96 protein-coding genes, 1 tRNA gene, 3 pseudogenes and 1 riboswitch (2 of these 101 only partly in view) are annotated in these 115,343 nt (G+C 65.5%); of the genes and pseudogenes, 47 read left to right on the top strand and 53 right to left on the bottom strand.

Annotation, left to right across the window (positions count from 1 at the left end):
• The 6 genes and pseudogenes from CFOUR_RS10510 to CFOUR_RS10485 all read right to left on the bottom strand — a co-directional run.
• Positions 1–936: the 5' portion of a type II glyceraldehyde-3-phosphate dehydrogenase gene (locus CFOUR_RS10510; protein ID WP_063936940.1), read on the bottom strand. It extends 117 nt beyond the left edge of the window; 936 of the gene's 1,053 nt are visible here — the first part of the coding sequence; it begins with the start codon at positions 934–936; its stop codon lies off the left edge, out of view.
• A gap of 87 nt (positions 937–1,023) precedes the next feature.
• Positions 1,024–1,686: a DUF305 domain-containing protein gene (locus tag CFOUR_RS10505; protein WP_063936941.1), complete on the bottom strand. Its 663-nt coding sequence runs from the start codon at positions 1,684–1,686 to the stop codon at positions 1,024–1,026.
• A gap of 52 nt (positions 1,687–1,738) precedes the next feature.
• Positions 1,739–3,970: a copper-translocating P-type ATPase gene (locus tag CFOUR_RS10500; protein WP_290179422.1), complete on the bottom strand. Its 2,232-nt coding sequence runs from the start codon at positions 3,968–3,970 to the stop codon at positions 1,739–1,741.
• A gap of 52 nt (positions 3,971–4,022) precedes the next feature.
• Entirely contained in the window at positions 4,023–4,349 is a 327-nt protein-coding gene (locus CFOUR_RS10495) for a heavy-metal-associated domain-containing protein (RefSeq protein ID WP_085957614.1), read from the bottom strand.
• 112 nt (positions 4,350–4,461) lie between these two features.
• Positions 4,462–5,589, bottom strand: a pseudogene (locus CFOUR_RS10490) (sensor histidine kinase).
• Complete coding sequence (locus CFOUR_RS10485; RefSeq protein WP_085957613.1) at positions 5,586–6,308, bottom strand: response regulator transcription factor; 723 nt, start codon at positions 6,306–6,308, stop codon at positions 5,586–5,588. Before CFOUR_RS10485 ends, CFOUR_RS10490 begins: the two are co-directional and overlap by 4 nt.
• Positions 6,309–6,710: 402 nt before the next feature.
• Between CFOUR_RS10485 and CFOUR_RS10480 the strand changes: the two genes are divergently transcribed.
• The 3 genes and pseudogenes from CFOUR_RS10480 to CFOUR_RS10470 all read left to right on the top strand — a co-directional run.
• Positions 6,711–7,286: a CueP family metal-binding protein gene (locus CFOUR_RS10480; RefSeq protein ID WP_085957612.1), complete on the top strand. Its 576-nt coding sequence runs from the start codon at positions 6,711–6,713 to the stop codon at positions 7,284–7,286.
• 71 nt (positions 7,287–7,357) lie between these two features.
• Positions 7,358–8,830 carry a multicopper oxidase family protein gene (locus CFOUR_RS10475; protein ID WP_085957611.1) on the top strand — a complete coding sequence of 491 codons (1,473 nt, stop codon included), beginning with the start codon at positions 7,358–7,360 and terminating at the stop codon, positions 8,828–8,830.
• 4 nt (positions 8,831–8,834) lie between these two features.
• Positions 8,835–8,897, top strand: a pseudogene (locus CFOUR_RS10470) (TlpA family protein disulfide reductase); the annotation flags it as partial.
• Positions 8,898–9,345: 448 nt separating this feature from the next.
• On the opposite strand, the gene CFOUR_RS10465 reads toward CFOUR_RS10470, so the two are convergent.
• Together CFOUR_RS10465 and CFOUR_RS10460 are read right to left on the bottom strand one after the other, a co-directional pair.
• Positions 9,346–10,695: an LCP family protein gene (locus tag CFOUR_RS10465; protein ID WP_290179418.1), complete on the bottom strand. Its 1,350-nt coding sequence runs from the start codon at positions 10,693–10,695 to the stop codon at positions 9,346–9,348.
• Between the two features lie 31 nt (positions 10,696–10,726).
• Positions 10,727–11,425 carry a CPBP family intramembrane glutamic endopeptidase gene (locus tag CFOUR_RS10460; RefSeq protein WP_085957608.1) on the bottom strand — a complete coding sequence of 233 codons (699 nt, stop codon included), beginning with the start codon at positions 11,423–11,425 and terminating at the stop codon, positions 10,727–10,729.
• Between the two features lie 17 nt (positions 11,426–11,442).
• Here CFOUR_RS10460 and CFOUR_RS10455 point away from each other — a divergent pair, with 17 nt between their 5' ends.
• Genes CFOUR_RS10455 through CFOUR_RS10440 form a run of 4 tightly spaced genes read left to right on the top strand, consistent with a single transcriptional unit; the run spans position 11,443 to position 14,513 of the window.
• A complete protein-coding gene (locus tag CFOUR_RS10455) occupies positions 11,443–12,345 on the top strand; it encodes a DUF2891 family protein (RefSeq protein WP_085957605.1) in 903 nt (300 codons plus the stop codon).
• 21 nt (positions 12,346–12,366) lie between these two features.
• Positions 12,367–13,254, top strand: a complete 888-nt coding sequence (locus CFOUR_RS10450; RefSeq protein WP_085957604.1) for a hypothetical protein — start codon at positions 12,367–12,369, stop codon at positions 13,252–13,254.
• Positions 13,251–14,078: a prephenate dehydratase gene (gene pheA, locus CFOUR_RS10445; RefSeq protein ID WP_085957607.1), complete on the top strand. Its 828-nt coding sequence runs from the start codon at positions 13,251–13,253 to the stop codon at positions 14,076–14,078. Before CFOUR_RS10450 ends, pheA begins: the two co-directional genes overlap by 4 nt.
• 39 nt (positions 14,079–14,117) lie before the next feature.
• The gene (locus CFOUR_RS10440) at positions 14,118–14,513 is read left to right on the top strand and encodes a hypothetical protein (protein WP_143339006.1); all 396 of its coding nucleotides are present in this window, start codon (positions 14,118–14,120) and stop codon (positions 14,511–14,513) included.
• Here the strand turns inward: CFOUR_RS10440 and CFOUR_RS10435 are convergent.
• Genes CFOUR_RS10435 through CFOUR_RS10425 form a run of 3 tightly spaced genes read right to left on the bottom strand, consistent with a single transcriptional unit; the run spans position 14,510 to position 16,692 of the window.
• Positions 14,510–14,857 carry a metallopeptidase family protein gene (locus CFOUR_RS10435; RefSeq protein WP_290179416.1) on the bottom strand — a complete coding sequence of 116 codons (348 nt, stop codon included), beginning with the start codon at positions 14,855–14,857 and terminating at the stop codon, positions 14,510–14,512. The genes CFOUR_RS10440 and CFOUR_RS10435 overlap by 4 nt on opposite strands.
• Positions 14,858–14,859: 2 nt before the next feature.
• A complete protein-coding gene (locus CFOUR_RS10430; protein WP_290179414.1) occupies positions 14,860–15,954 on the bottom strand; it encodes a septum formation family protein in 1,095 nt (364 codons plus the stop codon).
• A 9-nt stretch (positions 15,955–15,963) separates the two neighbouring features.
• A complete protein-coding gene (locus CFOUR_RS10425; RefSeq protein ID WP_085957602.1) occupies positions 15,964–16,692 on the bottom strand; it encodes a GntR family transcriptional regulator in 729 nt (242 codons plus the stop codon).
• Between the two features lie 80 nt (positions 16,693–16,772).
• On the opposite strand from CFOUR_RS10425, the gene serS reads away from it, so the two are divergent.
• The 3 genes from serS to CFOUR_RS10410 are packed head-to-tail and all read left to right on the top strand — an operon-like array spanning position 16,773 to position 19,682.
• Complete coding sequence (gene serS, locus CFOUR_RS10420) at positions 16,773–18,026, top strand: serine--tRNA ligase (RefSeq protein WP_085957601.1); 1,254 nt, start codon at positions 16,773–16,775, stop codon at positions 18,024–18,026.
• Positions 18,026–18,853, top strand: a complete 828-nt coding sequence (locus CFOUR_RS10415; RefSeq protein ID WP_290179412.1) for a lysophospholipid acyltransferase family protein — start codon at positions 18,026–18,028, stop codon at positions 18,851–18,853. Before serS ends, CFOUR_RS10415 begins: the two co-directional genes overlap by 1 nt.
• Positions 18,854–18,857: 4 nt before the next feature.
• A complete protein-coding gene (locus CFOUR_RS10410) occupies positions 18,858–19,682 on the top strand; it encodes an HAD family hydrolase (RefSeq protein WP_290179410.1) in 825 nt (274 codons plus the stop codon).
• Here the strand turns inward: CFOUR_RS10410 and CFOUR_RS10405 are convergent.
• Positions 19,679–20,560: a hypothetical protein gene (locus tag CFOUR_RS10405; RefSeq protein WP_085957600.1), complete on the bottom strand. Its 882-nt coding sequence runs from the start codon at positions 20,558–20,560 to the stop codon at positions 19,679–19,681. The two genes, CFOUR_RS10410 and CFOUR_RS10405, sit on opposite strands and share 4 nt — an antisense overlap.
• A gap of 288 nt (positions 20,561–20,848) precedes the next feature.
• On the opposite strand from CFOUR_RS10405, the gene glpK reads away from it, so the two are divergent.
• Entirely contained in the window at positions 20,849–22,309 is a 1,461-nt protein-coding gene (gene glpK, locus CFOUR_RS10400; RefSeq protein WP_085957599.1) for a glycerol kinase GlpK, read from the top strand.
• A 20-nt stretch (positions 22,310–22,329) separates the two neighbouring features.
• Here the strand turns inward: glpK and CFOUR_RS10395 are convergent, their stop codons facing one another.
• Positions 22,330–24,270 carry an N-acetylmuramoyl-L-alanine amidase gene (locus CFOUR_RS10395; protein ID WP_290179406.1) on the bottom strand — a complete coding sequence of 647 codons (1,941 nt, stop codon included), beginning with the start codon at positions 24,268–24,270 and terminating at the stop codon, positions 22,330–22,332.
• A 159-nt stretch (positions 24,271–24,429) separates the two neighbouring features.
• Between CFOUR_RS10395 and glf the strand changes: the two genes are divergently transcribed.
• The 3 genes from glf to CFOUR_RS10380 all read left to right on the top strand — a co-directional run bounded on the left by glf (position 24,430) and on the right by CFOUR_RS10380 (position 28,748).
• Positions 24,430–25,620: a UDP-galactopyranose mutase gene (gene glf, locus CFOUR_RS10390; RefSeq protein WP_085957598.1), complete on the top strand. Its 1,191-nt coding sequence runs from the start codon at positions 24,430–24,432 to the stop codon at positions 25,618–25,620.
• Positions 25,621–25,783: 163 nt separating this feature from the next.
• Complete coding sequence (locus CFOUR_RS10385) at positions 25,784–27,373, top strand: cation:proton antiporter (RefSeq protein ID WP_085957597.1); 1,590 nt, start codon at positions 25,784–25,786, stop codon at positions 27,371–27,373.
• Between the two features lie 178 nt (positions 27,374–27,551).
• Positions 27,552–28,748, top strand: a complete 1,197-nt coding sequence (locus CFOUR_RS10380) for an ATP-binding protein (protein WP_230471801.1) — start codon at positions 27,552–27,554, stop codon at positions 28,746–28,748.
• Positions 28,749–28,775: 27 nt separating this feature from the next.
• On the opposite strand, the gene CFOUR_RS10375 is transcribed toward CFOUR_RS10380, so the two are convergent.
• From CFOUR_RS10375 to CFOUR_RS10345, 7 genes are all read right to left on the bottom strand, one after another.
• Complete coding sequence (locus CFOUR_RS10375) at positions 28,776–29,462, bottom strand: hypothetical protein (protein ID WP_290179403.1); 687 nt, start codon at positions 29,460–29,462, stop codon at positions 28,776–28,778.
• Positions 29,462–32,638, bottom strand: a complete 3,177-nt coding sequence (locus CFOUR_RS10370; RefSeq protein WP_085957594.1) for a type I restriction endonuclease subunit R — start codon at positions 32,636–32,638, stop codon at positions 29,462–29,464. The genes CFOUR_RS10375 and CFOUR_RS10370 overlap by 1 nt, the downstream gene beginning before the upstream one ends.
• A 4-nt stretch (positions 32,639–32,642) precedes the next feature.
• Positions 32,643–33,842, bottom strand: a complete 1,200-nt coding sequence (locus CFOUR_RS10365) for a restriction endonuclease subunit S (RefSeq protein ID WP_179154819.1) — start codon at positions 33,840–33,842, stop codon at positions 32,643–32,645.
• Positions 33,842–35,428: a class I SAM-dependent DNA methyltransferase gene (locus CFOUR_RS10360; RefSeq protein ID WP_085957592.1), complete on the bottom strand. Its 1,587-nt coding sequence runs from the start codon at positions 35,426–35,428 to the stop codon at positions 33,842–33,844. Before CFOUR_RS10360 ends, CFOUR_RS10365 begins: the two co-directional genes overlap by 1 nt.
• Before the next feature lie 10 nt (positions 35,429–35,438).
• Positions 35,439–37,352 carry an N-6 DNA methylase gene (locus CFOUR_RS10355; protein ID WP_085957591.1) on the bottom strand — a complete coding sequence of 638 codons (1,914 nt, stop codon included), beginning with the start codon at positions 37,350–37,352 and terminating at the stop codon, positions 35,439–35,441.
• The gene (locus CFOUR_RS10350; RefSeq protein WP_085957590.1) at positions 37,353–37,913 is read right to left on the bottom strand and encodes an NYN domain-containing protein; all 561 of its coding nucleotides are present in this window, start codon (positions 37,911–37,913) and stop codon (positions 37,353–37,355) included. It lies immediately after the preceding gene.
• Between the two features lie 180 nt (positions 37,914–38,093).
• A complete protein-coding gene (locus tag CFOUR_RS10345; RefSeq protein WP_085957589.1) occupies positions 38,094–38,411 on the bottom strand; it encodes a hypothetical protein in 318 nt (105 codons plus the stop codon).
• 547 nt (positions 38,412–38,958) lie between these two features.
• Between CFOUR_RS10345 and CFOUR_RS10340 the strand changes: the two genes are divergently transcribed.
• From CFOUR_RS10340 to CFOUR_RS10320, 5 genes are all read left to right on the top strand, one after another.
• Complete coding sequence (locus CFOUR_RS10340; RefSeq protein WP_179154818.1) at positions 38,959–39,111, top strand: hypothetical protein; 153 nt, start codon at positions 38,959–38,961, stop codon at positions 39,109–39,111.
• Between the two features lie 68 nt (positions 39,112–39,179).
• On the top strand, positions 39,180–40,082 hold the full coding sequence (locus tag CFOUR_RS10335; protein WP_085957588.1) for a siderophore-interacting protein: 903 nt from the start codon (positions 39,180–39,182) through the stop codon (positions 40,080–40,082).
• Positions 40,083–40,088: 6 nt separating this feature from the next.
• The gene (locus tag CFOUR_RS10330; protein ID WP_085957587.1) at positions 40,089–41,108 is read left to right on the top strand and encodes a FecCD family ABC transporter permease; all 1,020 of its coding nucleotides are present in this window, start codon (positions 40,089–40,091) and stop codon (positions 41,106–41,108) included.
• On the top strand, positions 41,105–42,103 hold the full coding sequence (locus CFOUR_RS10325) for a FecCD family ABC transporter permease (RefSeq protein ID WP_085957586.1): 999 nt from the start codon (positions 41,105–41,107) through the stop codon (positions 42,101–42,103). The genes CFOUR_RS10330 and CFOUR_RS10325 overlap by 4 nt, the downstream gene beginning before the upstream one ends.
• Complete coding sequence (locus tag CFOUR_RS10320; protein ID WP_290179395.1) at positions 42,103–42,870, top strand: ABC transporter ATP-binding protein; 768 nt, start codon at positions 42,103–42,105, stop codon at positions 42,868–42,870. The genes CFOUR_RS10325 and CFOUR_RS10320 overlap by 1 nt, the downstream gene beginning before the upstream one ends.
• Positions 42,871–42,876: 6 nt before the next feature.
• On the opposite strand, the gene CFOUR_RS10315 is transcribed toward CFOUR_RS10320, so the two are convergent.
• The 3 genes from CFOUR_RS10315 to CFOUR_RS10305 all read right to left on the bottom strand — a co-directional run bounded on the left by CFOUR_RS10315 (position 42,877) and on the right by CFOUR_RS10305 (position 45,091).
• Positions 42,877–43,824 carry an iron-siderophore ABC transporter substrate-binding protein gene (locus tag CFOUR_RS10315; RefSeq protein ID WP_230471800.1) on the bottom strand — a complete coding sequence of 316 codons (948 nt, stop codon included), beginning with the start codon at positions 43,822–43,824 and terminating at the stop codon, positions 42,877–42,879.
• A 111-nt stretch (positions 43,825–43,935) separates the two neighbouring features.
• Entirely contained in the window at positions 43,936–44,319 is a 384-nt protein-coding gene (locus CFOUR_RS10310; protein WP_085957584.1) for a hypothetical protein, read from the bottom strand.
• Between the two features lie 10 nt (positions 44,320–44,329).
• Positions 44,330–45,091 (bottom strand): alpha/beta fold hydrolase, encoded by a 762-nt coding sequence (locus tag CFOUR_RS10305; protein ID WP_085957583.1) that lies wholly within the window; start codon positions 45,089–45,091, stop codon positions 44,330–44,332.
• A gap of 187 nt (positions 45,092–45,278) precedes the next feature.
• On the opposite strand from CFOUR_RS10305, the gene CFOUR_RS10300 reads away from it, so the two are divergent.
• The 11 genes from CFOUR_RS10300 to CFOUR_RS10250 all read left to right on the top strand — a co-directional run bounded on the left by CFOUR_RS10300 (position 45,279) and on the right by CFOUR_RS10250 (position 63,377).
• On the top strand, positions 45,279–47,180 hold the full coding sequence (locus tag CFOUR_RS10300; RefSeq protein WP_085958429.1) for a glycosyltransferase: 1,902 nt from the start codon (positions 45,279–45,281) through the stop codon (positions 47,178–47,180).
• Entirely contained in the window at positions 47,170–47,688 is a 519-nt protein-coding gene (locus CFOUR_RS10295; protein ID WP_085957582.1) for a phosphatase PAP2 family protein, read from the top strand. Before CFOUR_RS10300 ends, CFOUR_RS10295 begins: the two co-directional genes overlap by 11 nt.
• Positions 47,688–48,683 (top strand): decaprenyl-phosphate phosphoribosyltransferase, encoded by a 996-nt coding sequence (locus CFOUR_RS10290; RefSeq protein ID WP_085957581.1) that lies wholly within the window; start codon positions 47,688–47,690, stop codon positions 48,681–48,683. Before CFOUR_RS10295 ends, CFOUR_RS10290 begins: the two co-directional genes overlap by 1 nt.
• 25 nt (positions 48,684–48,708) lie before the next feature.
• On the top strand, positions 48,709–50,520 hold the full coding sequence (locus CFOUR_RS10285; protein ID WP_085957580.1) for an arabinofuranosyltransferase AftB family protein: 1,812 nt from the start codon (positions 48,709–48,711) through the stop codon (positions 50,518–50,520).
• Between the two features lie 66 nt (positions 50,521–50,586).
• Positions 50,587–51,600 carry an alpha/beta hydrolase gene (locus CFOUR_RS10280; protein WP_085957579.1) on the top strand — a complete coding sequence of 338 codons (1,014 nt, stop codon included), beginning with the start codon at positions 50,587–50,589 and terminating at the stop codon, positions 51,598–51,600.
• 180 nt (positions 51,601–51,780) lie between these two features.
• Positions 51,781–53,736, top strand: a complete 1,956-nt coding sequence (locus CFOUR_RS10275; protein WP_085957578.1) for an alpha/beta hydrolase-fold protein — start codon at positions 51,781–51,783, stop codon at positions 53,734–53,736.
• Positions 53,736–54,224 carry a DUF732 domain-containing protein gene (locus CFOUR_RS10270; RefSeq protein WP_085957577.1) on the top strand — a complete coding sequence of 163 codons (489 nt, stop codon included), beginning with the start codon at positions 53,736–53,738 and terminating at the stop codon, positions 54,222–54,224. The genes CFOUR_RS10275 and CFOUR_RS10270 overlap by 1 nt, the downstream gene beginning before the upstream one ends.
• Before the next feature lie 24 nt (positions 54,225–54,248).
• Positions 54,249–55,205: a cutinase family protein gene (locus tag CFOUR_RS10265; protein ID WP_085957576.1), complete on the top strand. Its 957-nt coding sequence runs from the start codon at positions 54,249–54,251 to the stop codon at positions 55,203–55,205.
• Between the two features lie 35 nt (positions 55,206–55,240).
• Positions 55,241–57,058, top strand: coding sequence for a FadD32-like long-chain-fatty-acid--AMP ligase (locus tag CFOUR_RS10260; RefSeq protein ID WP_290179388.1), 1,818 nt, complete (start codon positions 55,241–55,243; stop codon positions 57,056–57,058).
• 35 nt (positions 57,059–57,093) lie between these two features.
• Positions 57,094–61,839: a polyketide synthase Pks13 gene (gene pks13 / locus CFOUR_RS10255; protein WP_290179386.1), complete on the top strand. Its 4,746-nt coding sequence runs from the start codon at positions 57,094–57,096 to the stop codon at positions 61,837–61,839.
• Entirely contained in the window at positions 61,836–63,377 is a 1,542-nt protein-coding gene (locus tag CFOUR_RS10250) for an acyl-CoA carboxylase subunit beta (protein ID WP_085957574.1), read from the top strand. The genes pks13 and CFOUR_RS10250 overlap by 4 nt, the downstream gene beginning before the upstream one ends.
• 166 nt (positions 63,378–63,543) lie before the next feature.
• On the opposite strand, the gene CFOUR_RS10245 is transcribed toward CFOUR_RS10250, so the two are convergent.
• Genes CFOUR_RS10245 through trmB form a run of 7 tightly spaced genes read right to left on the bottom strand, consistent with a single transcriptional unit; the run spans position 63,544 to position 71,469 of the window.
• Entirely contained in the window at positions 63,544–63,894 is a 351-nt protein-coding gene (locus CFOUR_RS10245; RefSeq protein WP_230471799.1) for a DUF3054 domain-containing protein, read from the bottom strand.
• A gap of 10 nt (positions 63,895–63,904) precedes the next feature.
• On the bottom strand, positions 63,905–65,191 hold the full coding sequence (locus tag CFOUR_RS10240; RefSeq protein ID WP_101706441.1) for a class I SAM-dependent methyltransferase: 1,287 nt from the start codon (positions 65,189–65,191) through the stop codon (positions 63,905–63,907).
• Between the two features lie 16 nt (positions 65,192–65,207).
• On the bottom strand, positions 65,208–66,659 hold the full coding sequence (locus CFOUR_RS10235; protein ID WP_085957572.1) for an FAD-binding oxidoreductase: 1,452 nt from the start codon (positions 66,657–66,659) through the stop codon (positions 65,208–65,210).
• Between the two features lie 58 nt (positions 66,660–66,717).
• Positions 66,718–67,713, bottom strand: a complete 996-nt coding sequence (locus CFOUR_RS10230; protein ID WP_230471798.1) for a lysylphosphatidylglycerol synthase transmembrane domain-containing protein — start codon at positions 67,711–67,713, stop codon at positions 66,718–66,720.
• Positions 67,703–70,009, bottom strand: coding sequence for an MMPL family transporter (locus tag CFOUR_RS10225; protein ID WP_085957571.1), 2,307 nt, complete (start codon positions 70,007–70,009; stop codon positions 67,703–67,705). The genes CFOUR_RS10230 and CFOUR_RS10225 overlap by 11 nt, the downstream gene beginning before the upstream one ends.
• 12 nt (positions 70,010–70,021) lie before the next feature.
• Positions 70,022–70,696: a PIN domain-containing protein gene (locus tag CFOUR_RS10220; RefSeq protein WP_085957570.1), complete on the bottom strand. Its 675-nt coding sequence runs from the start codon at positions 70,694–70,696 to the stop codon at positions 70,022–70,024.
• 2 nt (positions 70,697–70,698) lie between these two features.
• The gene (gene trmB, locus CFOUR_RS10215; RefSeq protein ID WP_085957569.1) at positions 70,699–71,469 is read right to left on the bottom strand and encodes a tRNA (guanosine(46)-N7)-methyltransferase TrmB; all 771 of its coding nucleotides are present in this window, start codon (positions 71,467–71,469) and stop codon (positions 70,699–70,701) included.
• A gap of 272 nt (positions 71,470–71,741) precedes the next feature.
• Here trmB and CFOUR_RS10210 point away from each other — a divergent pair, with 272 nt between their 5' ends.
• Together CFOUR_RS10210 and CFOUR_RS10205 are read left to right on the top strand one after the other, a co-directional pair.
• Positions 71,742–73,568, top strand: a complete 1,827-nt coding sequence (locus tag CFOUR_RS10210) for a phosphoenolpyruvate carboxykinase (GTP) (RefSeq protein ID WP_085957568.1) — start codon at positions 71,742–71,744, stop codon at positions 73,566–73,568.
• Positions 73,569–74,056: 488 nt separating this feature from the next.
• A complete protein-coding gene (locus CFOUR_RS10205; RefSeq protein ID WP_085957567.1) occupies positions 74,057–74,482 on the top strand; it encodes a hypothetical protein in 426 nt (141 codons plus the stop codon).
• On the opposite strand, the gene CFOUR_RS10200 is transcribed toward CFOUR_RS10205, so the two are convergent.
• Positions 74,479–75,231, bottom strand: coding sequence for a class I SAM-dependent methyltransferase (locus CFOUR_RS10200; protein ID WP_085957566.1), 753 nt, complete (start codon positions 75,229–75,231; stop codon positions 74,479–74,481). The two genes, CFOUR_RS10205 and CFOUR_RS10200, sit on opposite strands and share 4 nt — an antisense overlap.
• A 4-nt stretch (positions 75,232–75,235) precedes the next feature.
• Here CFOUR_RS10200 and CFOUR_RS10195 point away from each other — a divergent pair, with 4 nt between their 5' ends.
• The gene (locus tag CFOUR_RS10195) at positions 75,236–76,300 is read left to right on the top strand and encodes a glycosyltransferase family 4 protein (protein WP_085957565.1); all 1,065 of its coding nucleotides are present in this window, start codon (positions 75,236–75,238) and stop codon (positions 76,298–76,300) included.
• Here the strand turns inward: CFOUR_RS10195 and CFOUR_RS10190 are convergent.
• The 4 genes from CFOUR_RS10190 to CFOUR_RS10175 all read right to left on the bottom strand — a co-directional run bounded on the left by CFOUR_RS10190 (position 76,275) and on the right by CFOUR_RS10175 (position 79,544).
• Positions 76,275–76,727, bottom strand: a complete 453-nt coding sequence (locus CFOUR_RS10190; protein WP_290179378.1) for a DIP1984 family protein — start codon at positions 76,725–76,727, stop codon at positions 76,275–76,277. The genes CFOUR_RS10195 and CFOUR_RS10190 overlap by 26 nt on opposite strands.
• Before the next feature lie 348 nt (positions 76,728–77,075).
• A complete protein-coding gene (locus CFOUR_RS10185; RefSeq protein ID WP_085957563.1) occupies positions 77,076–77,312 on the bottom strand; it encodes a three-helix bundle dimerization domain-containing protein in 237 nt (78 codons plus the stop codon).
• Between the two features lie 161 nt (positions 77,313–77,473).
• Positions 77,474–78,907: an MmpA family trehalose lipid delivery protein gene (locus CFOUR_RS10180; protein WP_290179376.1), complete on the bottom strand. Its 1,434-nt coding sequence runs from the start codon at positions 78,905–78,907 to the stop codon at positions 77,474–77,476.
• Entirely contained in the window at positions 78,891–79,544 is a 654-nt protein-coding gene (locus tag CFOUR_RS10175) for a porin PorA family protein (RefSeq protein ID WP_085957561.1), read from the bottom strand. The genes CFOUR_RS10180 and CFOUR_RS10175 overlap by 17 nt, the downstream gene beginning before the upstream one ends.
• 37 nt (positions 79,545–79,581) lie before the next feature.
• Here CFOUR_RS10175 and CFOUR_RS10170 point away from each other — a divergent pair, with 37 nt between their 5' ends.
• Positions 79,582–80,634, top strand: coding sequence for an acyltransferase family protein (locus tag CFOUR_RS10170; protein ID WP_230471797.1), 1,053 nt, complete (start codon positions 79,582–79,584; stop codon positions 80,632–80,634).
• Here CFOUR_RS10170 and CFOUR_RS10165 read toward each other — a convergent pair.
• Together CFOUR_RS10165 and CFOUR_RS10160 are read right to left on the bottom strand one after the other, a co-directional pair.
• On the bottom strand, positions 80,541–83,483 hold the full coding sequence (locus tag CFOUR_RS10165; RefSeq protein ID WP_290180273.1) for an alpha-(1->3)-arabinofuranosyltransferase domain-containing protein: 2,943 nt from the start codon (positions 83,481–83,483) through the stop codon (positions 80,541–80,543). The genes CFOUR_RS10170 and CFOUR_RS10165 overlap by 94 nt on opposite strands.
• Positions 83,484–83,498: 15 nt before the next feature.
• Positions 83,499–83,708, bottom strand: coding sequence for a DUF2613 family protein (locus tag CFOUR_RS10160; RefSeq protein WP_290179373.1), 210 nt, complete (start codon positions 83,706–83,708; stop codon positions 83,499–83,501).
• Between the two features lie 80 nt (positions 83,709–83,788).
• Here CFOUR_RS10160 and CFOUR_RS10155 point away from each other — a divergent pair, with 80 nt between their 5' ends.
• Together CFOUR_RS10155 and CFOUR_RS10150 are read left to right on the top strand one after the other, a co-directional pair.
• Positions 83,789–85,018, top strand: a complete 1,230-nt coding sequence (locus tag CFOUR_RS10155) for a glycoside hydrolase family 3 N-terminal domain-containing protein (RefSeq protein ID WP_085957159.1) — start codon at positions 83,789–83,791, stop codon at positions 85,016–85,018.
• Positions 85,019–85,124: 106 nt separating this feature from the next.
• Positions 85,125–86,781: pseudogene (locus CFOUR_RS10150) on the top strand (VanW family protein).
• 44 nt (positions 86,782–86,825) lie between these two features.
• On the opposite strand, the gene CFOUR_RS10145 reads toward CFOUR_RS10150, so the two are convergent.
• Both CFOUR_RS10145 and CFOUR_RS10140 read right to left on the bottom strand, forming a co-directional pair.
• Complete coding sequence (locus CFOUR_RS10145) at positions 86,826–88,349, bottom strand: HNH endonuclease signature motif containing protein (protein ID WP_230471768.1); 1,524 nt, start codon at positions 88,347–88,349, stop codon at positions 86,826–86,828.
• 146 nt (positions 88,350–88,495) lie between these two features.
• Positions 88,496–89,317: an alpha/beta fold hydrolase gene (locus CFOUR_RS10140; RefSeq protein ID WP_230471769.1), complete on the bottom strand. Its 822-nt coding sequence runs from the start codon at positions 89,315–89,317 to the stop codon at positions 88,496–88,498.
• 77 nt (positions 89,318–89,394) lie between these two features.
• A riboswitch (SAM riboswitch) is annotated at positions 89,395–89,534 on the top strand.
• Positions 89,535–89,550: 16 nt separating this feature from the next.
• On the opposite strand from CFOUR_RS10140, the gene CFOUR_RS10135 reads away from it, so the two are divergent.
• Complete coding sequence (locus tag CFOUR_RS10135) at positions 89,551–90,129, top strand: hypothetical protein (RefSeq protein ID WP_143338977.1); 579 nt, start codon at positions 89,551–89,553, stop codon at positions 90,127–90,129.
• Between the two features lie 37 nt (positions 90,130–90,166).
• Here CFOUR_RS10135 and CFOUR_RS10130 read toward each other — a convergent pair.
• A tRNA-Gly gene (locus CFOUR_RS10130) sits at positions 90,167–90,237 on the bottom strand.
• 61 nt (positions 90,238–90,298) lie between these two features.
• Here CFOUR_RS10130 and dcd point away from each other — a divergent pair.
• Positions 90,299–90,862 carry a dCTP deaminase gene (dcd, locus tag CFOUR_RS10125; RefSeq protein ID WP_085957161.1) on the top strand — a complete coding sequence of 188 codons (564 nt, stop codon included), beginning with the start codon at positions 90,299–90,301 and terminating at the stop codon, positions 90,860–90,862.
• Positions 90,863–90,906: 44 nt separating this feature from the next.
• Here the strand turns inward: dcd and CFOUR_RS10120 are convergent, their stop codons facing one another.
• Positions 90,907–92,118, bottom strand: a complete 1,212-nt coding sequence (locus tag CFOUR_RS10120; protein ID WP_085957162.1) for a Fic family protein — start codon at positions 92,116–92,118, stop codon at positions 90,907–90,909.
• Between the two features lie 192 nt (positions 92,119–92,310).
• Here CFOUR_RS10120 and CFOUR_RS10115 point away from each other — a divergent pair, with 192 nt between their 5' ends.
• The 4 genes from CFOUR_RS10115 (at position 92,311) to CFOUR_RS10100 (ending at position 97,923) form a co-directional block, all read left to right on the top strand.
• Complete coding sequence (locus CFOUR_RS10115) at positions 92,311–93,660, top strand: UDP-glucose dehydrogenase family protein (RefSeq protein ID WP_085957163.1); 1,350 nt, start codon at positions 92,311–92,313, stop codon at positions 93,658–93,660.
• Between the two features lie 150 nt (positions 93,661–93,810).
• Entirely contained in the window at positions 93,811–95,349 is a 1,539-nt protein-coding gene (locus tag CFOUR_RS10110) for an FMN-binding glutamate synthase family protein (RefSeq protein WP_230471770.1), read from the top strand.
• A gap of 322 nt (positions 95,350–95,671) precedes the next feature.
• A complete protein-coding gene (locus CFOUR_RS10105; protein WP_085958384.1) occupies positions 95,672–97,210 on the top strand; it encodes an ABC-F family ATP-binding cassette domain-containing protein in 1,539 nt (512 codons plus the stop codon).
• A gap of 524 nt (positions 97,211–97,734) precedes the next feature.
• Positions 97,735–97,923 carry a hypothetical protein gene (locus tag CFOUR_RS10100; protein WP_143338978.1) on the top strand — a complete coding sequence of 63 codons (189 nt, stop codon included), beginning with the start codon at positions 97,735–97,737 and terminating at the stop codon, positions 97,921–97,923.
• Positions 97,924–98,131: 208 nt separating this feature from the next.
• On the opposite strand, the gene CFOUR_RS10095 is transcribed toward CFOUR_RS10100, so the two are convergent.
• From CFOUR_RS10095 to CFOUR_RS10040, 12 genes are all read right to left on the bottom strand, one after another.
• Positions 98,132–99,382, bottom strand: a complete 1,251-nt coding sequence (locus tag CFOUR_RS10095) for a pyridoxal phosphate-dependent aminotransferase (RefSeq protein WP_085957165.1) — start codon at positions 99,380–99,382, stop codon at positions 98,132–98,134.
• A 21-nt stretch (positions 99,383–99,403) separates the two neighbouring features.
• Positions 99,404–100,036 (bottom strand): DUF1707 SHOCT-like domain-containing protein, encoded by a 633-nt coding sequence (locus CFOUR_RS10090; protein WP_085957166.1) that lies wholly within the window; start codon positions 100,034–100,036, stop codon positions 99,404–99,406.
• 51 nt (positions 100,037–100,087) lie between these two features.
• Complete coding sequence (locus CFOUR_RS10085; RefSeq protein ID WP_085957167.1) at positions 100,088–100,291, bottom strand: hypothetical protein; 204 nt, start codon at positions 100,289–100,291, stop codon at positions 100,088–100,090.
• Positions 100,292–100,311: 20 nt separating this feature from the next.
• On the bottom strand, positions 100,312–102,279 hold the full coding sequence (locus tag CFOUR_RS10080) for an ABC transporter ATP-binding protein (RefSeq protein ID WP_085957168.1): 1,968 nt from the start codon (positions 102,277–102,279) through the stop codon (positions 100,312–100,314).
• Positions 102,276–103,979, bottom strand: coding sequence for an ABC transporter ATP-binding protein (locus CFOUR_RS10075; RefSeq protein WP_085957169.1), 1,704 nt, complete (start codon positions 103,977–103,979; stop codon positions 102,276–102,278). Before CFOUR_RS10075 ends, CFOUR_RS10080 begins: the two co-directional genes overlap by 4 nt.
• A 105-nt stretch (positions 103,980–104,084) precedes the next feature.
• Complete coding sequence (locus CFOUR_RS10070; RefSeq protein ID WP_101706364.1) at positions 104,085–105,323, bottom strand: DUF418 domain-containing protein; 1,239 nt, start codon at positions 105,321–105,323, stop codon at positions 104,085–104,087.
• Positions 105,320–106,015, bottom strand: a complete 696-nt coding sequence (locus CFOUR_RS10065) for a hypothetical protein (protein WP_290179362.1) — start codon at positions 106,013–106,015, stop codon at positions 105,320–105,322. Before CFOUR_RS10065 ends, CFOUR_RS10070 begins: the two co-directional genes overlap by 4 nt.
• 17 nt (positions 106,016–106,032) lie before the next feature.
• Positions 106,033–106,884 carry an ATP-binding cassette domain-containing protein gene (locus CFOUR_RS10060; RefSeq protein ID WP_085958385.1) on the bottom strand — a complete coding sequence of 284 codons (852 nt, stop codon included), beginning with the start codon at positions 106,882–106,884 and terminating at the stop codon, positions 106,033–106,035.
• A gap of 82 nt (positions 106,885–106,966) precedes the next feature.
• Positions 106,967–107,629, bottom strand: coding sequence for a response regulator transcription factor (locus CFOUR_RS10055; RefSeq protein ID WP_181889183.1), 663 nt, complete (start codon positions 107,627–107,629; stop codon positions 106,967–106,969).
• Complete coding sequence (locus tag CFOUR_RS10050) at positions 107,626–108,678, bottom strand: histidine kinase (RefSeq protein ID WP_290179361.1); 1,053 nt, start codon at positions 108,676–108,678, stop codon at positions 107,626–107,628. The genes CFOUR_RS10055 and CFOUR_RS10050 overlap by 4 nt, the downstream gene beginning before the upstream one ends.
• Before the next feature lie 80 nt (positions 108,679–108,758).
• Positions 108,759–109,925 carry an alpha/beta hydrolase gene (locus CFOUR_RS10045; RefSeq protein ID WP_038613168.1) on the bottom strand — a complete coding sequence of 389 codons (1,167 nt, stop codon included), beginning with the start codon at positions 109,923–109,925 and terminating at the stop codon, positions 108,759–108,761.
• Between the two features lie 19 nt (positions 109,926–109,944).
• Positions 109,945–111,309 (bottom strand): FAD-dependent oxidoreductase, encoded by a 1,365-nt coding sequence (locus tag CFOUR_RS10040; RefSeq protein ID WP_085957171.1) that lies wholly within the window; start codon positions 111,307–111,309, stop codon positions 109,945–109,947.
• A 249-nt stretch (positions 111,310–111,558) separates the two neighbouring features.
• On the opposite strand from CFOUR_RS10040, the gene CFOUR_RS10035 reads away from it, so the two are divergent.
• The 5 genes in view from CFOUR_RS10035 to CFOUR_RS10015 are tightly spaced (at most 17 nt apart) and all read left to right on the top strand, a layout consistent with a single transcriptional unit that may run on beyond the window.
• On the top strand, positions 111,559–113,223 hold the full coding sequence (locus CFOUR_RS10035) for a nitrite/sulfite reductase (RefSeq protein ID WP_085957172.1): 1,665 nt from the start codon (positions 111,559–111,561) through the stop codon (positions 113,221–113,223).
• The gene (locus tag CFOUR_RS10030) at positions 113,220–113,480 is read left to right on the top strand and encodes a hypothetical protein (RefSeq protein ID WP_085957173.1); all 261 of its coding nucleotides are present in this window, start codon (positions 113,220–113,222) and stop codon (positions 113,478–113,480) included. The genes CFOUR_RS10035 and CFOUR_RS10030 overlap by 4 nt, the downstream gene beginning before the upstream one ends.
• Complete coding sequence (locus CFOUR_RS10025; protein WP_085957174.1) at positions 113,477–114,256, top strand: phosphoadenylyl-sulfate reductase; 780 nt, start codon at positions 113,477–113,479, stop codon at positions 114,254–114,256. The genes CFOUR_RS10030 and CFOUR_RS10025 overlap by 4 nt, the downstream gene beginning before the upstream one ends.
• A 17-nt stretch (positions 114,257–114,273) precedes the next feature.
• Positions 114,274–115,188, top strand: coding sequence for a sulfate adenylyltransferase subunit CysD (gene cysD / locus CFOUR_RS10020; protein ID WP_085957175.1), 915 nt, complete (start codon positions 114,274–114,276; stop codon positions 115,186–115,188).
• Positions 115,188–115,343, top strand: partial view of a sulfate adenylyltransferase subunit 1 gene (locus tag CFOUR_RS10015; RefSeq protein ID WP_085957176.1) — the start only. It continues 1,152 nt past the right edge of the window; 156 of the gene's 1,308 nt are visible here — the first part of the coding sequence; the start codon lies at positions 115,188–115,190; its stop codon lies beyond the right edge, outside the window. Before cysD ends, CFOUR_RS10015 begins: the two co-directional genes overlap by 1 nt.

The following is a 115,343-nucleotide window of genomic DNA, read 5'->3' as shown; positions in this document are numbered from 1 at the left end:
GTTCTCGGGGATGACGATGGCCTGGTTGTCGACCGTGTACGTCCAGAACAACTCATTGCCCTGCACGGTCAGGATATCTTCCCAGATGGCGACCTCATACATATCGCCCCGTGGCCGGCCTAGATCTCGCATCAATTCGACGGTGCTGTTGACCGCCACGATTCCATCGGAGCGCCGCACGAAAGCGATCCGCGGCATCGCCTTCAACGCTTCGAGAACCTCTTCTGTGTCTGCCGGGCGGGTTAGCTCGATGGTCCAGAAATGCAGGTGGTTGTGGGTGTGCGCTCCCTTGGCCGCCATGGTCACCACATCCAGGTCGGGGACCACCGACTGGGCGTCTGGGCCTTGATGGCTGGGAATACGACCTTCGGGAACTATGGTGTTCATGATCCCCGAGTGGTCGGATTCCCACGGATCGGTGGCCCGGCGGACAAGCACTCCCCGCGCTTTGGACAGCAATCCAGCGTCCTGGAGTGCGATAAGGGTGCGGACAGTGCCGGTGGTGTTGCAGGAAACCACGCGGGTGGTGTCGCGTCCAAGCGTGGAACTGTAGTTGGCGTGGGCAACGAAGGAGTGGCCGGTGAGACTGTGCTTCTCCCCGCCCTGGAACACGGACTTGACTCCATGGGTGCGATAGAGGTCGAGGTTGCCGGCCCCGATGGTGGACGGGGTGCAGTCCACCACGACATCCGCGTTGTCGAGCAGGTCCGGTAGTTTCCCGGCGATGGGATATCCGGCAGCGCTCATCTCTTGGTGGGCTTCTTCGGTGGAGGCATAGACCGGGATGCCCTGCGTGATGGCGGTGGCGACCCGGTAATCGGTGGTGACGTCGCTGACCCCGAGGAGTTCCATGTCTTCCTGGGCTCTCACCGCGTCGGCTACACGTTTACCGATGACACCGTACCCGTTTACTGCAACCTTGATTTTATTCGGCATGCTGATTGTCCTTCCCGGAAATCCTCGTTTGGCCCGATGGCCGTATGGTCGTGTTTCTCATCTGGGGTGGTCGGGGAATGTCCTTATTCAGAGCTCGTTGAGCATCTGCTCCATCTCGGCGATCTCGGCCTCCTGATCTTCAATGACCTGCTCAGCCAGAGCGATGGCCTGCGGGTTCTGGCCATCAGTGACCTCTTCGCGGGCCATATCGACCGCGCCCTCATGGTGGGCGGTCATCTGCTCAAGGTAGAGCCGGGCAGCCTCGGTGCCCTTGGCGTCCTCGAGGGCTGTCATGTCCTCCTCGCTCATCATTCCACTCATCCCGCCATGGTCCATCTCACCCATATCACCGGTGACCGGATCTTCTTCCCAGGTCTCGAGCATGGTATTCATCCGGTCGATCTCCGGCCCCTGGGCATCGATAACACCCTGGGCGAACTCGATGACCTCGGCCGGGATATCGTCCTTGGCCAGGAGGATTTCACTCATCTCCACGGCCTGTTGGTGATGCGGGATCATCATCTGCGAGAACATGATGTCCGCGTCATTGTGCTCGGCGGAGACCTCTCCGGCCGCCCCCGTCTCTGTCTCAGGATCCGTGGTGGCCCCGGTCGTTTCGGTGGTGTCGGGGGCGGACGTAGTGGCGATGGTCGTGGTGTCGGTGTTTTCTCCCTCAGTGTTATCTGCGCAGGCGGACAAAACCAGGGTGGAGGTCAAGGCGAGAGCGGCGATGGTGATGGTGCGCTTCATGGGGGTTCCCTTTCGGAGGTTGTGTATGGGGGAGTCGATGAAGGATTGAAAGTCAGCGGACGGGGGCTGCAGAGCTCATAGCAGCCTTCTCCTCCTTCCCGTCGGTCGGAGCCAGGTGGGCCGGATCCAAATCAATGCGGCGCAACAGCTGGGCGTTCAGGGCCACCACGATGGTCGAGGCAGACATCAAGATCGCGCCCACGGCCGGGGACAGCACGAACCCGATCGGGGCGAGCACGCCGGCGGCCAGCGGCACGGCGAGGATGTTGTAGCCAGAGGCCCAGATGAGGTTCTGGATCATCTTGCGGTAGCTGGCCTGCGAGAGCTCAATCATCGACAGCACTGCCCGCGGGTCGTCACTGGCCAGGACCACCCCGGCAGATTCCATGGCCACATCCGTGCCGGCCCCGATGGCGATACCAACCTCCGCGCGGGTCAGAGCGGGGGCGTCGTTGACACCGTCGCCGACCATGGCCACGCTCAGGCCACGCTCCTGTAACTGGGTGACCTTGGTGTCCTTGTCCTGGGGCAGGACCTCGGCGAAGACCTCATCGATCCCCAGGTCCTTGCCAACCGCCTGGGCCACCTGCTGCGCGTCACCGGTGATCATCGCGACCTTCACTCCGCGGTCCTGCAGGGCTTTCACGGCGGCGTGGGATTCGGGGCGGATCTTGTCCTCGACGGCCACCGCGCCGATGATCTGACCGTCGCGGACAATATGGAGCACACCGGCCCCACGCCCGGTCCACGCGCTGGTGGTGTCGGTGAGCTCGGCCGGGGTGGTGAGGTTGAACTCGCGCAGCATGTTCGGCCCGCCCACGAGGATCTCAGCGCCATCGACAGTGGCCCGGACCCCCCGGCCGGAGGCGGCGCTGAAACCAGTTGCACGGATTTGCCGACGGGAGGCCTCGGGATGGGCGGCCGCGGCCGCCACGATGGCGCGGGCCACGGGGTGCTCGCTGTCGGCCTCCGCGGCGGCGGCCAGGGCCAGCAGCTCGCCCTCGGTGACGCCGACAGTTGCCGCGACACCGGTGACCGCGTGCGCCCCCTCGGTTAGGGTGCCGGTTTTGTCGAAGAGCATCACGTCGATGGTGCGCATCCGCTCGAGCGCCATCCGGTCCTTGATGAGCACCCCGGATTTCGCGGCCCGCTCGGTGGAGATCGCAGTGACCAGCGGAATCGCCAGGCCCAGGGCGTGCGGGCAGGCGATGACCAGTACCGTGACCGTGCGCGTCACGGCATCGTCCGGGCTGCCGATGATGGTCCACACCACCGCGGTGATCAGAGCGGAGATCAGCGCGAACCAGAACAACAACGCCGCCGCCCGATCCGCCAGGGCCTGGGCCCGGGAGGAGGACTCCTGGGCGTCGGCAACCAAGCGTTGGATCCCGGCCAGGGCGGTGTCCCCGCCGGTAGCCTCCACCCGGATGCGGACGGTGTTGTCGGTGGCCACGGTACCGGCGACCACCTTGTCACCGGTGTCGCGGAAGACGGGACGGGATTCGCCGGTGATCATCGCCTCATCGAATTCGGCGGCTCCGTCGAGGATGGTTCCGTCGGCCGGCACCCGGGCACCGGCCCTCACCAGCACGACGTCGTCGACGACCAGCTCGGAGATGGCCACGGTGCGGGTGGTCCCGTCGATGATTTTCTCGGCCTCATCCGGCAGCAGGGCAGCCAGCGCGTCAAGCGCGGAGGACGCGGCCCCGAGAGCACGCATCTCCAGCCAGTGGCCCAGCAGCATGATGGTCACCAGCAGGGCCAACTCCCACCAGAAGTCCAGGTCAAGATCGCCCAGCCCCAGAGTGGTGACCCAGGAGGCGACAAACGCCACGGTGATGGCCATGGCGATCAGGAGCATCATCCCGGGTTGGCGGGATTTCAGTTCGTTCCATCCGCCCTTGAGGAAAGGCGTTCCGCCGTAGACGAAGATGATCGTGCCCAGCACCGGGGGGATCCAGGTGGATCCGGGGAATGCCGGGAGGTGGTAGCCGAGCAGCTGGGCGACCATGGGGCTGAAAATAACGACGGGAATGGACAGAATCAGCGACCACCAGAAGCGGTCCCGAAACATTGCGGTGCTGTGTCCGGCGTGTTCGCCGTGACTATGAACGTGGTGGTCTTCGTCCATGGCGGAGTGCGGGTGATCGTGCGGCATCGCCTGGCCGTGGGTGTCGGCATCTGCGTGGTGTTCGTGGCTGGCATGATCCGGGTGGTGGGTGTGGCCTGTTTCCGGAGCGGGGTGATCACCATGGTGATCACCGGAATGGTGGGGAGTGCTCATGAGGTTCCTTCCGCATCAACCCGGTCGGGGTCGAGATGATGGGTAAAACTGATCAGGATAAGACGGTGTAGCCGGCCTCCTCGATGGCCCGGCGAACCATCTCCGGAGGTACGACACCGGTGACCCTGACGGTGGAAACACCACCAGCAGCGAGATCAATCTGGACGTCGTCGACCTGAGGCAGGGCCTGAAGGGCCTGGGTCACGCTTTTCACGCAGTGCCCGCAGGTCATGCCGGTGACCTGGTAGCTCGGCGAGGACCCTCCTGCTGACGAGTCGCTGGCGGCAGGGATGGAGGCGGTGTCGGCACGTGAGGCAGGTCCGCAACAGCTGCAGCCGTGAGAGGTCATCGGCAAGAGGCGGGGCGGGGGGTTGGTCATGGGAAAGCTCCTATGGGTCGGTGGGATGCGGTAACGCTCGCTAGCATATACCCCCCCCGGGGTACATTTTCAAGAGGTGGAGGGCACGGCCCTCACGCGGGGCAGGGTGTGGTCACCGAGCAGCCTCCTCACTGTCGGGAGGGGACAGTGGGAGGCGGAGGGTAAACACCGCTCCGCGACCGGGTCCGGGGGAGGTAGCGGTGAGAGTGCCGCCGTGGGCCTCGATCAATGCCTTGGAGATGGTCAGACCGATACCGGCCCCGCCGTTGTCCCGGCTGCGGGCGGCATCCCCCCGGTAGAAGCGTTCGAAGATGTGTCCGAGCTGGCCAGGTGGGATGCCCTCGCCGTCATCGGCGACGTGGATGAGCGCGGTGGACGCCCCCTGTCGGTGGACGCTGATCCGGACCTGCCCGCCGGCCGGGGTGTGCCGTAGCGCGTTCGACAGGAGATTGCTCATCACCTGGCCGAAGCGTTGCCGGTCCACGAGCACCCGGGCGGTGTCCGTAATGGTCTCGACCTATAAATCGACGCCTTTGACAGCATAAGCTTCCCCCGCGGCAGCAGCGGCGGTATGGAGCAGATCCCCGAGTCCTTCCTCCGCCAGGTCCAAATCGATCCGGTGTTCCTGGGCCCGGGAGACATCGTCGATGTCTTCCATCAACCGGGTCAGGCGGGTGAGTTGGTCAGCCATGATCGTGTGGGTGGCATTATTCCAGTCCACGGCCCCGTCCTGGAGACCATCGAGGTAGACCGTGAGCACCGATAAGGGGGTGCCCATTTCGTGGGCCAGATCAGAGAGCATCTGGCGACGGACCTGTTCGGTGTGTTCCAGCCGGTCGGCCATGGTGTTGAAAGCATGCGCCAGGGTGGTGACCTCGGGGCCTGCTTCTCCGGCGGGCACGCGGATACGATAGTCGCCCGCCGTCAGGCTGGTAGCGGCGCGGGTGAGATCCTGCAGGGGGGTGCGCAGGCGACGCGATAACCACAGGCTGGCCAGCAGGGCGCTGATCAAGGCGGTGGGCAGGGCAACGGCCAGGGTGATCAGGTTGGCGTCCCGGTAGGCCTGCTCGGCATGAAACAGCTCCAGCGAGGGGTACTCCCGGCCGGTCATCAACATATGATCCTGGAACAGGGTCGGGCCCACCATCGTGGCCACGGCCGCGGCCACCAGCAGGCTAATCACCACGACCAACACCTGGGCGGCCAGGAAGCGGAAGGTCAGGCCGGGTCCGTGATTCATGGCTGCCCCACCCGGTAGCCCACGCCACGCACGGTGTCGATCAACCCCCGGCCCCGGGTGTCGGTGCCGAGCTTGCGACGCAAGTTGCCGATGTGGACATCGACGATGCGTTCATCACCGACCCAGGTGGTGTCCCAGACCTCGGTGACCAGGTCGTGGCGGGTCAGCACCTGGCCGGGGCGCAGGGCCAGGGCAACCAGCAGCTCGAACTCCGTGCGGGTGAGCTCCACGGTCGTCTCCCCCACCCGCACCTGATGGGCGACGGGGTCAAGGATGAGGTCACCAACGATCAAGGGGGTGGTCACCTGCGGTGGGGTGGTGCTGGTGCGCGGGCGGCGCAGCACCGCATGCACCCGGGTCACCAGTTCCCGGATGCTAAAAGGTTTGGTGATGTAGTCATCCGCCCCCAGGGTCAAACCGCTGATCTTGTCGTCCTCGCTGCCACGCGCGGTGAGCATGAGGATGTAGCAGTCCGAGAAGGTGCGGATCCGTCGGCATACCTCCAGGCCGTCGAGTTCGGGCAGCCCCAGGTCCAGCACCACAACATCGGGGGAAAAGCGACGGGCCTCGTCCACGGCCTGGGTGCCGGTGTACGCCTGGCGGGTATCGAAGCCGGCCCGGATGAGATAGGAGGCCACCATCTGAGCCAGGGGTTGTTCATCATCGACGACCAGCACCCGCCCCGGGGGCGTGGCGGTGGTCGGTGTGCGGTCAGCCATAGACCCCAGTATCGCTCCGGCAAGGGGGAATACCACCCTCGCTCAGTGCCCGGCGGGAAATCTTCATCAAATCTTCAAACATCACCCTTCGACCGCCGTCACCCCTGTGCCCCACCCCGGGCCGGCGGCATCGCCTCTCCTCGTCGGTTCAGCAGGCGCCACCAGGGATTTCACTGCCTGCACCGCATACCCGGGGCGGGTAGAACGACATCGCCCACGGCTGAGAGGTGGTGTCCCGATGGTGACCCAGCCCACCGAATTCACCCCCTTTTCGCCCTGTTATAAGGCTTTGAGCAGGGTTTTTGAATCCTAGTCCGTCAGGCACCCGTGCTAGATAAAGGTATGGCATCGACCTTGAGGCGGTGTCTTCTCACGGTCCTACCACGATCCAAGGAGATTGACGTGAAACGAGCAGCGATCGCAGCCGCGGCCCTTGCCCTCGCCCTCACGGGGTGTTCGGCCGCCGACCCGGAACCCACCGCCGACGGGACGGAGTCCCAGGACACATTCCTGACTACCCATGGCCTGGCCGACATGGACGCGGTGGAGATCATTGATCACCTCGACCGGCAGAAGGTCACTGAGCGTCCCACGGATCTGATCGCCTCAGTGCGTGCCGATGAACTACTGCTCTCGAGCGATGACCAGGAAGTCGCGCTCGATCTTCCCGACAATCAGACGTATGTCTCGATCGCACCCTATCTCACCTCCACCCACGACTGCTTCTACCACAGCCTCACGACCTGCCAGGGGGAACTCGACAATGAGGATATCCAGGTCACGATCACCGATGAGGCGACCGGTGAGGTACTGGTGGACGAGGCGACAACCACCTTCGACAACGGGTTTATTGGCTTCTGGCTTCCCGATGATGTCACCGGCCTGATTGAGGTCAGCTACCAGGGGCATACCGGCTCCACGGAGTTTTCCACCACCGACGACGGTGCCACCTGTGTCACAGACCTGCGCCTGACGTGATAGCTCAGCAGGATCCTCACCTGCGACTGTCTCCCGTATCACTGAAATCTTGCACCAAGGAAGGTTAAATCATGACGAACGCGTTTTCCCGACGACAGTTTCTGCTCGGCGGGCTCGTCCTCGCCGGCACCGGGGCCGTGGCCGCCTGCACCAGCGACCCTGGACCCGCTGCCTCGGCACCAGGTCCCTCCCTTCGCCCCACTCCCACCCCCACTGCGCTCGGTGAGCCGACGGTGCGCCGGACACTGACCGCCCGGCCCCTCTCCCTGGATATCGGCGGCATCGAAGCCAAGACGTGGGGATACGTCTCTGACACCGGGGATGCGGCCATTGAGGCCACCGCCGGCGACGTCCTGCAGGTCGATATCACCAATGAACTGCCTGAGAGCACCTCCATCCACTGGCATGGCATCGCACTCCACAACGCAGCCGACGGTGTGCCCGGCATGACCCAGGACCCCATTGAACCTGGCGAGTCTTTCTCCTATGTTTTTGAAGTCCCCCACGGTGGCACCTACTTCTACCATTCCCACACCGGCCTGCAACTCGACCGGGGTCTGCACGCCCCTCTGATCGTCCGCGACCCGGACGACGCTGAGGATCAGGACGTCGAGTGGACCATCGTGCTCGACGACTGGGTCGATGGCATTCAGGGCACTCCCGACGGTGAGCTCGACAAGCTCACCGGAATGGGTTCGGGCGACCATAACGGAATGGGAGGTCACGGCCAGATGATGCACGGCACCCCGGACCGGGTACTGGGCGGGGATGCCGGCGATGTGATGTATCCGCACTACCTCATCAACGGGCGTATCCCCCGTGCTCACCGGACCTTCGAGGCTCGCCCGGGCGACAAGGCCCGCCTGCGGTTTATCAACTCCGGCGGTGACACCATCTTCAAGGTGGCCCTCGGTGGTCACCGCATGACCGTCACCCACACCGACGGCTTCCCTGTCCAGCCCTTGGAGACCGAATCGATCTACCTGTCGATGGGCGAGCGTGTCGACGTCGAGGTCATCCTCGGCGACGGCATCTTCCCGCTCACGGCATTGGCGGTGGGTAAGGACGACCGCGCCTTCGCCGTCATCCGCACCGCCGGCGGCCAGGCCCCCCGCCCCGATGTCGACTTCCCCGAGTTGTCGTCCACCGGACTGCTTCTGTCCTCCCTGAAGCCAGCAGACCGTGCACTCCTGCCCGAGGGCACAGCAGACCGAGAAGTCAGCATCGACCTGGGCGGGCAGATGATGCCGTATGAATGGAGCATTCTCACCGACGGCCAATCCTCCTCCGCGACCGTGCAGGAGGGCCAGCGCCTGCGGATGGTCATGCGCAACAGGACCATGATGCCCCATCCCATGCACATCCACGGCCACACGTGGGCGCTGCCCGGCAGCGACGGGCTACGCAAGGACACTGTCCTTCTCCGCCACGGTGAAACCATGATCGCCGACCTGATCGCTGACAACCCCGGTGAGTGGGCATTTCACTGCCATAACGCCTATCACATGGAAACCGGGATGCTCAGCTCGCTTCGCTACGAGTAACCCCCTGTCTGATTTTGAAGGCGAGGTCGTCGTCCTCAACGCTTGGGGCCAGTGGTGTGCACCGTGTCCTCGTTGACTGGCCGGGGCTTCGTCCAGGTCAGCGCCGCGGTGTCGTGGACATCGAACTCTACAGCGATGTCACGCACCGTCGCCTGCGAGGTCAACCTGCGTGCGACAACCTTCGCGATGCTCTCAGCGTCGTAGGCGCGTCGCGTACCGTCAAAGCTCTGGTCGCGGCGCTTGGCCGCAACCCACTTGCCTACCGTGTCCACCGACGGTCGGCGACCACACGCGTCTTCAGCCCAGTCGCAGACCTCACGGGCAGACAAACCGGCCAAAAACCTCTCAACCGCACCATCGCGGATATCAGATGGAAACCCTGCGGGCATCGGAACACCTTCCAGCCCCGAACACTCCAACTTTTTGTCCGCGCTCCCAAAAGCGGTTGGTAGCCGGATCTAGGTAGCCGGTTTCCCGCCTGTGGCCGCTTGTTGCGCCAACCGCGCCACACTCGCCTACCGCAGCGACTCGAACAGGGCCTCGGCGGCGGTTTCGTCCCAGAGCACCACATTGCCCACGTCGGTGTCCTCGAACCCGCCGACAGGCACTGTCTCGGTGTCCAAGCCGTTGCGCAGGGCGTACACCACCCGGGCGAGGTTCCACACGTGGTCGCCGGAGTTGACGGTGAGCAGCGTCGGCGCGGTCCACATCAGCCGCGCCATCCTGAACGGGTTGAGGTACACGCCCGGAGAGGTCACCTTTTCCACCAGGGCGGACATGAACTCGCGCTGGCGGGCCACGCGGTCGAGGTCGCCTTGGGCGGTGGCACGCGTGCGCACGTAGCCGAGGGCGGTCGGGCCGTCCATCTCCTGGCAGCCCGGCTGGAGGTTGATGTGGGCGAGCGGGTCGTCGATGGGTTCCGCAACGCAGATTTCCACGCCGCCCGCCGCGTCGACTGCGTTGGCGAGCCCGCCCATGCCGATTTCGGCGTAGCGGTCCACGTGCAGGCCGGTCGCTTGTTCCACGGTCTCTACCAGCAGTGCTGGCCCGCCGATGGAGAACGCGGCGTTGATCTTGTCGTAGCCGTATCCGGGCACGGCCACATAGGAGTCGCGCGGGATGGACATCAGGGTCGGTTTCCCGTGCAGCGGCAGGTGCATCAGCATGATGGTGTCGGTACGCACGGTGCCGAGGTCGCCGCCGGTGCCGAGGCGTTCGACGTCTTTTTCGCTCAGGCCTGTGCGCGAGTCGGAGCCGACGAGCAGCCAGTTCGTGCCTGAGGTGCCGGCGATTTGCTGGTCGGGCATGGCCTCGATGCGGTTAAGCCGCGAGTCCGCGATCAGCACCGACGCCACCAGCACCGCGATAAGCAGCAGGATGAGTGCGCCGCAGCCGGGGCGTTTTGCTTTACGACGCACCTTCGGCCCCTTCCGCCTCCCCCTCGAGACCTGCAGCGGCACCTCCTCCGGAGCGGGGCGGGATGCCGGGCGCTGGACAGGTCGCTGCGCAGATCGCTGGGCAGGTCGCTGTGCCGGCCGGCTGCGGGGGTGCTCCGGGGCGCGGCGCGGCTGGTAGGCGGCGGGGGATTCGTAGACGGTGTGGCCTGGCTCGACGCGGGATCCGGCACGGCGCTCAACCCGGGGCTCAACCCGGCGTTCAACTCGGGGCTCAGCTCTGCGCTGCTCGCGCGGGGTCACGCGTGTGAACTCGGCCGGGTGGGGGTCGGCGGAATCGTGGCGTCGTGAGGCGGATGCTCGGCTGCGAATGGGGCGGCCGTAGCGGTCCACCAGGGGTTTTCCGTCTTTGCCCAGCACGAACTCGCCCGCGTTGTCGCGGGGGTCGTTGGAATGGGGCGTTGTGGACATGCGCTAAGTGTAACCAGTGTGACGCAAGTGTTTAGATTCCAAGCCACGACAAGTCGAGCAGCGGGTAGGCGATAAACGCCACAGCGTCGATGAAAAAGTGCGCCAAAATCAGCGGCCACACGCGGCCCGTCTTGTGGAAGTACCAGGCGAAGATCACGCCCATGACCATGTTGCCTAACCCCGCGGACACGCCCTGGTACAGGTGGTAAGACCCGCGCAGCAGCGCCGAGGCCGCGACGAACTGCCACGGCTTCCACCCCAGCTGCTTCAGACGGGTGACCAGGTACATCACCACCACGACCTCTTCGCCGAAGCCGTTGGCGAAGGACCACAGCAACGATGTCGGGATCTGCACCGCGGCCGTGGTGGGCACCACCACCTTGGACAGACCCAGGTGCACTGCCGCGACGTAGAAGGCCAGGCCGGGCAGGCCGATCAACGCCGCGAACCCGGCCCCGCGCGCGACGTCGCCCCAGCGCGGCCAGCGCCACCGCGTATCCAGCAGGAACCACGCCAACCCGCCCCACGCGAACAGCGTCAACGCGGAGACCGCCTGCAGCGCCAAGTCCAGCCAGGGGATGGTGGAGGCGGCGTCGTAGATCGTGGTGGTCTGTTGGTTCAGCGGCTCTTTCAGCAGCGAATCCACCAGCCGCAGCGCCGCGCGCAGACCGGAGGCGCCGAAGGTGACGGCGAGGACGAGCAGGATTTCCAGCTTCAGGCGCCTGTGCATGCGCTAACTTTAACGCCATGGACGAATCGTGGGCGAGCACTATTGCGCAGGTTGTCAGCCAGGAATACCCCGCCGCCATGCACCACGTGCAGCATGGCCCGGGCCATGCGGATCCGCGAGAGCTCCACCCCGCGTTCTGGGGCTCCTACGACTGGCATTCGTGCGTGCACATGCTCTGCTCCGCGGTGAAACTGCACGGGCGTGACAGCGACCTCGGGCTCTCCGCCCTGCTGGACCAACGCCTGACCCCGTACAACATCGCGGCCGAAGCGGACTACCTGCGCGAGCACCCACTCTACGAGCGCCCCTACGGCTGGGCGTGGGCGATGCAGCTGGTCAAGGTATGCCGGGACACCCGCTGGGAAGATGCACTGGCACCGCTGGAGGCGCAGCTAGAGCACAACATCGCCGCGTGGCTGCGCACGCAGCAGTGGCCGGTGCGCCACGGAGTGCACTCCAACTCCGCGCTAGCGCTACTGCTGATATTCGACGCCTCACCACGCATGCGCCCGCTGGTGGAGCGCACCGCCCTCGACTGGTTCGGCGCCGAGCGCGCCTACCCGCACGAGTGGGAAGTCTCGGGCCACGACTTCGTCTCCAACGGCCTGGCCGAGGCCGCGTTGATGCGCCGCGTGTTGCCGGAAAGCGAATTCGACGCTTGGTTGCAAGACTTCTTCGCGCCGGAGGCGTACACCTTCTACACTGCCCCGATCCAGGTCAACGACCCGGAAGACGGGCAGCAGGCCCACCTCATCGGGCTTATGCTCACCCGCGCGTGGCTACTGCGCGAAATTGGCAAGCCGGACGGCACGCAGCAACTCATCGACGCCGCCGCTGCCCACCTGACAGGCACCAATTTCATGGCCACGCACTGGCTGATCACGTACGCGCTGCTCGCGGAAGACGCGCTAGGCAACTGACATTCGTGTACAAACGTGGCTATGACAGCCGGTGACACCCAAGGGGCAGGCGGCCCGAGAGAGCCGTACCAGCAGATCGTTCGCACCATCGTCGAGGGCATCTCGCAGCACATCGAGGTGGCAATGTTCTATTCCGTCGTGATCGCACACGAAGGCAATACCTTCGTTACCGCATTGGTGGAGTTTGCGGGCCAGCCCGCGCAGGTGGCCAAGATCGACCACGAGGAAGAGCACTGCACACTGTTCTACGAGGTGTTCTGGCAGGAAGTCGCGGAGCCCGGCGGCGACCCCACCCAGCTCTACGCCGCAAGCTTCAACCCGAAATCCAACTCGTTTGTCTACCACGGCAGCCACCCGTTCGACCCGGCACGGGGCGTTCCCGAGGCGCAGGACCTCCAGAACTACGCCCGCCAGTTGAGCGCGAGGCACACGAACCTGATCGTGGACGGACACCTTTTCCTTCGCTCCGCCATGACGCCCGCTGCAGCTCCCACCGGCGCCCACCTCACCGACGCGCTGTTTACCAGGCTCGGCGGCGAGGTTTTCCAGCAAACGAAGTACCTCGGCGCGGACTGGGCAGGGCTGAACGCCTTCTTCACGCTCACCTCCGGCCCGGAGGGCACGAAGCTGGAACAGGTGGACGCGATTTTCTACATGGAGGCCCTCAACTTCACCTACGGGGTGTTCTCCCGCGCGAAGCTTGAGCCCTACGCCGTCGCCTACACCGATGCGCTGGCGGACGGAAAACCGTTCCACCACGCGGTCGTGCAGATCACCATCAACAAGCTGACCGGAGATACCAGCAGCTCGGCCTCCTGGGACGATTGGGCCGAGCGCATCCGCATCACCCCGGAAAACTGGCGGGACGTGGCCAGCGACACGCACCCGCTGCTGCAAAGGTACCCGTGACGCGCGTCGCCTACCTGGGTCCGGCAGGCACGTTCACAGAGGAAGCAGCCCGCAGCTTCCGCATCGACGGCGCGCAGTACGTGCCCGTCGAATCCCCGGCGGCAGCTCTCGCCGCCATAGACGCCGGCGACGTCGACTACGCGGTCTGCGCGATAGAGAACTCTGTCGATGGGGCCGTGACCACCACCATGGACGCGCTCGCCGCCACCGCCAGCGCGGGCATCGTGGGGGAAACGGAGCTGGCTATCGCATTCGCCATCATGACGCGCCCGGGCCAATCGCTCGACCGCGCGAAACGGTTTGCCACCCACCCCGTCGCCCAGCAGCAAGTCAAGCGCTGGGTGGGCGAAAACCTGCCGCAGGTGGAGTTCATCCCGGCGTCCTCCAACGCGGCCGCGGCGGAGATGGTGGCCAACGGCGACGCCGACGTGGCCGCCGCCCCGGAGCGCGCGGCGGACCTGCACGGGCTTGAGATCCACGCCCGCGGCGTAGCTGATCTGGGGACGGCGCGGACCAGGTTCGTGCTCGTCGCAAAGCAACCTGCGCAACCGGCGCCCACCGGCGACGACCGCACCGCCATAGTCTTCCGCACCAAAAACGAACCCGGTGCGCTGGTGCGCGTGCTCCAGGAATTCGCCGCCCGCGGCGTGGACATGACGCGCATCGAATCGCGGCCCACCCGCGAGGAGCCGAACACCTACGACTTCTTCGTGGACCTGGCCGGCCACGCCGACGATGCGGCCGTGGCGAGCGCGCTGGAAGCCTGCGCCGCGCACACCACCGCGATGCGGCAGCTGGGCACCTGGCCGCGCACCGCGCGCTAGCCGAAAAGTTCGTGTACAACAATGCATATGGTCTTCACCATGCCGACAGACAGGTACCCATGGGCGGGCGACACGATTGAGCGCTTCGAGTACGAAGTGCGCAGCCAGGTGCACGTTGCAGCTGAACAGTACCCGCTGACCATGTTCATTTATCGAGGCCGAGACAAGCAGGTCGAGTTCTACACCTTCGGCCACGTCGACGGCCAAATCGGGTTAGTGAAGCTGAGCTTCGACGAGCCGCTGTTCCGCCTCATGCTGGAAGTGCTGCTGCAACGCCGCCCGGCCGAGGACCCGACCGGGGCTCTCTTCGCGCACTACGACCACACCGTCGACGAAGTGCAGTACCGCTACCTCGAAAGATTCGGCGAACTCACCGGTGAAGAACAGGACGAGGAAATACTGCGCATCGCTAGGGAGATGGGCGCAAGCGCCTAGCCCCAGCCGAGCGCGTGCAGCTCGTGCTCTTCTAAGCCGAAGTAGTGGCCCACCTCGTGCAGCACGGTCACCTTCACCTCGTGGCGCAGCTGCTCCTCGTCCACGCAAATGGCCTCGAGGGCGTTTTTGTAAACGAACACCGCGTCCGGCAAATAGCCGGTGTGGTTGGAGTGCTGCTCCGTCAGCGGCACGCCCTCGAACAATCCGAGCAGGGTGGGGTTGTCCGGGTTGTAGTCCCGGGCCAGGATGACCATGTTTGTCATGTGCTGGGCAAAGTTGTCCGGGATGGTGTCCAAGGCGTCGTTGATCATCTCCTCGAACGCCTCGTCGCTGACCGGCCGCATGGCTACTGCACCGGAGCCTGCAGTGGGGTCTGTGCAGGTGCCTGATCCGGGGCCTGATCAGGTGCGAGCCCGTCAGCGGCAGCCGGTGCAGGCGCCGGAGACGGGGTCTGCTGCTCGCGCAGCGGACGGCGGGCGGGGCGCTCCGGGGGCGGTGCGTCGTCGATAAGCAACTGCTCGCGGCCCTGCGTCGCCGAACCGGTGAGGTTGGCAAACGTGCCCTCCGGGCGGGAGAACATCAGCGCGCAGTTCACGCTGCGGGAGCCGCCCTCCCAGGCAGCGGGGCTCTGCGTCGTCCAGAAGGGACGCAGCGCAATCTGGTACAGCTGCTCTTCGCCGCCGAGGTAATCCTGCGCCGCCTCGGTGCACACGTCCTGGAGGTACTTGTCCTCCTCCTCCACGGTGGGGGTGTGGTCCGGGAACACCTCGGCGAGCGAAACCTGGCTGGTGATCTCCAGCTGGTGCGGGTCCGCGCACTTGACCGGGGAGAGCGTATTCGACGGGTCGATGGTCACGCACTGGCCAGCCTCAAACACCCGCGCCTGATCCTGATCCGCCACCCGGCCAGAAGTCAGGATCGGCTCACCCGCCCGGTTCGTCTCCTGCAGCCCGCACAGCATCGTGCGGTCCCCGTTCTGCCACGCGTCCGCCGGCGGCAGGATCGGCGCAATGGAGTAGCGGCCGTTCGGGTCGTACTTGCCGCCCAAGTAGCGCAAGGTGCCGGCGCCGCACAGCTCCTCGCGCAACTGGGCCTGGCGCGTCGGATTTGGCAGCGGGGCCTCAGGGCCAAACTCGGAGGTGGGGTACGTGGCCAAATCCTGGCGCAGGGACACCTCGAAGCGGTGCTCGAGATCGCAATCCGCCTGCTCGAAGCCGGTGATCGTGCCGTCCTCGGCCACCTGCCAGGTCAAACACGCCCCAGCGTCAGCGGGAGTGAACGACGAGGCCGCCTCCGACGGCGCAGTCGACGCGGCTGTGGAGGGCGCGGTCTCGCTCCCCGTATCGGGGGTGCCCGCGGCGAGCGCGTACGTGCCCGCGCCGACGGCACCCGCCAGTGCGGCAATGAGGAAGGAGCGTAACGCGCTCTGTTTCGAAGCCATGGCGGCCCATTATTCCACTTCTCGCGCGACCCGAGTAGTCAGCCGGTAGCGGTCCGTGCGGTAGACCGAGGAACAAAACTCCACGTTGTGCGCCCCTGACCGGGCATAACGGACAATGTGCAGCAGCGCGGTATCCGGCGAAACATCCAGCAACGGGGCGTTATCCGGGCCTGCTGTGACGGCCGTGACGGTCTGCTCCGCTTCTGTCACTCCCAGCCCGTAATGCTTGTCCAGCAGGGTGTACACGGAGTGGTACACGTCGTTTTCCAGAAGGTCCGGCACGAGTACGGCGTTGTACCAGGCGTCATCGACGGCGTACGGTTCGCCGTCGCCAAGCCTCAGCCTGCGCAGGCGGATGTGGGTGGTGTTGGGCGCGGTGCCGAAAAACTGCGCGACCGCCTCCGGCGGGGTGGTGCGCTCGGACAGCAGGATGCGTGAGGACGCCTCAACGCGCTGCGCCCGCATCTCGTCGGAAAAACTGGCCAAGTGCAGCCGGCTCACCAACGGTGCCGGGGCGACGAACGTGCCCTTGCCGCGCACGCGGCGCAGACGGCCCGCCGCAACCAAGTCCCCGATCGCGCGCCGGACCGTAATGCGGGAGACGCCGTATTCCTCCTCCAGCGCCCGCTCGCCCGGCAGCGGGTCGCCCGGGGCAAACTCCGCGGCGATGCGGGTTTCCAGGATCGAGCGGAGCTGCTCGTGCTTGGGCACGGGGCCGTCTGTGATCGGAGGGAGCATACGCCCACCATAGCGCACTGGTTATGACCGGATGCTGTTGTGCCCCGGCGCCGCGGGGATACAAGGTAAGGTGAACAAGCGTGATTGATCTGAAGCGTGTGCGCGAAAACCCTGAGGCCGTCCGCGAATCCCAGCGAGCTCGCGGCGAAGACCCTGCGCTTGTAGACGAGTTGCTGGCCGCCGACGAGGCGCGCCGCGCCGCTATCCAAGCCGCCGATGAACTGCGTTCGGAGCAGAAGGCGTTTGGCAAGAAGATCGGCCAAGCCGCGCCCGAGGATCGCCCGGCGCTGCTGGAAGGCTCCAACGAGCTCAAGGCGCGTGTGAAGGAGGCCGAGGCTGCAGAAGCTGAGGCGGCGGAGAATCTGAACAAGCTGCAGTACTCCATCGCCAACATCGTCGAAGGCGCTCCGGCTGGCGGCGAGGAAGACTTCGTGGTCCTCGAGCACGTCGGCGAGGTCCCCGAGTTCGACTTCGAGGTCAAAGACCACCTGGACCTGGGCGAAGCACTCGGCATCATCGACATGAAGCGCGGCACCAAGGTCGGCGGCGCGCGCTTTTACTACCTCGCCGGCGACGGTGCCTGGATGCAGCTGGGCATGCTCATGCTCGCCGCCCAGAAGGCGCGCGAGGCCGGCTTCAAGGTGATGATCCCGCCGGTGCTGGTGCGCCCCGAAGTGATGCAGGGCACCGGCTTCCTCGACGCGCACGACGAGGAGATCTACTACCTCGAGCGCGACGACATGTACCTGGTGGGTACCTCCGAGGTGGCCCTGGCCGGCCTGCACCAGGACGAGATCATCGACCTGTCCGACGGGCCCCTGCTCTACGCCGGCTGGTCCTCCTGCTTCCGCCGCGAGGCAGGCTCCTACGGCAAGGACACGAAGGGCATCCTGCGCGTCCACCAGTTCGACAAACTGGAAATGTTCGCTTACTGCAAGCCGGAAGACGCCGAGGCGATGCACCAGAAGCTGCTCGGTCTGGAGCGCGACATGCTTGCCGCCGTGGAGGTGCCGTACCGCATCATCGACGTCGCCGCCGGCGACCTCGGTTCCTCTGCAGCCCGCAAGTTTGACACGGAGGCGTGGGTGCCGTCGCAAGGCACTTACCGCGAGCTGACCTCGACGTCGAACTGCACCACCTTCCAGGCCCGCCGCCTGCAGACGCGCTACCGCGACGAAAACGGCAAGACCCAAACCGCCGCCACCCTCAACGGCACCCTGGCCACCACCCGCTGGCTGGTGGCCATCCTGGAAAACAACCAGCAGGCGGACGGCTCCGTGCGCGTGCCCGAGGCGCTCCGCCCGTGGGTGGGTAAGGAAGTGCTTGCGCCGTAATGGATACCCGCCGGTACCGCGGCTTTACCGTCCCGCGGCTCTACGAAGGCATCGCCGCCAACCGCGATGAGGCCGTCGAGCGGTTCTATCAGGGCTTTGTGGGGTTCGCGCGGCGCCTCATGCGCGCCGCGAACATCGATGTCACGGTCATCGGCGCCGAAAACATCCCGGCGGAAGGCGGCGCGATGCTCGCTGGCAACCACACCGGCTACGCCGACTTCATCCTCCTGGGCACCGGACCCTACCTGCACGGGGACCGCCTGGTGCGCTTCATGGCCAAAAAGGCCGTCTTCGACGTTCCGGTGCTGGGCCAGCTGCTGAAGATAATGAAGCACGTGCCCGTCGATCGCGCCCGCGGCGCCGACTCGATCGCCCCTGCGGTGAGCATGCTGCGCGAAGGCAACCTGGTGGGCATCTTCCCAGAGGCGACCATTTCGCGTTCCTTCGAGCTCGCCCACTTCAAAACCGGTGCCGCCCGCATCTCCCACCAGGCTGGTGTGCCGCTGATCCCGTGCGTGATCTGGGGCTCGCAGCGCATCTGGACCAAGGACCTGCCCAAGCACTTCCGCAACGTCCCCGTGATCGTGCGCTACGGCGAGCCCGTCGCGCTCACCGGCGACGCGGAGGCGGACACCGCCGAGCTCAAGCGGCAGATGCAATTGCTTCTCGACGCCTCACGGAACGAATACGCCTCCCTCCACACCGACGGTGCCTGCGAGGCGTGGATGCCGGTCGCCCTCGGCGGCACCGCCCCGACCATCGCCGAGGCCGAGAAAATTTACGCCCGCGAACGCGCCGAGCGCGAAGCGAAAAAGCGCAGGAAGTGACGCCGTGAACGCCGCCCCACGCCTGATTATCTCGGACATCGACGGCACGTTTATCACCTCCGCCGGCCGTGTGAGCGAGCGACTGCGCGGCGTGGTGTCCCGCGCCGTGGCGTCCGGGGTCCACTTCGGCCTGGCCACGGGGCGGCCGCACCGCTGGCTGCTGCCCGTTTTGGAGCAGCTGCCGATCGCGCCGGTGTGCGTGTGCGCGAACGGGGCGGTGGTCTACGACCCGGCCGAAGACCGCGTCATCCACGCCTTTGAACTCGCCCCGTCCGCGATGGCCGAGGTCGTCGACGTGGCGGAACGCGTGCTCGCCGGGGTCGCGCACGGCTACGGCGTGGAGCGCGTCGGCTCCTCCGCGCTGGACCCGGAAGAGGAATGCTTCATCATCACCCCCGAGTACAACCGCGACGCGTGGGACAGCTGCTTCGGCGTCGCCGACACCCCCACCCTGATCAGCCAGCCCGCCGCAAAGCTTCTGGTGCGCTGCTCCGCCATGACCTCGGCGCAGATGTACGAGCTCATCGCTCCGCACATCGACCCGATACTGGCGCACGTGACCTACTCCATGGACGAAGGCCTGCTCGAGGTGTCCTGCCCCGGCGTGAACAAAGCCGCCGGCGCGACCTACCTCGCTGAGCTCTACGGCGTGACCGCCGCCGAGGCCATCGCGTTCGGCGACATGCCCAACGACCTCGAGCTGCTGCGCTGGGCCGGCCTCGGGGTGGCCATGGGAAACGCCAAGGACGTGCTGCGCGACGCCGCCGACCACGTCACCGCAACCAACGACGAATACGGTGTTGCGCGGGTGCTCGAGCGCTGGTTCTAACCCGCGCGGCGCTCAAGCCCTGCCAGCCACTGGCGGTACCGCACGTCCATCCGGTTGGGCAGCTGGTGCACCCCGGGTTGGTGGTTGATCAACCGCTGTAGCTCGGCGATCAACCCGCCCCACGACGTAGCGTCCCACCCCGCGCGGCGCACCGTCGCGCCGCGGTTTTGGAGTTGGGTTTCGCGGTGACGTTCACGTCGTAAAGCATCTGCCGCATCGCCCATCTCCCCGCTCGTCTTCTCCCGCCCGTCCGCCTCAAGCACGAGGAAGCCGTTGATGAGTGCATCCGCCCAAGCCACCGTGGGCCAACCGTGTTCGTCGACGATCTGGAAACCGACCTGGAACTCCAGGCTTTCCACCCCCGTGAGCTGGCCCGTTTCCACGGCCCGAAGGAGGCGGTGGCGCAGACGAGTCTCCAACGCGCTGGCGGAGGTGTCGGAGGAGTACCCGATGAGCTGCCTAAACGACTTCAACCCCCGCGCGCGAGGCAACACTTCCGTCTTGGCCAGCAGGTAGTCAATGCTCAGGTGCTCGTGCTTGAACCGGGCAGATTCAATCTGTACCAGGGCTTCCATGCGGCCGTGGTAGCGGAAGGAATCGAACATCGCGCGGATGGCGGTGGCCGTGCGGACGCCGTTGTGCACGAGAAACTCCTGCTCGCGCAGGAGGCCGTCGCGGTAGACCCTGTCCGGATACTTCTTCCCCCACGACCGCGCTTCGCCCGGAAGAGCCAGGTCCACGGCGGTCACCCAATTGAGCGTGGACAACCCGAGCCAGCGCGCCGCCGCCGGGCCGGTTATCACAGATGTCTTGCACTGGGCTGCGACCTGCGTGATCAGATCCAGCTCAGCCTGGCGTTTCTTTGCAATTCCCCCCATGGGCGGGAGTATCGCACGCGAGGCGGGATGCGTCCACGCGAGATGCGCCGGGGATGAAGATCGTATAGCGGGGGCGGGGGTGCTGCTATACGATCCGCACAACTCGTTCGCGTTTGCCCAGGTGATAATGAATGTGAGTTGCAACAAGGTGTTGATCGTATAGCGCCCCCGCCGCGCTGCTATACGACGAGCCTCCGGCAGACGCCTCAGTCCGGCAGATGCCGCGTTCCAACCCCGCCGGCTCTGCCGTGCAGGGCCGGCGCACCCCGCCCCGATAGAATCGCGCGCATGGCTTTGATTGCGGCGATTGACCAGGGCACGACGTCGACACGCGTGTGCATCACGCGCACCGACGGCAAGGTCATCGCGCAAACGCAGTACGAGCACGCCCAGCACATGCCGCGGAAGGGCTGGGTGGAGCACGACCCGATGGAGATCTGGCGCAACACGCGCCGGGCGCTGAGCGAGGCGCTGGCGGACAAGGACATCAGCGAGCAGGACATCGACGCCCTCGGTGTGACCAATCAGCGCGAAACGGCCGTGATCTGGGACAAGGCAACTGGCAAGCCGATCTACAACGCGATCGTGTGGCAGGACACGCGCACCAACCACGAGGGTGATCCGGCCAAGTACCTGCGCAAGACGGGGCTGCTGCACAACTCGTACCCGGCGGCGCCGAAGTGGGCGTGGATTCTGGACAACGTCGCGGGCGCCCGGGAGCGCGCGGAAAACGGCGAGCTGCTGGCGGGCACGATTGATACGTGGCTGATCTGGAACCTCACCGGCGGCGCGAAGGAGCCAGAGCGGGCGGTGCACTTGACCGACGTGACCAACGCATCGCGCACGCTGCTGATGGATTTGGAAACGCTGCAATGGGACAACAAGCTTTGCGACGAGCTTCGCATCCCCCGCCAAATCCTCCCCGAGATCCGCCCGTCGGTGGGCGAGTTCGGCACGATTCGCCGCCGGGGCCCGTTGGCGGGTGTGCCGATCACAGGCGTGTTGGGTGACCAGCAGGCGGCGCTGTTCGGCCAGGGCGGACTTCGCGAAAACGATGCGAAGATGACCTACGGCACGGGCCTGTTCATGCTGCTCAATACCGGTCGCACGCCGAAGTTCAGCGACAGTGGGCTGCTGACCACGGTGGCATACCAAATCGAGGGGCAGCCGCCGGTGTACGCGCAGGAGGGCTCGGTAGCCGTGGGCGGGTCGTTGATTCAGTGGTTGCGCGACCAGCTGGGCCTGCTTGCAACCGCCGCGGAATCCGAGACGCTCGCCTCGCAGGTGGACGACAGTGGGGGAGTGGTGATCGTGCCGGCATTTTCGGGGTTGTTCGCGCCGCGGTGGCGCCCCGATGCGCGTGGGGTGATCGTGGGGTTGACCAGGTTCGTCGATAAGCGGCACATTGCTCGCGCGGCGCTGGAGGCGACCTGCCTGCAGGCGCGCGAGGTGGTGTGCGCGATGGGAGGCGAGCCGACCGCGCTCAAGGTGGACGGCGGCATGACCACGAATGATCTGCTCATGCAGATGCAGGCGGACATCCTCGGCATCAGCGTGGAGCGTCCCGCCAACACCGAGACGACGGTGATGGGGGCGGCGTCGGCGGCGGGCATGGGCATTTCGCTTCTCGACGAGCCGCTCACGCTCGGCACCCCGACGACCTGGGAAGGCGAAATGGCCGGCCCCGACAGGGACCGGCTCATTGCCGCGTGGGAGGACGCGGTCGCCCGCTGCTTGGATCTAGCCTAGGCCCGAGCTTGCGAGGGGGCCTAGCGGGCGTTGATGTCCACGGCGTTGGTGGACGGGTTGTAGGTGATGAAGCCACCTTCGAAGTCCACGCGCACGGTGTCGGCGGTGGGGTTGAACTGCTGGCTTACCGGCATGCCCAGCGGGCCAGCGTCCAGGCCCTGCTGCAGCCAGGCCTCGGCGATCTTGCCCACCAGCGCGATGATCTCGCCCTCCTTGTTGCGGGCACCCACGCCGTTTGAGTAGAGGGTCACTGCCGGTCCGGTCGGGCCGCCCACGCCGGCGACGATCTTGCCCAGGGTGGGCTCGAGCGAGGTCCAGACCTGCGCGGCGTTTTCGGCGCCGAAGGCGTTGAGGGTGGGCGCGACCGCGGGGCTGATCTGCTTCGCCAGCCCGGCGGCCTGCTCCAGCGTCAGACCCTCGAAGATCTGCACGTCGCCTTTGGTGCTTACCGTGGGCAGCTTGTCCTGGGCGGCCAGGTAGAGCAAGACCAGGCCGATTGCGGTGCCAGCCACGGTGGCGATCGCGGTGGGGTCGCCGGAGGACAGTGCGGTCAAGGTGTCGTCGACGGACGCCGACTGGCGCGTCGGCGTTGCGGTGACGACGGTGGTCTGCACGTTCGGATCCGCCGGCGCGGTGTTGGTGGCCGGCGCGGTGCTGGTGGGCGTCGTGGTGGCGGTTGCGGACGCGGTGGTCGACTCCTTGCCCCATTCGCCGAACAGCGACCCGGAATCGTTGCCGGAGCGCAGCGTGCGGTACTTCAGGGAGGCGGCTGCCCGGATCATGGGCAGCTTGGAGTACAGGTTGTCGCCCGGGCAGGTGTTGTAGTGGAAGTCGCGGTGGGCGTTGATGTTGCTGAACATCGCGCCCTGGCCGGCGGCGTACTTGGAACCGCGGAAGTTGCCCTCGGCGACGTGGTAGCTGGAGCCGGTGGGGTCGAAGCCTGCCTGGGCGGCCTTCCAGCCGATGATATCGCCCATCGCGCGCAGCGCGGCCGGGGTCGGCTCTGCCTGCTGGTAGTCGCCCAGCATGGACACGCCCCAGGTGTTCTGGTTGAAGGAGCCGACGTGCGCGCCCTGCGGGCCGCGGTCCATGCCGCCGGCGCGGCCTTCGTAGATGTTGCCGTACTTATCGACGAGCGCGTGGTAGCCGATGTCGCCCCAGCCCAGGTTGTTGGTGTGGTAGTTCCAGATGCCGCGCACGATGCCCGGTGCCTCGGCCTCGGAGTAGTTGTTGGAACCGGCCGTGTGGTGCACGGTAGCGGCGGTGGTGGGCTCGGAGTAGTACGGGGTGCTGCTGCGGCCGGCGCCCCACTGCGCGCGGGTGACTACCTCGGGCATGCCGCGGGTGTAGGAATCGGCGACCGGCTGGATGCCGCCTTGCGCGGTGCCGGTGCCGCCGTCCAGGAACACGGCTTCGATGTCGTTGGCGGTGGTGGGGGCGTCGGAGGCGGCGCGGCCGCCTTCAAGCAGGTCCACGTTGCCGGTGGAGACCTGGATGCGCTTAGTGCGGCCGACGTAGATCGGCTCGGTGCCGAACTTGTCGGAGCCCGCCTGCGGGTCTGCCGGGTCCATCTCGAACCACTCGGACCAGGCGCCGTCGGCCTTTTGGGAGCGCACGTACGCGGCGACATCCCGGTCGCCGGTCCAGGTCAGGCCCACGATGGAGAACTCGCGGTCGTTGGTGAACTCCTTGACCACGCGGCGCACGTGGTCTTCTTCGCCGCCCTGGGTGCGGATGGCGGCGTCGTCGACGGTGATGTTGTCGCCGGAAGCGAACGATGAGGTGGTGGTGTAGACCTCCGGGGCGCCTGCGCCGAGGGACTGCACCTGCAGGATGCGATTGCCGCTGAATGCGTTGGCGGCAACGAGTGCTGTGACGAGGAGGACGGACACGATCACGGGCATGATCGCGGCCCGGGCGGGGTGGGCCGCGCCGCCCTGAATGCTGCGACGTTGCTGCACAGTAATACTCCTGGGGTTCTTGGCGTTCACTGCGAAAGTAGTGGCAAATGTGACAGAAACGAAGTGTAGTGCAAGTTCAAGCCTCAAGAAAGACTTGAGACTTCTGTGGCGTGTCGCGGCGGAGCTCCGTCGATAGGCAACTGTGCGAAAATAGGCCTCATGGCATACGACCTCATTGTTGTTGGATCGGGTTTCTTCGGCCTCACCGTGGCCGAGCAGGCGGCGAGCGAGCTGGGCAAACGCGTGCTGGTGGTGGAAAAGCGCAGCCACATCGGCGGCAACGCATACAGCGAAAACGAGCCGGAAACGGGGATTGAGGTGCACAAGTACGGCGCCCACCTGTTCCACACCTCCAACGAGCGGGTGTGGGAATACGTCAACCGGTTCACAGACTTCACGGATTACCAGCACCGCGTCTTCGCGATGCACGACGGCACCGCCTACCAGTTCCCCATGGGGCTCGGCCTGATCAACCAGTTCTTCGGCCGCTACTACTCGCCGGAAGAGGCGAAAAAGCTCATCGAGGAGCAGCGCGAAGGCCTCGACCCCGCGGCCGCGACGAACCTGGAGGAGCGCGGCATCGCGCTCATCGGCAAGCCGCTCTACGACGCGTTTGTGAAGCACTACACCGCCAAACAGTGGCAGACCGACCCCACCGACCTGCCGCCGGAGATCATCTCGCGGCTGCCGGTGCGCTACACCTTCAACAACCGCTACTTCAACGACACCTACGAGGGCCTGCCCGTCGACGGCTACGCCGCCTGGCTGGAGAAGATGGCGGAGCATGAGCTTATCGACGTCCGCACGAACACCGACTGGTTCGCCGTCGCTTCCGAGGTCCGCGCCGAGAACCCGGACGCGCCGGTGGTTTACACCGGCCCTCTGGACCAGTACTTCGACTACGCCGAGGGTCGCCTGGGCTGGCGCACCCTCGACTTCGAGCAGGAAGTGCTCGAGATCGGCGACTTCCAGGGCACCCCGGTGATGAACTACAACGACGCGGACGTGCCGTACACCCGTATCCACGAGTTCCGCCACTTCCACCCGGAGCGCTCCGAGTACCCGTCCGATAAGACGGTGATTGTGAAGGAGTACTCCCGCTTCGCGGAAGACGACGACGAGGTCTACTACCCGATCAACACCCCGGAGGACCGCGAGAAGCTGGAAGCCTATCGACGCCTCGCGGCCGAAGAATCCGAGCAGAACAACGTCCTGTTCGGCGGCCGGTTGGGCACCTACCAGTACCTGGACATGCACATGGCCATCGCCGCCGCGCTGACCCTGTTTGACAACCAGCTGCGCCCGTTCTTCGAGGCCGGCGAGCCGCTGAGCCAGCCGCGCGGGCACTAGGGTTGGCTACAGTCTGCTCCATTTTTCGCGGATCCAGCTACTAAGACCCAGCTAATCGGCTCCTGGAAGCGAATAGCTGGGTCCTGATAGCTGGATCCGTTGTCCGGCGGTGTAGCCCCGGGGCGCCTGGCGCTGCCCACGACGCGCCGTAAACTAGCCCAGCGTGGGAACTTTCATAGCACTTATCGGATTACTGCTCGCCACCGTCCTTGTCGCCGCGGTAGGTGAACGCACCGGCCTGCCTTGGCCGGCGCTTCTGACCGTGGTGGTCGCGCCGGTGATTTTCATTCCGGGCATCGACACGGTGTCCATTGATCCGCACCTGATTCTGCCGATCTTCCTGCCGCCGCTGCTGTGGTCGCTGGCCCGGCGCACGAGCTGGGGGCAGATCGGCTCGCAACTCAACGTGGTGCTGACCATGTCGATCATCCTGGTGTTCCTCACCATCGCCGCGCTGACCGCCACGGCGATGTGGATGCTGCCGGGGCTCAGCCTGGCCACCGCGATGGTGCTCGCCGCCGCGATTGCCCCGCCGGACCCGGTGGCCGTGGATGCGGTGGCGGGCCCGGCCGGCATCCCGAAGCGCATCACCGGCACGCTGCAGACGGAGGGGCTGTTCAACGACGCCGCCTCCATCGTGACCTTCAACGTCGCGATGGCGGCCGCGGTCGCGCACGGCGAGGTCGACTTTGGCAAGGGCGTGTTGCAGTTCCTCTACGCCGCCATCGCCGCGGTGCTGATCGGCCTGGTTGTGGGCAGGTTGGCCGCTGTCTTCGCCAACTCCGTGCCCGATTCCGTGATCCGCACAGCGTTTACCTGGGTACTTCCGTTCGCCATCTACGCAGGCTGCGAGGCCATCCACGCTTCCGGCGTCATCGCGATTGTTATCGCCGCGGTGGAGATGTCCTCGCGCTCCACCATGACCGCAGAAGACCGCCTGACCGGCCACTCCTTCTGGGAAACCGTGGAGCTGCTGTTTACCGGCGTGGCGTTCGGCCTGATCGGCATGAGCGTGCGCGACGCGCTGGACACCGCGGGCACGCACATCTGGCAGGCGGTGCAGGTGGGCGTTGTCCTGTCCGTCATCGCGTTTGCGGTGCGCTTCGTGTGGATGTGGGTGCTGTACAAGCTCAACGAGAAAAAGCGCCGAACGAACGTCTCCCCGCTACGGCTGCAGGAGGTCCTGCTCATGGCGTGGGCGGGCATGCGCGGACTGGTCACGCTGGCGCTGGTGCTGGCAATTCCGGCGTCGGCGACGAGCTACCACCACGAACTGTCGGTCATCGCGCTGACCGTGCTCACTTGCACGATGGTGGTGCCGGGGCTGTTGCTCCCTTGGCTCGTGGACAAGCTTGACCTGCAAAACGGGCCTGGCGCCGACAAGGCGCTCGAGGAGCTGAACCAGCGGGCGTACGCGGCTGCGCGTAAGGCGGTGCGCGAACACGGTGAGGAGTACCAGCCTGAGGCGTACAAGATGGTGCAGGAGTGGCTGGACTCGTTTGCTGAGCAGCGCTTGCAGGATCCGGAGGGCTCCGAGGAACGCAAGGAGGCGTTTCTGCGGGCCCGCGCTGGTGCGGTGCAGATGCAGGAGGTTGCCTTGCGCGCCGCCAGCCGCGAGCTGCAGCGGGCGCGGCGCGAGCGCCGGTATAACCCGTCCGATGTCGACGCGGTGCTCGCTGACTTGGACCGTCTCATTCTCGCGCGCGACCGCAAGGCCCTCACCGGCCCGAGTAGCTTGTGGGAGCCGAAGTAAGGGGCTTTTGCCTATCGACGAACCACCGGCCCGCCCCGTTTTCAAAATGCCAAGCGGATCGCTTTCAAAACGCCAAGCAATCTGTTTTCAAAACGCCAACCAAGTCGTTTTCAAAACGCCAACCTAAATCGTTTAGCTGGTAATATGCAGCGGTATGGAAAATGGGTATATTCCAAGGTTGGCAGATGCTGAATTGGAACGATCGCTCCGCAGGCAGGGCGGTGTCCTTATTCAGGGGCCGAAAGGCTGCGGGAAAACTGAAACGGCAAAACAGCAAGCTGCGAGTTTTCTTAACGTAGAAACGGACCCTGGCGTCACTCTCGCTATGGATAATGACCCGCGGCTGCTGCTCGAAGGTGCCACGCCGCGCCTCATCGACGAATGGCAGTTGCAGCCGAGACTATGGGATTTCGCGCGGCACGCCATTGACGAGCGTCAGGCGAAGGGGCAGTTCATCTTCACCGGTTCCACGGCCCCCGGGGCGAACGCAACGAACCACTCGGGTGCCGGCCGGTTCGCACGAATGACGATGTCGACGATGACCCTTTTTGAAACCGGAGAATCGGATGGGTCGGTTTCGCTTGCCGCGGCAGTTGCAGGGGACCCGTTGCCGTTTTCGGCACCAGCGTTAACACTGCCGCAGCTGGCGGAACGAGTGTGCCGGGGTGGCCTTCCTTACAACGTTGGTCTCCCGTTTGAAGATGCGCTTGAAAACGTCCGAGACTACGTACAAACCGTTGCGGCCGTGGATGTCCACGCCCCTGGCAGAGTGAATCGTGATTCAGAGCGAGTGCGGCGAATGATCCGCTCATTAGCTCGTGGTGTGGGCACCGAGCTGGAGCTGCAAACCATCGCCACCGACTCCGATACCTCACGGGAAACAACACGGGGCTATCTCGATGCCCTGGCGAGCATTTTCGTCTCTGTGGATCAGCCTGCCTGGTTCACGCACCTGCGCTCCAAAGCGACGTTGAGGAAAGCGCCGAAGCGCCATTTGGCCGACCCCTCCTTTGCTATGGCGGCGCTGGATCGTGGGCCGGAGCATCTACTTCGGGATCCGGCTTACTTCGGCCAACTTTTTGAGTCACTTGTGGTTCACGAACTACGTGCGTTCACGGGCAGAACGGTGTATCACGCCCGGCTCAACACGAAGCTGGAGGTCGACGCGGTCGCGAACGTCGGCGGCCGGGATGTGCTGGTCGAGGTAAAACTGGGCTACACCCCAGAGGTGATTGAGCATGCGGCAGACACCCTCAAACGGTTCGCCGGCCACCTCGAGGACGACCCAGCATTGGTGGTGATCACCTCCGGTGGCCCAGCGCTCCGCCGGAACGATGGTGTCTCAGTGATTCCTATCGGGGCGCTGGGGCCGTAGTAGCTGAGAAACACGTTCTAAAGGGCGTCAAAGAGGGCGGGGGGTAAAGGCTCTCTCCGCAAAAGCAAGATCTCCACTTCTGAATTGGTATCTTGCAATTTCTCCGACAGCTGTTAAAAGACGATCATCGTCGCGGTACCCAATGATACGCACTCTCTCGTGGTTGAGCTCACAGGCAAAAGTGAATGGCTGATCGTGGAGTTTGACGAAGTGCTTGGTTATTAGGCTGACGAATCTCTCGAGAAGATCGCGCTGGTAATCGAGTTCCTTTTTCCAGTTGACATGCTCATTCGAGAGGGGATTTGCGTGGAGGATACGGCTAAGGCGACCCCATTCCTTAACGCTTTCTTCCTCAGATATTGCGTCACGGTTCTCTAACCACAATTCGCCTGTGCCGAAATCCTCCAACTCTATGTAGCCAACAGGCCAGTAACTGGCATTAAGTTTGCGTAACTGATTGCGAACGTCCTTCCACTTTTTAGGATCTCGCCTTACCACCGAAGCGAGGAAGGATCGGTTCCCCACGAATGACGCATAACCGGTCTCTTCGATTGCCATTCTGATCTGTAGAGCGGAGTACATGACATCCCGTTCATCCTGGGCCCCATCGCAAAGAGTCTGTGCCTCAAGCAGCCGTCTGGCAACAGAAGTCATCAGCGTTTCATATCCATGGATGTCTGAGGGAGGAACAGGAAACTCACGGTGAAAATCCATCACGCCGCCTCGGACCATCGAGGTGCGAAACGCTCCATCTGTTCGAGAACGAGGACGACGGCCTCGTTGCGTTTCTCTGGTGGGTACTTGTGCTTACGCAGTAGGGTTCTGATGGAGCGGCGCAGTTTGGCGCGGACGTCGTCGCGCACTGTCCAGTCCGTTTTCGCGTCGCGCCGAAGGGCAGTCACGAGTTCGCGGGCGATCTGCGCCAGAACGTCGTCTTCGAGCGCTTCACCGGCAGACCCGTTGGTGGCCATCACGTCGTAGAACGCGAGCTCGTCATTGCTCAGCGGCGGGCTGAACTGTTCGCCACGGTTGCTCTCCGCGACGATTTCCTTGGACAGTTCGATGAGTTCGGCGATCACTTCCGCCGAGGTGAGTTGCTGGTTGGTGTAGCGGTTCATCAGCTCGCGGATGCGCTCGGAGAACTGCTTCGCTCTTACCTCGTTGTTGCCCGTGGCGTTGCGGGATTCTTGGAGGAGGGCGCGCCGGAGGGCGTCGATAAGCAATGCAGTCTCGGATTCGTCCCTGGACTTAAGTTTGAGTGCCTCGATGTTCAGGTCCTGCAAGTTGGGGAGCTCTCGGCCGATCTCACCGTAGACGTCGATCACCTGCGAGGATGCCGTGGACTCCACGACGAGTTGGCTGAGCAAGGTGATGATCTCCTCGCTCAGCGGCTCCCCGTTAGCTCGGCGATCGTCGGCTTCCATCTTGATCAGCTGGTTGCGCACGTCCGAGTAGAACCGAACGTCGGAGCGGTACTCGTTGGCATTCGGGCTCCCGGACGCAAGCGCCCACGACCTGGCCAACTTGCCGGCGGTCGAGGTGAATTCCCTTGCCAGCGGGTAACGCCCGTTCTCATCAACCGTGTGCGGATTGCGCAATTTGGCCAGCAACTGCAGGCGTGCTTGGCGTTGCTCGCCTGCGGCTTCGAGTGCGCGCCATTCCTCGCCGGAGAGGGCATTGAGCTTCTCGACGAATCCGCGAACGATCACCAACGCTTCCTCGATGGTTTGGCCGATCACCTTTTCATCGTCGGCGGATGAGCTCTTTGTGAACTCGGCGATGGCTGCCTGGAGATTGTCGATCAGCGGCGCGTACGCCACCAACAGCCCACTTTCCTTTTGACGGAACTTGCGGTTCACGCGGGCGAGCGTCTGCATGAGCAGCGCGCTTTTCAGTGGACGGTCCAGGTAGAGCGTGTGCAGCGGGGGAGCGTCGAAGCCGGTGAGCATCATTCCTTGCACGATGGCGATCTCTAGGTCGTCATCGGCGTCTTTCATCCGGTCCTTGATCGCGTCCATCCGGCTTTGGTTGCGGATGTGCTTTTGCAGGTGCGGCGGATCGGAGGCGGCCCCGGAATAGATGACCTTGATCTTCCCCTTGAGGTCGTCATCGTCGTGCCACTCTGGGCGCAGCTCGATGATCTTCTCGTACAGTTTTGCTGCGATGTCTCGGGTCTGCACCACGATCATCGCCTTGCCCGGTGCGCCAATGAACTGGCGCATGTTCTCCCGGCGGTCCTCCCAGTGCCGCACGAAGTCCTGGGCGAGATTGCTAAGGCGTTGGTCTGAACCGTAAATGGTGTTCAGCACAGCAACGGAGCGTTGCACCTTCTCACGTTGATCGTCGTCGATCCCTGCGAGAATGTCCGCAGCTGCGTCGTCGATCTCCTCATCAGTGATCCCTTGAATGCGCTCGAGCGGGATCAACCGCGGCTCGAAGTAGACCGGAACCACGGCACCGTCCGCCACGGCGCGGTTCATGTCGTAGACGTCGATCTCCCCGCCGAAGACCTCGCGGGTGTTACGGTCCCATTCGTCAATCGGTGTGCCCGTGAAAGCGATCATGGTGGCGTTGGGCAGCGCAGTGCGAAGGTGATGCGCATAGCCGTCCGCGTTTGTGTCACCGAAGCCGTAGTGGGAGCGGTGCGCTTCGTCCGAAATAACGACAACGTTGTGGCGCTCCGAAAGCACCGGGTGCTCAAGCTCGCGCTTGTCCTTCGTTCCCTGCAGACCGAACTTTTGCAGGGTGGCAAAGTAGATGCCGCCTGACTGACGCTGGCTGAGTTGATCGCGCAGGTCCTCTCGGCTGGAGATATGGACGGGGTCCTCGGGCAGCAGCGTTGAGACGGAGAATGTGTCGAAGAGCTGCTTATCCAGCTCGTTGCGGTCGTTCAACACGATCACGGTCGGGGAATCAAGCCGCGCATCGCGCATGATCTTCGCGGTGTACATCTCCATTTCCATGGACTTGCCAGACCCGGTGGTGTGCCACACCACGCCCGCCTTCTTGTCGCTGCGGGCAGCTTGGATGGTTCTGGCTGCGGCTTTGGCAACCGCGAAGTACTGGTGTGGTTTTGCCACACGCATGCGCAGCTCCCCATCCATCTCGTCGAACGCAGTGAAGTCCACGAAGATCTGGCCGAAGCGTTCAACGTTGAACAGGCCCCACATGAGCATGTCGAACTCGGTCATATGCTCGCCGTCCACCACAACGAGCGGACCCTGCTCGAAGGGCTCGCCGTCGTCGTTCACTCGCCACGTACTCAAATGCTCCCGCGGAGTAAACGGCGTGCCGTAAATCGCATCGATGCCATCAGATGCCACCACGATGTTGGCGAAGCGAAACGTCATTGGGAACTCTGCAACGTAGGTGCGGAGCTGGTTGTAAGCATTCTCGACGGTTGCCGTAGAGCCGGATTGCTTCAGCTCAATAATCGCCAGCGGCATTCCGTTGACGTACAACACGACGTCGAATCGCCGTTCCTTGTCCAGGTTCCGGATGGTGATCTGGTTGGCTGCGATGTAGTCGTTCTTGGACGGGTCGCGGGAAAAGAAGGTGATGGTCGGGTTCTGGCGTTTCCCGTCGGCGTCGTAGTACTCGATGCCGCGGTACCCCTCGACCAAGATCTCGTGCAAGCGGCGGTTTTCCGCAATCGCGCTCTGCGATTGCGGTGTAATCACCTCGGCCATCGCCTGCTGCAGGAACTCGTCCGGTACCTCGGGATTGAGGTTGCGCAAGGCGTTGAGGAGGCGGCCACGAAGCACGATGTCGCGCCAGTTGTCGCGCTCGCCGCTACCGGGTGCGAGTTCCCTTCCGTTCGTGGCCTTCCACTCGAGCTCGCCGAGTAAATCGAGCGCGTCTACTTCGAATGCTGCCTCGCTGTACACCATGGTGCTACGCCTTGTACTCCTCACTCGCAATGTCCGCGCTTGCAGCGGTGGCATCCTGCTCCGCTTCCTTCACAGTGATCTTTCCACTCATGAGGAGCGGAAGCAGCTCATCGCGGGTTTTGGCGAGGGTGAGGTTCTCTTTCTCGAGCGCGACCGCTAGATCCCATAACGAGCCCGCGAGTTGTAGATCGTCTTCACGGATAGAAACCGGGATTTCAACCTCAGCCTCCAAATCCGATCTCTTAATGTGCCCCATTGTCGTCGCCTTACCCGCAGCGATCATTCTGAAATACTCGAGCTGCTGCTCAATTGCACAATCGAGAAACGCTGCTGGGAAGTCACGGTCTGGAATGACTTTGAAGATGTGTTGGTTCACGATCGCTTCATCATGCGGCCACCGCTTAACCATGAGCGTGCCGGACCAGGAAAAGAGCAAATCTCCGTTGCGTACCACCTGTGTTTCGGGTACGGCTAGCTCGTTTCGCACTGTGCTATTTCCGATGCCACCACTCATTTCCGCGATACGTACAACCACTCTGCCGGTGCCTGTGGCACCTTTTGTGAATGCTCCACCGTTTACAAACGATGCCAGCGACGACAGCGGTATCGGGGCAGAACCATCCTGCAGATTTCGCTGCCACAGAGCATTGCGGAGTTTATCTAGCTGTTGGACCGCTCTTCGATTCGTCGCGATCTTGTCATCGATGGAGCCGAGAATTGAGGAAATCCGCCGTTGTTGCGCAACGGGAGGCAATGAAATCTGAACCTCGGAAAGAATCGCCGTATTGATTGACGGCATCGTAGCGCCGACTGCAATGGCCCTTATGAAGCTTTTCACCTCACTGGTGTTCAGCGAGTAATAGATGAACCGCGGATCGACCTCGTCGGGGCGGGGCCGAACACGGAGACAGCGCCCAGAAAACAACCAGCCCTCTTCGTCTCCGGTTACAAATGAGGATTGGTCAACGGATCCTACCCTGCTAAACACAACATCACCGGGCAGCAATGAGTACTTCCGCAGGCGTTCAGCATCGTCATCGCTAACCATCGGAAGGTTGTCCCTCGTAATCCGATAACCCCCCAAGTGCTCGACCGTGATTATGGGCGTTCCAACTTCGACGTAGTCTTCTTGGTGGAGTTGACTCCCAAAAGGGCCGGTCTGGATTGAAGCGATAGCGTCCAGCCGCGTTGACTTCCAGGCCACTATCCCAACCTCCCCAGCTGCTCGCGGACGACGGCGTCGAGGCGGGCGGATTCGTCCAGGGCTGCGGTGAGTTCGGCGGTGAGGCGCGCGATCTTTTCGTCGATCGGTTCGTCGTCCTCTTCGGTTTCGGCGAAGCCGACGTAACGGCCCGGGGTGAGCGCGTAGTTCGCTTCGCGGATCTCGTCGAGAGGCACCGACTTGCAGAAGCCAGGCACGTCTTCGTACTCGCCTTCGGCAGATTCGCGTCCGCGCCAGGTACGGAACGTGTTCGCGATCTTCTGGATGTCTTCGTTGGAGAACGTACGCTCGGTGCGGTCGATCATGTGGCCGAGCGACCGGGCATCGATAAGCAAGAACTGCCCGCGGCGGTCGACAGAACCCTTCGAGCCTGCGCCCTTGTCCTTTGCAAAGAACCAGACACAGACGGGGATACTTGTCCCGCGGAAGAGCTGGGAAGGCAGTGTGATCACGCAGGACACAATGTCGTCTTCGAGCATGTTCCTGCGGATCTCGCCCTCACCCGAGGTGTTCGAGGTCATGGTGCCGTTGGCCATGACCACACCCGCCTCGCCCTGGGAGCCGAGCTTGGAAATGATGTGCTGCATCCAGCCGAAGTTCGCGTTCTTCTCTGGTGGCACACCGTAGATCCAGCGTTTGTCGTCGGTGTTGCGGACCCAGTCCTTGATATTGAACGGCGGGTTGGCCAGCACGTAATCCATCTGCACTCCAGGATGGATGTCGCGGGCGAAGGTGTCGCCCCAGCGCTCACCGAGACCCTTGGCGTTCAAAGCGTGGATGGCGAGGTTCATCCGCGCCATGCGCCACGTGCGCTCGTTGAGCTCCTGGCCGTAAATCGCGATTGCGGACGTGTCCTTGCGGTTCGCGTCTAGGAACTTCTCCGCCTGAACAAACATGCCACCGGAACCGCAGCACGGGTCGTAGACGCGGCCCTCCGTCGGCTCGAGGATCTCGACAAGCGTGCGAACCACCGGGCGAGGGGTGTAGAACTCGCCGCCGCGCTTGCCTTCAGCGGAAGCGAAACGGGCGAGAAAGTACTCATAGACTTCACCCAGCAGGTCGCGGGCCCGCTCCGGGCCTTCGGCCGTGAACCGGGTGGTGCTGAAGAGATCGACGAGCTCTCCGAGGCGGCGCTGGTCCACGCTTTCACTGTTGTAGTTGTGCGGCAGGGTGCCCTCGAGGGTGGGGTTGTCGGCCATGAGGGTTTCCGCGGCTTCGTCGATAAGCTTGCCTATCGCCTTGAACTCGCCGCCGGCCTCTTCGGTCTTGCCCTTGGAGTGGCGTTGCAGGAAGTCCCAGCGGGCAGCAGGTGCGACCCAGAAGACGTTCTTTTCCAGGTAGGCGTCGCGGTCCTCAAGCTCCTCCAGGATCTCCTCCTCGGTGGCGCCTTCCTCCTCGAGCTCGGCTTGGAGCTCTTGGCGGCGTGCATCGAATGCATCGGTGACGTACTTGAGAAACACGAGTCCGAGGACGATGTCTTTGTATTGCGAGGCATCCATGGAACCGCGCAGCTTATCGGCGGCTTTCCACAGGGTGTCCTGGAACTCTTTGACGGGGGTGGGAGTCATAGTTGGGAGCCTACTTTCCGGAGAAGACGAGGTTGATCAGGGCGTCGCTTGCGTGTTCGGCTTCACGCTCGAGCTTGCGTGCCGCCGTGCGGGCGTTGTCGAGCGAGCGGTGCGCTTGTGCGACGACTGCTTGCTGGTCACTGCTGAGCTCCGGGATCGCGATGCGGGCCACCGGGTGACGCCTCGGCAATGTAGTGCGGGTATCGATGTTCACAGCCGCGTTCAGGCAAGCGGCGATGAAGTCGGGCTCGTACTCATCCGAGGTGGGGCGGAGAACGATGACTGAGTCGGAGGGGACCCAGGTCTTGCCATCGTCCTGGTGAACCCAGGCAGGGAGCTCGCCAATTCGGGGCATCACAATGTCGCCGGGGCGAAGGGCATCCGCTGCATCGTGGTCCGCTACGAACGCGGGAGCGGTGTTTCGGTTGGGGCGAGCAAGGTAGACATCGCCGGATTCGAGGTGCTTGTCGGCGCGGTAGGTGCCGTTGATGCGTGTGAAGTGCCCGCTCTTGATCAGGTCGGCGAGCATGGTGGACGTGGTGGACGTGGGGATGGCGTCTGCGGTGACGCGGGGGGTGCGGATACGCATGAGGTCCTTAGTTGTTGCTGCGAGGGATTGGAGGGCGGAATCGAATTCGGAACCCGCCTCATCAGTGCTGAGGGGCTCAGCAAGGTAAGTGGATGGGGAAAATGAGCCGTCGTTGGTGACAACGTCGGCCAAGGTGATCGCCTTGTATGGCACGTCGGTGGCTTCGCGGTTGCGCGCAGCGGTGAGCCACTCGGCGATTCGGGCGGGGATGGTTTCCGGGGCTTCACCGGAGGCGTCGATAAGCAACGGCTCATCTGCGCCTTTGGCGCGCAGCACCCACAACACTGCGGGGATGCGGGTGGCTGCATACATTCCAGCCGGCAGTTCAACGATGGCTTCGACCTGGCCCTGAGCGACGAGGCGCTGGCGGTGTTCCCTGAACGAGGGCCGGTACGTGGGGTTTAGGCCGGTGAGGATGTAGGCGCGCCCGTCCGGCGATAGGTGGTGGGCTGCGTGAAGCAGGAAAAGGTCGTCACTAAACAGGCCCCGGAGTGAACCGAAGAGCTCCTCCAGGTTGCCTAGCTGCTCTCGGGGGATACGGACACCCAGTGGAGGTTCGCACACCACAAGGTCCGTTTTTGTCTTCGGGAACGGATCGTGGACGATGGAATCCCCGGTGTGAATGGTCACCGTGCTGTCAGCGAAGTGTCCCAACAACCGCGCGAGTGCTGCGATGGAGGGGTTTAGCTCGGCTCCCAAGAGCTTCGCTTCGGGGGCCGCCTCCCCGATCCCCAGCAGCGTGCCGGCGATACCGCACGCGGGGTCCAAGACGGTCTGGACACCCTCCAAGGTGGTAGAGGCTGCCGAGATCAGCGCTGCGCTTGAAAGCGACGTGGACGTGCCGTACTGGCTACGTTCGCCGCGCGAACCTACTCCGAGGAATCGGTCCACGACTTGGTTGGCGGCTTGGGCATAGTCGGTGATGCTCAGGCTTGCGATGCCACGCTTGACTTCATCCAGCGTGTCTTCGTTCAGGCGGCCGGTGATCTGGTCGAACTCGGCAGATACCTCGAACGAGGGGTCTTGGTCGAGCGCCAGCAGCGAAAGGATGACGAGTGGGATCTCATCTACCGGGAGGTGGCTGCGCAGCAGGTTTGCCGTTGCCCAGAGCGAAGCCAGTTTGAGGTCTTCCTCCGCTCCTTCGGGGAAGAAGCCGTTCTGTTTGAGCCAAGCAACCACCGCGTCTGCATCGAAGAGCGGTTTGCGGGCTGTGGATTCTTTGACGGGCTCGGGGAAGTCGTTGTAGCGGCTGCGCCAGTTGCTGACGGCCGGCCGGCTGACCTGCGCCAGCTCGGCGATGTCTTTGAGCGTGAGGTGTCCGGTTGCGGTGTTCATTTACGCTGCCTCCTGGTTGGTCTGGTTGATCTGGTTGAGCTGGATGACGTTGTCCGGTAGGGAAGGGTTTGTCTTCGGTGCGTGTGCGGCCGTTAGGTAGCCGTCCTCCGAGATGTGCACCTGTGCTGCGGCGAGCTGTAGTCGCCTAGAAAGCTGGAATCCGTGGGCATAGACCGTGGTAGTGATTCCCTGGTCCGCGGCTCGGGCTACTGGTTCAGCGAAGATCCCGTCTCCGGAGACGAGAGCGATCTCATCAAACTGACCGATGTTCATTCGCTCGATCTCCTCAACCAGTCGGCGGTCGGCACCGTTGGGTCCTTCTCCCATGAGGAGTCTCGGACCCTTCCAACCTGCGTTCACGTTGAAGAGTCCGCTCTGGTCGGAGGCGATGACCACGATCTCGCCTTCCTTGATGTCGAGCCAGAGGGTGAGCATCTTTTTGCACCACTTTGCTTGTGCGGCGCTCTGTACGGCCAGGCCATTGAAGTTCTCGATGTCGACGAGAATCAAGCGTCTGGGGTTTTCTTTGGTCTGGGACTGTGGGGCCTTGATGGCGTTCATTCTGTGAGCATCTTTCTTTGTGTTGGCGTTGCTTACAAGAATGAAGATTAACCTACGTTCACAATCGTGTCAACATGACCTACGTTCACATATTTAATCGCCAGGTAGACGCACGTTTTGTCAAACATTCACACCGATTACCGCATTGTGTATCTACGTTCACAATGGTGCTGTTTTGGCCTACCGGCGTTTCCCTTGGCCGGGAAGTCCGCCTCGGTACGTTCTGACGCTTACCCCCTGGTCAACGCTGTGGTCGTCTATGCCCCAGCTGTCGTAGCAGTCGAGGGCGTAGCTGTCGGAGTGGCGCCGCTGGCGTCGGCGTGCTTTGCGTTGTTCCTGTTTGCGGTCCTTCGCCGAACGTTGGCTTCGTTGTTTCTCTTTGCGGATTTGCTCCGGGGAGCGGACCTTGTATTTCTCTGCGTAGGACTGCGCAGCCGGAGAGACTTTCTTGGCCGCCTTGTTGTTCTTCGCAACAAAGTCAAACTTCCGGTTGCTCATCCGGCACGATTCGCCATTGTTTTTGTGTACGGGCAGGGAGTTGTTCTTCAGATTCGGGGTCAAAGCCCTGTGGCAAGCTGGGCATTCGACTTTGCCGTGTTTAGAGAGTTTCAGCCGCGGATAGCTTGGCGCTGGAACTTGTTTGTTTGATTGTTTTTGGACTGCGGGGTACTTCTTTGCGGATGGCGTCGGAGCTGGTGACTTCTGTAGGTGTGCGTAGCGTTTTCCGCTTCCGCTGCACGGCTTCCGCATGGCCCTGAAATTGAAGAAGTGATCGGGGAAAACTCCCGTCGACGAAAGGTTGCATGTTCCTGCGCAGACACTGCAGGTTACGTTTTTTAACTCACTAGGTGGGAGGTGGGGGAGAGTGGCGCTGGATGGGCGCGTTGGTTCTGCAGCTGCTGAACCTTGTGAGTTGGATGTTCTGGTGGTCTTCTGCGTGGGATCAGGGGTTCTGAACTGCGGCCGGGACACCTTTTGAGTTTTCGCCATTGCAAACGTTGAAAAGATCTGGGGGAAATGACACCTTCTAACGTATCGAACGTAGGTGAGTAAGGGAGCGTATTGGATAAGCGCTTTCACCGCTCGCCTGCTGAACCACCCTGAGCGCGCCGCCGGACTCGCGGCTGAAGTGCGCGTGGACAGCCTCATTCTCGCGCGCGACTGCAAGGCGCTGGCGGCTCCGAGCAGGGGGCAGTAGTAAGCGTTTTTGCTAATCGACAAGCCCCCCACTTTTGTTAAGTTAGGCAATCCTATATAGTCCGTGCGGTGAGTTTCCGGCCCTTCCTTGCAACAGTCGTTCGCAGCGAGCGCATCGCACCGAATTTTCAACGTGTGACGTTCACTGGTGTCGACGCAATGGGCCCCGCTGTGCCCATCATGGATCTGCGGATCAAGCTCATCATCCCGTCCGCGGCAGGGCTTGTTGATTTGCCGGCCGAGGGGTGGTGGGACCTCTGGCGCGCCATGCCGGAACACACGCGCGGGCATCTCCGCACCTACTCCATTCGCGACCTCCGGCGCAACGACGGTGACCCGGACGAACTCGATGTGGATTTCGTACTGCACAGCCACAACGCTGGGCCGGCCTCCGCATGGGCGGAAAGCGCGCTGCCCGGGCAGGCGCTGTGGATCATCGGGCCGACCCGCGATGACACGTCTGGCGTCGGCATCGAATTCGCTCCCGGCGCTGCCGCGGCTGCTCGACTGTACGGCGATGAAACTGCTCTTCCAGCGATTTCCCGAGTGCTGGAGGACTGGCCCGAAGACCTCGCCGGTTCCGCTGACATTGAGGTGCCGGTGGGCAACAGCCTCCAAATCGATGCGCCTGCTCACGTTGACGTCCGCTGGCACTTCCGCACCGAGCCCGAAGCCGGGCATGGGGACATGCTCTACACGCAGCTCAAACAGGACATTGAGCCGCTGCGGGGCCCAGTAGGTCCGACCACCGATGAGCCCGATAACGACGGTGGCCTCCAGCGAGACAATGTCTGGGAAACCCCGACGTATTCGGGAAGCGGGGAACCCGTCAACGGTGGGGCGGGCGCGTCCGGCCACACCTACTACTGGATCGCCGGCAAGAACACTTCGGTGAAAGCGATGCGCCGCCTGTTGGTTAAGGAGGCGGGGTTGCCGCGCCAGCATGTCTCGTTCATGGGGTATTGGCGGTGACAGGCTATGAGTGCGACTAAACACGCGGGATTTGCCATTGCGCTCGGGATTTCGGCTGTCGCCGCGGTGTTGCTCTCGCTCGCCGTCGGCGCGCGGCAGATGAGCGTGGCAGAAAGCGTCAGCGCTGTGCGTGACGGGCTTGCCCTCGCGTTCCACACCGAATCTGGGCAGGCCAGTGAGGAAGCGCAAGTGGTTGCCCAACTGCGGGTTCCACGCACGCTGCTCGGCCTGCTCGCAGGCTCGGCGCTAGGCACAGCGGGAGCTCTGCTCCAGGGGCACACACGCAACCCGCTGGCCGACACAAACCTGCTGGGCATCGCCCCGGGGGCGGCGCTTGCGGTGGCTGCGGCAACTGCCGTGTTTGGCTCGCTGCCGGTGCTGGTCGCGGTGGGGGTCGGTTTCCTCGGCGCGACAATGGCGGTAGCGCTCGTCTTCGTACTGAGCGCGCGAAGCCGCGGTTCCACTCCGATCACGGTGGTACTCGGCGGGTCCGCGCTCGGAGCGGTGTGTTCCGCGCTGACCAGCGGCATCGTGCTCACCAGCACGCAAAGCCTCAATGACATGCGGTTTTGGACGGCGGGCTCCGTCGCGGGCCGGGACATGCACATCGTCGCCGCCGTCGCCCCGGTCGTACTGGTCGGCCTAGTCGCCGCGTTCGCCACGGCGAGCCGGGTGAACATGCTGAACCTGGGCGATGACGTCGCGCACTCCCTCGGCGTCAACGTCGCGGCTGCACGCGCGGTGGGGATCCTGCTGGTCGCCCTGCTTGCCGGTGCGGCTGTGGCGGGGGCGGGCCCGATCGGGTTTGTCGGCTTGGTCGTGCCGCATATCGTCCGCTCCCTGACCGGGCCGGATTACCGGCTGGTGCTGCCGTGCTCCGCGCTTGCCGGTGCGACGCTGCTGCTCCTCGCGGATGTCGCCGGCCGAGTCATCGCCCGCCCCGGTGAGCTGCAAGTTGGCATCACCCTCGCATTCGTCGGCGCCCCGTTCGCCCTGTACCTGCTGCGGAAGGGGGCGAAGCTGTGACCCGCACGTTCGCAGTCAATGTCGTGCTCGCGGCGTGCGGGCTCGCCGTCGCGCTCGGCGGCATCATGGTGGGTGAATTCGGGCTTGGGCTTCATGACGTCCTCGCCGCCCTTACTGGACAGTCCACCGGCATGGCCCGCACCGTGGTCGTCGAGTGGCGCCTGCCGCGTGTTGCCACGGCGCTGGCGGTGGGGGCCGCGCTCGGATTCGCGGGCGCGATCTTTCAGACGATCACTCGTAACCCGCTGGCCAGCCCAGACATCCTGGGCGTTGTTTCAGGTGCGTCGGCGTTCGCACTTACAGCGCTGCTCGCGGGTGGCGGTACCGGGGCGCTGCTCAGCGCGCTCGGGGTGCCGCTGAGCGCGTTTGTTGGCGGGATAGCGGTCTCCGGTGCGATGTGGTGGCTCAGCCGCGCCGGCGGCCTGGGATCGTTTCAGCTCATCTTCGCCGGCATCATCCTCAACGCCTTGGCGGTGGCGTACAATTCGTTCCTCCTCGTCCGCGCGGACTACCGCGATGTGGGCAAAGCCCAGGCGTGGGTGACCGGCTCGGTCGGATCCTCAGGTTGGGGTGACGCCGCCGCTGTGTTGGTGGCGCTCGCGCTGGTTGTGCCGCTTCTGCGCTGGGCGTCATTCCAGCTCGAAGCCCTCTCTCTCGGGGACGACACGGCTGCGGGGCTGGGCGTCGATCCGCGGCGCACCCAGCTTGTGCTCATGGTGCTTGCCGTGGCGTTGACATCGACGGCGGTGGCGGCTTCAGGTCCGATTGCTTTTGTGGCGTTTGTGGCGCCGCACGTGGGCCGTCGATTAGCGCATGCCCCCACGCCCCCACTCGGCACCGCGATGATTGCCGGCGCGCTGATCGTCGCCGGTGCGGACCTCGCGGTGCGCACCGTTGTGCCGGGAGACTTGCCGGTAGGCGTGGCCACGTCAGCGTTCGGCGGGGCAGCCTTGCTCTACGCGCTGATGCGCGCGACCAGAAAGGTGACCTTGTAATGCTTCACGTGCGTGATCTCACCGTCAGCTACGGTGCGGCAACGATTATCGACGGGCTCGGCCTCGACGTCCCGCGCGGCGGCGTCACCACCATCGTCGGGCCGAACGGCTGCGGTAAATCAACGTTGTTGCGCGCGGTTGCTGGCCTGATCCCGCGTGAGCGCGGCGAGGTGGTCTTGGACGGCCGAAACACCGCGGAGATGAAACGCCGCGAGATCGCCCGCACGCTCGCGGTGCTGCCGCAAACCCCCGTAGCGCCGGACGGGCTGACGGTGCGTGACCTGGTCGGGCGCGGGCGCCACCCGCACCAGACGTGGCTGCGCCAGACCTCGGAGAAAGACAGCGCGATGGTGGACGAGGTGATGGAGCTGACCCAGGTGGCCGAGTTCGCGGAGCGCCCGCTCGAGCGGCTCTCGGGCGGGCAGCGGCAGCGTGCGTGGATCGCGATGGTGCTCGCCCAAAACACCCCGCTTGTGTTCTTGGATGAGCCGACGACCTATCTTGATCTTTCCCACTCGATGGAGGTGCTCTCGCTTGTGCGTCGTCTCGCCGATGACATGGGGCGCACCGTCGTCATGGTGCTGCACGACTTGAACCTCGCGGCGCGCTTCTCCGACCAGCTGGTCGTGATGAAAGGCGGCGAGGTGAAAGCCGCGGGCACGCCCGCAGAGGTTATTTCAGAGCGGTTGCTTGGCGAGGTGTTTTCTCTGCCCGCCGTCGTCACCGAGGACCCGGTGGCCGGCGGGCCGATGATCGTGCCCCGCTAGCTTGGGCTAGAGTTCCCGCTCGATCTGCTCGATCGCGTACGGAATGGTCAACGGGTTGGGCATGCTCATTGCATTGGCGGTGTCGGTGTCGAGCCAGTGCATGCCTCCGCGCTTGTTCACATCGAGGTTCGCAAACGCGGCATCGTTCTTCAGCGCATCGATCGCGCCGTAGTAGTCCAAGATGAACACGTAATCCACACCGTTGAAGTCGGAGTAGTTCTCCGGGGACCAGTCCACGAAGAAGCTGGAGCCGTCACCGTTGAACGTGTCCGGGATTGTGAACCCGAGCTTCTCAAGGAACGAGCCGCGGCCGTCGCCTGCCGTATACACGCCGATCTTGCCGTCGTACGGCATCCCGATTGCCGCTGTTTTACCCTGCAGCTCCGGGTGCGATTGCCGGAAGTCCGCAAAAGCCTGCTCGGACTCTTCGATCAGCTTTTCGCCCTCAGCTTCCTGGTCCAACGCTGCTGCGATCTGTTTGATCTGCTCGTCCCACGGCACCTGCCAGTCTGCGTACTGGTCGGAATGGAAGGTCGTCGGCGCGATCTGCTGTAGCAGAGCCTGTTTGTCACTGTCCAGACCACTATTGACGGCGATGATCTTGGTCGGATTCAGCGATGCGACCTGCTCTGCGGTGTCGGTGCTGAACTCGGTGGTGGTGTTGCGGATCGGGTTCGGCTCAGCGGTGAGTTTATCCTTCGCCCACGGTCCGAGACCGGACGGATCGCCTGAGCCCTCAGCCTCCCAGGAAGCGTAGCCGACTGGCTGCTCCCCCAGCGCGAGGACGGTGTCGACGTCGCCGAGCCCCAGCGTGACAATGCGGTCGTTTGAACCCGCCGCACTGGTGTATTCGCCGGAGTCTGCGGACTCGCTGGAGCAGCCGGTGAGGAGCAGTGCAGCTGCAGTGAAGGTTGCCGTCAGACGCTTCAGCGGCAGTGGGAAAACACGGGTCAAGATTCGGCCTTTCGGTCAGGGGTGGAAGCACCCTAGGTTAGGTGTGCCTAAGCTAATGCCGGTCATTTTAGGTTACGGCGCCGCCACCGGGCAACACCTTGGGGCAAGGCTCTACCTGTGCTGGTCGTCGCCGAATTCGCGGCGGAAGCTGCCGTCCCAGTCGTAGTCCGCGGCAGGGTCCGGCAGCGGGTTGTAGCGCTGCTGCCCGTAGTAGTCCTCGGCCAGCATGTCCGGGCCGTTTTCGGTCGTTCCCTGGATGCCCATGAGCACGAATACAGCGCCGGCGACGGCAGCGGCGACGCCAATGAAGACGGCTGTTGCGCCGCTGAGGAACACAAACGACAGCACGGCCACCACGATCAACGCCGCGCCGATGGCGTAGTTCGCGCCCGTGGAGCGGCCGGCGGACCGGCGTTCGCCGGCCGGGTCGTGGGGGAGACCGTCTGCGTCAAAACCGTCAAAGCCGTCGAAGCCGTCAAAACCCTTGTTCTGCATGGCCCGCAGCCTACCGGGCGAGGAACCCGCGCAGCGCCGCGTTGACCTCGCCGGGAACCTCCACGGTGGGCACGTGGCCACCGGCGGTCAGCGTCAGCGTCTGGGAAGGCCCGCCAACCCGGTCGGCGATGGCGTGGACCACCTCTGGCGGGGTGGAGGTGTCGTCGGGCCCGGCGATGGTGAGCACCGGGGCGGTGATGCGGGAAAGCTCGGCGGCGAAGTCCCACTGCGCGAGGGCTTCGGCGCAGGTGGCGTAGCCCTCGCCAGTGGTGGAGGCGATCATGCGGGCCAGCGCGTCGGCGGTGGCCGGGCGCGACTCGCGGAACGCCTCGGTGACCCACAGCGCGACCGCGCCATCGACGCGCGGGGCCACACCGTGGGCGCGGGTCTGCTCCACCCGCGGGGTCCAGGTGTCGGCGCCGCCGAGGTTCGCGCCGGTGCACATGAACACCGCGCGGCGCACCCGCGGGCTCGTTGCGGCCAGGTACTGCGCGATCGCGCCGCCGAGGGAGAGCCCGACGACGGAGAACTCGTCTACCCCCAGCTCATCGAGCGTGTCCAAGGCGGCGCCGGCCAGCGCGGGGATCGTCGAAAAGTGCGGCGCGTCAGGCGTCGCACCGTGGCCGGGGTGGTCGAGCGCGATCACGCGGAATGTGTCCGACAGCGCGTCCAGCTGCGGCAGCCACATGTCGGTGGTGGAGGCGATGGAGCCGGAAAACACCACCGGGTGCGCGTCGCGAGGGCCGAAATCTTTGTATGCCAACGAAGTCATGCCCCAACTGTGCCTGACAACACCGCGAGCCACACCAAGAGATGCCCCTCCCGACTATTACGCTTGGTTTCGACTGCCCGCCGGCGAACGCCGAGACAAAAACGGCAAGAAAGAGAGCACTGTGCAAACACAGGAAACGCAGCAGACAACGAAGAACCTCGCTGTGGACACGCTGCAGCGCGTCCTCATGCCAAAGAAGGGCGAGCCGCACGACGTGCGCATGCTCTACCTCATCGAGCAGGAGCAGAACAAGCAGCGGCTGCGTTGGTCGGACCGCACCAGCTTCGAGGTCCCCGCGGGCAACGAAGTGTCCTTCGAGACCTACTTCAACGCCTTCCCGGCCAGCTACTGGCGCCGCTGGTCCCAGCTGGACTCCGTGGTGCTGGCCATGGAGGTCGAGGGCCGCGCGACCATCTCCGTCTACCGCTCCAAGCACGACGGCACCCGCGTCGGCGTCACCAACGTCGAGGCCACCGGGACCACCGAAATCCCGCTGAAGCTATCCAACTTCGAAGACGGCGGCTGGCTCTGGTTCGACATCACCGCCGAGGACGACACCCGCATCCGCGACGCCGCGTGGTGCTCGCCGCAGGAGCCGAAGGAGCAGGTGCTTGACGACGGCACAGTCGTTCCGCCGCAGCCCAAGCAGGTCGCCGTCGGCATCCCCACGTTCAACCGTCCGCGCGACTCGGTCAACGCGCTGCACGCGTTGGCGGAAGACCCGTACGTGGAGGCGTCGATTAGCAATGTGCTCATGCCAGACCAAGGCAACCAGCACCCGGCGGACGAGCCGGACTTCGCCGAAGCCGAGCGAAAGCTCGGCGGGAAGCTGGAAATCTTCCAGCAAGGCAACCTGGGCGGCTCCGGCGGCTACTCCCGCATCATGTACGAGGCGCTGAACCGCACCGACGCGCCGTTCATCCTGTACATGGACGACGACATCGCCATCGAGCCGGACTCCATCGTCCGCGCAGTGCAGGCCGCCCGCTACGCGGCAAAGCCGATCCTGGTGGGCGGGCAGATGCTCAACCTGCAGGACCGCGCGCAGCTGCGCACCTCCGGCGAGGCGGTGGACAAAGACATCTTCATGTTCCGCGCCGCCGAGCACGGCGTCTACGACCACGACTTTGCCAAATACCCGCTGGGCTACGTGGGCACGCAGGAAGAGGAGATGGACCCGCGTAAGACCACCTCGCGCGCGCTGCACCGCCGCGTGGACGTGGACTACAACGGCTGGTGGATGAACTTGTTCCCGCGCGTGGTGGCGGAGAAGATGGGCCTGCCACTGCCCCTGTTCATCAAGTGGGACGACAACGAATACGCCCTGCGCGCCAAAGAAGCAGGCTTTCCCACGGTGACGTGGCCGGGTGTGGCCATCTGGCACATGGCCTGGGCCGACAAGGACGACGCGATTGACTGGCAGGCGTACTTCCACATGCGCAACCGACTCATCGTGGCCAGCATCTACGGCCCGGACAACCCGGACGCGATGCTGAAGAACATGCTGAAGTCCACCCACAAGCACATCATGTGCATGGAGTACTCCACCATGGCCATCCAGATCGAGGCCATGAAGGACTTCCTGGCAGGCCCGGACCAGCTGTTCGACATCCTTGAATCCTCGTTGCCTCGGATTCAAGCGATTAGGAAGGAATACTCGGACGCGCAGGTGCTCTCGTCTGCGACCGACCTGCCCGCACCCACCGGCGCGCCGGGCGTGCCCACCCGAAACATCGGTGGGCGCCTGGCCAAGATCAAGAAGCTGCCGTGGGCGGCGAAGGCGCTTTTGCACCAGCGCAATCAGGAAGACCGTGCTCACTGGGAGGCGCCGCAGCTCAACCTCACCGCCGACGAGGCCCGCTGGTACACCCTGGCGCGCGTGGATTCCGCCACCGTGTCCACCGCCGGCGGCACCGGCGTGGCGTTCCGCAAGCGCAACAAGCAGCTCAGCGACGACCTGCTGAAGGAAACCAAGCAGCTGCAGGCCGAGATCAAGCGCCGCTGGCCGGAGCTCAAGCGCGCCTACCGCGACGCGCGAGGCGAGCTGACCAGCCACGAAAACTGGGGGAGGATCTTCGATGCCCAGTAAAGAAACAGACCTGCTCGTGGCCATCCAAGATGCGCTGTACACCCCCGAATCCGCGAAGGCGGCTCGGTGCTTGAGCTACTTCGGCGAGCACGACCTCGGGTGGCTGGCGGTTGCGACGGCTGGCGTCATCGCAACGAGCATCGGCGACACGGATAAGCGACGCCGCTCCAAGTGGCTCGCCCTGGGCGCCGGCACCTTCGCCGCGCACGCCGCGACCGTGGTGCTCAAGCGCATCGTGCGACGCCCCCGGCCGCACGACGCGCGCGTGAAGATCGGTGTGAAAACACCGTCCCAGCTGTCGTTTCCTTCCTCGCACGCAGCGAACACCGGCGCGGCTGCCGTGCACCTGGCGGATATCACGGGCACAAAGTGGCCGTGGCTGCTCGTGCCGGTGATGATGCTCTCGCGTAACGTGCTCGGCGTGCATTACCCAACCGACACCCTCGCCGGCGCCGCCCTCGGGGCAGTAACGGCGAAGGCGGCCATCGAGGCGGAGAAGAGGATCTAGTGGCAAACACCCGTGAACCTGTGGACGAGCCCCTGATCAAGTCGGAGCCGCATACCTCCGGCGTGGATCAAGTGATGAAGAAGGCTCCGCCGAAGAACCTGCCGGATGCGATGCTCAAGGGCCTGCGCCCGAAGCAGTGGGTCAAAAACGTCCTGGTGCTGGCCGCGCCGCTGGCCGCCGGCGCGGATTCATTCAACTCCCGCACCGCCTGGGACATCGTGCTGGCGTTCGTGGTGTTCTGCTTCGGCGCATCCTCGATTTACCTGATCAACGACGCGCGCGACGTCGAATCCGACCGCCGCCACCCCACCAAGCGCTTCCGCCCGATCGCCTCCGGCATGCTGCCGATCAACCTGGCGTACGTCATGGCGGCGTTGCTCATCGCGCTAGCGCTGGGGCTGTCGCTGCTGGCTACCGACGGCGGCTCGCTGGCCTGGGTCATCGGCATCTACATTGCGCTGCAGCTGGGCTACTGCTTCGGCTGGAAGCACATCCCGGTGATCGACATCGCGCTCGTGTCCTCCGGCTTCATGCTGCGCACTATGGCCGGTGGTGTGGCCGCCGGCATCTCTCTGTCGCAGTGGTTCCTGCTGGTCGCTGCGTTCGGTTCCCTGTTCATGGCCTCCGGCAAGCGCTATGCCGAGTTGCTGCTGGTCAAGGAGACTGGCGCGGAAATCCGTCGCTCGCTGCAGGGCTACACCGAGACCTACCTGCGGTTTGTGTGGACGCTATCGGCCACCGCCGTGGTCATGTCGTACGCGCTGTGGGGCTTCCAGCTGTCCAACTCCGTCGAGGGCACCGCTGGCATCTGGTACCAGATCTCCATGGTCCCGTTCGTCATCGCCATTTTGCGCTACGCCTCCGTGGTCGACGGCGGCCAAGGCGGCGCCCCGGACGAGATCGCGCTGGAGGACCGCGTCCTGCAGCTGCTGGCCCTGGTGTGGATCTTCTGCGTCGCCATGGCCGTCTACATCGTGCCGAACTTAGGTTGGTAGGCCGTGAGCCACTAACATCGTCGCAATGACACAACACGCCCGCATCTCCGCGCTCGCCGCAGCCGCAGTTGCGGGCGTATTCGCGTTCTGGGGCGGGTGGACCCGCCGCTGGATCTCCGACGACGGCCTGATCGTTCTGCGCACCGTGCGCAACCTGCTCGCCGGCAACGGTCCGGTGTTTAACGCAGGCGAGCGCGTGGAGGCGAACACCTCCACGCTTTGGCAGTACCTCATCACCGCCTTCGCCTGGCTCACCGGCGCCCGCCTCGAGGACGTGGCCATGTGGCTGGCCCTGATCTGCACCGTCGCAGCTGCAGCGCTGGCCACCTACTCCGCGGGCCGGTTTTGGGGCAAGGTCGGGCCCGTCTTCCCCCTCGGCATCGTGATCTACCTGGCGCTGCCGCCGGCGCGCGACTTCGCCACCTCGGGCCTGGAGTGGGGCCTATCACTGCTGTGGATCGCCGGATGGTGGGCCGCGCTCGTCGCCTGGGCCGAGCCCCTGCGTCGCCGCGCCCCCGGTGTCGGCTACTTCCTCGCCTTCTGGTGCGGCCTGTCCTGGCTGGTGCGCCCCGAGCTCGCGCTCTACGGCGGCGTGACCGGCATCCTGCTGCTGGCGTACAACCCGCGCAAGGCGGCCGGCATCCTCGCCGCCGCGCTGCCCGTGCCCGCGGCCTACCAGATCTTCCGCATGGGCTACTACGGCCTGCTCACCCCGCACACTGCCGTGGCCAAGTCCGCGTCCGACTCCGAGTGGGCGCGCGGGTTCGAGTACTTCGGCGACTTTGTGGGCTACTACTGGCTGTGGCTGCCGGTTCTCGCCGCCGCAGTGCTGGGGTGGTGGTTTCTGCGGGAGGCCGGAGGACGTCGCTTAGCAATTGTGCTGGTGGCCACAGGCTGCGCGCTGGTGCACATCCTCTACGTGCTGCGCGTCGGCGGCGACTTCATGCACGGGCGCATGTGGCTGCTGCCGCTGTTCGCGCTGCTTCTGCCCGTGATGGCCGTGCCGCTGACCCGCGTGAGCGTGGCCGTGACCACCGCCGTCGTGGTGTGGGCAGGCGTGACCATCGTGCGCGCGCACCCCATCGACTGGGAGGCGTACCAGACCGGCGAGAAGGAACTCGGCATTGTGGACGAGCGCGAGTTTTGGACGCTCGCCGTGGGCCGCGAGCCGGCCGACCCGCCGCGCTACGCCGAAGATTTCCTCGGTTCCAAACTCATGCGCAACTGGGAGGAAGCGCTCGAAGACGCCGACGACGCGGACGCCGCGCAGCTCAACCTCGCATACGTCTCCGCCGAGCCGGAGATTTACAGCTGGTTCTACCGCGACCGCGAAGAGCAAGACTCAGACCTGCGCAACCTGCCGCTGACCGCTTACCTGATCAACCTGGGTATGACGAGCATGAATGCGCCTCTCGACGTCCGCATTCTGGACACCGTCGGCCTGGCCACCCCTATCGCGGCCCGGATGCCGCGGGACCCGGACGGCCGCGTCGGCCACGACAAATTCCTCGACCCCATCTGGCAGGCCGCTGACTCCGACACCACCTTGGACGGGTTGCCCCCGTTTATCAGCACCATGCGCGCCAAGCAGGCCCGCGCCGCACTGCGCAGCCCCGAGATCGCCGAACTGTTGGCCACCTCCCGCGAACCCATGAGCCAGCAGCGCTTCTGGGCCAACGTCCGCTACTCCCTGGGTAAGGGCCGTACGCTGCAGCTTTCCAGCGATCCGGGGGTCTACATCGACGCCGACACCCGCCGCGCGATCCGCCACGGGGAGAACCCCGGTATGGACGGCGAACGCATCGCGTGGCCGGTCGATGCCCACGCCGGGGAATAGCGGGTTGAGTATCGAATTGGTAACGTAAACGTGTCTTTTGCCTGAAAACACGTTTTGAGGGGACCTATGAACTCCAAAAATTCCGTGCGCCGCAAGCTCACCGCACTGCTCATGGCGCTGCTCAGTGCCGTTTCCATGGTGGTCGGCGCCCCGCAGGCGTCGGCGGCGCACCGCGACTGGCTGCGCCCGGACTCCACCGGCACCTGCGAGTGGGACCGGGTGGGCTTCTGGGTGCAGCGTTGCACGGTGTGGTCCCCGGCGATGGGCCGCCACATCACCGTCCAGATCCAGCCGGCGCAGCGCGGCGGCAACGCGGGCCTGTACATGCTCGACGGCTTGCGCGCGACCGAGATCACTAACGCGTGGGTTAACGACGTCAACGCCGCGCGGACCTTCAAGGACAACAACATCACTCTGGTCATGCCGGTTGGCGGCCAGTCCTCCTTCTACACCGACTGGAACGCCCCGGCGACCTACGACTTCAACCACCCGGTGACGTACAAGTGGGACACCTTCCTGTCCAAGGAGCTGCCGTCCTACCTGCAGACCCACTTCGGTGTGTCCCCGACGAACAACTCCATCCTCGGCCTGTCCATGGGCGGCACCGCCGCGATCAACCTGGCCGCCCTGCACCCGCAGCAGTTCCGCCAGGTGCTGTCCTTCTCCGGCTACTTGACCACCACCATCCCGGGCGGCCAGACCGCGCTGCGTGCCGCGCTTCTTGACGGCGGACTGTACAACCTCAACGCCATGTGGGGCTCCGTGCTCAACCCGCGCCGTTACGAGAACGACCCGTTCTTGAACATGGGTAACCTGCGCGGCCGCGACGTGTACGTCTCCGCCGGCTCCGGCGTGCCGGGCCCGGCCGACGAGAAGTACCTGCCGCAGCACCGTGCTGCCGGCATTGCGCTGGAGACTATCGCAAGCTTTACCACCCGCCTGTGGTCCGCGAAGGCGACCGTGACCGGCGTGCAGCACACCGCCGTGTTCACGCCGACCGGCCTGCACAACTGGGACCAGTTCGGCTCCCAGCTCGAGGCGAACAAGGGTCGCATCCTGAATGTGATGAACGCCTGGTAGAACTCGCGCTTTCCTGGCAACCGGCTTCCTGCGGATCGTATCTGGCAGGGGCCGGTTTTCTTCTGCCTTGCTCTCGCAATGTAACGCCGCGCGTGTCGCACACGACTAAACCTTCAAGTGAAACTTAAGCTTTTGGTCGATACTCTTGTGACACCAGTAGCCAGACGAGGTAGGAGACTCATGCGAGACAACCGAACCACCCCCACGCGGCTCGCCGCCGCTGTGCTGCCCGCCGCCCTTGCTCTCACGCTGGCCCCGGTAGCCGCGCCGGCCGCAGGCGCACAGTCGAGCCTGCCGGGCGATCTGTCCTCGCAGCTTTCCTCCAACCGCGGTATCTCCGACGGCCTGCGCCCGCACGACCCGCCGAAGCGCACCCCGATCGAGGTGGAGAAGAACCCGCAGATCCCGGGCCTGCCCGACGGCGTGAAGGTGGACCGCATCGAGTGGATCACCAGCCGGCGTGTGGCCGTGTTCATCAACTCTCCGTCCATGCCGGATCACCCGATCCAGGTGCAGATCCTGCTGGCTCGCGACTGGCACTCCAACCCAACCGCGAAGTTCCCGGAGGTCTGGGCGCTGGACGGCCTGCGCGCGCGTGACGACGAAAACGGCTGGACCATCGAGACCAACATCGAGCAGTTCTACGCCGACAAGAACGTCAACGTCATCCTCCCGGTCGGCGGCGAGTCCTCCTTCTACTCCGACTGGCAGCGAGAGGACAACGGCAAGCACTACAAGTGGGAGGCGTTCCTGACCAAGGAGCTCATCCCGGTGCTGAACAACGAGTTCCGCTCGAACGACTCGCGTGCTGTGGTGGGCCTGTCCATGGGCGGCACTGCCGCAGTCAACCTGGCGGAGCGCAACCCGCACCTGTTCGACTTCGTCGGCTCCTTCTCCGGCTACCTGGACACCACCACCACCGGTATGCCCACCGCCATCCGCGCGGCGCAGATGGACGCCGGCGGCTACAACGCTGAGGCGATGTGGGGCCCGCTGGGCTCGCAGGACTGGATCGACCACGACCCGAAGCTGGGCATCGAAAACCTCAAGGACATGACGGTTTACGTCTCCGCCGGCTCCGGCCGCGACGACTTTGGCAACCCCGAGTCTGTGGCCAAGGGTCAGGCCAACCCGGCCGGTGTCGGCCTGGAGGTCCTGTCGCGCCTGTCCACCCAGACCTTCGTGGACTACGCCTCGCGCACCCCGGTGAAGCCGATCGTGCGCTTCCGCCCGTCCGGCGTGCACTCCTGGGAGTACTGGCAGTTCGAGATGGCCCAGGCGTGGCCGTACATCGCCAACGCGCTGAAGGTGCCGGAAGCGGGCCGCGGCTCCGATTGCACCCCGATCGGCGCCATTGCGGAGGAGACGAAGGCCGGCGTGATCGGCACCTGTGTCAACGACGAGTACGACGCGGGCAAGGACACCAAGGGCAAGGCCCAGGACTTCCGCGGCGGCACCGCCTACTGGTCCCCGGAGACCGGCGCGCACGCGTTGTACGGTGCGATCCTGGCAAAGTACAACGCGCTCGGCGGCCCGGCTGGCTGGTTGGGCTTCCCCACTACGGGCGAGACGGCGGCGCCGGACGGCGTGGGCCGCTTCGTGCACTTCGAGCACGGCTCCGTGTACTGGACCCCGCAGACCGGCGCGTACGCCATTCCGGGCGACATGTTCGGTGCCTGGGGCGAAAACGGCTACGAAACCGGCGACCTGAAGTACCCGGTGGCCGAGGCCAACCAGGTGGGCCAGGGCTACGTGCAGCAGTTCCAGGGCGGCTTCCTCACCCGCAACCCGGACGGCAAGCACTTCGTGGTCCACGGCGCGATCGCCGAGAAGTACGGCGAGATCGGCACTGCCACCTCCGAGCTGGGCTACCCGACCGGCAACGAGGTTGCGGTCAAGGGCGGCTTCTTCCAGCCGTTCGAGCACGGCAACATCTACTGGTCCGCCGCGACGGGCGCGCACACGATTCTCACCGGCGAGATCTTCGACGAGTGGGGCAAGCGCGGCTACGAGCAGGGCGAGCTGGGTTGGCCGGTCAAGGACATGGCGAAGATCCCGGCCGGCGGTCTGACCATCGATTTCCAGCACGGCACGATCGAGCAGGTCAACGGCAACGTCAATGTGAGGAAGAAGTAGTGCGCAAGGTTGCATTGAGCCTGGTTGCGGCCGCCAGCGCCGCCGCCCTTACCGCATGCGGCGGCACCACCGTGGAATCCGAGGACGTGACGGACACCCCGACCGTTGCCGAGGAAACGACTGAGGCGCCCTCTTCCACCGCAACCCCCACCTCCTCGTCGGCGGCGCCGGCAGCGGGGGAGCGGAACGCGTCGTCAGGCAACCGCGTCGACGACCAGCCCGCCCGCGAGGTGACTGGCGTGCCGCAGCAGGCGAGCGCGTTTTCGCCTCAGGAGGAGGCCTACCTGGCCAAACTCAGGGAAAGCGGAGTCAACGTCGACGGTATTGAAGACCAGCTCACAGCCACCGGCGCTACCGTGTGCGCCGACAACCTGATCACCCGCGACGCGGTGGCAGGTCAGCTTGTGGAGCAGCGTCGCACCGACATGGACGCGGCGGGTGTGGCGGCGCTGATCAGCGAGGCCGCCCGCACCAACCTCTGCTCCTAGCAGTACAGAAGGGAGCCCTGGCTCATGCGCACTTCGCGCAACGTGTTTGTCGTCGCCGCAGTGATTGTGGTGCTGTCTCTGATCGGGCTGGGGATCTACCAGTGGCGCTCCGGCGAGACCGGGCTGCCGTCCGCCGACGGGCCGCTTGAGACATCCGAATCCGAAACGCAGCCAGAAAAGGACGCACCGGCCGAGCCGGACTGGTGCCCCGCGGTCGAGGTGGTCTCCGTGCCCGGCACCTGGGAATCCGCCGCGGACGACGACCCGTTCAACCCGCAGGCCAACCCGGCGAGCTTCATGCTCTCCATCACCCAGCCGCTGCAGCAGATGTACGACATCAACCACGTGCGCGTGTTCACCGTGCCGTATACCGCGCAGTTCAGGAACATCCAGACGGAGCGCGGGCGCGCGGAGATGACGTACGACGACTCGCGCGCCGAGGGTACCGCCAAGCTGAGCGGCGAGCTGCGGTTCGTGGCGGAGACCTGCCCGTCGACGAAGTTCATCATCGCCGGCTTCTCCCAGGGCGCGGTGATTGTGGGCGATGTGGCCTCCCAGATCGGCAACAGCGCCGGTCCGATCAACCCGGAGCGGCTGCTGGGCGCGGTGATGATCGCCGACGGGCGGCGCGAAAACGGCGTGGGCGTCAACCCCGGCGCCGAGGTCGGCGGCGTGGGCGCGGAGATTGCGATGCTGCCGCTGCAACGCCTGGTCAGCGCCGCCACGCCGGGTGCGACCATGACCGGGCCGCGCCCCGGCGGCTTTGGTCTGGTGGAGGACCGCGCCTTTGAGATCTGCGCGCCGGACGACACGGTCTGCGACGCCCCGCAGGGCGTGGGCAACGCCATCGACCGGGCGCAGGCGCTCATCGCCGCGAACGGCAACCACGCGATGTACGCCACCAACCCAGCCGTGATTCCCGGGACGACGACGCCGGAGTGGACTGTAGGTTGGATCCGGAACGTGGTAGAAAGTTTGTAGTCCAAAATAGTTTTTCTTAGCTAAGGAGTCAGGGTATGGATCTGCAGCAGCTCATCGCGCAGTTTTTCGACGACAACGGGCAGATCGCCCTGCCGGAGCACTTCACCCTCCCGCGTCTCAGCGAGACGATCTACCAGGCCCACCTCGCCGCAGGCGGCGGAGACGCGGTCAACATCCGCGATTGGGACTACACCGCCAACCCGGACGGCGAGGCACGCACCTTCACCCGCACGGAGGTCAACACCCGCATCAAGGCCGTCGCGGCGCGGCTCGCGCAGATCGGCCATCCAGGCGAGCGCGTCGCGATCATGGCGCCGAACTCGGCCGAATACCTCTTCGCGTTCATGGGCGCGCTCTACGCCGGGCTGGTGCCGGTGCCGCTGTACGACCCCAACGAGCCCGGCCACGAGGCGCACCTGCGCGCCGTGCTCGACGACGCGAACGCGCGCCTCGTGGTGACCAACTCCGCCGGCGCGCCCGCCGTGCGCGCCTTCTTCGCCGACCGGCCGGGTACGCAGCGCCCGCGCATCCTCTCCGTGGACTCCCTGCCGGACACGCTGGCCGCCTCTTTCGAACCCATCGCCCCGGTCGACGGCGAAGACACCGCAGACGACATCTGCTTTTTGCAGTACACCTCCGGCTCAACCCGCAACCCGGCCGGCGTGATGATCACTAATAAGGCCCTGGTCACCGACGTGCTGCAGATCAACGAGGCGCTGCGCTTCGAAGCTCCGCTGCGCATCCCCACCTGGCTGCCGCAGCACCACGACATGGGCGTCATCGTCGCCATCCTCGGCGTCGTGCTGGGACAGGCGCTGGACATCATGAGCCCGCGCGACTTCCTGCAGAACCCGAAGCGCTGGGTGGAAAAGCTCAACCGCGAAAACGCCGACCCCGCGGACGTGCACATCTACACCTGCATCCCGAACTTCGCGCTCGACCTGGCAGCCCGCTACGCTGCGCCGGAACGCGCCGAGCAGTACGACTTTTCTGCGGTGGACTGCATCATCATCGGCTCCGAATCCGTGACCAAGCCGGGCGTCGAGGCCTTCATCGGCGCGTTGGGCGAATCCGGCCTGGACCGCACCGTGCTGCGCCCCTCCTACGGCTTGGCGGAGACGACCCTTTTGGTGTCCACGGACCGCACCGATGAACGCCCGAAGTTCGTCGAGTTCGACCGCGCCGCCCTCGCCGAGGGCAAGGCCGTGCCCGCCGAAGGCGGCGTGCCCATGGCTTCCAACGGCCAGCCGGTGAAGTGGATGCACTTTGCCATCGTGGACACCGAGACCAAAAACGAGCTGCCCGAGGGCAGCATCGGCGAAATCTGGGTCAACGGCAACAACGTCGCCGCCGGCTACCTGGACCGCCCGGAGGAGACCGAGGCGACCTTCCGCAACACCATCGGCGCCACCCTCCAGGACGGCCTGCCCAAGGACAACTGGTGCGCCACCGGCGATCTCGGAGCCGTGCTCGACGGCCACCTCTACATCACCGGCCGCGTCAAGGACCTCGTCGTGGTGGCGGGGCGCAACCACTACCCGCAGGACATCGAGGCTTCCGTCATGGAGGCCACCGACCACGTGCGCAAGGACTCCGTCGCAGCCTTCGCGGTGCCCGGCGACGACGTGGAGCGCCTGATCATCCTCGCCGAGCGCGCCGACGGCGCCACCGAAGACGGCGACGCCGCCGCCGAAGACGCGATCCGCTCCGCGGTGACCAACAACCACGGCATTTCCCCGGAGGTCGTGGAGTTCCGCGCGCCGGGCGGGGTGGCCCGCTCCACCGCCGGAAAAATCGCCCGCCGCGTCAACGCTAAGCAGTTCACCGAACGCGAACACGCTGCAACGCAGTAACGCAACCGCCGGCAAGGCCGATAGTCTGAACTGTTATGAACGAGCATGAACTGATCCAGTGGCTCACCAGTTGGGTCCAGCGCGCCACGGGCGTCGACTCGGTGGACCCGACCACGCCGCTCGAAACCTACGGCCTGGCATCCCGCGACGCGGTGATCCTCTCCGGCGAGCTGGAGCAGCTCCTCGGCCGCCGGGTGGACCCCACCATCGCGTACCAGTACCCGACCGTCGCGGCGCTGGCGAAGGCGCTGCTCGCGTCGAAGCAGGAGGCGCCGGAGGTGGTGCGTCGTCAAGCAACTGCCACCCCCGCAACCCACGACATCGCGGTCGTGGGCTCCGCGGGGCGCTTCCCGGGCGCGCGCAACAACGACGAGTTCTGGCAGATGCTTCTCGACGGCCGTTCCGCCACCGGCCCACTTCCTCCCATGCGCTGGGATGAATACTTAGGCGATCCGGTCGTGCGCACCAAAATGGCCGAGGAGAACACCAACGGCGGGTACATGGACGGCATCGCGTCCTTCGACCACGAGTTCTTCGGCATCTCCCCGCTTGAAGCGCAGAACATGGACCCGCAGCAGCGCATCATGCTCGAGGTGGCGTGGGAGGCGCTCGAAGACGCTGGCCTGGCGCCGAGCGAGCTGCGCGGCGCGCCGGTGGGCGTGTTCGTGGGCTCGTCCAACAACGACTACGGCATGCTCATCGCCGCCGACCCGAACGAGGCGCACCCCTACGCGCTGACCGGCGCGTCCTCCGCGGTGATCCCGAACCGGATCAGCTACGCGTTCGACTTCCGCGGCCCCTCCATGAACGTGGACACGGCGTGCTCGTCGTCGCTGGTGAGCGTCCACCACGCGGTGCGCGCGCTTCGCGACGGCGAAGCAGACGTCGCGCTGGCTGGCGGTGTGAACATCCTGGCCAACCCGTTTGCCTCCCTGGCGTTTTCGGAGCTGGGCGTGATCTCGCCGACCGGGCGCATCCACGCCTTTTCCGACGACGCCGACGGCATCGTCCGCGCCGACGCCGCCGGATTCGTCGTGCTCAAGCGCGTCGAGGACGCGGTGCGCGACGGCGACGACATCCTGGCGGTGATCAAGGGCACGGCGACGAACTCCGACGGCCACTCCAACGGCCTGACCGCCCCGAACCCGGAAGCGCAGGTGGACGTGCTGCGCCGCGCCTACGCTGACGCCGGCGTGGACCCGCACGAGGTGGACTTGGTCGAGGCCCACGGCACCGGCACCATCCTGGGCGACCCGATCGAGGCGACCGCGCTGGGCGAGGTGCTCGGCCGCGGGCGCGACGCACAGGCGCCGTTGCTGCTGGGCTCGGCGAAGTCCAACATCGGACACTCTGAATCTGCCGCCGGTGTGGTGGCAATGATCAAGGTGCTCGAGGCGCTCAAGCACGACACCATCCCCGAGTCCATCAACTTCTCCGGCCCGAACCACTACGTCGACTTCGACGCCGAGCGCATCGAGGTCGTCCAGGACCCGCGCGAGTGGCCGCGCTACTCCGGCCGCCGCGTCGCCGGCGTCTCCGGCTTCGGGTTCGGCGGCACGAACGCGCACGTGGTGGTGGCCGACTACGACCCGGCCGACTACGACCTGGCAGATTCCGATGCCCCCGAGGCGGCGCCGGCGTTCGAGGGCGTGGCAACGGCCGCGCTGCCGGTGACCGGCCTGCTGCCGTCGCGCCGCAAGGAAGCCGCCGGGTACCTGGCGGACTTCCTCGAAGGCCGCGCCGACGAGGACCTGATCCCGGTGGCGCGCTCCCTGGCCAAGCGCAACCACGGTCGCTCCGCCGCCGTTGTGCAGGCGACTGGCGTCGAGGAAGCCGTGCGCCGCCTGCGCCAGGTCGCCGACGGCAAGATCGGTCCCGGCATCGCCGCCGCCGACGCGCCCACGCCGATGGGGCCGGTGTTCGTCTACTCCGGCTTCGGCTCCCAGCACCGCAAGATGGCCAAGGAACTCATCGCGCGCTCCCCGCTGTTCGCGCGCCGCATGCGCGAGTTGGATGAGATGATCCAGTTCCAGGCCGGCTGGTCCGCCCTGGAGATCATCGACAACGACGAGCTGACCTACGACACCGAAAACGGCCAGGTCACCATCACCGCCATCCAGATCGCCCAGACCGACCTGCTCGCCGCCGCCGGCATCACCCCCGCCGCGACGATGGGCATGTCCATGGGTGAGATCGCCGCGGCCTACGGCGCCGGCGGTTTGAGCGCGGAGGACTGCATCCTCATCGCCACCACCCGCGCCCGCCTGATGGGCGAGGGCGAGGCCATGATCGCCGGCACCGACCAGGAAGGCGCGATGGCGGTTGTGGAGTTGTCGCGGGATGACCTGGCGGAGTTCGTCGCCACGCATGCGCAGGCGGCGGGTGTTGAGCCGGCCGTGTACGCAGGCCCCGGCATGACCACCGTCGGCGGGCCGGGCAAGGCCGTCGACTACCTCGTGGCCACGCTGGAGGCCGAGGAGAAGTTCGCGCGCAAGCTCAACGTGCGCGGCGCCGGCCACACCAGCGCCCTCGACCCGATCATGGGCGACCTCGCCGGCGAAATCGCAGGTGTTAAAGCCAAGCCGCTGACCGTGCCGCTGTTTTCCTCCGTGGACCGTGGCGAGGTGTACCAGCCCGGCCAGATCGTCCACGACGACGCCTACTTCCTGCGCATGACCCGCCAGCCGGTGTACTTCCAGGACGCCACCGAGGCGGCCTTCGCGGCAGGACACACCACGCTGGTGGAAGTCACCCCGAACCCGGTGGCGCTGATGGGCATGATGAACACCGCGTTCGCCTCCGGCAAGCCCGACGCCCAGCTGCTCTACACCACCAAGCGCAAGGTGGACGAGCTGGAGTCCCTGCTGGACCTGGCCGCGAAGCTGTACGTCGGCGGCATGCCGGTGGATTTCGGCGCGTTCTACGGCGATGGGCGCGTGGTGCAGGCGCCGAAGACCGCGTTCAAGCAGGTGGACCACTGGACGCCGGCGCGCCCGTCGTCCTCGCGTGCCTCGCTGTTGGGCTCGCGCGTGACGCTGCCTGGCGGCGAGGTGGCGTTCGCCACCGCCGCGGACCAGATCTTCAGCCCGCACCAGCTCATCGAATCCGCCGCTGCGGAGGTCGCCCCCGGGGCGCGCGTGGTGGCTACCGAGGAGCATGGCTACCTGCCCGCTGACGGCGAGGTGACCACGGTGGTCGCGTCCTCGCTGGGCGGGGTGTCCGTCAAGGTGTACGACGGTTCTGCGCTGGTGGCAGAGGGCTTCGCCTCCACCATCGAGCGGGCGCCGGTGCAAGGGGTCATGGAGCAACCGCTTGACGACGAACCTTCGGTGTTCGACGCCTCCGAGGAAAACATCAACGACACCGACGATGCCGTGCGTTGGGACCCCAACTCCGGCGAGTCGGTGGAGGACCGCCTGCGCGACATCGTCTCCGAGTCCATGGGCTACGACGCCGCGGACCTGCCCGACGAGCTGCCGCTGATCGACCTCGGCCTCGACTCCCTGATGGGCATGCGCATCAAAAACCGCGTGGAAAATGACTTCCAGATCCCGCCGTTGCAGGTGCAGACGCTTCGCGACGCCTCCGTCGCCGACGTGATCCGCATCGTCGAAGACGCCGTCGCCGGCAAGTCGGACGCGCCGCAGCCGATGGCGGAAAACAACGACGCCCGCGACCCGGCGGCCGCCGCCGAAAAGGCGCAGGGCGTTGGTGTTGCGCCGCGCGACGCGTCGGAACGCATGGTCTTCGGTGCTTGGGCGAAGCACGCCGGTGCCGCCGCGGCCGGAGTGACGTCGCCGCTGCCGGAGATCACCGACGAGCAGGCCGGCGAGATCGCCGCGCACCTGACGGAGCGCTCCGGCATCGAGGTCACCGCCGCCGACGTGCGCGCCGCCGAGACGCTCGAGCCGCTGGCGAACAAAGTCCGCGAGGGCCTGGAGACGCCTGTGGACGGCAACATCCGCGTCTTCAATCAACCGGATGGGGCCGAAGCAGGAGGACCGCCCCCGGTGTTCGTGTTCCACCCGGCAGGTGGGTCGTCGTCAGTCTATGCCCCGCTCGCACGCCGCTTGAACGACGATGTGCCGGTCTACGGCGTGGAGCGCCTCGAAGGCTCGCTGGAGGAGCGCGCAGCGCAGTACGTCCGCGACATCGAACAGATCGCAGGCGAGCGCAAGGTCGTGCTGGCCGGCTGGTCGTTCGGCGGCGCGCTGGCCTACGAGGTTGCGCACCAGCTGGGCAACGAGCGCATCGAGTTCATCGCGCTGTTGGACACCACCCAGCCGTCCGAGCCGATCCCGGACACGCTCGAGGAAACGAAGGCGCGCTGGGGCCGCTACGCCGCCTTTGCCAAGGAGACGTACGGGCTGGACTTCGAGGTGCCCTACGAGCTGCTCGAAACCGCCGGCGAGGACGCGCTGCTACAGATGCTCACCGAGTTTCTCGCCACCACCGACGCCTCCGAGCACGGACTGGCGGCCGGCGTGTTGGAGCACCAGCGGGCCAGCTTCGTGGACAACCAGATCCTCAACCACCTGGACTTCACCCGCTGGGCCGACGTTGAGGTGCCGGTACTGCTGTTCCGCGCCGAGCGCATGCACGACGGTGCGATCCAGCTCGAGCCGAACTACGCGCACATCGACGAGGACGGCGGCTGGGGCGCTATCGTGGACGACCTGACTATCGTCCACCTGCCCGGCGACCACCTCGCGGTGGTGGACGAGCCGGCGGTGGGGATCGTCGGCAAGCACATGAACGCATGGATCGAAGGGAAGCGATGAGTACCGCAGACAAACTCGCCGACCTGCGCGAGCGCCTGGACAAGGCGCAGGACCCCGGCTCCGAGCGCTCCCGCAAGCGCCGCGACGACGCCGGGCGCACCACCCCGCGCCAGCGCATCGACGCGCTGCTGGACGAAGGCTCCTTCGTCGAAATCGGGGCGCTGGCACGCACCCCCGGCGACCCCGACGCGGTGTACTCCGACGGCGTGGTCACCGGCTACGGGCGCATCGACGGCCGCCCGGTCGCCGTTTACGCCCACGACAAAACCGTCTACGGCGGCTCTGTCGGCGTGACGTTCGGGCGCAAGGTCACCGAGGTGATGGAGTTTGCCATCAAGATCTCCTGCCCCGTGATCGGCATCCAGGACTCCGGCGGCGCGCGCATCCAAGACGCGGTGACGTCGTTGGCGATGTACTCCGAGATTGCCAAGCGCCAGCTGCCACTGTCCGGGCGTGTGCCGCAGATCTCCATCATGCTGGGCAAGTCCGCCGGTGGCGCCGTCTACGCCCCAGTGACCACCGACTTCGTCGTCGCGGTCGAGGGCGAGTCCGAAATGTACGTCACCGGCCCGAACGTGATCCGCGAGGTCACCGGCGAGGACATCACCTCCGCCGAGCTCGGCGGCGCGCGCGTGCAGGAGGCGGCCGGCAACATCCAGGCCGTGGTCGCCTCCGAGGAGGACGCTTTCGACTACGTCAAGGACCTGCTCGCGCACCTGCCGACGTCCACGTTCGACGCGGCACCCGTCGTCGCGGCGCAGGCGGACGAGGACCTCGACGACACCGCCCTGGACACCTTCATGCCGGACGACACCAACGCCGGCTACGACATGATGGACCTGCTCGTGCAGCTGGGTGACGACGAGGACCTGGTTGAGGTGCAGGCCGGCTACGCGGAAAACCTGATCTGCGCGTTCGGGCGCATCGACGGCCGCGCCGTCGGGTTCGTGGCCAACAACCCGATGTACGCCGCGGGCTGCATCGACGCGGACGCCGCCGACAAGGGCGCGCGTTTCATCCGCACCTGCGATGCCTACAACATCCCCGTTGTCTACGTCGTGGACACCCCGGGCTACCTGCCGGGCGTGGACCAGGAGCGCGAGGGGCTGATCCACCGCGGCGCGAAGTTCGCCTTTGCTGGGGTGGAGGCCACCGTGCCGAAGGTGACGCTGGTCGTGCGCAAGGCCTACGGCGGCGCGTACGCGGTGATGGGGTCGAAGAACCTCAACGGCGACATCAACCTGGCGTGGCCCACCGCCCAGATCGCGGTGATGGGTTCGTCGGCGGCGGTGGTGATGCTGCAGGGCAAGCAGCTCGCGGCCATCGAGGACCCGGCGCAGCGCGAGGCCATGAAGAAGATGTTCATGGACTTCTACGACGCCGAGATGACCTCGCCGTACGTCGCGGCGGAGCGCGGTTACATCGACCAGATGATTGAGCCCTCGCAGACCCGCGTCGCTTTGCGACGAGCCCTTCGGCAGCTAGCCTCCAAGCAGGAATTCGACTTGCCGAAGAAACACACCATTAGCCCCCTCTAGAAAGGTTTTCCCATGCTCTCTTCCACCCTCGACATCGTCGGCGACCTCATCAGCATGCTTGTCTGGTTCGTCAACGGCATCCAGACCGGCGACCCGGCCTGGAACTTCGGCATCGGCTTCTAGCCCGCCGGCAGCCCGCGCACCCGCCTTGTTTGGCAGGTGCGTTTTAGTTTTTGCGCACGAGTTTCGCCGCGCTGCGCCAGCCGAGCATAAGCAGCGCGGACATCACCGTGGCGACCACGATGAAGGACCAGTGGGGGATGTCCTGGTTGCGGATGCCCCAGATGACCAGGCCGGTGACCACGGTGACGATCCAGATGACCCCGCCGTTGTCCTTGCGCGTGATCAGCCAACCCAGCGTGACCCCCAGGGCAAACGGCCACAGGGTGGACAGCCAGCCGGTGAAGTTGAACGGCATCTCCTCGGTCTGGTGGGCGGCGCGGGCGAGCAGGGCAAACACCGCGATGGCGACGTAGTCGGCGGCGATGGCGTAGGGCTTGGAGATGGTGTTGCGCATGCCAGCCATTCTAGAACACCGAGTCGTTCCACCACCGGCGCTCAGGTGTGCCGGCGCGGGAGCCGTCGCTAGCAAGCTTGATGCCCACGACCTGGTGCAGCTCCACGACGTCGTGCTCGAAACCCCATTCGGAGCCCGCCATGTACATTCCCCACAGCTTGGCGGTGTTCTCGCCGACGAGCGCGACTGCCTCGTCCCAATTGGCCTTGAGGTTCTCGCACCAGTCGTGCAGCGTGCGCATGTAGTCGAAGCGGATGTTTTCCTCGTGGAAGACTTCGAAGCCGTGGTCCTGCATCTCGTGGATGATCGTGCCGGAGCCGGTGAGCTCGCCGTCCGGGAAGATGTAGCGGTTGATGAAGTCGCCCTGCGGCGTCTTGTGGTTGTCCGGGTAGGTGATGCAGTGGTTGACCATCACGCCACCCGGGCGCAGCTTGCCGGCGAGGAACTCAAAGTACGAGGCGAAATTCTTCACCCCGATGTGCTCAAGCAGACCGATTGAAGAGATGCCGTCGAAGCCGGTCTCGGTGACGTCGCGGTAGTCCAAGAAGCGCACCTCCGCGAGGTCCTCGAGGCCCTCCTCCTTGATCTTCGCCTGCGCCCACTCGGCTTGCTCCTTCGACAGGGTAACGCCCAGGGACTTCACGCCCCGGCGGGCTGCGTAACGCACCATGGAGCCCCAGCCGCAGCCGACGTCGAGGTGCTTGTCGCCGGGCTTGAGGTTCATCTTTTCAAAGACGAGGCGGAACTTGTTTTCCTGCGCCTCGTCGAGCGTGGCGTCCGGGGTGGGGTAGTAGGCGCAGGTGTAGGCCATGGAGTCGCCGAGGAACAGCTCGTAGAAGTCGTTGCCCACGTCGTAGTGGGACGAAATGACCTGGGCGTCGCGTTCCTTCGAGTGCGGGGCGAGGCCCTGGCGGATTGTGCGCTCAAGCCAGGACGCTTGCTCCGCCTCCGGGATTGGCTGGATCTGCAGTGCGCCCATGGAGCGCAGGGCGCGCGCGATTCGGACGAGCTCGCGCGGGTTGGGGCGCTTGTGGTTGTTGTAGAGGGTGCGCATGTCGTCGAAGACGTCGTAGGGGTGCGCGAGGTGCGCGCCTTCAACCGCCAAGCCATCGGTGACCCAGGCGCGGGCGAGGCCGACGTCGCCGGGGTGGGTGACAATGTAGGACAGGCCCCCGGGGCTGTTCACCTTCACAGTGTGCTTGGCATCCGCCGGTCCCGTTGATGAGCCGTCGAAGGCTTCCCACTTGAATGGGGTGCCAGCGGGGAAGAGGGTGTCGACGATATCCGCCACGGTCATCTGCATGGTCATTCTCCTACGCGTTTTCCACTGTCTTTTCGTAGAGGCCGGGGAAGCGTCGGCCCGGGTCGTACTGGGCCTTCATCCGCTCCGGCAGGTCCCCGCCGTAGAGGCGCTCGAACTCGGCGCGGTCGTAGAACGCCTCCGAGTACAGGGACTTGTGCCCGCCAAGGTCTGAGACCTTCCGCTCGATGACCTTGTTAAAAGCCCCCGGCTCCACTTCCGGGACACCGGACCAGAAGCCGACGTTCACCCACGTCGTCGCCGGCTCGAGAGGGTAGAGCGGCCACGGCGCCTCCTCGTCGAGTCCGACGCCAGCGAGCGTGTCGACGCCGTCCCGCAGCCGGATCGGACACAGCCAAACCGGCTCGATGTCGCTGGCCTGGAAGAACCATTCGAGGAACTCGGCGACCTGCGTGTCGCGCACCTCGATGTCTTGCACGACGCGCTCAGTGCGCGGCAGGCCCTTCGGCTTCTTCAGGAACCGGTACTCCAGGTCGTACTTCTTGTCCAGGCCCACGAGCTTCCAGTAGAACGCGCTGCGACGCAGCTCGCGCGGCCAGAGCTTGCGCACCTTGGGGTTCTGGGTGCCGAAGGCGCGAGAGCACCAGAACCAGTCGGTGTCCCAGCGCCAGATGTAATCGCGGATGGTGAGGAAGTCGTGGTGCACGCCGGACGGGTGCTGCAGCGAGCGGTAGTACACGGCGTCGCGCGTGTAGTCGGAGGTTCCCGGCGCCTCGCCCACCTGGAAGGCGCAGACGAGGTACTGCTCGGTGGGGGAAAACGCGACGGCGTCGAGGCCGAGCAGGGCGCGTCCGCCCCACTCGCCGGTGGCGGCGGCGTCGGCCAGGGCGTCCTGGAAGGCCGTGAGGTCGTCGTAACGCACGTGCTGGAGCTCGATGAACGGCGCGACCTCCTCGAGCTCGATGGTGAGGCGCACCGCGTAGCCGAGTGAGCCATACGAGTTCGGGAACGCGCGGAAGAGCGCGACGTTGTCCTCGCGAGAACAGGTGACGATGTCGCCGGTGCCGACCAACACGTCCATCTCGAGCACGGATTCGTGCGGCAGGCCGTTGCGGAAGGAGGTGGACTCCACGCCCATGCCGGAGACGGCGCCGCCGAGCGTGATGGTTTTCAGCTGCGGCACCACAAGTGGCACGAGGCCATACGGCAGGGTCGCGTCGACGAGGTCTTCGTAGGTGCACATGCCCTGCACGTCGGCGGTTTTCGTCACCGGGTCGACGGCGATGACGCTGCGCAGGCCCGCCACGTCGAGCCCGGCGCTTCCAGCGTCGCGGGAGCGGAAAAGGTTCGACGTCTTCTTGGCCAGGCGCACTCGCTGTCCGTCTGGCACCCGTCGGAAGCTTTCCAGGAGCGCGGCAACCCCCTCTTCGTGCGCGTGCCAGCCGACGGGCACGACACGTTCAAAATCAACGCTGCGACCGTAAAACATCCTGGAAACGCTCATGTAGGGCCACCTTAGACCCAAGTTGCGCACCGCGCGCAAGATAAAACGTCACGCCAGATCAAACGGTTTCGCCAGCGGACGGGCGCCCGACCATAAAGCCGCGCCCCGCGTACACGGCGGCGTAGATGACCCACCCGATGGCCGTAATCAGCACGAACGACACCGCCCGGTAGACCACCGTCGCGGCCGTCGCGGCTGCCAGCGGGAGCCCGCCGGCGACGAGCATGCCCACCGCCACCGGCTCCACGGTGCCGAGCCCGCCGGGGGTGACCTGGGCGGATCCGGCCAACTTGGTCATGATGAACGCCAGGCACACGCTCGGCAGCGAGATTCCGGCCGGCGCAACCGCCTGCACCGCGAAGACCATGGTGGCCAGGTCCAACAGCCGGTTGGCCAGAGACAGCGCCGCGGCCCCGAAGAACGCCGGCGCGGAGATGCGGATGGCGGAAACCTGGTCAATCACGTCCACCACGCGCCCGCGGACCTTCTCGGGCAGATAGCGCACCCACCGTTTGAGCACAGCCGGGTGCAGGGTCGCCCAGAACACCGCGCCGATCGTCGCGACCGCGGCACCGAGCGTGCCCACCAGCGACCACACGGACAGCTCCGCGCCCAGCAGCGCTACGGCGACGACGCCGATGAGCACCATCCATACCGTGGACAACGCCCCGGAGACCACGAAGAACCAGCCGCACAGCCCCACGGACGCCCCCCAGGTGCGGTGCACCCGAAACGTCAGCCACGCGGAAATCGCCGGCCCGCCCGGCACCGTTGTGGACCAGGCGTTGGAGGCGTAGGTGATCGCGTTGGTGCGCGCCACCCCGGTGATGCGACCTTCCACGTTGAGCAGGATCTGCATCACCCCGGCCATCGCGGCCAGCGACAGCACCGCCGTGGCCACCGCGGCCAGCAGCGGGCCTGTCTGCGCCTCCCCGACAGCCTGCCACGCCTCCCCGAAAAACGGCATCTCGTCGCGCAGGATCACCAGCACCGCAGCCATGACGGCCACGGGGGCGAGCCAGCGCACCCACTGGCGGACGTTGCTAGCGCTCAAGTTCCTTCTTCTTCAGCTGCTCGATGGCGCGGCGCTGTTCTAGGTCGCGCATGAGGTCGCTAAACGGCACCAGCGAGGCGTTTTCGGTCACGCTCACTCCGGCGCGGCCGGGTTGGGTGTCGGGCACCATGTCGGCGATGGGGCGCTCGTCAGAGGGAGGCGCAGATACGCCCGAGCCACTGCCGAAGGAACCGGCGGCGCGGTTGACCCAGCGCGGCGCCCACCAGCTGTCCTCGCGCAGCAGGTGCATCACGGCGGGGACGAACAGGAGGCGGATCACCGTGGCGTCGAGAGCTAGCGAGAAGATCATGCCGTAGGCGATGTACTTCATCATCACGATGTCGGACAGGGCGAACGCGGCGGCGACCACGATCATGATGGCGGCTGCGGCGGTGATGATGCCGCCGGTGTGGGCGGTGCCGCGTTTGATGGCCTCGTCGGTGCTGGCGCCATCTTGGCGCGCTTCCACCATGCGAGAGACGAGGAAGACTTCGTAGTCCGTGGACAGGCCGTAGAGGATCGCGATGATCAGCACCAAGATCGGGCTCATCAGTGGTCCCGGGGTGAAGTTCAGCGCGCCCGCGCCGACGCCGTCGACGAACACGGCGGTGAGGAAGCCGAGCGTGGCGCCGATGCCGAGGACGTTCATGATCACGGCCTTCGCCGGCAGGATCACGGAGCCGAACACCAGCGCCATGAGCAGGAAGGTGGCAATCACCATGTACAGGGCCATCCACGGCAGCCGCTTGAGCAGCGCTTCGATGGATTCGACCTCCATGGCGGGGGTGCCGGAAACGTACGTCTGCACGCCTTCTGGTGCTTCGATGTCGCGCAGTTGCTTGACGACGTCCGCGCTTTCAGTGCGATCCGCAAGCGGGGCGGAGAGCACCGTCGTGCCGTCCTGCGTGGCGTGGGCGGGCTTCAGCGGCCCGGCGAGGCCCTCGACCTGGCGGGTCTGCACCACGATGTCCACCAGCTGCTGGTTGTCCGCGCCGGTGACCACGAGCTTGACGGGATCGGTGCGGAAGGCGGGGAACTCCTCGTTGAATTCGTTCTGGGCCTGGCGGGTGTGCTGGTCGGGCGGCAGGTAGGTCTCGTTGATGCCGCCGAAGGTGATGCCGACCATCGGCACGGTGAGCAGCAGCAGTAGCGCCGCGCAGCCGACCACGACAGCCTTGGCGTGGCGCATCGCCCAGCTGGGCAGCTTGTACCAGACAGTGTCTTCGAAGGCTTTTTCATCGCCGCCGCGGGGGCGACGTCGGCGCACGGAAAGGACGTCGATCTTCTTGCCGAGCATGCCGAACATGGCCGGCAGCACCGCCACCGAGATCACGGCGGCGAGCAGCACCGCGCTCATCGCGCCGTAGGCGACGGATTTGAGGAAGGCCTGCGGGAACATCAGCAGCCCTGACAGGGCAACCCCCACCATCAAGGCGGAGAAGAAGACCGTCTTGCCGGCGGTGTTGGTGGTCACCGCCACAGCCTCCTCGATGCCGCGGCCGCGGTCCAGCTCTTCGCGGAAGCGCGAGACCATGAACAGGCCGTAGTCGATGGCCAGACCCAGGCCCAGAAGCGTGATGATGGACTGGGAGAAGATGTTGACCTGCTGGAACTGCGCCAGCACCGCCAGCAGCGACAGGGAGCCGATGATGGACAAAACGCCCACGATCAGCGGCATCGCTGCAGCCACCACACCGCCGAAGACGAACAACAAGATGGCGGCGACGAACACGAGGCCGACCTTTTCGGCGCGCGCGATGTCGTTTGTCATGCCTTCGTCCAGCGCGTCGGCGACCGCGGTGGCGCCTGCGACCTGGACGGTTGCGCTGGGCAGCTCTATCGCTTCGAGCGCCGGTTTGATGGTGCGCAGGTCTTTGAGGGTTTGCTCGCCGTCGCCCTTCAGCCCGATCGCGGCGAAGGCCTTGGTGTGGTCGCCGTTGACCATCTGCGGGTTGGGGCGCTCGAAGTAGTTGGTGATGTGGTCGATTTCGTCGGGGAACTGCTCGCGCAGGCCGCTGATTTGGCGGTTCGCGGCGTCTGTGAGCTCTTGGTTATCTACCCCATCTGGGGCGCTGACCAGCACAATCACGTCGCCCGAGTTGTCGCGGCCGAACGTGTCCTGCTCAATCGTCGCGGCAGTGGTCGAGTCCGCGCCCGGGTCCTCCCAGCCCTCCTGGGAGAGGCGCTCGCCCAGCTTGGAGCCGAAGAGCACCTGCATGGCCAGGATGAGCACGATGACCACCACAGGGATGATGCGGCGGTGGCGGTAGGCGAAACGGCCCCACTTGTAGAACACCTTCTCGCCCCCTTAGTCGCGCGTGTTGCGCAGCAGGGACTTCAGCGGGCGGAACGGCTGCAGCCAGGCGCCGCCGTCCGGCAGCTTGTCCAGGTTCACACGCGGCAACGGGTTCTGGAACACGCCCGGAATGTCCTCCAGGTCCACGAAGTCCACCTCAGGCGAGTTGACGGCCCAGGAGGCGTGCTCGTGGAAGCCGAGGACGGTGACCGGGATGCCGGCGTCGATGAGCTCGAGCAGCGGCTCCTGGAAGTTCTGCCCGTCCGCCGAGGCCACGACGACGCCCTGGAGCACGCCCTCCTCGCGCCGGCGCTCGATGTGGGCCAGCATGTCCTGGTCCACGTCCGAATCCTCGTCGCTCTTCGGCTTGGCAAATACGGCGAAACCGACGTTGCGCAGCGCTTCCACCCACGGGCGGATCGCGTCGGCGCCGGAGGCCGCGACGTTGGTGAACACCGTCGCCTCCGGCTCGATGTCGCGGCCGAGCTCGTCGGAGCGGTCCTCGGCGGCGTCGATGAGCCAGCGGCCGATGGCGTCGAAACGCGGGCGGTGCGCCGCGGTCGGGCGCCCGCCGAGGATCGCGCCGAGGCCCATATCCAGGTTCGGGGCGTCCCACACCAGCAGGTAGCTTTCCGGGCCGGCGGGCGCGCCGGGGGTGTAGGGGTGCGACAGCGCTTGCAGATCCATGGCTACTTCTTCTCCCACAGGTACTCGCGGATCACGTGATCCTTGTCCAAGCCTTTGCCCTCGAACTTAGTAATGACCTGGCGGTCCGTCAGCAACGGTGCGTCCGCCCACGGCCAGCCCTTGTACTCGAGCATCGGCTCCACGTCGACCAGCTCGTCGATCCACTCGGCGTAGCCCGCGTGGTCCGTGGCGACGTGCAGCACACCGCCGGGCTTCAACCGGGTGGCGATCAAGTTCAAGGTGCCGGACTGGATGATGCGGCGCTTGTGGTGGCGAGCCTTCGGCCAGGGGTCCGGGAAGAAGACGCGCACGCCGTCGAGGGATTCCTCGCCGAACATACGGGCCAGTACCTCCACGCCGTCGCCGCGCACCATGCGGATGTTGTCGATGCCGCCGCGCACCACCGAGCCGAGCAACTTGGCCAGCCCCGGCTTGTACAGCTCCACGGCGATGACGTTGGTGTCCGCCTCCAGCGGTGCCATCGCAGCGGTGGAGGTGCCGGTGCCGGAGCCGATCTCCACGATGGTGGGGTGGCCAGAGCGGCCGAACCACTCGTCGACGTCGATCGGCTCGTCCGATCCGGCGGCCAGGACGCGGCCCAGGCGCGGCCAGTGCTCCTCGAACAGGGCCTCCTGGTTCTCCGTCAAGGTGCCGCGGCGGAAGGTCACGGAACCGAGGCGCGGGTAGTCCAGGCCGGTGTCGAACTCGGTTTGCAGCGGGCGGCCCGCCGGCAATTCGCCCGTTCCCGGGCGGGTGTTTTCAGTATTATTCATCACGTTTATTGTCCACATGAACAGGGCAAACGCAAGCTCCGCGGGGCACCCCCGGAGGCGTCGCAAAGCAAAGGTGCAAGAACGGGCAACGGGGGTAGCGTGCCACCCCCGTTTCCGGTAAAGGTCGTGCTCGGGCCGACTGGTTATATCCACGGGGCGTGAAATGGTCGGAACTTTTGGCCAGATGAACGCCCGTTTCGATACTCTTGGGGCGCAACAACGATGAATTTCGCACGCGCACTGGCCATAACCAGTTGAACAAGGAGAACCTTATGACCGCTGAAGTTAAGCGTCTGGAGGGCAACAACCCCACCGACAACGAACAGCTTATCGCTTGGATCAACGAGGCGGTCGAGCTTTTCCAGCCCGACAAGGTTGTTTTCGCCGACGGCTCCGATGAGGAGTGGAACCGCCTGACCTCCGAACTCGTCGAGTCCGGCACCCTGATCAAGCTGAACGAGGAGAAGCGCCCGAACTCCTTCCTCGCCCGCTCCAACCCCTCCGACGTCGCCCGGGTGGAGTCCCGCACCTTCATTTCCACCGAAAACGAAGAGGACGCAGGCCCGACCAACAACTGGATGAAGCCGGACGCGCTCAAAGAAGAGATGCTCGAGCACTTCGAAGGCTCCATGCGCGGGCGCACCATGTACGTCGTGCCGTTCTGCATGGGCCCCATCTCCGACCCGGACCCGAAGCTGGGCGTCCAGCTGACCGACTCCGCGTACGTCGTGCTCTCCATGCGCATCATGACCCGCATGGGCACCCAGGCCCTGGAAAAGATTGAGGGCGACAAGTTCGTGCACTGCCTGCACTCCGTCGGCGCCCCGCTGGAGCCGGGCCAGGAGGACGTGGCGTGGCCGTGCAACGACACCAAGTACATCTCCCAGTTCCCGGAGACCAAGGAGATCTGGTCCTACGGCTCCGGCTACGGCGGCAACGCCATCCTGGCCAAGAAGTGCTACGCGCTTCGCATCGCATCCGTGATGGCCAGGGAAGAGGGCTGGATGGCCGAGCACATGCTCATTCTCAAGCTCACCTCGCCGGAGGGCAAGAACTACCACGTCGCGGCGGCCTTCCCGTCCGCCTGCGGCAAGACCAACCTGGCCATGATCACCCCGACGCTCGAGGGCTGGACCGCCGAGGTCGTCGGCGACGACATCGCCTGGATGCACCTGCGTGAAGACGGCCTGTACGCCGTCAACCCCGAAAACGGCTTCTTCGGTGTCGCACCGGGCACCAACTACGCCTCCAACCCGATTGCCATGCGCAGCATGGAGCCGGGCAACGTCTTGTTCACCAACGTCGCGCTCACCGACGACGGCGACGTCTGGTGGGAGGGCATGGACGGCGAGGCGCCCGCCCACCTCATCGACTGGCGCGGCGAGGACTGGACGCCTGAGTCCTCCTCCAAGGCCGCCCACCCGAACTCCCGCTACTGCGTGGCCATCGAGCAGTGCCCGGCCGCCGCACCGGAGTTCAACGACTGGCAGGGCGTCAAGATCGACGCCATCCTCTTCGGCGGCCGCCGCCCGGACACCGTGCCGCTGGTCACGCAGGCCCACAACTGGGAGCACGGCACCATGATCGGCGCGATGCTCTCCTCCGGCCAGACCGCCGCCTCCGCGGAAGCCAAGGTTGGCTCCCTGCGCCACGACCCGATGGCCATGCTGCCGTTCATGGGCTACAACGTGGGCGACTATTTCCAGCACTGGCTGGATATGGGCGAAAAGGGCGGCGACCGCATGCCGGAGATCTTCCTGGTCAACTGGTTCCGCCGCGGCGACGACGACCGCTTCCTGTGGCCGGGCTTCGGCGACAACTCCCGCGTGCTCAAGTGGGTCATCGACCGCATCGAGGGCAACGTCGACGCCGACGAGACCGTGGTCGGCTACACCGCCCGCGCCGAGGACCTGGATCTGACCGGCCTGGACACCCCGGTCGAGGACGTGCGCGAAGCACTCACCGCCGACCCGGAGCTGTGGAAGGAAGACGTCGCGGACTCCCGCCGTTACCTCGAGGGTCTCGGCTCCCGCGTGCCGCAGGAGATCTTTGACCAGCTGAAGAAACTCGACGAGCGCGTCCAGGCTGCAGCGAAGTAGGCGCTTGTGTAGCACGGCAGTAATGCTGTAACGTCGCTGCTGGAAAACTTCAGACAGGATCTGTTGTTAATAAAGCTTAAGGCCTGCCGTTTGGCAGGCCTTTCGCTATTCTCATCGGTATGGCGGGGGAACTTGTAAGAAGCCTTAGCAGTGCTCGGATCCAAGCATATGAGGCTGATGTTGTAGCCCGAAGCGGGAGGGCTATAGCTGAGGTCGGTAGAGGCGAGATCGAGTCGCTGTACATCTGGCAGGTTTCAGTGGCGGCCGCTTGGTACGAGACAATCGCGTTGTTTGAGCCGCTTATGCGTAACCGCATTGATGTGGCGTTGAGGAAATGGAACGCGGATAACGGACGGACTATAGATTGGCTCGAGGATGCCGCCACGCCGCTACGGGGCTTAGTTGGAAGGATGGCTCAAGACGGCCGGAGTGCAGCTGAGAAAGCAGCGCGGAGGCGTGCCCCGATTCATCCTCGATTTAGGGCACAAGTGAACTTCGACGACAGGATTTCCCAGCTCACATTTGGGAACCTATCCGCGCTTTTTCCGCAAAAGGTGCCGGCCCACCGCGGAAACCTTGCTTCGGGCTTCACGGCGCACGAGAATCTATGGCGTTTTGCACTGCGAAAGGCATTTCCGGGACTTAGCCCCAAGTTCGTGGAAAGCGCAAAGTACGCCTACGGCTTTACGGTTCCGCAAGAAGTGGAGGCCGCCTACGCTGTGGGGTGCAGCTTGGATGCTTTGCGCAAGCTCCGCAATCGAGTGAGTCATCAGGAGCAGATCCTTTATGTCGATCACGCGGCGCGTCTGCGTGAGATCTACGGTCTGACTCACGCTATGGCTCCCCAGTCGCTGGGGATGATGAAGCGGCTAGACCGTGTGCAGCGGACATTGGCTTTGAAGCCCCAGTACTAACCCTTGCGCAGCACAAGCACGAGGTTTGACACCGCGAATTCGCGCAGCACCGGCACGCGGGTGACCCACCACGCCCACCACGGGTGGTAGCGGGGGAATGCCGCAGCGAGCTGGCCGGTGCCTTCCGCCCACGCGAGACCCTCGCGCGCGGAGACGGCGAACAGGGACTTGCCGAACACATTCTTCGGTTCGCGGCCGTGCACTTTTGCGTATCGACGACGCGCATACTGCCCGCCCACATAGTGCTGCCACAAGCCAGTCTCGTGCCCGCCGAACGGCCCGAGCCATACCGTGTAGCTGAGCACCACCAGCCCGCCGGGTTTGGCCACGCGCAGCATCTCGTCGCCCATGGCCTGCCAGTTCGGGATGTGTTCGGCGACGTTGGAGGAGTACACCACGTCGAAGGAATCGTCGGCGAAGGGAAGCGCCGCTCCGTCGCCGCGCACCGCGCTGAAACCGGTCAAACCTGCAGCGGATAGTTCGGACACGTTTGGTTCCAGCCCGACGTAGAAGCAGTCTGCGAACGCGTCGGCGAAGTAGCCGGGCCCGCCGCCGACGTCGAGGACGGCTGCACCTCGCAAGCTCGGAGCAGGGGATGAGGAGAGGTCGGACCGGAGGGCGTCGAGAAGCAGGCGCGTATCGCGGGCGAGCAGCGAGTAGAAGATGCGCGGGCGGAACTGCTCGTAGGAAAAGGCGCGCAGAAGCCGGAGTGAGCGACGAAGTGTGGCCATCCGGCGGGTACGGTGCATAGCGATGAAGATACTGCTTCTGTGTTGGCGCGATACCACCCACCCGCAGGGCGGCGGCTCGGAGCGCTACCTGGAACGCGTCGGCGAATACTTAGCGGCGCAGGGCCACGAGGTGATCTACCGCACCGCCAAGCACACGGACGCGCCGCGGCGGTCGAAGCGAAACGGGGCGCGCTACGAGCGCGCCGGCGGGAAATTCGGCGTGTACCTGGCCGCGCCGCTGTCGTTGTGGCGCAACCGCCCGGACGTGGTGGTGGACACCCAAAACGGCATCCCGTTTTTCGCGCGGCTGTTCACGCGCAAGCCGGTGGTGCTGCTGACGCACCACTGCCACAAGGAGCAGTGGCCGGTGGCTGGCCCGGTGATCGGGCGGCTGGGCTGGTTGTTGGAGTCGAAGGTGGCGCCGCGGGTGTACCGGGGCGCGCAGTACGTGACCGTGTCCGAGGCCTCGAAGCGGGACCTGGTGGCGCTGGGGGTGCGCGCCGGCGACATCGAGATCGTGGAAAACGGCGTCGACCCCGTGCCCGCCGACACGCCCACGCTTCACGACGACCACAGGTTGCACCTAGTCACCCTCTCTCGCCTCGTGCCGCACAAGCGCATCGAGGAGGCGATTGATGCGGTCTCGCAGATCGACGGTGCGGTGCTGGACATCATCGGCTCCGGCTGGTGGGAAGACGAGCTGCGCGAGTACGCAGCCCCGCACGGCGACAAGGTGGTTTTCCACGGGCACGTCTCGGAGCCGTACAAGCACGCACTGCTTCAGCGGGCGGCGCTGCACCTTCTGCCGTCGCGGAAAGAGGGCTGGGGCATCGCGGTGATCGAGGCGGCGCAGCACGGGGTGCCCACCGTGGCGTACGCGAGCGCGGGAGGTGTCGCGGACTCCATCTGCGACGGGGTCACCGGCCGGTTGGTCGAGCCCGGTGAGGAGTTTGTGGAGGTGGTGGGGCAGACCCTTGGGCGTCGAGAAGCAATGGCTCCCGCCGCGCGGGCTTGGGCGGGGCGGTTTTCCTGGGAGGAAACCGGCCGGAAGTTCGCCCGCGTTATTGCAGCTGTGTGGTCCAGTTGAGCTGCTGGATCTTCGTGTCCAGCTCGCGGTAGGCCTTGGAGGCGCTATCCGCCATGTCGCGCAGCGCTTTGACGTCGACGTTGGGGACGAAGCGGACCTCGGAGCGCGAGTAGCGGTGGTTGGTCATCGTGCCGGCGTCGGCGACCGCGGCGTAGAGGCGGCGGGAGCGCAGCAGGGCGTCGCGACGGGCGATGGCGTCGGTGAGCGTGGCGCCCTCGAAGGGGGTCTGCGCGTTGGTGTGGTTGATGCGGCGCACGAGGGTCTCGATCTCCTGCAGGAGCGCGGCTGCCTCCTCGAGCATCGCCGCCGGGTCCTCCACCGGGGTGTCGCCCTCCTGGATCATCGCGCCTTTGACCAGGCGCTCCTGCAGCTTGTTCAAGCGGTCCTGCGCCTCTGCACGGCGCGCCAGTGCCTCTGCGAGCAGCATGTGTGCCTCCTTGCAAACGTTGTTGTCCCCGTACCCGACCCTCACGGCAGCTCCGGCGGCCCATCCCCAACGTCGCGGTAGTAAAGAGTGCTCGGTGCAACCCTGTGGTGGGGGTCGTGCCCGTGTGCGTCGTGCAGGCCGCGTGCATTGTGCGTGTGAGCGGAATCGAACCGCTTCAGCCCTGATGCGGCCACAAGGCGCCTTGCAGTTTGCCGTTTTCCCCGGGCAAACGCGGGGTTGACGTTCGCTGGATGGGTGCCGGGAAGCGTCCGCTACCGACAATGTGCAGCTGAAAATAGCACAACGCCCAGCCGCGTGGAAGGGCTGGGCGTTGAGGGGTGAGGCGGTCTATGCCGCGGAGGGGAACAGCTCGCCGTCGCGGAGACGGTCGCGCATCTCGGCTTCGACGAGGACCGGGATGAAGTCCTCGATCAGCGCGGTGTTGCGGTGGGTGCGCAGGACAGCATCGAACGCGTCGTTGATCTCGAGTGCGTCGAATTTGCCGGCGAACTCGGCGAGCAGGTCCTCGCGGATGTTGCGCAGGGCACGCTCGCGGATGATGCTGAAGTCAATAGTGTTAGCCATGGTGTGTTCCTCCTTGCAGAAGCGGTATCTGCTCCTTTTCTCGGTTCTGGGTTACGCGTGTACGTAACCTGTTGTTAACTTTTCGTTCACTTTAAGGTGTGTAGGCGCGAAGGTGCAAGAGGTTCAACGATTGGCGCGCTCCATTAATGGGTGTAGACCAATTAAATGTCGGAAGTGCCCAGGTAGGAAGCTTTTCTGTTGAAGCTGTGATGTTGGACACATTGTGTCAATGGCACCATGCACCACAGGGCAAACAGGGCGACTCCCAGTACCGGCAGCTCACGCGCGGGCGCGCCCGTTTCCTCTACTGAGCCGTCGGCGCGCACCACGACCCCGACGCCCAGTTCGCGCAAGCGGGCCAAGTCCTCCCCGCCGGAAACGGCCGCCTGGGCCGCCGACCAGCGCAACGACGGCAGATCCACGGCAACCCCGTCCACACTTAAGGCACCGGATTCAACCACGTTCATGGCCTTGGGGGCGGGATCCACAGCCGGAGCGCCGCCGACTGTCTGCAGCGTGTCCCGGGATTCGAAGAACACGTCTCGGCCCCGGTGGTCGACAGCAGGCACCTCGACGGCGGTGGGGGCCAACGCGGCGAGCGCCACGGGCGCGTCCGGGATCTGCAGCAGCGCAAACGCCGCGGCAGTTAGCGCCCGACGAGCTTCCAACCCCCCGGCGGCCGCCACGAATGCGGGCACGGCGAGGATGAGCCACTTCTGCCCGTCGCGCAGCAGCCCTGCGCCGGGAACGTGCTGGACCAGCGGGGCAGTCAAACCCGCCCAGGAGGCGAGCGCGACCGTAAAGCCCACGGCAGCGCAGAGGAGGAAGCGCCGGGGCACAGCCCTCCACGCCAGCGCGAGGAGCACGCACAGCAGCACCCCGAACAGTGCGAACCCATGCTCGCGGGAAGCGGGGACCGCCTGGCCGTTCCAAATGCCGCCGAGCCCCGCCAGCGAGCCGAGGGTGCCCGCATACGCCTCCGCGCGTGGGGCGAAGGCGGACGCGGATGCCGCAGAAGACGTGCCCTGCGTACCCGCGAACACGCCGGCGACCACCCACGGCAGACAGGTGAGCACGGAGACCGCAAGACCGCGGCGCCCGCGCGCGAAACACGCCGCGGCCAGCGCCCCGGTGGGGGTCAACGACGCCAACCAGTGCGCCAGACCCGACACCGGTGGCACACCGAGTGCGACCATCGGAAGCAGCCACGCCGCGGCCGCCAAGGACCACTGGCCCTGCAGCAGGCGCTCCACCACGAACGGGTTCCACACCGCCACCGTCATCGCCGCCGCCCGGCCGAACGGAGAGCGCCCCAGCCGGTGCCCCGCCCACGCGGCGCACCCGGCGGCGGCCACCATGAACACCCGCACGAACAGCACGGGCCGCGGCAGGATGCCCAACAGCGCGTCCTGGGGCACGTTGCGCGCGGCCAGATCACCCCAGCCCAGCGAGGCGCGGGTCAGCGCCATCGCATCGAAGACCATCATGTCGCGCAGCGCAAACGCCTCGCCGGGCACCAAAAAAGGCCAGGTCAGCAGTACAACTAGCAGGGCGCCGTACGCGGGCGCCCACCACCTGCTAGCCGCGGCGCGCATACAGCACCAGGCCAGTGATAAACGCCGCCGCGGCGATCGTGCGGGTGACCACCGCCATCACCTGCAGGGCCCGCAGCCACGCCACGTCGCGCCGCGCCGCATCCACCTGGGCGGCTTTGGTCTCCTCCGCGAGCACCCATTGCTGCGGCGGGCAGTCCCAGACTTCGTCCACGATGCGTCCGGTGCGCCGCTCCGCGTCGACGGTGCGGGTGCATCCCCCCGACAGTTCGGCGGAATACTTAAAAGTGTCCAGCCCCCGCACCGACCCCGGGCCGAGAAAATCCATCGGGACATCGGTGCCGGCCGCGGCGTCGAACAGGGGGTAGGTGCGCCGCTCCGGGCGGTAAGGGATCAGCGGGCCGAGCCCGGCGCGCCCCTTCGCGGGGAAGGCGGTGGACGGGTCGATGGGGAAGGCGTCGATGTCCTCGCCGTCCAGGGTCACCACCGCGTCCAGCTTCTTCGGTGCCTTGGTCAAGGTGACGGTGCGGGTGCGGGGCGAAGCTCCGTCGAAAAGCATCGTGTACTCGCCCGGATCGAGCGTGCGCTGTTTCGCAATCACGATGGGGGAGGCGAGGTTGAGCGCGCCGCAGGCGACGATGATGCCCAGGCAGGTGGCAAGTCGGCGTCGCAGGTTCACCCGTGTCACCCTACCGGGTGGCTAGACTTGCGCCATCGTGAACAGACCCGCCATTTTGCCCGAGCTCGACGGCCTGCGCGCTGTGGCCGCGTACGGCATCGTGGCCACGCACGTGGCCTTTCAAACCGCGACAGGTTCCGCGGTGCTGGAGCGCTTCGACTACTTCGTGGCCGTCTTCTTCGCGCTCTCAGCGTTTTTGCTCGCGCGCGGCGGGCGGCGGCCGGGCTACTACTCGCGCAGGGTGGCGCGCCTCGCGCCTGCCTACCTCGTGTGCGCGGCGGTGGTGCTGCTCGCGCTGCCGCCGCTCGCGGGAGTGACATGGGAGCAGGCGGTGGCGAACCTGTTGCTCGTGCAGGTCTACGTGCCGCATGCGCTTATCGACGGGCTCACGCAAATGTGGTCCCTATGCATCGAAGCCGCCTTCTACGCGGTCCTGCCGCTGTACCTGCGGCTCGGAGCACGGCAGCGGCGCGCGGCGTTGGCGGGCGCGGTGGTGCTGGGGCTGGGCTGGCCCTGGGCCGTTGCGGGCGTGGCGGATCCGGCGACGCTGAACCTGCAGATCTGGCCGCCGTCCTACGCGCCCTGGTTCGCCGTCGGCCTCGTGCTGGCGGAGTTGGAGCGCGCCGGGCTGCGCTACACGGGGCCGCGGTGGCCGATTGCGCTGCTGGCGCTGCCGGTGGCGTGGTGTGCCGGCGTGATCGGCCCGCGCGGACTGGCGCACCCCTCGCCGGGGGAGTTCAACGTTCGCATCCTGCTCGGCGCGGTGTTCGCAGCGCTTGTGGTGGCACCGTTCGCGCTGGGGCAGCGGGTGGAGGGCACGGTGCTGTCCTCGCGGGTGATGCGCACGCTGGGGCGCTGGTCGTACTCGGTGTTCTTGTGGCACATGGCGGTGTTGTACTTCGTCTTCCCGGTGCTGGGGGTTGCCATGTTTTCCGGCGGGTTCGTGCCGGTTTACGCCGCGACCGCCCTGTCGTCTACCGCGGTGGCGTACATCTCCTACGAGCTGGTGGAGGTGCCCGGCGCGCGGTTGGTCAGGCAGGCCACGGCGAAGCACCCGGCCACTACGAGAAAGGTCGAGGAGCCCGCGTAGTTCGCCGCCGGCCATGGGGCGCGGGCGAGGACCAGGCCGCAGACCCCGAGGGCTGCTGCGGCGACCCGGTGCATCGGCAGCACCGTGAAGCGGCGCACCACCCACGCCAACGCCGCCGCGGCTAGGCCCTGGACGGGGAAGGCGGCGATGGCAGCAAGGGTGGGCGCCCAGTTCGCGCTGGCGGGAGGGGCGTACAGCGAGTCTGGCTCGCGTCGCCACGGCACCCACAGGCAGCCTGCGAGCACGAGCAGGCTCAACGCCCCGCCGAAGATCAGGGAGTAGCGGTAGGCGCCCTCGCCGGCGAAGCGCATGGAGAACTCGCCGGTCGCGCCCTCGGGCACGCGGAAGGCCTGGGCGCCGGCGTCGATGCGCACCGGCTCGAGCTCGGTGCCGCCGAGGGTGGCGCGAAGCCCGTCGTTAAAGGCGCGGGTGGTCAGTATCAACCGGTCGCCGTGGCGCATCGGCAGCGGCGCGCGGGAGAGCATGACAGTGTCGGCGCGGGTGAACAGCTCGTGGGTGCCCGCTGAGAGAGACACGGTGCCCACGTGGCGCTGCCCGTCGATGGTGGCGGGCGCGGACAACTGCCAGGTGGCGTCCTCGACGGTGGTGAAGCGGCGCTGAATCACCGTGTTTTCGGGGAAGTGGCGCTGGAAGAAGTAGCGGTCCGCGGTGCCTTCAACCTCCACGATGCGGCGCACACCCACGTCCAGTTCGCGGATGCCAACCGGTTCGGTGAGCTCCACGATTGTGGCGTCGCCGCGGGTGAGCCTGCGCGGCTGGTCCTTCACCAGGGTGACGCTGCGGCAGTTGTGGTTGCCGTCGCACAGCTTCACGGTGGTGTCCGCGGTGGAGGCGATGGTGACCTGCTCCTGCTCGGACTCGAATTCGATCCACGCGTGCGCATCGCCCGGCGCGGGCCACCATGCGGTCTCCGCCAAGCCGTCGAAGGCTGCGGTGAGCGACTTCGACGGGTCCGGCCCGCCGAACGCACCAGCGTCCGCGGCCGAGGAAGACGCGCGGGCGAGCCCGTCGGTGGAAACCGCAGTGCGCCGCCCGTCGGACGGGTAGTCCTTCACCTTGTTGCGCACCGTGGCGTCCTCTCCCTCGACGTTGAGGTAGCCGGATTGGCCGTCGATCGTGCCGTAGTTTCGTACCGCCAGCGCTGGGGTGTCTGTGACAATGTCGACGTTGTCGAAATTGTCGGCAGCGTCGACATCGTCGGCGTCCCCGCTGGTCAGGCGCGCCGGGAAGTAGCCCAGCTCGCGCCACAGCAACGGCAGGACCTCGCCGCCGCCGTCCACGGCCACCGGCTCGCGGTCGGTGTCCATCACGTCCGCCTGCGGGTCCAGCAGGAAAATGTCCACCTCGCCGAAGCTGGCGTCCGGCTCGCCCAGATTCGGCGTCGGAGGTTGCTGCTCCAAATCGTGGCGCACCACCACCGCGCCCACACCGATAGAGCGCAGCGCTTGCCTCTCCACGATCTCGGTCTGTCCGTCCAACCCCCGAATCGCCTCCGGGTCCACCAGGGGCACCGCGTCGCGGAAAACGAACCTCGCGCCGGTTAACGCCTGGATCGGCTCGTCTCGCGTCCACCCCCAGCTCTGCCGCGCGAACGATGCCGGCGGGACCACCAGGGTGCGCGTGCCGGCGGCGTGCTCGTCGAGCCACTTACCCGCCGCGACCCAATCTTGAGAGACCTCGCTGAACGTGCCCTGGGGCAGCAGGCGCAACGACCACGCCGGGGCCACCGCCACCGTTGCGGCCAGCGCCAGTGCGACCGCCTTCGGCCGGTTTACCCCGTGCGCTGCCGCCGCCGCGTGCCCCACGCCGAGCGCGAGAGGCAGGTGCACCAGCGGGTCGAACTTGTGGAGGTTGCGGAAGGGGGCGAGGGTGCCGTCGTAAAGCGATGTGGCCATATGCGCAGAACCCAGCACCCAGAACCCCACCGCAAACACGGCGAGGAGCGGCCCGCGCCACGGCATGTCGCGCCGCGCCAGGCCCGCCAGCCCCGCCGCGGCGACGAAGCAGGTGGCGAGGATGAACACCGGCTCACCGACCAGCAGGTGGCCGGCGGCGCGCTCGGTGTCCACGAACGGCGTCCAACTGGTGGTGCCGCGCAAAATCTCCACCGGGTTGAGCCACGCGGTGGTCACGCCGGCGGATTCGATGAAGTCTGTAAACGGCGGCGAGTAGCGCCCCAGCACCAGCAGCGGGCCGATCCACCACACAGACACCGCGGCCGCGCCGAGGGCGAACTTTCCCGCCGCCGCGTAGGCCCGCCGGGCAACCAGCAGCACGAACGCCGGCAGGCACGCCGCGATGGTGGCCGTGGCGTTGACCGCGCCCATGCAGGCAACCGCGACAACCACGGGCGCGACCAGGGGACGCTTGCGCGTCAGCGGCACCAGCGTCCACGGCACGAGCGCCACCGGCCACGCCTCGGAAGAAATCGCGGTGAGCGTGGTCAAGATGCGCGGGCTCAGCGCGTACACTCCGGCGGTAAGCACCTGCGGAAACGTGCCCCTAATCCCTACACGCCGCGCCAATATGAGCGTCCCGGAGTAGGCCAGGCCCAGCAGCAGCAGCCACCACGCGCGCTGGATCAGCCACTCAGGCACATGCAACAGGTGACCGGCAAGGAAGAACGGCCCCTGCGGAAACAGATAACCGTAGGCCTGGTTTTGCACCTGGCCCAGCGGGAACTCGTCGGTGTAGGCATGGGTGGCGCGGGTGAGAAAGCGCAGCGGGTCCGCAACAAGGTCGAACTTCGTGTCGGCCGCCACCTCACCCGGCGGCTGGGCCAGCACGACGGCAAGCAGGACGAGCCAGCCGGCGAGGTGCGCGCGCATCCCCCGCACCGGGGCCTACTTCCGCGAGCCGTACTCCGGCCCGCCCAGCACCGCCTCGTCCGCGGACACCGCCGAGCCCTGCGGCACAGTGGACTGCCCGGAGACCGCGGCGATGCCCAACACCCCCACCACACCGAGCACCACGCCGACAACAGTGCTGGCCAGAACGGGCGCGGTGGCGCGCCGGGCGAGCGAAGCCGGAAGTGCGAATACTCGGTGGGACATGTCGGTGCAGCATACCAGCGGCGGGTACAGTGGCGGTGGTTTGAAACGGGTTCAACCACAGCTGACAAAGGGGCACAAGCATGCGGGCACGAGCGGGCGCAGTGGGGGTTGCGTTTGCGTGCTTGGCGACGGCGAGCTTCGCCGGGTGCACCTCAACCCTAGAGAGCACAGAAAGCACAGAAGAGACAGCTAAGACGCAGGCGCTGCAGACAAGCACAGACGCGGGGGAACCGGAGGACGTCGAGAAGCAGCAGCCCCCTGCAGTCGCGCCCCCGGCCCCGGCAGAAGCTCCCGCGCCGCTGTCGCCCGCCCAGCAGCGCGTGCCGGCTGACCTGCGCCAAAAGGTCGCGTCGCTGATGATCGTCGGCGTGGCCAACTACGACCAGGCGCGATTCGCCCTCGACCAGGGCGTCGGCGGGCTGATCATCCCCAGCTGGGCGGACCCGGCGCTTTTGACCGAGCCGGGACGCAACATCAACGCCCTGCGCGAGCAGTACAACCGGCCGTTTTCCGTGGCCATCGACTTCGAAGGCGGCCGGGTGCAGCGCCATACGAACGTGCTCGGCGAGTTCATGCCGCCGCGCTCGCTCGCCGGGCAACCGCCGGAGGTGATCCGCGGCACCGGATACGACATCGGCCGCGCCCTGCGCGCCCACGGCATCAACGTGGACTACGCGCCGCTTCTAGACCTCGACGTCAACGGCCTCGACATCGTGGGCGACCGCTCCTTCCACGGCAACCCCGACGAAGTGGTGCGCGTGGCGGGGCTGTTCTCCCAGGGGCTGCTGGATGCCGGGGTCACCCCCACCTACAAGCACTTCCCCGGCCACGGCCGCGCCTCCGGGGACACGCACCACCAGCTGGCCGTCACCCCGCCGCTGGACCAGGTGCGCGAGCTGGACCTTCGCCCCTACGGGCCGCTGTTGACCCAATTTCCCCGCGCAAGCGTGATGATGGGCCACATGATCGTCCCGGGGCTTGGGCCCGACGGGGTACCCAGCTCCATGAACCCGGACGCCTACCGCCTGTTGCGCAGCGGCGACTACCCGGGCGGCGCGCCGTTCGAGGGCGTCGTGGTCACCGACGACCTTTCCGGTATGCGCGGCATCCTGGACTACGCCCCCACCCGCGACGCCGTGGCCAGGGCAATCGGCTCCGGCGCGGACCAGGCGCTGTGGTCCTCCGGGGCGGATCTGCCCGGCATCATCGACCACATCGTGTGGTGCGTGCAGGGCGGCTACATCCCAGAGGCGCGCGTCGACGAAGCAGCCACGAGGGTGCAGCAGCAGCTCATTGACGTGGGGCTGTAGCTATGCGACTTTAAAGATCTCCATTACTGTGTCTCGGGTGACTACAGTGAAGGCAACCTCGCACAGGAAAGGCCGCTCCGGGACCGCCTCGGGCGGCGCGGGAGTGATGGGCCGCGGCACCAAGATCGCGCTCGGCATCCTCCTCGGCGTTCTCTCTGTGGCCCTCGCACTGTATCTGGCGGACTTGGCCACGCACCGCGGCAAGGTGCCGCGCGGCACGCACGTCGGCGGCGTGGACATTGGGGCGATGGCTCCGCAGGAGGCGCGCGACAAGCTTCAGGCTGAGCTCGGCGGCATCACCGACGAAGCCGTCCCCGTGACCGCGGGGGAGAAGTCCACCGAGTTCATCCCGGCCAAATCCGGCCTGGGCATTGACTTCGATGCCACCGTAGATGCCGCTGGCATCGAGACCGCCAACCCGGTCGAGCGGCTGCGCGGACTGTTCACCACCCACGAGGTGGACGTCGTTCCCACCATCGACGACACCGCCCTGACCCGCCAGCTCGACCGGATGGCAAAAGAGCTGCGCGTCGACCCCCGTCGACGGCACCATCCGCATCGAAGGCGGCAAGGCCGAATCCTCCGACCCGAAGCTGGGCCAAGAGGTGGAAAGCTCTTTGCTTCGCGACGAAGTGACCACCGGCTGGCTCAACCCCGACGGCGTCGATGTGGAACCGAGCGAGGTCCAGCCCGCCGTCAACGACGACGCTATGAAAGCGGCTCTCGGCGGCCCGGTCCGTGCCGCGCTGGACGGGCCGCTCACCGTGACCGGCAAGGACGGCGTGGCGGCCGCGGTGCCGCAGGACCGCCTGGGCGAGATCGTGCAGTTCCCCGTTGTGAAAGGCCGCCTCGAGCCCGAGGTGAACACGGACGCTGCCCGCACCATCCTGGGCGACCAGCTCGCCGCGACCGAGGTGGAGGGCAAAAACGCCCGCGTGCTCGCCGGCGGCGGGGTTGAGCCATCCGTGGACGGATCGGTGGTGGACTGGGACGCGACCCTGGCAACCCTGGACAAGCGCCTGGACGGCACCGAGACCCGCACATGGGAGGCGGTGTACAAGGACGTACCCGCCGAGTTCACCACCGAGCAGGCGCAAAACGCCACCTTCAATGACGTTGTCGGCTCGTTTACCACCGGCGGCTTTTCCGGCGCGTCCGGCACGAACATCGCGCTGGTGGCGCAGACGGTCAACGGTGCGGTGGTCAACCCTGGGGAGACGTTCTCTTTGAACGGTTACACCGGCCCCCGCGGCACCGCGCAGGGCTACGTGGAGTCCGGCATCATCCTCAATGGCCACGCGGACACCGCGGTGGGCGGTGGCATCTCTCAGTTCGCCACCACCTTGTACAACGCCTCGTACTTCGCGGGCATGACGGATGTGGCGCACACACCGCACTCGTACTACATCTCCCGCTACCCGGCTGGCCGCGAGGCCACCGTGTACGAGGGGGCCATCGATCTGCAGTTCCGCAACGACAGCCCGTACCCGGTCCGTATCGCGACCAACGTGGGCGGCGGCGAAGTCACGGTGAGCCTCATGGGCGTGAAGTCCATCACCGTCGAATCCGTCAACGGTGGGCGCTGGGCGCAGACCTCGCCGCAGCCGATGAACGTGCCGGGCGACAGCTGCGCGCCTTCGTCGGGGGCGCCCGGTTTCACTACTTCCGACACGCGGATCATCTACGATCTCGCGGGCAACGAGCTCAACCGCGAGACGCAGACGACGGTGTACGACCCGCAGCCGGTCGTGCGCTGCGGGTAGGGCTCGGGCGGACGCGGGCAGGCACGAGCAGGCCGGCCCGGCTGTCACGCTGTATTGCCTTTCCGCTTTGGAGCGGTCTTCCGGTTTTCGCCGACTTCAAACAGTGGCGGATCGCTCGCTCTCGCATTCGGTGGGTCGTCGAAGGCCGGGTATTTCTCCTGTGCGCGCCGGATGGTCCGTTGACCGGGTGATTGTTGGTACTGGTGGGTTGAGGTAGATACCGGCGGTCCGCCATCTGCGGGGTGGTGGGTGATATCCCAGGTGGCGGGGTCTTTTTCGAAGTGCCCCTTCCCGCCGGCGCCATCTCTGTTGTCGTTGTTGCACCTGTGGTGCTCGCGGCACAGGAGGATGAGGTTGTCCAAGTTGGTCAGCCCGCCGTGGAAGTAGGCCTCAATGTGGTGCGCCTCCAGCTCCACGCCTGGTTTGGTGCAGCCGGTCCACGCGCACACTTGCTGCATGGCGAGCAGGACCATCTTCTGCTCGATGCTGGCCAGACGTGCCCGGCCGAGCGACAGCGGCACCCCGGTGCACGAATCGAGTTGGAGCGCGAACGAGTCGCCGGCCAACCCCAGGCGCACTACGTCCAGGGCGGTCAAAGACACCGAGGTGTTGGTGGCGAACTCCGTGTACGCGTCGGCGCCGAGGAGCTCATCCAGCGTCATGGTCAGCACCACGGTGCCGAGACCGCGCCGCCCGGCGGCGGAGGATGTGCCGTGCCGGTTCACAATGTCCATGAGTTGGTCGAAGCGGCGCTGTCCGCGGGTGCGTTTGTCCTCGACCCCGTCGGGCAAATTTGCGCCGGGTGCTTCGCCGGCGGCGATGGCGGCCTCGAGGGCGGCGCGGCTGGCCTTGTCAAGGTAGATCTTGGCCCAGGTTCCGCCGTCGCTGTCCTCTTCGCCGAAGACCAAGGTGCGCTTCTTAAAGGCGGCGAGGGGGTCTTTCTTTCCCGAGTAGTCGCGGCCCTTTCGGTTGGCGCGTTTGACCAGGTTGGTGACGAATTTCCGCAGCTCCTCGGCGGACATGGTCTCTGCTGCCTCGAGCGCCCGGGCGTAGACTTCGTCGCGGCCCGGGTCGGCGTGCTCGTTGAGCTGCATCAGTGCGCGGTCGATGATGCGCTTTTTCTCTGCGTTCGCTTTGGCAGCGGCTTTGCGGGCCCGCTCTTTGGCTTTGCGCGCTTCTTCCTTGCGCCGCTTCTCTTCCTCTTGCTGCTTCCGGCGCTCCTCCTCGCCGGTGGAAGGGTCGGAGGGCGGGGTGGGCACCTCCACTTCGCCGAACATCGTCTTGGCCTGACTGAGCAGGTTGAACGCGTCGGCGCGGGGAAGGCCGAGCTGCTTGGTCAGGTATTCAACGGGATGGTTGGCCCCAACTAGGCGTCCTGCGCCGTCGCGCTCGCAAACAAAAGCGAAGGCGATGTTGGCGTTGGATAGGAGGGGTAGCGCGGCGTGCAGGCGCTCCATCGCGTGGTGGGTGGATGCGAGCTGGTAGGACTCCGGCTGCATCATCAGCGCCTCGAGCGCTTCGAGCCCCGCGACGACTTGGTCCACGTGGTAGTCGATTGTCCTGGTCATGGCGGCGCCCCTCCCTTCAGAGCCTTCACGAGGCGAACACCCGACACACTACGGCCCCGCCCGACGCTACAAACCACCCACACGAACACTTGTTCGAATAATCCCGCCCAAGCTGCAGCTTTAGCCCGTCGACAAGCCGCCGCTGCCTAGCTTTCTCGCTGCGGCGGCACGTGGTCGCCCACGTCTCGCAGCAGCCCCCACGCAGTGAGCTCCGCGTACAGCGGGTCGCGAGGCATGAGCGAGTGGATCGGCGCGTAGCCGTCGTACCACTGCCCGGAGTCGATGTTGGCCACATCGGCGCCGTCCGCGGACTGCAGTGCGGACGCGGAGGCGGGGGTGACCACCGTGTCTGCGGGCGAGTAGATGGAGGTGTACACGATCCCGGGTACGGTGTCTGGCCCGCTGGCGAACTCCTGTAGCCATGCCGAACCTGCCAGCTGCTGGGCTGCGCCGGGCGCGAACAGTGCGGTGAAGTGTGGGTGGCGGGATGCGAATTCGCCCATCTGCCCCGCCAGGCCGCGGAAATCGGTGCCGTGGAAGTTGCCTCCCATCGCCACTACGCGGCGCACCTTTTCCGCGCCGCCGCGAGCGATGAAAAGCTTGGTCATCAGCGCGCCCTGCGAGTGCGCCACGATATCCACCTGCGTGGCACCGGTTTTTCGCAGTACGCGGTCCACGTTTTCCTCTACGTCGCACACGATCGAGTTCAGGTCGCCCACGCCGAAGAATCCGGGTGCGATCATGTCCCCGTAGTCGTAGCCCCACACCCAAAAGCCCTGCTCGCGCAGGCTGTGTGCGTTGGATTCGAACGCCGCGGTGCGCGAGTTGATCCCGTGTACGTACATCACCGGCGTGGGGTGCTCGGGCTCAAACGACCTGTCGTTGAACGGCATCGGCGGGCGGTTTTGCAGCCCGCGCACTGCTCCGTAGCCAGCTGCAAGTGTCATCATCGCGCTGCTCAGTTTCATCCTGTCGAGCATATTGCTAATCGACGCTCTCCGGTCCCACTTGCACTAGACAAAGCTGTCTGTTAATCTTCTTTGCGGATCACGAAGTCCGACGGTCCCGCAAGTAAAAGCGGGCGAAGCCTCCCGGCTCGTCGGCTGGCAACCGCGCACATCGCGCACGGTGCCCCCGGGAGAAGATCCGCCGGCACGAGCAACCGCCGCGCCGGAAGCGCGATTTTCAAAGGAGATCAACCATGTCTTCCGACATGCCAGCAATGTCCAACCCCTTCGACTTCGCCGATGACTGGGTTCCAGCGACCCTCGGCAGCGTCAACATCAACACTGTCACGTTCAGGCTCGACAGCACGGGTGAGACCGTCACCGCGGAATTCGCCTCGCCCATGGAGGCATTTGATTTCGTGGGCCACACCGGCCCGAAATTTGAGTACTCCGCCATCGAGGGCGCGGTCCGCGACGCCAACGGTACCGTCGTTCCCCTGCCTGAGCCGCCCGCAGAACGCATTCCGTGCGGCCCCGACGAGTGCGACCTGATCGCCAACGGCCACAAACCTCACTGGATTCCGGTACTACGCGCCGGCAACGGCCCCAAAGAGGATTGGCTGCCCATCACCATCATCGAGCACGACGGCACCAAGCTGATCTTTTCCACCGAAGACGGCGTGTACACCTGCTACAACCACGACCCGGAGCGCCTCGCCAACGCGAGGTACTACAACCGGGAGTGGCCGGTGCTGCGCGGTGACTTCAACGGTAACGGATACCCGGTCAGCGTCGTCTCATCCAAACCGATCGGCCCTTGTAGCCACGCGTAGGCCCCTCGGGCCCAGCCTTCCCCCAGATAAAAAAGAGAGCCGGCGACGAGAATCGAACTCGCACTCTCAGCTTGGGAAGCTGATGTTCTACCACTAAACTACGCCGGCAGCGTTGATGACTTTAGCACCACGGATTCGGACCCCAAAACGGGGAAGTACACTTTGAGCCGTGCTGCTTTCAGATCACGACATCCGCGACGCAATCGACTCCGGCCACCTCGGCATCGACCCCTTCGACGCCGAGTTGATTCAGCCGAGTTCCATCGACGTGCGCATTGACAAGTTCTTCCGCGTTTTCAATAACTCGAAGTACACGCACATCGACCCGAAGCAGGAGATGCCGGATCTGACCACCCTTGTCGAGGTGCCGGACGACGACGCTTTCGTCCTGCACCCCGGCGAGTTCGTGCTCGCGTCCACGCTCGAATGCTTCTCGCTTCCTGCGGACCTGGCGGGCCGCCTCGAGGGCAAGTCTTCCCTCGGCCGTTTGGGCCTGCTCACGCACTCCACCGCCGGCTTTATCGACCCGGGCTTTTCCGGCCACATCACCTTGGAGCTGTCCAACGTGGCCAACCTGCCCATCGTGCTGTGGCCGGGCATGAAGGTCGGCCAGCTCGCGCTGTTCAAGATGTCCTCGCCCGCGGACACTCCATACGGCAGCGGCGCCCTCGGTTCGAAGTATCAGGGCCAGCGCGGCCCCACCCCCTCGAAGGCGTACCTGAACTTTCGGTAGGCGCGATTGCCTATCGACGCTATCTTCGGTAGCCCCTAGTCCACTCAGTCTTCTGATATATGCAAGTATTCACGGCCTCGAGTGGTCAGTTCTAGAGTGAGAGGGCGCTTCGACGCCGATTGGATGAGTCCCTCCGTTTCCAAGTCTTCTGCCACGGGCCGGATGGTGTTCCACGAACGTCCCATCGTTGATACTGCGTCCTTGAGGGGGAAGGGTAAATCCGGGCCAAAAAGAAACGCTTGTGCAGCTAAAAAAAGCAGGTCGCGTTCATACTCGTCACGGTCTAAGGATGATAAGACATCTTGCAAACTCCGTAGCTGAAAGTGTTTTTGATCTAATGATGTCTCCAAATCATTCTGGGCATCAATCAGCATCTCGAGCATGGCTTCGATAAAAAAGGTTGCCTCCCCGTAGTTCATCGGGTTTTCGGCTTCTACGAACGCCGCGTAATACTTCTTCCGCTGGAGTGAGAACTGGTGCGAGAGGGACATTGAGGTTGGTGGGGAAAGGACCTCGAGGGCCTTGAAAGCGAGTAGGAAGCGTCCCATGCGGCCGTTACCGTCGTAAAACGGGTGGGTGTATTCAAATATGAAGTGGCCTATGAGCGCGTTGATGAGGACATGGGTTTCATCGTGCTGGGTCGATAAGAACGTTTGCATTCGCTCTTCAATGTTGTCTTCGCCAAGGGGGGCCTTGTGCACCCCTTGGATGCCGTCGTGAATCTCTACAGTTCCTGCCCGGAACAGATGCCCATCAGGACGATCGTCCTCATCGATTTCGTTCGCGAGCAATTTGTCGTACTCCGCCCGGAGGGATGCGGGGGTCCTAGGAAACTCCGGTCGATCATTGGGGTTGAGCAACGACTCGTAGAAGGCAACCATTTCGCGAAAACGCTTATGTGGTCCGGTTGACGGGCGAGTTAGAGCTTCTGCAATTTCTCTCCGGGTCGAATGCACACCCTCAATTTGGTTGGTCGATTTAATTTCCTCAATGAGCAGGCCAGTCAGGTAATGGCTGGCAGCTGCGCCTGGGAGCGTGGACCACTTGTGAGAAATTCGGAGCTCCGCCCGCCAGACTTGTTCCAAGAGGGATTGATTTTCCGCAGTAAGCACTGCGAATAGTTGATGTTTGCCGACCGCGAAGTCCCAATGAAGCGTGGCTGGAGAGGAAAATCTCGAGAAGTATTCTGTCTCCGCAGCCCGCTGGCCGTCTGAAGATTTGTGAAACACAGTCTTCAGGCTTTTGTAATTGTTCATTTGAGGATCGTCCTTTGTGGGGGCAGAACTTTCAATTCTGGGAGTTTAGCGATATTCGCGTCGGTCTATTTGTGGGAAAACCTTGATTTTGCAGAATAGGCGTCACACACAGCGCTCGAATTCTCATTCCTGCAAGTACGCTTCCGGCGGTTGCGCTGCCGCGCCCGCCCTCCCACGGCATAATGGCCACTTATGCGGATGACTGTGATTGGTACTGGTTACCTCGGCGCGACGCATGCGGCGTGCATGGCTGAATTGGGCCACGAGGTACTGGGCGTAGACGTTGACGAAAGCAAGATCCAGGCGCTGAAGAACTCGAAGGTGCCCTTCTACGAGCCGGGCCTGCCCGAGGTGCTGGAGCGCAACATCGACGCCGGGCGGCTGGATTTCACCACCGACTACGCCGAGGCCGCCGCCTTCGCAAACATCCACTTCATCGGTGTGGGCACCCCGCAGCAGCGCGGCTCCTACGCAGCCGACACCCGCTACGTCGAGGCCGTCATCGACGATCTGGTGCCCCAGCTCGAGGGCGAGCACCTGATTTTGGGCAAGTCCACCGTCCCGGTCGGCACCGCCGCCGCGCTGCAGGAGCGCGCAGACAGACTCGCCGCCGCCAACGGCAACAAGGCGCAGGTCGAGATCGCGTGGAACCCGGAGTTCCTCCGCGAAGGCTACGCGGTCAAAGACACCATCGAACCGGACCGCATCGTTTTGGGCACACGTGCCCAGGACGCAAGCGCCACGCACGGCGACAGCCGAGCCGAGGAGATCGCCCGGGAGGTCTACGCCACCCCGCTGTCGCACAACACCCCGTTTATCGTGACCGATTTGCAGACCGCGGAGCTGGTGAAAGTCTCCGCCAACGCCTTCCTCGCTACGAAGATCTCGTTTATCAACGCCGTTTCCGAGGTCTGCGAAAACGTCGGCGCGGACGTGACCCAGCTGGCGGACGCCATCGGCTACGACGACCGCATCGGGCGCAAGTTCCTCGGCGCGGGTTTGGGGTTCGGCGGCGGGTGCCTGCCCAAGGACATCCGCGCGTTCATGGCGCGCGCCGGCGAGGTCGGCGCAGACCAGGCGCTGACGTTTCTGCGCGAGGTCGACGCGATCAACATGCGCCGTCGCCAGCGCGTGATCGATCTTGCGCGTGAGGAGCTCGGCAGCCTGATCGGGCGCAACATCACCGTGTTGGGCGCGGCGTTCAAACCGAATTCCGACGACGTGCGTGACTCGCCGGCACTGGCCGTGGCCGGCCAGCTCAACCTCGCCGGAGCAAGCGTGCGCGTCTACGACCCGCAAGGCATGGACAACGCCCGCAAGGTCTTCCCCACACTCGACTACGCCACCAGCCTCGAAGACGCACTAACAGGGGCGGAACTGGTCATCCTGGCCACCGAATGGAACGAGTTCAAGCAGATGGACCCGAAGTGGGCGGCAACACTCGTCGCCAAGCAACTGCTTATCGACGGCCGAAACGTCCTCGACGTCAACACCTGGCGCGACGCAGGCTGGCAGATGCGCGCACTCGGCCGCAGTCTCTAACGCGTGCTGCTTCGGAGCTAATGAGCAGAATCACCCGTTACGGGGAGGGCAGCTCCGCACAGTGGTCCTGTGACCAGCTAAGACGGACGCACAACACATAACTGCGCGTCTGTCTTAGTATGCGGACACAGATAAGGCATGATGGTGCGCATGTCCAAGGAGAAGCGAGGAAATTTTGCCAAGGGCGCGCTTGGCGCGGCCGCAGCAGCGTTGGGTGGGGTAGCCATCCACGACATCACCCAAACTAGGTACCCGATCCTTCGTAACTACCCGGTGCTGGGGCACATGCGCTACCTGCTCACGGATATCGGTCCGGAGCTGCGCCAGTACTTCATCGAACGCGATTGGGACGGCCGCCCCTTCAACCGCGACCAGCGCAACGCCATCTACGAGCGCGCGAAGGGCAAGCAGAGCGAGACCTCCTTCGGCACCGTCCAGGACGTTTACGACACCAACCACGAGCACCTCGTCCACTCCATCGCGCCGGTGGAAGAGCCGGCCGAACCGCCGCGCGCACTCGTCGGCGGCAAGGACTGCACCAAGCCGTATTCCATCTCCATGCTCAACATCTCCTCCATGTCCTTCGGCTCCCTGTCCAAAAATGCCGTGCGCTCGTTGAACAAGGGCGCCGCCATGGGCGGGTTCGCCCACAACACCGGCGAAGGTGGCGTGTCGCCGTACCACAAGGAGCACGGCGGCGACCTGATCTGGCAGATGGGCACCGGCTACTTCGGCGCGCGCACCGAAGACGGCGACTTCGACCCCGTCAAGTTCCGCGACAAGGCCCAGGACGACCAGGTCAAGATGGTGGAGCTCAAGCTCAGCCAGGGTGCAAAGCCCGGCATCGGCGGTGTGCTGCCGGCCGACAAGATCACCAAGGAAGTCTCCGAAATCCGTGGTGTGCCCATGGGCGTGGACTGCATCAGCCCGGCGGCGCACCGCGTGTTCAGCACTCCCGTGGAGCTCATCGAGTTCATTGCCCAGATGCGCGAGCTGTCCGGCGGCAAGCCGGCCGGGTTCAAGATGTGCGTTAGCAGCCGCAGGGAAGTGCTGGCTATTTGCAAGGCAATCCGCGAGGTCGGCACCGCGCCGGACTTCATCGTCGTTGACGGATCCGAAGGCGGCACCGGCGCCGCCCCGATCGACTTCGAGGACCACATGGGCATGCCGCTGACCCACGGCCTGATGCTGGTGCACAACGCACTGGTGGGCACCGGCCTGCGCGACCAAATCAAGCTCGGCGCGTCCGGCAAGGTCGCAGGTGGCTCGGACATTGTCATGCGCATGATCCAGGGCGCGGATTACACCAACTCCGCTCGCGCCATGATGATGGCGACCGGCTGCATCCAGGCGCAGCGTTGCCACACCGGTGAGTGCCCCACGGGCGTGGCTACGCAGGATCCGCGCCGCAACCGTGCCATCGTCGTGGAAGACAAGTCCAAGGCGGTCTACAACTTCCAGAAGACCACCGTCAACACCGCGGTGCGCCTCATGGCGTCCATGGGCGTGTCCGATCCGTCCGAGCTCACCCCGCACATGCTGCGCCGCAGCGTGTCGGCGACGGAGTCTCGCTCCTATGCGTCCATCTACGAGTGGCTGCGCCCGGGGCAGTTGCTTGAAGACGCACCTTCGGCCTGGGCCCCCGACTGGAAGGCGGCGTCCCCGGATACCTTCCGCGCAGTCTCCTAACCGGGTCCTCACCGGCGCTGCCACACACGGGGTTTGGTCCCGGCAACGGATCGTATAGCAGGCGGGCAGACCTGCTATACGATCCGTTTCTAATTGGGAATCGCTGTCGACATCACCTGGGGAAATGCGACCCGCCGACCTTGATCGTCTAGCAGAACACAAGGATCTGCTAGACGATTGCGAGCGGGCCATGGCGTTTTGATGTCCTTGACACCCGTGCCTAGCCGCCGTACTTTTAAGAAGGACCTGTTGTCGAGGAAAGGAGTAGGCCGTGCTCACGATTCGTGTTTCCGCGTAACACGAACAAGAAAGTCGAATGAGCATGCCTATTTCACTGAACAACGTATCCCACGAATGGCCGAACGGCGCGAGCTGCTTTGCGGGCGTAAGTGCCGTATTTTCAAGCGGTCTTACTTGCCTGATCGGCGATAATGGATCCGGGAAAACTTCGCTGATCAAGATCATTCTTGGCGAGCTTGAACCCACTGGTGGCTCGGTTGAACGCCCAGCGAATATTGGGTACCTCCCGCAAGATCTGGCATTGAAGTCAGATGCGACTGTGGCAGATGTTTTCGGGGTTTCGGAAATCCTGACCGCTATTGAGGCAGTAGAAGCAGGAGATTTTGATCCGAGCTTGTACGACATAATCGGCGACCGTTGGGATGTGGCCGCTGACGTTACTGCCACGTTGTCCGCCCATGGTCTCGACTTGGACTTGAGTAGAACCATGGACACTCTCTCCGGTGGTGAAGCTGTCCGAGTCGCCATTGCCGCCCTGCTGCAGGGAAACCCAGACTTCATTGTTCTGGATGAGCCCACGAACAATCTCGACGGCGATGCGAAAGCTCAGCTGATTGAGCACCTCGCGGCGTCCCCGATTCCATCGCTCGTTGTCAGCCACGACCGCGATTTGCTGGAGTCCGCGACTGAAATCGCGGAGCTGCACAACGGAACGCTGCGAGTGTTTCCCGGTAACTACTCCGCTTACCAAGAAACGCTGGCGCGGGAACAGGAAGCGGCGATGCGTGAGGTTCGGGACACGAAATCGAATCATCGCAAGCAGATGCGAGAACGCGAGGCAATGCAAACTCGTATTGATCGCGATGCGCGTCGCGGCAGGAAATTTGCTGCCTCAAAACGCAAGCCCGGCATGACGATGGGCTTGGATAAAGACAGATCCGAAAAGACTGCCGCACGGAGGGGATCAGCGCACGCGGGTGCCGTCGATCAGGCATGGGCCGCATACAACCAAGCAAAGGAAAAGGTCCGGGACGACCAGGGCGTTTTTATCGATTTGCCTGAAACCGAGCTCGCGAACAGCACACGGGTCTTGGACATCGCCGGTCTCACGGTGGTCGGGCCAGAGCGGGTGCGAATTACGGGGCCGAACGGCAGCGGCAAGACCACCTTGCTCAACTCCATCGCCAGCAATGAGGCAGGTTACGTCATCGAAGGGGCGGGCTACCTACGTCAACGTCTGACATTTCCCCGAGAGAAAACGGTTCTGGAATTGGTAACGGAGGCGAACCCTGAGGCAGACCCGCAGTACATTCGTGACCAGCTTGCTCAGCTCTTGTTCCAAAACGATACGGTGCACGCGCAGGTAGACGAGTTGTCTGGTGGAGAGAAATTCCGGGTTGAGCTCGCCCGCATCTTGCTTTCCAATCCTGCACCCAGGCTGCTACTTCTCGACGAACCCACCAACAACATCGACATCGCGACAGTGGATTGGCTCGTTTCAACCTTGGAGGCTTACGCAGGTGCCATCATCTTGGTCAGCCACGACGAGAACTTTTGCGGGCGCGTGGGACTCACCCGCGACGTTTCCGTCACCACCCTGGGAGGTGCGGAAACGCCCTAGTGCTGGTGGTAGTCCACTAGGAAGTTGCCGAGCCGCTCGATCGCGTTTTCCAGCTGGGACGCCCACGGCAGAGTGACTACGCGGAAGTGGTCCGGGGTGGGCGGCGAAGCTCGTCGAGAGGCAGGTGCTTATCGACGGACGACACGCCCCGCGTGGCAAGACGCCGGCTGGCAGCTCCACGCGTTTGGGGGCGGAGCCTCTAGAAATTTCAATCTGAGCCTTTCGTCGTTCGAGAGAAGCCAATCGGAGTCAGATACCGTCTTGCTCGTTGTTACCGGGGGACCGAAAGTACCGCTTTTGGACCAAATGTTCCAAAGTCAGCGCTAGCCATGTTCATCCTGCAACAGCGCTCATACAATCCTCCCAGTACGATGTGCTTCTCGACTTGTGAAAGGCTTCCCATGTATCACTCAATGACCGTCCGCAAGGCGGTTGTCGCTCCCGCGCTCGCCCTAGCGCTGACCGCTGCAGTCATGACTCCGGCGATGGCGGGCACCGCCACCACCTTCTGCTAGGGGACGATCATGAAACTGCGTAACTCGAAGATGGCGATCGGTATCTCCACCCTTGCGGTATTTATCTCGGTGGCCCTTATCGTGGCGTTAGGTCGCGCCTACGTCATCCTCTTCCTTCTTTCGATGGCGCTTTTGGCCAGCTCGGTGAAGTCGGCTTTGGCTCAGGCCGAGGCGCGCTCCGGCCCTAGTCGCCGGTAGGCCGGAGACCAGCTGCGACAGCGAAGTCGCCGAAAAGCGAAAGTATGTCAGGGGAGCGCCAGGCACGCTGACGTTTGTCCACTCGGGCAGACACGGCAATGCCGTCAGCTCCTAGGCGGTCCAACGCGTTGCGGGCGGTGAGGATGACGCGAGAGCCTTCCACCAAACTTGCGGCCTGAAGTTTGGTAGTTGTCTAGAACAGCGGAACCTAGTGCTGGTGGTAGTCCACTAGGAAGTTGCCGAGCCGCTCGATCGCGTTTTCCAGCTGGGACGCCCACGGCAGCGTGACCACGCGGAAGTGGTCCGGGGTGGGGTAGTTGAAGCCGGTTCCCTGCACCATGAGGATCTTCTCGGACTTGAGCAGGTCCAGCATGAACTTCTCGTCGTCGTGGATGTTGTACATCTCCGCGTCGATCTTGGGGAAGCAGTACAGCGCACCCTTCGGCTCCACCACGGAGATGCCGGGGATTTCCCGCAGCTTCTTCACCGCGACGTTGCGCTGCTTGTGCAGGCGCCCGCCCTCAGCGGTGAGCTCGTAGATGGACTGGCGGCCGCCGAGCGCGACCTGGATGGCGTGCTGGCCCGGCACATTCGCGCACAGGCGGGTGCCGGAGAGCAGGTCGAGGCCTTCGATGAAGCCGGTTGCGCGGCGCTTCGGGCCCGTGATCACCATCCAGCCGGCGCGGTAGCCGCACACCCGGTACGCCTTGGACAGGCCGTTGAAGGTGATGCACACGAGATCCGGGGCGATTTCTGCCATGGAGATGTGCGAAGCTCCGTCGTAAAGCACGCGATCGTAGATCTCGTCGGAAAGCACCATGAGCTCGTGCTCGCGCGCGATGTCGGCGATGCCTTCGAGCACCTCGCGCGAGTACACGGCGCCGGTGGGGTTGTTGGGGTTGATCACCACGATGGCTTTGGTGCGGTCGGTGATCTTTTCCCGGATGTCCTCGAGCGAGGGGTTCCAATCGTCCTCCTCGTCGCACTTGTAGTGCACGACTTTGCCGCCGGCGAGCGTGGACGCGGCAGTCCACAGCGGGTAGTCGGGGGCGGGGATGAGGATTTCGTCGCCGTCGTTGAGCAGCGCCTGGGTGGTCATGCTGATCAGCTCGGACACGCCGTTGCCGAGGTAGACGTCGTCGATGTCGAAGTGAGGGAAGCCGTCGATCATCTCGTAGCGCGTGACCACCGCGCGGCGCGCCGAAGTGATGCCCTTGGAAGTGGTGTAGCCCTGGGAGGTAGGCAGGTTGGCAATCATGTCGCGCATGATCACGTCCGGCGCTTCGAAACCGAACACTGCCGGGTTGCCGGTGTTGAGCTTCAGGATGGTGTGGCCGTCGCGCTCCATCTTCTCCGCGGTGGCCGTCACCGGCCCGCGGATGTCGTAGAAGACGTTCTTCAGCTTGTCCGCTTGGTCGAAATGGCGGTGCCTTTGGTGCTTTTGCAGTGGCTCACTCATGCCACTCCACTGTAGGCGCGTTTAGGGTTTGCGGAACCGGTTTAGCGTATTTTGTGCGACATCGAGCGCGTCGGAGGTCAGCTGGTTGAACTGATCCTTGCGCTGCACACGCCTCATTGCCTGCTGGTGCGCCTTCGCGGATTCGATCTCCAGCTGGCGGCGCTTGATTTCCTGTCGGCGCTGCTGCTCCAACTGCCGCAGGCTGGGGGTGTGCCAGGAATCCGGGCCCACCTTCATCACGTACAGCAGAATGAACAGGGTGGGGATAAACAGCAGAGAAAGCCCGACCAAGGCGTCGGCACCGACGTGGCTGAACAGGCCGACCAGACCGAACGCGCCTATGGTGCCCAGCCAAAACGTGCCTGCGCGCATGCGTTTGCCGGAGCGGCGCGCCTGCATGATCTCGCGGCCGCTGTAAAAGACGTCTCCTGAGGGGACGTCCTGCGCCGCCACGGGGCCTTCCACCGGCTGCGGCGGCAGGTCCACCAGAATCGGTTCGAGGTCCGAGTGGACCTGTGCTTCGGCGACTTGGCGGCAGCGCTCGTCGAACTCGGCCATGTTGAGCCGGCCCTCGCCAAGCGCGCGCCCGAGAGTGTCCATGGCGTCCATGCGCTCCTGGTCGCCGATCCTGAAATTGCCGTAGGGAGTGCTCACAAACCGCAATACTAACGCCCCGGACGACTGGTGCGCGTCCGGGGCGGAAAGTTACTTCGTCTCCTCGTTCGGGAGGTTGCCGTCGTTCCAGCGGCTGGTGTCGTCGTGGTGTTCTGCTTCCTCGACGGTGTGCACACCCTCGCCCAGGGGCAGGGTGTCCATGTTCTGGTTCGCGGCGTCGGCGCTGTCCTTCGAGGAGGCGGTTGCGCGTTCGGTGTCGATGCTGGTGTAGAGGCCTTCGTGTTCTGTAGTCATGGGCCCGATCCTACGCAGAGTTAGTCCTCGCTGAACTGCGCTTGGTGCAATTTCCAGTAGGCACCTTGCTTTGCGACGAGCTCCGCGTGCGAGCCCTGCTCCACAATCCGCCCGTTTTCCATCACCACGATTACGTCGGCGTCGCGGATGGTGGACAGCCTGTGCGCGATGACAAAGGACGTGCGGTTAGAGCGCAGCGCGTTCATCGCCTGCTGCACCAGCACCTCCGTGCGGGTGTCCACCGAGGAAGTCGCCTCGTCCAGGATCAGCAGCGCCGGCTGGGACAAAAACGCGCGGGCGATGGTGATCAGCTGCCGCTCGCCGGCGGAGACGGAGCCTCCGTCTTGGTCGACCTGCGTTTCGTATCCGTCGGGAAGCGAGCGCACGAAGCGGTCCACGAAGGTGGCCTTCGCGGCCTCAATCACCTCTTCGTCGGTGGCATCCAAGCGGCCGTAGCGGATGTTTTCCATGATCGTGCCTTTAAACAGCACCGCGTCCTGCAGCACCATGCCGATCTGGCCGCGCAGCTCTCCGCGGGAGAGCTGCCTGATGTCCACTCCGTCGAGGGTGATGCTGCCGGCATCCACGTCGTAGAAGCGCATGAGCAGGTTCACCAGCGTGGTTTTGCCCGCGCCGGTGGGGCCGACAATCGCGGCGGTCTGGCCGGGCGCGACGCGCAGATTGAGGTCCTGGATCAGCGGGGGAGCGTCGTTGCGCTCCGTCCCGTAATCAAAGGACACGTCGCGGAACTCCACCTCGCCGGCGCGTTGCGGCAGGTGGGCGGTGGCGGTCTCCGCGGTTTCCTCCTCCGCGTCGAGGAGCTCGAAGACGCGCTCGGCGGAAGCCACGCCGGATTGCAGCATCTGCATCATGCCGGCGATCTCGCCCAGCGGCTGGTTGAACTGGCGGGAGTACTGGATGAACGCGGTGGCATCGCCCAGCGTGAGCTTGCCCGAGGCCACCTTCACACCGCCGAGGACCGCGATGGCCACGTAGGACAGGTAGGAGACGAACTGCATGATCGGGTGCATGGAGTTGGCCAGGAACTGCGCCTTTTGCGCGGCGCCCGCGAGCTGGTCGTTGCGCTGGTCGAACTCGCGGCGCAGCTCGTCGGTGCGGCCGAAGATGACTGCCACGTCGTGGCCGGAGAAGGATTCCTCCACGTGCCCGTTGACGTCGCCGGTCGCTTTCCACTGGGTGATGAACTGCTTCTGGCTGCGCGTGCCCACCAGCCCCATGGCCAGGCCGGTCAGCGGGATGGCCAGCAGCGCCACCAGGGCGAGCTGCCAGGAGATGGCGAACATCATCACGATGATGCCCAGCACCGTCAGCACCGCGTTGAACAGCGAAGACAGCGATTGCTGCAGCGCCTGCTGCACGTTGTCCACGTCGTTGGTGGTGCGGCTCATCACATCGCCGCGCTGGCGGGTGTCGAAGTAGCTCAACGGCAGGCGGTTGAGCTTCGCCTCCACACGCTCGCGCAGGTTGAACACCGCCAGGATGGACAGCTTGTTCAGGATCGCGCCCTGGGCCCACATCAGCAGCGCGGAGATGAGGTACAGGGCGAGCACGAACACGATCAGCCCGCGCAGGCGGTCGAAGTCGATGCCGGTGCCGGGGTGCAGCTCCATCGCCGCGGCCATGTCGGCGAAGCGGTCCTGGCCGGCCGCGCGCAGCCCCTCCACAGCCTGCTCCTTGGTCGTGCCGGGCGGCATCTGCTTGGACACCACACCGGCGAAGATGACGTCCATGGCCCGGCCCATCACGCGCGGGGCGTACACGGCCAGGAACACGGACGCGGCGTTCATCACAAGCACCGCGGTCAGCGCGAGTTTGTAGGGGGTGAGGAGCCCCAACAAGCGTTTGGCGGACGGCCAGAAGTGCTTGGCTTTGCGCGGCGCCTTGCTGGAGTAGTCGTCGCCGGCCATCTTCTCTTCGTATTCGGCCAGCTGCGCCTCGCTCAGCTCAGCTGCGTCTTGCTTGCTCATGCGTCCACCTCCTGGCTCTGCGCAATTTCACGGTAGGTCTCGGATTGGGCTAGCAGTTCGTTGTGCGTGCCGCGGGCGACGATGCGTCCGGCCTCCATTACCAGGATCTGGTCGGCGTGCCTGATGGAGGACACTTTCTGCGCCACCACGATCACGGTCTTGTCCCGCGCGTCTTCGCGCATCGCCACGTTCAGGTTCGCTTCCGTGGCTGCGTCCAGCGCGCTGAAGGAGTCATCGAAGACGTAGACCTTCGGGTCCGAGACCAGCATCCGGGCGATGCACAGGCGTTGGCGCTGCCCGCCGGAGACGTTCGTGCCGCCTTGGGCGATAGGCATGTCCAGGTTGTCGACGAAGCCTGCTTGCGCGGTGCGCAGCGCGGCCCACAGCTCGTCGTCGGTCGCGTCCGGTTTGCCGATGCGCAGGTTGGACGCCACAGTGCCCGAAAACAGCCACGGCTTCTGCGGCACCATCGCCACCGCCCCGACGAGGTCGGCGCGGGCGATGGCGGAGACCGGAACGCCGTCGATAAGCACACGACCCGAGGTAGGGGAGTACAGCCGCGGCAGCAGCCCCACCAGCGTGGTCTTGCCGGAGCCGGTTGAGCCGATAATCGCGGTGGTGGTGCCCGGCCGCGCCTCGAAGGACACGCCCTCCAGCACGGGTTTTTCCGCGCCGGGGTAGGTGTAGGAGACGTCTTCGAAGCGCACGGTGCCTTCGCTTATCGATGCACCTTCGGCCGCCGCCGTGTCCACCTCGTGCCCGAGCACCTCTTCAACGCGGTCCGCGCAGACGATCGCGCGCGGCAGCATCATGAGCATGAATACGCCCATCATCACCGCCATCAGAATCTGCATCAGGTACTGCATAAACGCCGTCAGCGAGCCGACCTCCACCAGGCCGTCGTCCACGCGGTGCCCGCCGAACCACAGCACCGCGGCGGTGGCGAGGTTCAAAATGAGCATGATGACCGGGAACATGGTCACGAACACGCGGCCGATGTTGAGGCTGATGCGGCTGATCTCCTCGTTCGCGGTGTGGAAGCGCTGCTCCTCGTAGTCCTCGCGGCCGAACGCGCGCACCACGCGGATGCCGGCGATCTGCTCGCGCAGCAGGCCGTTGATGTTGTCCAGCTTCACCTGCATGCGCTTGAACATGGGCATGAGCAGCGCGGCGATGATGCCCACCACCACCGCCAGCACGAGCACGGCGGTGACCACCAGCCAGGACATGCCGGCGTCTTGGCGCAGCGCCATGACAATGCCGCCGACAGCCATGATCGGCGCGGCGACCATGAAGTTCATGAACAGCAGGAATGTCATCTGCACCTGCTGGACGTCGTTGGTGCCGCGGGTGACCAGGGTGGCGGTGCCGAAGCGGGCCATGTCCTCGCTGGTGAAGCCCGATACCCGGTCGTAGACGGCGGCCCTGATGTCCCGGCCGGTCTTCATGGCCACCTGGGAGGCGAACCACACCGCGCCGATGGCCGCCACGATCTGGACCAGCGCAACCAGCAGCATCGTGCGGCCCACGCGCCAGATGTACGGCACGTCCGCTTGCGCGACACCGTTGTTGATGATGTCCGCGTTCAAGTCCGGCAAATACAGCGTGGCCAGGGTTGTGACCAGCTGTAACGTGATGACCAATGCGAATTGGCCGGCGTAGCGTTTGCCAAAGCGCGCGGTGAGTCGGATGAGATCCACGTATGCCCCTTCTTCTCGTTGTCCGGGGCAATCCTAGACTTCTGTCGCATCGCGCACGGCTCGAGCGAGGGCACGGTGCCGTCTGGGCGCGTCTGCTCTGGGCGCCTAGCCGTGGTAGTGCTCAGGGAGGCCGTTTTTGCCGTACGACAGGCGACGGTGCAGCCATTCGAACGGCCCCGGCTTGCCGGCCCTCTCAAGCGCCCACGCACCAGCTACCGTGGCCAGCCAGATAAGCACCGCCCAGCCAAGCTTTCCGGAGATTGCTGCGTCGCGTGTCGCCCACCAGAACGCAGGCTGGGTTGTCAGGATGAAGAGGATCGTTTGCGCAAGGTAGCCGCTCATGGAACGTTTCCCCAGCGCCACGAGTGGTCGGGCTAGGTGCGGGAGGGAGCCGGAGGCGTTGATACGCGATTGCAACGGCCGGCACGCGAGGGAGATGGCAGCGAGGATGCCGGGGCCGGTGAGCATGCCGACGAGCTCGTTGGTGGCATTGAGCCCTGTAGCCCACCTGGGTTCGAGCGCGCCGATTTCCGCGCAGCCCCACGGGATGCCGACGGCCACGATAACTACGGCTGCAAGAATCGCCCACCCGCGGAGCATCCGGGAGTTGCCGTTTACGTTGCCGAAGACGCCGCGTCGGCCCCAGACAAACCCGACCACGACAAGCGGGAAGAAGGCGAGCATCTCGAGTACGCCCATTGCCGGGTACACCCAGAAGTTGGCCAGGCCGGCGGCTATGCGCTCGCCGAGGTCAACGATGCGCGCGGGGCTGCCGCCTACCGGTTCCGCTGCCGACGAAAACGCGGCGAATACACCAGGAGCACGAAGTACCGCGTTCAGGGCGAATGCTGCACCTGCGAGCGCGTAGAGTGCTCGGTCGCTCCACCCGATGAACAGGCACAGGATAAGCGCCGCGATGCCGTACGCGGTCATGATGTCGTTGGTGAAAAACAGCGTCTTGTGCACTAGGCCGAACAGGAACAGGAACCCATAGCGGCGCGCGAGCACCATGCGCCGGGCGCGCAGCGGGTAGCCGCGCCGCTCGAGGCTGGCAAAGATCATGCCGACGCCAACACCGAGCAGGGTGGCAAACATGGGCAAACCGCGCACGTGCACGAAGAGCGTCTCGAAGAAGACGAGCAGCTTCTCCAACACGGTGCCGTCGCCGTTGTAGCCGCCGAGGCCCGCCGCGTGGTCGGCGCCCTCGGTAGGGTCCCAGTCAGTGACCATGTTGGCCATCGCGATGCCGACGAGAGCGAACCCGCGGGCGAGGTCGGGGGCCACGAACCGCTGGCGGGCCGCGGTGCGCTCACCGGTGTGTGTTGTGGTCTCTGTTGCGGTCACTTCACTGCCCTCCGCTGAACGGCCGCATACGCGGCGGCGGCGAGGGCCACGACCCACACCGCGAGGGTAGCTACTCCGGCCATGCCGTTCCCGGCCGCGCCGCCCGGCAGGAGCTTCTCCAGGGCCGCGGCCCACGGCTGGTTGATCGCGCCGAGGGCAGTCTCCACAATGAGCGACTCTACGACCCAGACGAAGAAGGACGCGGTGCCCGAACCGAGCAGTACGGCTGTCAGGGCCGCGAGGAGCGGGTACGCGATCCACAGCTCGGCCTGGCCGCGCACCATATCTGCGCTGTCGGCGCCTTCCAGAGCGACGCTGTCGACAAACACGTGCGCGCCGCCGAGCCCGATCGCCGAGGCGGCAAATGCCGTCAGTATGCAGGCGAGAGCTGCGATTCCGACGCGACATGCGAGCTCCCAACCGCGGTGGTTCGACGCGAGGTAGGCGTAGCCGATCGTGCCGCGCGAGTGCGCGCTGCCGGCGGGGAAAGCGCCCGCGGCGAACGCCACAGGGAGCATCAAAGCGGCCGGGATGAGCAGCATTGCAGGGTCTGCGGTGCTTGTACCGTTGGGGCCGAGGAGCATCGCGACGGCCATGGGCCCGAGAATGAGGGCGGCCGCGACAAACGCGAGCAGGATGCGCGTCGCGGGGCGGGAAAAGACTTCCCGAAGCGTTGCTTTCAGTGTGTGCATGGAAAACCTCCTACGTCCTATTTCGTCGACTCCAGGAACACTTCTTCGAGGCTTCGGCGGGATTCCTGGAGGGAGTACACCGTCACCCCGGCGCGCTGGGCGGCCTCGCCGACGTCTCGGGCGGTGGCGTCGTCGACGACAACGGAGTCGCCGATGACCTGGCCGCCGACGGCCTCAGCCAGCCGCGCCGGGTCGCTGCAGGTCGCCTCAACCCGGTTGGAGCCCAGGAAGTCCTCGAGCGGGCCCTCACCGGCGAGGCGGCCGCGGTTGATCACCACAAGGCGGTCCGCAGTGAGCTGCATCTCGCTCATCAGGTGCGAAGAGACGACTACCGCACGACCCTCGGCGGCCATCTCGCGGATGCGCCCCCGCATCCAGGCGACGCCCTGCGGGTCGAGACCGTTGACCGGCTCGTCCAGGATGACGTTGGATGGGTCCGCGATCAGCGCGCTGGCCACGCCGAGGCGCTGGCGCATGCCGAGGGAGTAGTTTTTCACTTGCCGTTTTGCTGCTTCCGCGAGCCCGAACGCCTCAAGCGCCTCGTCGGCGCGGGATTCCGGCACGCCGGCGTAATCGGCGACCATCTTCAGGTGGCCGCGCCCAGTCATGTGCGGGGCGATCCATTCCGGGTTGAGCAGTGCCCCGACGGCGCGTGCGGGCTGGTCGAGGGATCGGAAAGCGGAGCCGTCGATAAGCGCCTCGCCCTCGTCTGGGGTTTCTAGCCCGACGATCATGCGCATGGTCGTGGACTTGCCGGAGCCGTTCGGGCCCAAGAAGCCTGTGACGTCGCCGTCCGGCGCGGTGAACGACAGCGCGTTGACGGCGGTGGAGCTTGAATACCGTTTGGTCAGGTTGTGAACTTCGATCATGGTTCCCACAATCGCGCGCGGCGCAGGCGAAATCGTCCGCCCGCGGGTGTAAATCGGCGCGTACACCCTGGGGTGTAGGCGGCTAGTGGCCCAGCAACTCGCCGGTGCCCACCAAGCCCGCGCGGAACGCGAAGAGGACGGCGTGGACGCGGTCGCGGGACTCGGTCTTGAACAGAATGCGGTGCACGTGCGTCTTCACCGTCGCGGGGGAGAGCGTCTCGGCCTCGGCAATCTCCTCGTTTGAGTAGCCCAGCGCCACCAAGCGCAGGACCTCCACCTCGCGCGGGGTGAGTCGCTCGAGCATTGCCTCGTTGCGTGCCGCCTCCTGATGCTCCGGGGCCTGCGCCGCGCCGATGACGTGGCGGGTCACCTTCGGCGCGAGCACCGCGTCGCCGCCGTCGACGGCGCGGATCGCGCTGAGCAGCTCGTCGGGGTCGGCGTCCTTGAGCAGGAAGCCGGAGGCGCCGGCATCGAGCGCGTCGAGCACCAGCTCCTGGTCGTCGAAAGTGGTGAGCATGATGACCCGGGTGTCGGGGTGCTCCGCAAGCAGCGCACGGGTGGCTTCGATGCCACCGACGCTGGGCATACGGATGTCCATGAGCACCACGTCCGCGGCCTCTCGGCCCGGCACCTCATCGCCGTCGCCGGCCTGCCACGCCACCTCCATGTCGCCCTGCGAGCCAACCAGCATGGAAAACCCAGCGCGCACGAGCGGTTGGTCGTCCACAAGCGCAACCGTGATCATCGAGGTACCTCCGCCGTCAGCACAAACTTGCCACCGTCGCGCTCGAAGCGTACCCGCCCGCTGACCGCGGCCACCCGCTCCTCGATGCCCACCAGCCCGAAGCCCCCCGTCGAGCTTTTGCTTTTTGATGCCGCGTTTTCCGCCTCCACCACAATTGAGTGGGCACCCACCACAAACCGGATCACGCCGGCGGGGGAGGACGCGTGCCGCAGCATGTTGGTCACTGCCTCCTGGCAAACGCGATAGAGCGTGAACTGCGTGAGCGCGGGCAGGTCGGCGGGCAGGTCGTCGAGGCCCTCGACGGTCAGGTCGGTCCCGCGGCGGCGGGCGTCGTCGAAAAGCGCCTCGAAGTCGTGCCGGCTCGGCGCGGTGCCGGCGGGGCGCTCGGTCTCGTCGCTGCGCAGCACGCTGAGCAGCCCGCGTATCTGGCCGAGCGCCGTGCGCGACTCCCGGCTGATGGTCTCCAGCGCCTCCTCCGCTACCTCCGGGTTGGACTTGGCGGCGTAGCGGGCGCCGTCGGCAAGCGCGGTGATGCCCGCGAGCGTGTGCGCGACGATGTCGTGCATCTCCCGGGCGATCTGCGTGCGCTCGCGCACGTGCGCGAACTCCACCTGCTGCTCTAGCTCCGAGATGCGCTCGCGGCGCTGGCGCGCCTGGGTGCCCAGCAGGTAGAAGAAGCCCAGCGCCAGCCAGCACAGCACGGTCGCGCCGACCCCGGCCTCCACCGCCTCGGTGGTGGTCATGCCGCTGGGCCACTCGGCGTCGAAGAACAGGTGGTGGGCGTAGAGGCCGGCGGTGGAGACCCCCAGCACCCACGCCACGAGCCAGGGCCGCTGCCTGCGCGGGGCGGACAGGCCCAGCAGGTAGGAGGCGAACGCCAGCGGCGGGGCCCAGTAGAGGAAGACGCTGAGGCTCTGCAGCGCCAGGGCGAGGGTGGCGCACGCGGCGATGCCGGGGACCCACAGCGCGGCGCAGGAGGCGGTCGCGCCCGCCAGGATGGCGGCCCCGGCCAGCTTTGCCGCCGCGCCGACCGGCGACTGCACTGTCACCCAGTCGACGATGAAGAGCGCGCCGAGCAGGATCGAGGCCACCGCCGCGCCGGTGCGGGCGCGCCCGGTCAGCTGGCCGCTCACGCGTCCGCCCCGTGCTCCGCGAAGAACGTCGTCATGGAGTCGAGCAGGTGCTGGTTCCACACTCCGTGGGCGCTCAGCGCGGAGGCGTGGTCGGCGTGCGGGCGTACCTGCTCGGTGAGCTCGACGCCGCTCGCCGCCGCGGCGGCGTGGAAACCCTCGTAGCTGCCGGGCGGGACGAGGCGGTCGTCCGCGCTGCGCACGATCATCGTCGGCTGCGAGCGGTCCGTGACGTGGTTCGCCGAGGTCACCGCGTCGGCGCGCGCCGGGTATTCGCCCGGGGTGCCGCCCAGGTACTTTTCCACCGTCTCGCGCGCGCCGCGGCCGGCGTACGGGTCGTCGCCGCCCCACACGGCCCGGGCGTCGAGAGCGGGGGAGTCGGCATAGACGGCGCGGGGGACGGCGGCGCGGCCGCCGCAGTCGGAGGTAAGCGTGCCGGCGGCGGCATCGTAGGAGGCGTCGAGAAGCAACTGCCCTCCGGCGGACTCGCCGTAGGTGAAGAACCTCGCCGGGTCCCCACCGTAGTCGGCGGCGTGCGCGCCCACCCACGTAAATGCGCAGCCAACCTCGCCGGCGGCGACGTCCCAGGTGGGCTGCTCACGGCTAGACAACGTGTAATCCATCGACACCACAACGTAGCCGCGGTCAGCCATCTGCCGCATGTTGTAGGCCTGGGAACGCTTATTGAGCTGGTCCCAGCCGCCGCCGTGCGTGTAGAGGAGGACGGGGCGCGGGCCGCCCTCCCGCGGGAGGTAGACGTCCATGTCCAGCTCGTCGGTCCCGAAGAGGTCGAACGGGACGGTCGCGTCGGGCCCCTGGGCGGTCTTGTCCAACCCCGCCCAGCTCAGCGCGGCCCACGCGTCGGCATCGGTGCCAAGCGCGCGGGCGGCGTGCAGCTGGCCGCCGAAAAGCGCCGCGGCGGCCGCGGTGGCCACCACCCCGAGGGCCGCCGGCAGAAGGTTCGCCCGCGAGGCGCGGGCGAGTGCGGCAGACGCCGCCGCCACGCCCAGCGAAATGAGCAGGAGCGGGCCCGCGTACTGCGGGCTGACCAGCGATGCCGCGCCCCAGTACGCGACGTGCGGGGTGAACGGCGCGAGCGCCAGCCAGGCAGCCAGCGCCGCGATCATCGCGAGCGGGGCGGCGAGGATGCGTGCGGGCCACTGCATGCTGTTGTTGCACTTGCTACTACTGCGCGCGGGAGTGGCCCAGCATCTCGTCCCACTCCACGATCTTCTTGCGCTCGCGCGGGAAGTTCGGGTCGGCTGCGCCGAGGGCGCGCTCGGCCTCGTCGAGCTTGTACCAGCCTTCCCAGGTGGCGTAGTCCACGCCGCGTTCGCGCAGCAGGTCGAAAATGTCGTCGGCGCCGGTGTGGGTCGGCGCGGCCAGCTTGCCGGCGTCCGCGTCGGCGATAAGCATGTCCGTCGTCTCCTTGGCGTCGGACTTGGTGTTGCCGATCAGGCCGATCGGGCCGCGCTTGATCCAGCCGGTGACGTAGAGCTTGTCCTCCGGCGCGGCGTCTTCCTCGGCGGTGACCAGGACACGGCCGCCGTCGTTGGGGATGACGTGGCGCTCGAGGTCGAAGGGCACGCCCTCGACCGGCTCGGAGCGGTAGCCCACGGCGTGGTAGACCTGCTGGACCGGCCAGTCGGTGAACTTGCCGGTGCCCTTGATGCCGCCGTTGCCGTCCAGTTCCTGGCGCTCGGTGCGGATGCCCACCACGGCGTCGCCCTCGGTGAGCACCTCCACCGGCTCTTCGAAGAAGTGGATGTAGATCTTGTGCGGGGCATCGTCCGGCTCGCGCATCGCGTACTGCTCCAGCACCTGGCAGTTCAGGTCGATGGACTTGTCGGAGCGGCGCACCTGCTCAGACAGCTCGTCGTAGTCGATGTCCTCGGGGTCCACCAGCACCTGGATGGTGTCGGACCCGTCCAGCTCGCGCAGCTCCTTCGGGGTGAACTTGGCCTGGGCCGGGCCACGGCGACCGAACATGTGCACCGTCTCAGCCTTGTTGTTCTTCAGCGACTCGTACACGTTGTCCGGGATCTCGGTGACGGCGAGCTCGTCGCCGGTCTTGGCCAGGACGCGGGAGATGTCCAGGGCGACGTTGCCCACGCCGACGACGGCGACTTCCTTGGCCTCGAGGTTCCAGTTGCGCTCGAAGCGCGGGTTGCCGTCGTAGAAGCCGACGAACTCGCCGGCGCCGATGGACTTGTCGCCGCCCGGGATGAGCAGCTCGCGGTCGCGCACGGCACCGGTGGAGATGACAACAGCGTCATAGTAGTCCCGCAGGTCGTCGATGGTGACATCGCGGCCGACGGTGACGTTGGCGATGAGGCGCAGCTTGTCCTTGTCCAGCACGTTGTGCAGGGACTTCACAATGCCCTTGATGCGCGGGTGGTCGGGGGCCACGCCGTAACGGATCAGGCCGAACGGGGCGGGCATCTGCTCGAAAAGGTCGACGTGGATGTCGTGTTCTTCGTTGCGGATTAGCAGGTCGGAGGCGTAAATGCCGGCAGGGCCGGCACCAACTACGGCGACGCGCAGGCTCATAAGTTCATTGTCCTTTCGCAAAAGGGTGTGTTGATGGTGGACACTATAGCGCATAGACCGAGCGGTCTTAAACATATCTAGAATTTCATTCCAGCACTCCGGAAAACGTTTAGATTCACCGCTTTAACCGGCAGTTTCACGCAAACGGTTGTTTCAGACCGAGCAGTACGGCACACTAGGCCAGCAATAGTCCCGGCACGCCCGGATGCGTACCGAGTTGTCTACTTGTTGCCTATTGAGAGAGAGCACATGAGCGCACCTACAAAGCCGAAGACACGCCCGAAAAAGCCGGAAGGGCAGTGGCTCATCGACGGCTCCGCGCCCCTCAACCACGACGAGGAGATCAAGCAGGAGTCCCCGGTGCTCGACGTCAAGCAGCGCGTGATCGACACCTACTCCAAGGGCGGCTTCGACTCCATTGACCGCGAGGACCTCTACCCGCGCTTCAAGTGGCTGGGCCTGTACACCCAGCGCAAGCAGAACTTGGGCGGCGAGTTCACCGGCGAGGACAACCAGGTCCTCGAGGACAAGTACTTCATGATGCGCGTGCGCTTCGACGGCGGCATCTGCTCGACCGCCCAAGCCCGCGCCGTCGGCGAGCTCTCGCGCGATTACGCGCGCTCCACCGTGGACCTGACCGACCGCCAGAACATCCAGTTCCACTGGGTGCGCATCGAGGACGTGCCCGCCATCTGGGAAAAGCTCGAGGAACACGGCCTGAACACGTGGGATGCCTGCGGCGACGTTCCGCGCGTGATCTTGGGTTCCCCGGTCGCCGGCATCGCCAAGGACGAGATCATCGACGCGACGCCTGCGATCCGCAAGATCCAGCAGATCGTCACCGACGACGAATTCCAGAACCTGCCGCGCAAGTTCAAGACCGCGATTTCCGGCAACGCCCGCCAGGACGTGGTGCACGAGATCAACGACCTCGCCTTCATCGGCGTCGAGCACCCCGAGCTCGGCCCGGGCTTCGAGTGCTACGTCGGCGGCGGGCTTTCCACCAACCCGATGCTCGCGCAGTCACTCGGCGCGTTTGTCACGCTCGAGCAGGTGCCCGACGTCTGGGCGAACGTGGTGCGCATCTTCCGCGACTACGGCTACCGCCGCCTGCGCAACCGCGCGCGGCTGAAATTCCTCGTCGCCGAGTGGGGCGTGGAGAAGTTCCGTCGCGTCCTCGAGGAGGACTACTTGGGCTATGCGCTTGCCGACGGCCCAAAGGCCCCCGACAACCTGATCGACCGCGACCACATCGGCGTGCACGAGCAGAAAGACGGCAAGCGCTACATCGGCGTCAAGCCCACGCTCGGCCACATGTCCGGCGAGCAGCTCATCGCCTTGGCCGATTTGGCGGAGCGCTACGGCGTGACCGACCTGCGCTTCACCCCGTTCAAGGAGGTGCTCTTGCTCGGTGTCGCACCGGAGGACGTCGAGAAGCTGCAGGCGGACCTGGAGGAGATGGGTCTGTATTCCAACCCCTCCGAGTTCCGCCGCGGCCTGTTGAGCTGCACCGGCCTGGAGTACTGCAAGCTCGCGCACGTGACCACCAAGTCCCGCGCGATCGAGCTGGCGGACGAGCTGGAGGAGCGCTTCGGCGACCTGGACTCGCCGATTACCATCTCGCTCAACGGCTGCCCGAACGCGTGCGCGCGCCACCAGGTCTCCGACATCGGGCTGAAAGGCCAGATGGTGGTGGACGCAAACGGCGACAAGGTCGAAGGCTTCCAGGTCCACCTCGGCGGCACGATCGGCGAGGCCGCCAACTTCGGCCGGAAGCTGCGTGGCCACAAGGTGCTGTCTACCGAGCTGACGGATTACGTCACGCGCGTGGTGCAAAACTACGTGGACAAGCGAGAGGGAGGCGAGACATTTCGTCAATGGGTCGCCCGCGCAGACGAGGACGACCTGCGATGAGCTTTCGCCGCAAGCCGAATCCGAACCGAAATTTCCCCACGTTTTGCCCGTACTGTGGCGGCGAGGATCTGTGGCCCAACGAGGAAACGGACTTTGCCTGGAAGTGCGGGGAGTGCCTGCGCGTTTTCGAAGTGAAGTACCACGGCCAGGACGACCCGGACACCCCGCATGCGCCGGCGCCGTCCACCGAGGAGGCGCTTCAGGCCTCGTTGGCGCGCCACGGCCACACCGCAGTAGTGAAGGAAGGTAACCGATGATCAACCTGCTCAACCAGCCGGGCGGCAACTTCCGCGACCCGGACGTCAGCCCCGAAGGCCCGAAGGAAACGGCGCCGCTGCCGGACGATGTGGCGCAACAAAACGCGGCGCTGGTGGAAACGTGGGCGCCGAAGCTTTACCGCGCCTCCGCCGCCGACATTTTGGACTGGGCCCACCAGTACGCCCCCGGCGACCTCGTGGTCACCCTCTCCATGGAAAACACCGTGTTGGCGGAGCTGGCGGACCGGCACCTGCCCGGCGCGGATTTCCTCTTCCTGGACACCGAGTACCACTTCCCGGAGACCCTCGAGGTGGCCGACAAGGTCGAGGCGCGCTACTCCTCCCATTCGCTGGTGCGGGCGAAGGCGCAGCTCACCCGCGCACAACAGGACGAGACCTACGGCCCGAATTTGTACTTGCGCGCCCCGTCCGCGTGCTGCCGCATGCGCAAGGTGGAGCCGCTGGCGGTGCACATGAGCCCGTACGCCGGCTGGATCACCGGTCTGCGCCGCGCCGACGGACCCACCCGCGCAGAAGCTCCGGCGCTGAGCCTGGACAACACGGGCCGGTTGAAGATCTCCCCGCTGGTGACGTGGTCGCTGGAGGAAACGGAGGCCTTTGAGCGGGACAATGACTTAATCATCCACCCGCTGACCCGCCAGGGCTACCCCTCCATCGGCTGCGCCACCTGCACCCTGCCGGTGGCCGAGGGGGAGGACCCGCGCGCCGGGCGCTGGGCATTCGCATCGAAGACCGAGTGCGGCCTGCACGAATAACAAGGAGCTAGAAGAACATGACTCAAGCAACAACACCTGAGCTGTCGCCGCACCTGAAGGACTTGGAAAACGAGTCCATCCACATCATCCGCGAGGTGGCCGGGCAGTTCGACAAAATTGGCCTGCTGTTTTCCGGCGGCAAGGATTCCTGCGTGGTGCTGGAGCTGGCGCGCCGCGCCTTCGCGCCAGCGAAAGCGCCGATTGAGCTGTTGCACGTGGATACCGGGCACAACTTCCCCGAGGTGATCGAGTTCCGCGACGAGATTGTGGAAAAGCACGGGCTGCGCCTGCGCGTTGCGCACGTGCAGGACTGGATCGACCGCGGCGACCTGCAGGAGCGCCCGGACGGCACCCGCAACCCGCTGCAGACCGTGCCGCTGGTGGAGACGATCGCGGAGGTCGGCTACAACGCTGTGCTCGGCGGCGCCCGCCGCGACGAGGAGCGTGCCCGCGCCAAGGAGCGCGTGTTTTCCGTGCGCGACTCCTTCGGCGGCTGGGATCCGCGCCGCCAGCGCCCTGAGCTGTGGGATTTGTACAACGGCGCGACGCTACCGGGGGAGAACGTGCGCGTGTTCCCCATCTCCAACTGGACGGAGGCGGATGTGTGGGAGTACATCGGCGCGCGCGGGATTGCGCTGCCGTCGATTTACTTCGCGCACGACCGCGAGGTGTTCGGCCGCGACGGCATGTGGCTGACCCCGGGGGAGTGGGGCGGCCCGCGCGAGGGCGAGGCGCTTGAGACCCGCCGGGTGCGCTACCGCACCGTCGGCGACATGTCCTGCACCGGCGCCGTCGATTCGGACGCGTCCACCATCGACGAGGTGCTCGTCGAAATTGCCAACTCAACCCTCACCGAGCGCGGCGCCACCCGCGCCGACGACCGCTTGAGCGAATCCGCCATGGAAGACCGCAAGAAGGAAGGCTACTTCTGATGACTGCCCCAACCACCACTTCCGCCACCGCCTCCTCCAGCGCGACGGGCGTGCTCGCCGAGCGCGAAACGCTGCGCCTGTGCACCGCTGGCTCCGTCGACGACGGCAAGTCCACCTTCGTGGGCCGTCTGTTGCACGACACCAAGTCCGTGCTC

This window comes from Corynebacterium fournieri (genome assembly GCF_030408775.1).
Lineage (GTDB): Bacteria > Actinomycetota > Actinomycetes > Mycobacteriales > Mycobacteriaceae > Corynebacterium > Corynebacterium fournieri.
This window is presented reverse-complemented; position numbering and strand designations above follow the sequence as displayed.

Coding starts and splice junctions, on each gene's coding strand:
- CFOUR_RS10235 (WP_085957572.1), bottom strand. CDS start 66,659: ATGAGCGTTTCCAGGATGTTTTACGGTCGCAGCGTTGATTTTGAACGT.
- CFOUR_RS10295 (WP_085957582.1), top strand. CDS start 47,170: ATGCCCAGTAAAGAAACAGACCTGCTCGTGGCCATCCAAGATGCGCTG.
- CFOUR_RS10435 (WP_290179416.1), bottom strand. CDS start 14,857: ATGCGGCCGGTCAGCGACGAGGCGTTCGAGGAGATGATCAACGACGCC.
- CFOUR_RS10415 (WP_290179412.1), top strand. CDS start 18,026: ATGGATACCCGCCGGTACCGCGGCTTTACCGTCCCGCGGCTCTACGAA.
- CFOUR_RS10440 (WP_143339006.1), top strand. CDS start 14,118: ATGCCGACAGACAGGTACCCATGGGCGGGCGACACGATTGAGCGCTTC.
- CFOUR_RS10250 (WP_085957574.1), top strand. CDS start 61,836: ATGAGTACCGCAGACAAACTCGCCGACCTGCGCGAGCGCCTGGACAAG.
- CFOUR_RS10115 (WP_085957163.1), top strand. CDS start 92,311: ATGCGGATGACTGTGATTGGTACTGGTTACCTCGGCGCGACGCATGCG.
- CFOUR_RS10025 (WP_085957174.1), top strand. CDS start 113,477: ATGATCAACCTGCTCAACCAGCCGGGCGGCAACTTCCGCGACCCGGAC.
- CFOUR_RS10160 (WP_290179373.1), bottom strand. CDS start 83,708: ATGTCCCACCGAGTATTCGCACTTCCGGCTTCGCTCGCCCGGCGCGCC.
- CFOUR_RS10045 (WP_038613168.1), bottom strand. CDS start 109,925: ATGCAGTGGCCCGCACGCATCCTCGCCGCCCCGCTCGCGATGATCGCG.
- CFOUR_RS10465 (WP_290179418.1), bottom strand. CDS start 10,695: ATGTCCACAACGCCCCATTCCAACGACCCCCGCGACAACGCGGGCGAG.
- glpK (WP_085957599.1), top strand. CDS start 20,849: ATGGCTTTGATTGCGGCGATTGACCAGGGCACGACGTCGACACGCGTG.
- CFOUR_RS10080 (WP_085957168.1), bottom strand. CDS start 102,279: ATGAGCAAGCAAGACGCAGCTGAGCTGAGCGAGGCGCAGCTGGCCGAA.
- CFOUR_RS10300 (WP_085958429.1), top strand. CDS start 45,279: ATGCCAAAGAAGGGCGAGCCGCACGACGTGCGCATGCTCTACCTCATC.
- CFOUR_RS10360 (WP_085957592.1), bottom strand. CDS start 35,428: ATGACTCCCACCCCCGTCAAAGAGTTCCAGGACACCCTGTGGAAAGCC.
- CFOUR_RS10055 (WP_181889183.1), bottom strand. CDS start 107,629: ATGATCACGGTTGCGCTTGTGGACGACCAACCGCTCGTGCGCGCTGGG.
- CFOUR_RS10500 (WP_290179422.1), bottom strand. CDS start 3,970: ATGAGCACTCCCCACCATTCCGGTGATCACCATGGTGATCACCCCGCT.
- CFOUR_RS10100 (WP_143338978.1), top strand. CDS start 97,735: ATGAAACTGCGTAACTCGAAGATGGCGATCGGTATCTCCACCCTTGCG.
- glf (WP_085957598.1), top strand. CDS start 24,430: ATGGCATACGACCTCATTGTTGTTGGATCGGGTTTCTTCGGCCTCACC.
- CFOUR_RS10190 (WP_290179378.1), bottom strand. CDS start 76,727: ATGCTGCTCGCAGAGGCACTGGCGCGCCGTGCAGAGGCGCAGGACCGC.
- CFOUR_RS10305 (WP_085957583.1), bottom strand. CDS start 45,091: ATGACTTCGTTGGCATACAAAGATTTCGGCCCTCGCGACGCGCACCCG.
- pks13 (WP_290179386.1), top strand. CDS start 57,094: ATGAACGAGCATGAACTGATCCAGTGGCTCACCAGTTGGGTCCAGCGC.
- CFOUR_RS10455 (WP_085957605.1), top strand. CDS start 11,443: ATGGACGAATCGTGGGCGAGCACTATTGCGCAGGTTGTCAGCCAGGAA.
- CFOUR_RS10095 (WP_085957165.1), bottom strand. CDS start 99,382: ATGAGTGAGCCACTGCAAAAGCACCAAAGGCACCGCCATTTCGACCAA.
- trmB (WP_085957569.1), bottom strand. CDS start 71,469: ATGAATAATACTGAAAACACCCGCCCGGGAACGGGCGAATTGCCGGCG.
- CFOUR_RS10370 (WP_085957594.1), bottom strand. CDS start 32,638: ATGGTGTACAGCGAGGCAGCATTCGAAGTAGACGCGCTCGATTTACTC.
- CFOUR_RS10495 (WP_085957614.1), bottom strand. CDS start 4,349: ATGACCAACCCCCCGCCCCGCCTCTTGCCGATGACCTCTCACGGCTGC.
- CFOUR_RS10040 (WP_085957171.1), bottom strand. CDS start 111,309: ATGAGCCTGCGCGTCGCCGTAGTTGGTGCCGGCCCTGCCGGCATTTAC.
- CFOUR_RS10285 (WP_085957580.1), top strand. CDS start 48,709: ATGACACAACACGCCCGCATCTCCGCGCTCGCCGCAGCCGCAGTTGCG.
- CFOUR_RS10485 (WP_085957613.1), bottom strand. CDS start 6,308: ATGGCTGACCGCACACCGACCACCGCCACGCCCCCGGGGCGGGTGCTG.
- CFOUR_RS10110 (WP_230471770.1), top strand. CDS start 93,811: ATGTCCAAGGAGAAGCGAGGAAATTTTGCCAAGGGCGCGCTTGGCGCG.
- CFOUR_RS10355 (WP_085957591.1), bottom strand. CDS start 37,352: ATGAACACCGCAACCGGACACCTCACGCTCAAAGACATCGCCGAGCTG.
- CFOUR_RS10120 (WP_085957162.1), bottom strand. CDS start 92,118: ATGAACAATTACAAAAGCCTGAAGACTGTGTTTCACAAATCTTCAGAC.
- CFOUR_RS10460 (WP_085957608.1), bottom strand. CDS start 11,425: ATGCACAGGCGCCTGAAGCTGGAAATCCTGCTCGTCCTCGCCGTCACC.
- CFOUR_RS10475 (WP_085957611.1), top strand. CDS start 7,358: ATGACGAACGCGTTTTCCCGACGACAGTTTCTGCTCGGCGGGCTCGTC.
- CFOUR_RS10505 (WP_063936941.1), bottom strand. CDS start 1,686: ATGAAGCGCACCATCACCATCGCCGCTCTCGCCTTGACCTCCACCCTG.
- CFOUR_RS10275 (WP_085957578.1), top strand. CDS start 51,781: ATGCGAGACAACCGAACCACCCCCACGCGGCTCGCCGCCGCTGTGCTG.
- CFOUR_RS10260 (WP_290179388.1), top strand. CDS start 55,241: ATGGATCTGCAGCAGCTCATCGCGCAGTTTTTCGACGACAACGGGCAG.
- CFOUR_RS10210 (WP_085957568.1), top strand. CDS start 71,742: ATGACCGCTGAAGTTAAGCGTCTGGAGGGCAACAACCCCACCGACAAC.
- CFOUR_RS10200 (WP_085957566.1), bottom strand. CDS start 75,231: ATGCACCGTACCCGCCGGATGGCCACACTTCGTCGCTCACTCCGGCTT.
- CFOUR_RS10145 (WP_230471768.1), bottom strand. CDS start 88,349: ATGACCAGGACAATCGACTACCACGTGGACCAAGTCGTCGCGGGGCTC.
- CFOUR_RS10085 (WP_085957167.1), bottom strand. CDS start 100,291: ATGACTACAGAACACGAAGGCCTCTACACCAGCATCGACACCGAACGC.
- CFOUR_RS10265 (WP_085957576.1), top strand. CDS start 54,249: ATGCGCACTTCGCGCAACGTGTTTGTCGTCGCCGCAGTGATTGTGGTG.
- CFOUR_RS10245 (WP_230471799.1), bottom strand. CDS start 63,894: ATGCGCAACACCATCTCCAAGCCCTACGCCATCGCCGCCGACTACGTC.
- CFOUR_RS10345 (WP_085957589.1), bottom strand. CDS start 38,411: ATGAGCAACCGGAAGTTTGACTTTGTTGCGAAGAACAACAAGGCGGCC.
- cysD (WP_085957175.1), top strand. CDS start 114,274: ATGACTCAAGCAACAACACCTGAGCTGTCGCCGCACCTGAAGGACTTG.
- CFOUR_RS10065 (WP_290179362.1), bottom strand. CDS start 106,015: ATGCACACACTGAAAGCAACGCTTCGGGAAGTCTTTTCCCGCCCCGCG.
- CFOUR_RS10155 (WP_085957159.1), top strand. CDS start 83,789: ATGCGGGCACGAGCGGGCGCAGTGGGGGTTGCGTTTGCGTGCTTGGCG.
- CFOUR_RS10180 (WP_290179376.1), bottom strand. CDS start 78,907: ATGCGCGCCGCGGCTAGCAGGTGGTGGGCGCCCGCGTACGGCGCCCTG.
- CFOUR_RS10350 (WP_085957590.1), bottom strand. CDS start 37,913: ATGAACGCCATCAAGGCCCCACAGTCCCAGACCAAAGAAAACCCCAGA.
- CFOUR_RS10330 (WP_085957587.1), top strand. CDS start 40,089: ATGAGTGCGACTAAACACGCGGGATTTGCCATTGCGCTCGGGATTTCG.
- CFOUR_RS10430 (WP_290179414.1), bottom strand. CDS start 15,954: ATGGCTTCGAAACAGAGCGCGTTACGCTCCTTCCTCATTGCCGCACTG.
- CFOUR_RS10280 (WP_085957579.1), top strand. CDS start 50,587: ATGAACTCCAAAAATTCCGTGCGCCGCAAGCTCACCGCACTGCTCATG.
- CFOUR_RS10105 (WP_085958384.1), top strand. CDS start 95,672: ATGCCTATTTCACTGAACAACGTATCCCACGAATGGCCGAACGGCGCG.
- CFOUR_RS10140 (WP_230471769.1), bottom strand. CDS start 89,317: ATGAAACTGAGCAGCGCGATGATGACACTTGCAGCTGGCTACGGAGCA.
- CFOUR_RS10195 (WP_085957565.1), top strand. CDS start 75,236: ATGAAGATACTGCTTCTGTGTTGGCGCGATACCACCCACCCGCAGGGC.
- CFOUR_RS10405 (WP_085957600.1), bottom strand. CDS start 20,560: ATGGGGGGAATTGCAAAGAAACGCCAGGCTGAGCTGGATCTGATCACG.
- CFOUR_RS10310 (WP_085957584.1), bottom strand. CDS start 44,319: ATGCAGAACAAGGGTTTTGACGGCTTCGACGGCTTTGACGGTTTTGAC.
- CFOUR_RS10165 (WP_290180273.1), bottom strand. CDS start 83,483: ATGCGCGCGCACCTCGCCGGCTGGCTCGTCCTGCTTGCCGTCGTGCTG.
- CFOUR_RS10135 (WP_143338977.1), top strand. CDS start 89,551: ATGTCTTCCGACATGCCAGCAATGTCCAACCCCTTCGACTTCGCCGAT.
- CFOUR_RS10030 (WP_085957173.1), top strand. CDS start 113,220: ATGAGCTTTCGCCGCAAGCCGAATCCGAACCGAAATTTCCCCACGTTT.
- CFOUR_RS10240 (WP_101706441.1), bottom strand. CDS start 65,191: ATGACCGTGGCGGATATCGTCGACACCCTCTTCCCCGCTGGCACCCCA.
- CFOUR_RS10185 (WP_085957563.1), bottom strand. CDS start 77,312: ATGGCTAACACTATTGACTTCAGCATCATCCGCGAGCGTGCCCTGCGC.
- CFOUR_RS10220 (WP_085957570.1), bottom strand. CDS start 70,696: ATGGATCTGCAAGCGCTGTCGCACCCCTACACCCCCGGCGCGCCCGCC.
- CFOUR_RS10425 (WP_085957602.1), bottom strand. CDS start 16,692: ATGCTCCCTCCGATCACAGACGGCCCCGTGCCCAAGCACGAGCAGCTC.
- CFOUR_RS10450 (WP_085957604.1), top strand. CDS start 12,367: ATGACAGCCGGTGACACCCAAGGGGCAGGCGGCCCGAGAGAGCCGTAC.
- CFOUR_RS10320 (WP_290179395.1), top strand. CDS start 42,103: ATGCTTCACGTGCGTGATCTCACCGTCAGCTACGGTGCGGCAACGATT.
- CFOUR_RS10375 (WP_290179403.1), bottom strand. CDS start 29,462: ATGGATTTTCACCGTGAGTTTCCTGTTCCTCCCTCAGACATCCATGGA.
- CFOUR_RS10060 (WP_085958385.1), bottom strand. CDS start 106,884: ATGATCGAAGTTCACAACCTGACCAAACGGTATTCAAGCTCCACCGCC.
- CFOUR_RS10035 (WP_085957172.1), top strand. CDS start 111,559: ATGAGCGCACCTACAAAGCCGAAGACACGCCCGAAAAAGCCGGAAGGG.